This window comes from Variovorax sp. PCZ-1, from assembly GCF_018413605.1.
GTDB lineage: Bacteria > Pseudomonadota > Gammaproteobacteria > Burkholderiales > Burkholderiaceae_C > JANMDU01.
Genome location: NZ_JAHCDN010000001.1, coordinates 1883929 through 1998412, shown reverse-complemented (window position 1 = coordinate 1998412; position 114484 = coordinate 1883929). Strand labels below are relative to the sequence as shown.

General features: G+C 54.5%; 110 protein-coding genes and 2 tRNA genes (2 of these 112 running past the window's edge). 84 read left to right on the top strand and 28 right to left on the bottom strand.

Annotated elements, in window-relative coordinates; all coding sequences use genetic code 11:
* A protein-coding gene (locus KIH26_RS09655; protein WP_213444390.1) for a flavin-containing monooxygenase crosses the window boundary here: on the bottom strand, positions 1–545 show its beginning. The gene continues 820 nt to the left of window position 1, outside the view; 545 of the gene's 1365 nt are visible here — the first part of the coding sequence; it begins with the start codon at positions 543–545; its stop codon lies beyond the left edge, outside the window.
* A gap of 91 nt (positions 546–636) precedes the next feature.
* Between KIH26_RS09655 and KIH26_RS09650 the strand changes: the two genes are divergently transcribed.
* The 10 genes from KIH26_RS09650 (at position 637) to KIH26_RS09605 (ending at position 11704) form a co-directional block, all read left to right on the top strand.
* Complete coding sequence (locus KIH26_RS09650) at positions 637–1521, top strand: NAD(P)-dependent oxidoreductase (RefSeq protein WP_213444388.1); 885 nt, start codon at positions 637–639, stop codon at positions 1519–1521.
* A gap of 17 nt (positions 1522–1538) precedes the next feature.
* Positions 1539–2339 (top strand): prolipoprotein diacylglyceryl transferase, encoded by an 801-nt coding sequence (gene lgt / locus KIH26_RS09645; RefSeq protein WP_213444386.1) that lies wholly within the window; start codon positions 1539–1541, stop codon positions 2337–2339.
* Between the two features lie 161 nt (positions 2340–2500).
* Positions 2501–3190 carry a GntR family transcriptional regulator gene (locus tag KIH26_RS09640; protein WP_213444384.1) on the top strand — a complete coding sequence of 230 codons (690 nt, stop codon included), beginning with the start codon at positions 2501–2503 and terminating at the stop codon, positions 3188–3190.
* Positions 3191–3192: 2 nt separating this feature from the next.
* Positions 3193–4632: a malonyl-CoA decarboxylase gene (locus tag KIH26_RS09635; protein ID WP_213444382.1), complete on the top strand. Its 1440-nt coding sequence runs from the start codon at positions 3193–3195 to the stop codon at positions 4630–4632.
* Positions 4633–4653: 21 nt separating this feature from the next.
* Positions 4654–5646, top strand: a complete 993-nt coding sequence (locus KIH26_RS09630) for a Bug family tripartite tricarboxylate transporter substrate binding protein (RefSeq protein ID WP_213444380.1) — start codon at positions 4654–4656, stop codon at positions 5644–5646.
* A gap of 15 nt (positions 5647–5661) precedes the next feature.
* Complete coding sequence (locus KIH26_RS09625; RefSeq protein WP_213444378.1) at positions 5662–6447, top strand: enoyl-CoA hydratase/isomerase family protein; 786 nt, start codon at positions 5662–5664, stop codon at positions 6445–6447.
* Between the two features lie 2 nt (positions 6448–6449).
* A complete protein-coding gene (locus KIH26_RS09620; protein WP_213444376.1) occupies positions 6450–7997 on the top strand; it encodes a malonate--CoA ligase in 1548 nt (515 codons plus the stop codon).
* 87 nt (positions 7998–8084) lie between these two features.
* Complete coding sequence (locus KIH26_RS09615) at positions 8085–9092, top strand: Bug family tripartite tricarboxylate transporter substrate binding protein (protein ID WP_213444374.1); 1008 nt, start codon at positions 8085–8087, stop codon at positions 9090–9092.
* A 13-nt stretch (positions 9093–9105) separates the two neighbouring features.
* Complete coding sequence (gene araD / locus KIH26_RS09610; RefSeq protein ID WP_213444372.1) at positions 9106–10848, top strand: L-arabinonate dehydratase; 1743 nt, start codon at positions 9106–9108, stop codon at positions 10846–10848.
* A gap of 124 nt (positions 10849–10972) precedes the next feature.
* Complete coding sequence (locus KIH26_RS09605) at positions 10973–11704, top strand: ribonuclease activity regulator RraA (protein WP_213444370.1); 732 nt, start codon at positions 10973–10975, stop codon at positions 11702–11704.
* 69 nt (positions 11705–11773) lie between these two features.
* Here KIH26_RS09605 and kdgD read toward each other — a convergent pair whose 3' ends face one another.
* The gene (gene kdgD, locus KIH26_RS09600; protein ID WP_213444368.1) at positions 11774–12697 is read right to left on the bottom strand and encodes a 5-dehydro-4-deoxyglucarate dehydratase; all 924 of its coding nucleotides are present in this window, start codon (positions 12695–12697) and stop codon (positions 11774–11776) included.
* Positions 12698–12831: 134 nt separating this feature from the next.
* Complete coding sequence (locus KIH26_RS09595; protein ID WP_213444366.1) at positions 12832–13590, bottom strand: FadR/GntR family transcriptional regulator; 759 nt, start codon at positions 13588–13590, stop codon at positions 12832–12834.
* A 53-nt stretch (positions 13591–13643) separates the two neighbouring features.
* On the opposite strand from KIH26_RS09595, the gene KIH26_RS09590 reads away from it, so the two are divergent.
* From KIH26_RS09590 to map, 8 genes are all read left to right on the top strand, one after another.
* The gene (locus tag KIH26_RS09590) at positions 13644–14486 is read left to right on the top strand and encodes an NAD-dependent epimerase/dehydratase family protein (RefSeq protein WP_213444364.1); all 843 of its coding nucleotides are present in this window, start codon (positions 13644–13646) and stop codon (positions 14484–14486) included.
* Between the two features lie 7 nt (positions 14487–14493).
* Positions 14494–15384, top strand: a complete 891-nt coding sequence (locus KIH26_RS09585) for an SMP-30/gluconolactonase/LRE family protein (RefSeq protein ID WP_213444362.1) — start codon at positions 14494–14496, stop codon at positions 15382–15384.
* Between the two features lie 16 nt (positions 15385–15400).
* Positions 15401–16369: a TRAP transporter substrate-binding protein gene (locus KIH26_RS09580; protein WP_213444360.1), complete on the top strand. Its 969-nt coding sequence runs from the start codon at positions 15401–15403 to the stop codon at positions 16367–16369.
* A gap of 74 nt (positions 16370–16443) precedes the next feature.
* On the top strand, positions 16444–16932 hold the full coding sequence (locus tag KIH26_RS09575; RefSeq protein ID WP_213444358.1) for a TRAP transporter small permease: 489 nt from the start codon (positions 16444–16446) through the stop codon (positions 16930–16932).
* The gene (locus tag KIH26_RS09570; protein WP_213444356.1) at positions 16923–18218 is read left to right on the top strand and encodes a TRAP transporter large permease; all 1296 of its coding nucleotides are present in this window, start codon (positions 16923–16925) and stop codon (positions 18216–18218) included. Before KIH26_RS09575 ends, KIH26_RS09570 begins: the two co-directional genes overlap by 10 nt.
* 10 nt (positions 18219–18228) lie before the next feature.
* Positions 18229–19419 carry an L-talarate/galactarate dehydratase gene (locus KIH26_RS09565; RefSeq protein WP_213444354.1) on the top strand — a complete coding sequence of 397 codons (1191 nt, stop codon included), beginning with the start codon at positions 18229–18231 and terminating at the stop codon, positions 19417–19419.
* A 285-nt stretch (positions 19420–19704) separates the two neighbouring features.
* Entirely contained in the window at positions 19705–19959 is a 255-nt protein-coding gene (locus KIH26_RS09560; RefSeq protein ID WP_213444352.1) for a ParD-like family protein, read from the top strand.
* Positions 19959–20750 carry a type I methionyl aminopeptidase gene (map, locus tag KIH26_RS09555; protein WP_213444350.1) on the top strand — a complete coding sequence of 264 codons (792 nt, stop codon included), beginning with the start codon at positions 19959–19961 and terminating at the stop codon, positions 20748–20750. The genes KIH26_RS09560 and map overlap by 1 nt, the downstream gene beginning before the upstream one ends.
* A gap of 145 nt (positions 20751–20895) precedes the next feature.
* Here the strand turns inward: map and KIH26_RS09550 are convergent, their stop codons facing one another.
* The 6 genes from KIH26_RS09550 to KIH26_RS09525 all read right to left on the bottom strand — a co-directional run bounded on the left by KIH26_RS09550 (position 20896) and on the right by KIH26_RS09525 (position 26180).
* Positions 20896–21573 (bottom strand): 50S ribosomal protein L25/general stress protein Ctc, encoded by a 678-nt coding sequence (locus tag KIH26_RS09550; protein WP_213444348.1) that lies wholly within the window; start codon positions 21571–21573, stop codon positions 20896–20898.
* Positions 21574–21694: 121 nt separating this feature from the next.
* Positions 21695–22669 (bottom strand): ribose-phosphate pyrophosphokinase, encoded by a 975-nt coding sequence (locus KIH26_RS09545; RefSeq protein WP_213444346.1) that lies wholly within the window; start codon positions 22667–22669, stop codon positions 21695–21697.
* A 57-nt stretch (positions 22670–22726) separates the two neighbouring features.
* Positions 22727–22803 (bottom strand) — tRNA-Gln (locus KIH26_RS09540).
* A 48-nt stretch (positions 22804–22851) separates the two neighbouring features.
* Positions 22852–23721: a 4-(cytidine 5'-diphospho)-2-C-methyl-D-erythritol kinase gene (gene ispE / locus KIH26_RS09535; protein ID WP_213444813.1), complete on the bottom strand. Its 870-nt coding sequence runs from the start codon at positions 23719–23721 to the stop codon at positions 22852–22854.
* 124 nt (positions 23722–23845) lie between these two features.
* Positions 23846–24382 (bottom strand): lipoprotein insertase outer membrane protein LolB, encoded by a 537-nt coding sequence (locus KIH26_RS09530; protein WP_213444344.1) that lies wholly within the window; start codon positions 24380–24382, stop codon positions 23846–23848.
* Positions 24383–24389: 7 nt separating this feature from the next.
* Entirely contained in the window at positions 24390–26180 is a 1791-nt protein-coding gene (locus KIH26_RS09525) for a tetratricopeptide repeat protein (protein ID WP_213444342.1), read from the bottom strand.
* A gap of 48 nt (positions 26181–26228) precedes the next feature.
* Between KIH26_RS09525 and mutM the strand changes: the two genes are divergently transcribed.
* The 13 genes from mutM to KIH26_RS09455 all read left to right on the top strand — a co-directional run bounded on the left by mutM (position 26229) and on the right by KIH26_RS09455 (position 34637).
* On the top strand, positions 26229–27077 hold the full coding sequence (gene mutM / locus KIH26_RS09520; RefSeq protein WP_213444340.1) for a bifunctional DNA-formamidopyrimidine glycosylase/DNA-(apurinic or apyrimidinic site) lyase: 849 nt from the start codon (positions 26229–26231) through the stop codon (positions 27075–27077).
* Between the two features lie 21 nt (positions 27078–27098).
* Positions 27099–27677 (top strand): methylated-DNA--[protein]-cysteine S-methyltransferase, encoded by a 579-nt coding sequence (locus KIH26_RS09515; protein ID WP_213444338.1) that lies wholly within the window; start codon positions 27099–27101, stop codon positions 27675–27677.
* Between the two features lie 17 nt (positions 27678–27694).
* Complete coding sequence (locus KIH26_RS09510) at positions 27695–28648, top strand: helix-turn-helix domain-containing protein (protein ID WP_213444336.1); 954 nt, start codon at positions 27695–27697, stop codon at positions 28646–28648.
* Entirely contained in the window at positions 28579–28938 is a 360-nt protein-coding gene (locus tag KIH26_RS09505; RefSeq protein WP_213444334.1) for a VOC family protein, read from the top strand. Before KIH26_RS09510 ends, KIH26_RS09505 begins: the two co-directional genes overlap by 70 nt.
* 74 nt (positions 28939–29012) lie before the next feature.
* Complete coding sequence (locus tag KIH26_RS09500; RefSeq protein WP_213444332.1) at positions 29013–29582, top strand: GNAT family N-acetyltransferase; 570 nt, start codon at positions 29013–29015, stop codon at positions 29580–29582.
* Positions 29583–29937: 355 nt separating this feature from the next.
* A complete protein-coding gene (locus KIH26_RS17005; RefSeq protein ID WP_249661020.1) occupies positions 29938–30972 on the top strand; it encodes a DUF1428 family protein in 1035 nt (344 codons plus the stop codon).
* A gap of 27 nt (positions 30973–30999) precedes the next feature.
* Positions 31000–31653 (top strand): dihydrofolate reductase family protein, encoded by a 654-nt coding sequence (locus tag KIH26_RS09485; RefSeq protein WP_213444330.1) that lies wholly within the window; start codon positions 31000–31002, stop codon positions 31651–31653.
* A 45-nt stretch (positions 31654–31698) separates the two neighbouring features.
* Positions 31699–32229, top strand: coding sequence for an SRPBCC family protein (locus KIH26_RS09480; RefSeq protein ID WP_213444329.1), 531 nt, complete (start codon positions 31699–31701; stop codon positions 32227–32229).
* Between the two features lie 14 nt (positions 32230–32243).
* On the top strand, positions 32244–32645 hold the full coding sequence (locus KIH26_RS09475) for a VOC family protein (protein WP_213444327.1): 402 nt from the start codon (positions 32244–32246) through the stop codon (positions 32643–32645).
* A 69-nt stretch (positions 32646–32714) separates the two neighbouring features.
* Positions 32715–33158 carry an SRPBCC family protein gene (locus KIH26_RS09470; protein ID WP_249661019.1) on the top strand — a complete coding sequence of 148 codons (444 nt, stop codon included), beginning with the start codon at positions 32715–32717 and terminating at the stop codon, positions 33156–33158.
* A gap of 86 nt (positions 33159–33244) precedes the next feature.
* The gene (locus KIH26_RS09465) at positions 33245–33718 is read left to right on the top strand and encodes a VOC family protein (protein WP_213444325.1); all 474 of its coding nucleotides are present in this window, start codon (positions 33245–33247) and stop codon (positions 33716–33718) included.
* 85 nt (positions 33719–33803) lie between these two features.
* The gene (locus KIH26_RS09460) at positions 33804–34271 is read left to right on the top strand and encodes an SRPBCC family protein (protein ID WP_213444323.1); all 468 of its coding nucleotides are present in this window, start codon (positions 33804–33806) and stop codon (positions 34269–34271) included.
* Between the two features lie 18 nt (positions 34272–34289).
* A complete protein-coding gene (locus KIH26_RS09455; RefSeq protein WP_213444321.1) occupies positions 34290–34637 on the top strand; it encodes an iron chaperone in 348 nt (115 codons plus the stop codon).
* 75 nt (positions 34638–34712) lie between these two features.
* On the opposite strand, the gene KIH26_RS09450 is transcribed toward KIH26_RS09455, so the two are convergent.
* Positions 34713–35354, bottom strand: a complete 642-nt coding sequence (locus tag KIH26_RS09450) for a LysE family translocator (protein WP_213444319.1) — start codon at positions 35352–35354, stop codon at positions 34713–34715.
* An 87-nt stretch (positions 35355–35441) separates the two neighbouring features.
* Here KIH26_RS09450 and KIH26_RS09445 point away from each other — a divergent pair, with 87 nt between their 5' ends.
* Complete coding sequence (locus KIH26_RS09445) at positions 35442–36431, top strand: helix-turn-helix transcriptional regulator (protein ID WP_213444317.1); 990 nt, start codon at positions 35442–35444, stop codon at positions 36429–36431.
* 52 nt (positions 36432–36483) lie between these two features.
* On the opposite strand, the gene KIH26_RS09440 is transcribed toward KIH26_RS09445, so the two are convergent.
* The 3 genes from KIH26_RS09440 to aat all read right to left on the bottom strand — a co-directional run bounded on the left by KIH26_RS09440 (position 36484) and on the right by aat (position 38983).
* Positions 36484–37251 (bottom strand): IclR family transcriptional regulator, encoded by a 768-nt coding sequence (locus KIH26_RS09440; RefSeq protein WP_213444315.1) that lies wholly within the window; start codon positions 37249–37251, stop codon positions 36484–36486.
* Between the two features lie 192 nt (positions 37252–37443).
* Positions 37444–38178 carry an arginyltransferase gene (locus KIH26_RS09435; protein WP_213444313.1) on the bottom strand — a complete coding sequence of 245 codons (735 nt, stop codon included), beginning with the start codon at positions 38176–38178 and terminating at the stop codon, positions 37444–37446.
* A 43-nt stretch (positions 38179–38221) separates the two neighbouring features.
* On the bottom strand, positions 38222–38983 hold the full coding sequence (gene aat, locus KIH26_RS09430) for a leucyl/phenylalanyl-tRNA--protein transferase (protein ID WP_213444311.1): 762 nt from the start codon (positions 38981–38983) through the stop codon (positions 38222–38224).
* Positions 38984–39306: 323 nt separating this feature from the next.
* Between aat and KIH26_RS09425 the strand changes: the two genes are divergently transcribed.
* From KIH26_RS09425 to rbp, 9 genes are all read left to right on the top strand, one after another.
* On the top strand, positions 39307–50265 hold the full coding sequence (locus KIH26_RS09425) for a filamentous hemagglutinin N-terminal domain-containing protein (protein ID WP_213444309.1): 10959 nt from the start codon (positions 39307–39309) through the stop codon (positions 50263–50265).
* A 68-nt stretch (positions 50266–50333) separates the two neighbouring features.
* On the top strand, positions 50334–51263 hold the full coding sequence (locus tag KIH26_RS09420; RefSeq protein ID WP_249661018.1) for an alpha/beta fold hydrolase: 930 nt from the start codon (positions 50334–50336) through the stop codon (positions 51261–51263).
* The gene (locus KIH26_RS09415; protein ID WP_213444307.1) at positions 51260–53503 is read left to right on the top strand and encodes a RelA/SpoT family protein; all 2244 of its coding nucleotides are present in this window, start codon (positions 51260–51262) and stop codon (positions 53501–53503) included. The genes KIH26_RS09420 and KIH26_RS09415 overlap by 4 nt, the downstream gene beginning before the upstream one ends.
* Before the next feature lie 45 nt (positions 53504–53548).
* A complete protein-coding gene (locus KIH26_RS09410) occupies positions 53549–53911 on the top strand; it encodes a GlsB/YeaQ/YmgE family stress response membrane protein (protein ID WP_213444305.1) in 363 nt (120 codons plus the stop codon).
* A 50-nt stretch (positions 53912–53961) separates the two neighbouring features.
* Positions 53962–54234, top strand: a complete 273-nt coding sequence (locus KIH26_RS09405) for a DUF3297 family protein (protein WP_213444303.1) — start codon at positions 53962–53964, stop codon at positions 54232–54234.
* Positions 54235–54318: 84 nt separating this feature from the next.
* Complete coding sequence (locus tag KIH26_RS09400; protein WP_213444301.1) at positions 54319–55167, top strand: SDR family NAD(P)-dependent oxidoreductase; 849 nt, start codon at positions 54319–54321, stop codon at positions 55165–55167.
* Positions 55168–55169: 2 nt separating this feature from the next.
* The gene (locus KIH26_RS09395; protein WP_213444299.1) at positions 55170–56090 is read left to right on the top strand and encodes a M14 family metallopeptidase; all 921 of its coding nucleotides are present in this window, start codon (positions 55170–55172) and stop codon (positions 56088–56090) included.
* 254 nt (positions 56091–56344) lie between these two features.
* Positions 56345–56611, top strand: coding sequence for a translation initiation factor IF-1 (infA, locus tag KIH26_RS09390; RefSeq protein WP_213444805.1), 267 nt, complete (start codon positions 56345–56347; stop codon positions 56609–56611).
* 80 nt (positions 56612–56691) lie between these two features.
* The gene (rbp, locus tag KIH26_RS09385) at positions 56692–57060 is read left to right on the top strand and encodes an RNA-binding regulator (RefSeq protein ID WP_213444297.1); all 369 of its coding nucleotides are present in this window, start codon (positions 56692–56694) and stop codon (positions 57058–57060) included.
* Between the two features lie 124 nt (positions 57061–57184).
* Here rbp and KIH26_RS09380 read toward each other — a convergent pair whose 3' ends face one another.
* A complete protein-coding gene (locus KIH26_RS09380; protein ID WP_213444295.1) occupies positions 57185–57817 on the bottom strand; it encodes a pyridoxamine 5'-phosphate oxidase family protein in 633 nt (210 codons plus the stop codon).
* A 36-nt stretch (positions 57818–57853) separates the two neighbouring features.
* The gene (locus KIH26_RS09375; protein WP_213444293.1) at positions 57854–59470 is read right to left on the bottom strand and encodes an ABC transporter permease; all 1617 of its coding nucleotides are present in this window, start codon (positions 59468–59470) and stop codon (positions 57854–57856) included.
* A gap of 51 nt (positions 59471–59521) precedes the next feature.
* Here KIH26_RS09375 and KIH26_RS09370 point away from each other — a divergent pair, with 51 nt between their 5' ends.
* Positions 59522–60595: an ABC transporter ATP-binding protein gene (locus tag KIH26_RS09370; RefSeq protein WP_213444291.1), complete on the top strand. Its 1074-nt coding sequence runs from the start codon at positions 59522–59524 to the stop codon at positions 60593–60595.
* Positions 60596–61339: 744 nt separating this feature from the next.
* Positions 61340–61708, top strand: coding sequence for a hypothetical protein (locus KIH26_RS09365; protein ID WP_213444289.1), 369 nt, complete (start codon positions 61340–61342; stop codon positions 61706–61708).
* 481 nt (positions 61709–62189) lie between these two features.
* Here the strand turns inward: KIH26_RS09365 and KIH26_RS09360 are convergent, their stop codons facing one another.
* Together KIH26_RS09360 and KIH26_RS09355 are read right to left on the bottom strand one after the other, a co-directional pair.
* Positions 62190–62666, bottom strand: coding sequence for a DUF6152 family protein (locus KIH26_RS09360; RefSeq protein WP_213444287.1), 477 nt, complete (start codon positions 62664–62666; stop codon positions 62190–62192).
* 15 nt (positions 62667–62681) lie between these two features.
* Entirely contained in the window at positions 62682–63137 is a 456-nt protein-coding gene (locus KIH26_RS09355) for a hypothetical protein (protein WP_213444285.1), read from the bottom strand.
* 105 nt (positions 63138–63242) lie between these two features.
* On the opposite strand from KIH26_RS09355, the gene KIH26_RS09350 reads away from it, so the two are divergent.
* From KIH26_RS09350 to KIH26_RS09330, 5 genes are all read left to right on the top strand, one after another.
* Complete coding sequence (locus tag KIH26_RS09350; protein WP_213444283.1) at positions 63243–64403, top strand: ATP phosphoribosyltransferase regulatory subunit; 1161 nt, start codon at positions 63243–63245, stop codon at positions 64401–64403.
* A 145-nt stretch (positions 64404–64548) separates the two neighbouring features.
* Complete coding sequence (locus KIH26_RS09345; RefSeq protein ID WP_213444282.1) at positions 64549–65877, top strand: adenylosuccinate synthase; 1329 nt, start codon at positions 64549–64551, stop codon at positions 65875–65877.
* 250 nt (positions 65878–66127) lie between these two features.
* Complete coding sequence (locus KIH26_RS09340) at positions 66128–66652, top strand: phosphoribosyltransferase (protein WP_213444280.1); 525 nt, start codon at positions 66128–66130, stop codon at positions 66650–66652.
* Between the two features lie 81 nt (positions 66653–66733).
* Positions 66734–68014, top strand: coding sequence for a PLP-dependent transferase (locus KIH26_RS09335; RefSeq protein WP_213444278.1), 1281 nt, complete (start codon positions 66734–66736; stop codon positions 68012–68014).
* A gap of 68 nt (positions 68015–68082) precedes the next feature.
* Entirely contained in the window at positions 68083–70866 is a 2784-nt protein-coding gene (locus KIH26_RS09330; protein ID WP_213444276.1) for a DUF11 domain-containing protein, read from the top strand.
* A 22-nt stretch (positions 70867–70888) separates the two neighbouring features.
* On the opposite strand, the gene KIH26_RS09325 is transcribed toward KIH26_RS09330, so the two are convergent.
* Both KIH26_RS09325 and KIH26_RS09320 read right to left on the bottom strand, forming a co-directional pair.
* A complete protein-coding gene (locus KIH26_RS09325; protein ID WP_213444275.1) occupies positions 70889–71572 on the bottom strand; it encodes an RnfABCDGE type electron transport complex subunit B in 684 nt (227 codons plus the stop codon).
* Entirely contained in the window at positions 71569–72957 is a 1389-nt protein-coding gene (locus KIH26_RS09320; protein ID WP_213444273.1) for a polyhydroxyalkanoate depolymerase, read from the bottom strand. Before KIH26_RS09320 ends, KIH26_RS09325 begins: the two co-directional genes overlap by 4 nt.
* A 122-nt stretch (positions 72958–73079) precedes the next feature.
* Between KIH26_RS09320 and KIH26_RS09315 the strand changes: the two genes are divergently transcribed.
* Entirely contained in the window at positions 73080–73481 is a 402-nt protein-coding gene (locus KIH26_RS09315) for a methylglyoxal synthase (protein ID WP_213444272.1), read from the top strand.
* A gap of 11 nt (positions 73482–73492) precedes the next feature.
* Here the strand turns inward: KIH26_RS09315 and KIH26_RS09310 are convergent, their stop codons facing one another.
* A complete protein-coding gene (locus tag KIH26_RS09310) occupies positions 73493–74032 on the bottom strand; it encodes a DUF4124 domain-containing protein (RefSeq protein ID WP_213444270.1) in 540 nt (179 codons plus the stop codon).
* A 128-nt stretch (positions 74033–74160) separates the two neighbouring features.
* On the opposite strand from KIH26_RS09310, the gene guaB reads away from it, so the two are divergent.
* From guaB to guaA, 3 genes are all read left to right on the top strand, one after another.
* On the top strand, positions 74161–75630 hold the full coding sequence (guaB, locus tag KIH26_RS09305; RefSeq protein ID WP_213444268.1) for an IMP dehydrogenase: 1470 nt from the start codon (positions 74161–74163) through the stop codon (positions 75628–75630).
* Positions 75631–75700: 70 nt separating this feature from the next.
* A complete protein-coding gene (gene lysM, locus KIH26_RS09300) occupies positions 75701–76201 on the top strand; it encodes a peptidoglycan-binding protein LysM (RefSeq protein WP_213444266.1) in 501 nt (166 codons plus the stop codon).
* Positions 76202–76258: 57 nt separating this feature from the next.
* Positions 76259–77920, top strand: coding sequence for a glutamine-hydrolyzing GMP synthase (gene guaA / locus KIH26_RS09295; protein WP_213444264.1), 1662 nt, complete (start codon positions 76259–76261; stop codon positions 77918–77920).
* A 6-nt stretch (positions 77921–77926) separates the two neighbouring features.
* On the opposite strand, the gene KIH26_RS09290 is transcribed toward guaA, so the two are convergent.
* Positions 77927–78844, bottom strand: a complete 918-nt coding sequence (locus KIH26_RS09290; protein WP_213444262.1) for a LysR family transcriptional regulator — start codon at positions 78842–78844, stop codon at positions 77927–77929.
* A 139-nt stretch (positions 78845–78983) separates the two neighbouring features.
* On the opposite strand from KIH26_RS09290, the gene KIH26_RS09285 reads away from it, so the two are divergent.
* Positions 78984–79394, top strand: a complete 411-nt coding sequence (locus tag KIH26_RS09285) for a RidA family protein (protein WP_213444260.1) — start codon at positions 78984–78986, stop codon at positions 79392–79394.
* 230 nt (positions 79395–79624) lie between these two features.
* Here KIH26_RS09285 and KIH26_RS09280 read toward each other — a convergent pair whose 3' ends face one another.
* Positions 79625–80539, bottom strand: coding sequence for a LysR family transcriptional regulator (locus KIH26_RS09280; RefSeq protein WP_213444258.1), 915 nt, complete (start codon positions 80537–80539; stop codon positions 79625–79627).
* A gap of 135 nt (positions 80540–80674) precedes the next feature.
* Here KIH26_RS09280 and KIH26_RS09275 point away from each other — a divergent pair, with 135 nt between their 5' ends.
* Positions 80675–81292: an FMN-dependent NADH-azoreductase gene (locus tag KIH26_RS09275; protein WP_213444256.1), complete on the top strand. Its 618-nt coding sequence runs from the start codon at positions 80675–80677 to the stop codon at positions 81290–81292.
* Between the two features lie 145 nt (positions 81293–81437).
* Here KIH26_RS09275 and KIH26_RS09270 read toward each other — a convergent pair whose 3' ends face one another.
* Positions 81438–82394, bottom strand: a complete 957-nt coding sequence (locus KIH26_RS09270; RefSeq protein ID WP_213444254.1) for a LysR family transcriptional regulator — start codon at positions 82392–82394, stop codon at positions 81438–81440.
* Between the two features lie 153 nt (positions 82395–82547).
* Here KIH26_RS09270 and KIH26_RS09265 point away from each other — a divergent pair, with 153 nt between their 5' ends.
* Together KIH26_RS09265 and KIH26_RS09260 are read left to right on the top strand one after the other, a co-directional pair.
* Positions 82548–83180 carry an NADPH-dependent F420 reductase gene (locus tag KIH26_RS09265; protein WP_213444252.1) on the top strand — a complete coding sequence of 211 codons (633 nt, stop codon included), beginning with the start codon at positions 82548–82550 and terminating at the stop codon, positions 83178–83180.
* Between the two features lie 20 nt (positions 83181–83200).
* A complete protein-coding gene (locus KIH26_RS09260) occupies positions 83201–83851 on the top strand; it encodes a dioxygenase family protein (RefSeq protein WP_213444250.1) in 651 nt (216 codons plus the stop codon).
* Here KIH26_RS09260 and KIH26_RS09255 read toward each other — a convergent pair.
* A complete protein-coding gene (locus KIH26_RS09255) occupies positions 83846–84745 on the bottom strand; it encodes a LysR family transcriptional regulator (RefSeq protein ID WP_213444248.1) in 900 nt (299 codons plus the stop codon). The two genes, KIH26_RS09260 and KIH26_RS09255, sit on opposite strands and share 6 nt — an antisense overlap.
* An 87-nt stretch (positions 84746–84832) precedes the next feature.
* On the opposite strand from KIH26_RS09255, the gene KIH26_RS09250 reads away from it, so the two are divergent.
* From KIH26_RS09250 to KIH26_RS09115, 28 genes are all read left to right on the top strand, one after another.
* Positions 84833–85222, top strand: coding sequence for a DUF6220 domain-containing protein (locus KIH26_RS09250; protein WP_213444247.1), 390 nt, complete (start codon positions 84833–84835; stop codon positions 85220–85222).
* Between the two features lie 21 nt (positions 85223–85243).
* Positions 85244–86215 (top strand): NAD-dependent epimerase/dehydratase family protein, encoded by a 972-nt coding sequence (locus KIH26_RS09245; RefSeq protein WP_213444245.1) that lies wholly within the window; start codon positions 85244–85246, stop codon positions 86213–86215.
* Between the two features lie 9 nt (positions 86216–86224).
* On the top strand, positions 86225–86878 hold the full coding sequence (locus KIH26_RS09240; RefSeq protein WP_213444243.1) for a DUF2306 domain-containing protein: 654 nt from the start codon (positions 86225–86227) through the stop codon (positions 86876–86878).
* 151 nt (positions 86879–87029) lie between these two features.
* Positions 87030–87290 carry a 30S ribosomal protein S15 gene (gene rpsO / locus KIH26_RS09235; protein ID WP_213444241.1) on the top strand — a complete coding sequence of 87 codons (261 nt, stop codon included), beginning with the start codon at positions 87030–87032 and terminating at the stop codon, positions 87288–87290.
* Positions 87291–87612: 322 nt separating this feature from the next.
* Positions 87613–89892 (top strand): polyribonucleotide nucleotidyltransferase, encoded by a 2280-nt coding sequence (pnp, locus tag KIH26_RS09230; RefSeq protein WP_213444239.1) that lies wholly within the window; start codon positions 87613–87615, stop codon positions 89890–89892.
* A gap of 98 nt (positions 89893–89990) precedes the next feature.
* On the top strand, positions 89991–91019 hold the full coding sequence (locus KIH26_RS09225; protein ID WP_213444237.1) for an NAD(P)H-quinone oxidoreductase: 1029 nt from the start codon (positions 89991–89993) through the stop codon (positions 91017–91019).
* Between the two features lies 1 nt (position 91020).
* The gene (gene tpiA / locus KIH26_RS09220) at positions 91021–91827 is read left to right on the top strand and encodes a triose-phosphate isomerase (RefSeq protein WP_213444235.1); all 807 of its coding nucleotides are present in this window, start codon (positions 91021–91023) and stop codon (positions 91825–91827) included.
* A gap of 59 nt (positions 91828–91886) precedes the next feature.
* On the top strand, positions 91887–92312 hold the full coding sequence (secG, locus tag KIH26_RS09215; protein WP_213444233.1) for a preprotein translocase subunit SecG: 426 nt from the start codon (positions 91887–91889) through the stop codon (positions 92310–92312).
* Between the two features lie 116 nt (positions 92313–92428).
* Positions 92429–92513: transfer RNA gene (locus tag KIH26_RS09210), tRNA-Leu, on the top strand.
* 98 nt (positions 92514–92611) lie between these two features.
* The gene (locus tag KIH26_RS09205; protein WP_213444231.1) at positions 92612–92971 is read left to right on the top strand and encodes an NADH-quinone oxidoreductase subunit A; all 360 of its coding nucleotides are present in this window, start codon (positions 92612–92614) and stop codon (positions 92969–92971) included.
* Between the two features lie 73 nt (positions 92972–93044).
* Positions 93045–93521, top strand: coding sequence for a NuoB/complex I 20 kDa subunit family protein (locus tag KIH26_RS09200; RefSeq protein ID WP_213444229.1), 477 nt, complete (start codon positions 93045–93047; stop codon positions 93519–93521).
* A gap of 12 nt (positions 93522–93533) precedes the next feature.
* The gene (locus tag KIH26_RS09195) at positions 93534–94154 is read left to right on the top strand and encodes an NADH-quinone oxidoreductase subunit C (RefSeq protein WP_213444227.1); all 621 of its coding nucleotides are present in this window, start codon (positions 93534–93536) and stop codon (positions 94152–94154) included.
* Entirely contained in the window at positions 94154–95407 is a 1254-nt protein-coding gene (locus tag KIH26_RS09190) for an NADH-quinone oxidoreductase subunit D (protein WP_213444225.1), read from the top strand. Before KIH26_RS09195 ends, KIH26_RS09190 begins: the two co-directional genes overlap by 1 nt.
* Positions 95404–95892 (top strand): NADH-quinone oxidoreductase subunit NuoE, encoded by a 489-nt coding sequence (gene nuoE / locus KIH26_RS09185; protein ID WP_213444223.1) that lies wholly within the window; start codon positions 95404–95406, stop codon positions 95890–95892. The genes KIH26_RS09190 and nuoE overlap by 4 nt, the downstream gene beginning before the upstream one ends.
* An 11-nt stretch (positions 95893–95903) precedes the next feature.
* Positions 95904–97316 (top strand): NADH-quinone oxidoreductase subunit NuoF, encoded by a 1413-nt coding sequence (gene nuoF / locus KIH26_RS09180; RefSeq protein WP_213444217.1) that lies wholly within the window; start codon positions 95904–95906, stop codon positions 97314–97316.
* Positions 97317–97330: 14 nt separating this feature from the next.
* Positions 97331–99457, top strand: a complete 2127-nt coding sequence (nuoG, locus tag KIH26_RS09175) for an NADH-quinone oxidoreductase subunit NuoG (RefSeq protein WP_213444215.1) — start codon at positions 97331–97333, stop codon at positions 99455–99457.
* Positions 99454–100536: an NADH-quinone oxidoreductase subunit NuoH gene (gene nuoH, locus KIH26_RS09170; protein WP_213444214.1), complete on the top strand. Its 1083-nt coding sequence runs from the start codon at positions 99454–99456 to the stop codon at positions 100534–100536. Before nuoG ends, nuoH begins: the two co-directional genes overlap by 4 nt.
* A gap of 9 nt (positions 100537–100545) precedes the next feature.
* Complete coding sequence (gene nuoI, locus KIH26_RS09165) at positions 100546–101061, top strand: NADH-quinone oxidoreductase subunit NuoI (protein WP_213444212.1); 516 nt, start codon at positions 100546–100548, stop codon at positions 101059–101061.
* A 24-nt stretch (positions 101062–101085) separates the two neighbouring features.
* Positions 101086–101757, top strand: coding sequence for an NADH-quinone oxidoreductase subunit J (locus KIH26_RS09160; RefSeq protein WP_213444210.1), 672 nt, complete (start codon positions 101086–101088; stop codon positions 101755–101757).
* Positions 101754–102062 (top strand): NADH-quinone oxidoreductase subunit NuoK, encoded by a 309-nt coding sequence (gene nuoK / locus KIH26_RS09155; protein WP_213444208.1) that lies wholly within the window; start codon positions 101754–101756, stop codon positions 102060–102062. Before KIH26_RS09160 ends, nuoK begins: the two co-directional genes overlap by 4 nt.
* An 8-nt stretch (positions 102063–102070) precedes the next feature.
* Entirely contained in the window at positions 102071–104101 is a 2031-nt protein-coding gene (gene nuoL / locus KIH26_RS09150) for an NADH-quinone oxidoreductase subunit L (protein WP_213444207.1), read from the top strand.
* Between the two features lie 21 nt (positions 104102–104122).
* A complete protein-coding gene (locus tag KIH26_RS09145; protein WP_213444205.1) occupies positions 104123–105598 on the top strand; it encodes an NADH-quinone oxidoreductase subunit M in 1476 nt (491 codons plus the stop codon).
* A 19-nt stretch (positions 105599–105617) separates the two neighbouring features.
* Positions 105618–107117 carry an NADH-quinone oxidoreductase subunit NuoN gene (gene nuoN, locus KIH26_RS09140; protein ID WP_213444203.1) on the top strand — a complete coding sequence of 500 codons (1500 nt, stop codon included), beginning with the start codon at positions 105618–105620 and terminating at the stop codon, positions 107115–107117.
* A 31-nt stretch (positions 107118–107148) separates the two neighbouring features.
* On the top strand, positions 107149–107448 hold the full coding sequence (locus KIH26_RS09135) for a DUF2818 family protein (protein WP_213444201.1): 300 nt from the start codon (positions 107149–107151) through the stop codon (positions 107446–107448).
* Entirely contained in the window at positions 107445–108062 is a 618-nt protein-coding gene (locus KIH26_RS09130; RefSeq protein WP_213444199.1) for an NUDIX domain-containing protein, read from the top strand. The genes KIH26_RS09135 and KIH26_RS09130 overlap by 4 nt, the downstream gene beginning before the upstream one ends.
* The gene (locus KIH26_RS09125) at positions 108059–108625 is read left to right on the top strand and encodes a DUF1178 family protein (RefSeq protein ID WP_213444197.1); all 567 of its coding nucleotides are present in this window, start codon (positions 108059–108061) and stop codon (positions 108623–108625) included. The genes KIH26_RS09130 and KIH26_RS09125 overlap by 4 nt, the downstream gene beginning before the upstream one ends.
* An 8-nt stretch (positions 108626–108633) precedes the next feature.
* Complete coding sequence (locus tag KIH26_RS09120) at positions 108634–109875, top strand: hypothetical protein (protein ID WP_213444195.1); 1242 nt, start codon at positions 108634–108636, stop codon at positions 109873–109875.
* Positions 109872–111248, top strand: a complete 1377-nt coding sequence (locus KIH26_RS09115) for a cytochrome P450 (RefSeq protein ID WP_213444194.1) — start codon at positions 109872–109874, stop codon at positions 111246–111248. The genes KIH26_RS09120 and KIH26_RS09115 overlap by 4 nt, the downstream gene beginning before the upstream one ends.
* Before the next feature lie 17 nt (positions 111249–111265).
* Here KIH26_RS09115 and KIH26_RS09110 read toward each other — a convergent pair whose 3' ends face one another.
* From KIH26_RS09110 to KIH26_RS09095, 4 genes are all read right to left on the bottom strand, one after another.
* Positions 111266–111772 (bottom strand): DUF2867 domain-containing protein, encoded by a 507-nt coding sequence (locus tag KIH26_RS09110; RefSeq protein WP_213444192.1) that lies wholly within the window; start codon positions 111770–111772, stop codon positions 111266–111268.
* 21 nt (positions 111773–111793) lie between these two features.
* On the bottom strand, positions 111794–112924 hold the full coding sequence (locus KIH26_RS09105) for an NAD(P)H-dependent flavin oxidoreductase (protein ID WP_213444190.1): 1131 nt from the start codon (positions 112922–112924) through the stop codon (positions 111794–111796).
* A 63-nt stretch (positions 112925–112987) separates the two neighbouring features.
* Positions 112988–113893 (bottom strand): alpha/beta fold hydrolase, encoded by a 906-nt coding sequence (locus KIH26_RS09100; RefSeq protein WP_213444188.1) that lies wholly within the window; start codon positions 113891–113893, stop codon positions 112988–112990.
* Between the two features lie 62 nt (positions 113894–113955).
* Positions 113956–114484 carry the end of a DUF2855 family protein gene (locus KIH26_RS09095; protein ID WP_213444186.1) on the bottom strand. The gene runs 569 nt beyond the window's last position, so 529 of the gene's 1098 nt are visible here — the last part of the coding sequence; its start codon lies off the right edge, out of view; its stop codon occupies positions 113956–113958.

Genomic DNA, 114484 nt, shown 5'->3' with positions numbered 1-114484 from the left:
AGTACTTTTTTGCCGCGCCAATCGTCATTCACGCCTTTGAAGTCGTGCGAGTGCAGATACTGCCCGGTGAACTCACCAGAAATCTCTGGCCATCGCGGATGCCAATGATGCCCATTGGCCACCATCAGATGCGTGAAATGCTCAGTGCATGATTGCTGCTGGGCATCCAGAAAATCTATCTGCCAATCGTTTTCAGCGATCTTGCGCACGCTCTTCACCGTGTGCGAGAAGCGAACCTGCTCTTGCACTTTGAAATACCGCGCGTAAGCCGCGAAATAGGCCGCAAGCTGGCTGTGATGCGGATAGGCTGGGTAGCTTTGCGGCATCGGGAAATCTTCATACTCGCTCCAGTCTTTGGAGGAGATGATGTGCGTGTTTTTATAAACGCTGCTGTGGCCTGTGGATGCGTTGAATACCCAATTGCCGCCAACTACGGTATTTTTCTCAAATACGGTCACGCGAAGCCCCGCTTGAATGCAGTTTTTGGCGGCAGCGATGCCGCTGGGGCCGGCGCCGATGATAGCGATATGTGTTGCTTGAGGCATGAGAATATCTTGTCCCATGCCAGGCCGATTGGCCACCCGTTTCTACCCTGATGCGTAAAATGAGTTGCAACACATGAGACAAGGAATGCACATGAAAAATATTGGGCTGATCGGCGCTGGTCTGATGGGGCAGGGTATTGCGAGCAATTTGCTGAAAAAGGGCTATTCGCTCACGGTGCTCGAACACGCAGGCAACCAGCCGTTGGATGCTTTGCTTGGCTTGGGCGCGAAAACCGCAGCCACACCTGCCCTGCTGGCGCAAAGCGCCGAGCTCATTATTCTGTGCGTCACCGGCTCGCCGCAGGTGGAGGATGTCTTGCTTTCTTCAGCGGGCGTGCTGGCTGCCATCCAGCCCGGCACGGTGGTCATTGATTGCTCGACCGCTGTGCCGACATCCACCGAGCGCGTGGCCAAGGCTGTCACGCAAGCCGGCGGATTATTTATGGACGCGCCCATGACGCGCACCGCCAAAGAAGCGGCGGAAGGGCGTTTGAATTTATTGGTGGGCGCTGATGCGGCCTTGCTGGAGCGTTGCATGCCTGTTTTGCGATGCTTTGCAGAAAATATCACACACGCTGGGCCAGTGGGTTCAGGGCATCGCATGAAGCTCTTGCATAACTATGTCTCTCTCGGCACAGCCGCCTTGATTGCTGAAGCGGCGGCCTGCGCGCAAGTCTCGGGTGTAGCGATGGAAACTTTTGTAGAGGTTCTGAGCAAGGGCGGCGGTGCTGGCGTTGCGCTTGAGCGTATGAAGCCGTATTTGCTATCAGGCGATGCAAGCGGTCTGCGTTTCACGGTGAGTAACGCCTTGAAAGACATCAACTACTACAACACCATGGCGCAAGACGCAGGCGCAGATAGCAGCATTGCTGCAGGCGTCAAAAACACTTTGGCGGCGGCCTGCACGGGTGAGGATGCTCAGGCCTTCGTGCCCGAGTTGATGCGTATCATTGCGCAGCGCACGGGTCATGCTTAGCTGGCAAAATACGCCGCATGCTGATTCACCCTCAAATTGATCCTGTTGCCATCAAGCTTGGCCCTCTGGCTGTGCATTGGTACGGCCTGACCTATCTCGCCGCGTTTGCGCTTTTTTGGTACTTGGGCACACTGCGCACAGCGCATCAACCCTATGCGCGTCTGAAATGGACGAAGCGCGATGTGGAAGATATCTTGTTTCTAGGCGTGATGGGTGTGGTGCTGGGTGGGCGAATTGGCTACTGCTTGTTTTACAAACCAGCTTATTACCTTTCCCATCCACTCGAGATTTTTTATGTGTGGCAAGGTGGCATGAGTTTTCATGGCGGCTTGCTCGGTGTCGTGGTTGCAGAAATGTGGTTTGCAAAGACACGCGGACGCAGCTTGCTCGAAGTGGCCGATTTTGTTGCGCCCTGCGTTCCCACAGGTTTGATGATGGGGCGCATTGGCAATTTCATCAACGGTGAGCTGTGGGGGCGTTTGGCAGATCCCAGTTTGCCCTGGGGCATGGTGTTTCGCGGAGCGGGTGATGCGCCGCGTCATCCTTCACAGCTTTATCAAATCGCACTCGAAGGCGCTTTGCTCTTTATTTTGCTTTGGCTGTATGCGCGCAAAGAGCGCAAGAGTGGGCAGGTGGCAGCGGCTTTCCTCTTTGGTTATGGCATTTTCCGCTTCATCGCAGAATTCTTCCGCGAACCTGATGCACACCTCACATGGCTGGTGCAATCCACTGGTATGAGCATGGGCCAGTGGCTGTGTATTCCCATGATTCTCGGCGGCGCAGGGATGTGGATTTGGGCGCAAAAACGGCTCGCTTGACTTCCTGGCGCCTAGGCGCATGGCCAACAGGCCAGGTGCCGCAGGCCTCGTGATAAACCCTAGCTTTTGGTGAAACTTGGCGTAAACGGCTTGTTTGAGGGGTCGTGATTAATCATAATTACAGATAATTATCTCGATATCAGCTTTTCAATTTCTTCGTCATGGTCTCCAGTCCGGTCGCTCTTCGCTCTGTTACTGAATCGCTTCATAGCGAGGTGGCGGCGCAATTGCGGCAGCGCATTTTCAGCGGTGAACTCGCGCCCGGTGCGTTCGTAGATGAGGTGGCTTTGTGCGAAGAGCTTGAGATTTCTCGCACCCCACTTCGCGAGGCGTTGAAGGTGCTGGCTGCAGAAGGCCTGATCCGGCAAGAGCCGCGCCGAGGCAGCTTCGTGAATGAAGTCACTGAGCAGGATTTGGATGAAATCTTCCCGGTGATCGCCTTGCTGGAAGGGCGCTGTGCACATGAGGCGGCGCTCAAAAGCACCGATGCTGACCTGGTGGCACTGGCAACGCTACACGAACGCTTGCAGAAAGCTGCGAAAGCACAACGCATCAATGACTATTACGAGGCGAATTTCGCGATTCATGAGGCCATCATCTTGTTGGCAAATAACAAATGGCTGGCGCAGGTGATTGGGGATTTACGCAAGATCTTGAAGCTGGCGCGCTTGCAGCAGTTGCATGCGCCGGGGCGTTTGCAGCAAAGCCTCTCAGAGCACATGGCCGTGTTTGCAGCTTTGCAGGCGCGTGATGCTCAGGGCGCAGAGGCGGCGATGCGCACGCACCTGACGCGTCAGCGTGAGGCGCTGCGAGAGCTGGCGCGCAATCAGAAAAGCAGGTTGGTGGTGTGAGCATGGATACCGAGCCCCTTGCCCAAAGCACCTCACGCGGCAGCCAAGCAGGCTCATGGCTGCGCCGCCATGCAGTCAAGCTTGGTTGGCAGAAAATCGATAAAACCACCCTTATTTCTAAAGAAAAACAGCATATTGCCGGCATAGATATTGCGCAAAGTGCTATTGATATCATAGCAACGACAGATCACGCCATGCGCTCTACGAATGAGCGCCTGAAAGCATCGCTGAAGCAAAAGCATGAAGCGCTATCACCGCGTGTGCTGCGGCGCACTTTGCTCGAGCTCAAGGCTGTCGCGGATCCGCAGGTGAGCGAGGTGGAGGGCGGGCGGCGTGCGCAGGGCGTGGCCAAATGGTATGCCAAGGCCAGCTCGCATGAGCAGCGCGATATGTGGCTGTTGATGAGTGAGCAATTTGCGCCGGATGCTGCGCAATTGCGCAAAGCGCGCGAGCAGTATGAATCTGCATTGATTTCTGGCGATTTGGGTTTAGCTGAAGTGGCTATGCACAAATCTCTCACCTCACCCCGCAAGCGATTGCTTCAGCGATTTGCTGCATTCCCTGAAGGCATGCGCTTTTTGATCGAAATGCGCACGCAGTGGTTGCCGGAGCTAAAGAAAGATCGCAGATTGCTTGCACTTGACGCTGAGCTTGAAGTCTTGCTCTCGACTTGGTTCGATGTTGCCTTTTTGGAGCTGCGTCGCATCAGTTGGGACAGCCCTGCTTCGCTGCTTGAGAAGCTCATTCGCTATGAAGCTGTCCATGACATCAAAGGTTGGATGGATCTGAAAAATAGGCTTGATTCCGATCGACGGTGTTACGGGTTCTTTCATGCCAAGCTGCCCGATGAGCCTTTGATTTTTGTCGAGGTGGCTTTGGGCGATGAAATGGCCAGCGGTATCTTGCCTTTGCTGGATGAGCAGGCTAAGGTGCATGATCTCAAAGCTGTGACGACAGCCATTTTCTATTCCATCAGCAATACGCAAACCGGCTTGCGCGGCGTAGGCTTTGGGGATTCACTCATCAAGCGTGTGGTGGAGACACTCAAGACCGAGCTACCCAAGCTCAAGGTGTTTGCCACGCTTTCGCCGATACCTGGCTTTAGAGCATGGCTCACAAAGATCGATGCACCCCTGGTCGCGCAAGCCGATGCCAATGCAGAGACCGTCAAACAGGAGTTAACGAGCCGAGCAGCGCAATACCTGGCGCAAGAAATGCGCGATGGTCAACCGCTGGATGCCGTGGCTAAGTTTCACCTGGGCAATGGCTCAAGGGTGGAGCGAATCAATTGGGCTGCTGATCCCAGCGCCAAAGGCACCAAACAATCCTTCGGCCTGATGGTCAATTATCTTTATGATCTCAAGCAGATCGACAAGCATCGCCAATCTTTGGCTGCAGGCAAAATAGCCTGCAGTGCTGATATCAAAAAGCTGTTGAATTAACTTAAACACTGGAGACAAACCATGAACACAATGATCAATCGCCGCGCTGCCTTAGCATCAACGGCAGCAAGCATCGCTACATTTTCTGTAGCATCTCGCGCACAAACGGCGGGCGCTTGGCCCGCAAAAGCCGTGAATCTGATCGTGCCTTTCCCCGCAGGCGGAGGCACAGATGCGTTTGCGCGGCCCTTGTCTGCAGCGTTCGCCAAAACAACAGGGCGCACTTTGGTGATCGATAACAAAGGTGGCGCGGGCGGCACGCTGGGCGCGGGCGTGGCAGCCAAAGCGCCAGCCGATGGCTACAACCTCTTCATGGGCGCTGTGCATCACTCGATCGCACCGAGCATGTATGCCAAATTGGATTACGATATTGAAAAAGATTTCGTGCCATTGATTTTGGTGGCCAGTGTGCCGCAGGTGGTGGTGGTCAATCCGCGCAAAGTGCCGGTGGCGAATTTCAAAGAATTTTTAGACTTCCTCAAAAAGAATCCTGGCAAGCTCAATTACGGCTCGGCTGGCGGCGGCACATCGCATCATTTGGCGGGCGAGCTGTTCAAGCAGCAAACCAAAACCTTCATCACCCACATTCCCTATCGTGGCGCAGGCCCTTCACTGCAGGGTTTGATTGCAGGCGATGTCGAAATGATGTTTGATGGCTTGGGGTCGAGCGCTGCCCACATCACCGGCGGGCGCATCAAAGCTTTGATGGTCTCAGGCAAACAGCGCAACTCCGCTTTCCCTGATGTGCCTTGCGCGGCCGAGCTGGGCTTGCCGGATTACACCGTGACGACTTGGTACGGCATCTGGGCACCTCGCGGTACGCCTGCTGATGTGCAGGCCCGTGCGATTGAAGAAATCCGCAAGGCTTACAACACCGATGAGGCCAAGACGGCTTGGGCACGCCAAGGTGCAGAGTTCACTGGCTTGACGGGCGCACAGTTTGGCGGCTTTGTGAATGCGGAGATCAAGCGCTGGGAGCAGGTGGTCAAGCTCTCGGGCGCGAAGCTGGATTGATCGTTTCTTGCTGACATGCTCAAGCTAGATCATTCTGGACCGATTGCCACACTGACCCTGTGCAACGCCCTGCGCCGCAACGCGATGAAGCGGGGCATGTGGCAGGAGCTTCCTCGCCTATTGCAAAGCATGCCTAAAGATACGCGATGCTTGATTCTGCGCGGCGAGGGGAATCATTTTTGCTCGGGCGGTGATATTTCTGAATATCCCAGTTTTCGTTTCGAGCCAGAGAGCTTGCGCGCTTTTCATGAAGAGGATGTAGCGCCTGCACTGGACGCCTTGCTCGCGCTGGATACGCCCATTGTGGCCATGATTGCGGGGCATTGCATGGGCGGCGGATTGGAGCTTGCCGCATGCGCAGACATTCGCATCGCCGCTCAGAGCGCCAGCTTTGGTGCGCCGATAGCCAAGCTTGGCATGCCAATGGCGCAGCGCGAACTAGCCATCGTGTTGCGCGCTGCAGGCGAGGCCAGCGTGCGTGAGATGCTGCTTGAAGCGAAGGTGTTGAATGCGCAAGCCATGAATGAGCGTGGTTTCATTCAGCGCATCGTGCCAGATGATCAGCTGCAGCAAGAGACGCAAGAAACCGCGCAGCGCATTGCCGAGTTATCACCGCAGGCTGCACGAATGAATAAGCAGTTTTTAAGACGATTTTTTGATCGAAATCAGCATTTCTCACTTGTAAATACTGCGCAGAGTGCTACTGAATCGGTAGCAAATGATGATTATGCTTACGCTAACAGTGCAGAGCACCGCAAAGGCATTGCAGCTTTTCTAGCTAAGCGCAATCCGGAATTTTGAATATGAACAACGCCAATATTTTCGCCAACCTGCGTGCGCAATTTCCTGCCGATTTAGACAGCATTGCCGTAGAAACTGATCATGGTTTGCATTACTCATGGCGCGATCTGGAGCGCGGCAGCGCGATGATGGCCAATCTGTTGCAAAGCCTGAAATTACCTCAAGGCAGCCGCGTAGCCGTACAGGTGGAAAAATCGGTGGAAGCTTTTGTGTTGTACTTGGCCACATTACGTGCGGGCTTGGTATTTTTGCCTTTGAACACGGCGTATCAAAGCGCCGAGATCGAATATTTCATCACCAATGCTGAGCCCGCCGTGGTGGTGTGCTCAGCCAAGAATTTCGGTTGGGTCTCGAAAATTGCGTTCACTTGCGCAGCGCAATCTGTTTTCAGTTTGAACGATGATCGTACGGGCAGTCTTCTGGAGCGTGCCGCTCACTGCTCTGATATTCATAGCTGCTCGCGCAATACTGACGGTGATTTGGCAGCGATTTTGTATACAAGCGGCACGACGGGCCGCAGCAAAGGCGCGATGCTCTCACATGGCAACATGCTCAGCAATGCGGTGATGCTCAAAGATTATTGGGGCTGGCAAAAAGGTGACGTACTGATTCACGCCTTGCCCATCTTCCACGTGCATGGCCTGTTCGTAGCAATTCATGCTGCTCTCATCAACGGCAGCAAAATGATCTGGCTCAATAAGTTTGATCCGAAAACTGTGATCTCTGCGATGCCGCGAGCCACTGTCTTCATGGGCGTGCCCACGCTGTATACGCGCATGCTGCTGGAGAGCGCGCTGACGAAAGAGGCTTCTAAAAACATGCGCCTCTTCATCGCAGGCTCTGCGCCCTTGCTCAAAGAAACTCACGAAGAGTGGGAGCAGCGCACGGGCCACAAAATCTTGGAGCGCTACGGCATGAGCGAAACCGTGATGCTGACCTCCAATCCGTACAGCGCTGACAAACGCTTTCAAAACCAGAGCGAGCGCCGCGCTGGCACCGTTGGTTTCCCACTCCCCGGCGTGAGTCTGCGCATTGCCAACGAGCATGATGAGCAACTTCCCACAGGCGAGATCGGCGGTATTCAAGTCAAGGGCCCGAATGTGTTTGCAGGTTATTGGCGCATGCCGGAGAAGACGGCAGAAGAGTTCACGCAAGACGGTTTTTTCCGTACCGGCGATGTGGGCTACCAAGACGAGCGCGGCTATGTGCGCATCGTCGGCCGCAGCAAAGATCTCATCATCTCTGGCGGCTATAACGTTTATCCTGCAGAAATTGAAGGCTATATCAACGAGATGGTTGGTGTGAATGAGAGCGCGCTGATTGGCGTGCCGCATCCTGATTTCGGCGAAGTGGGCATTGCTGTCATCATCGCCAAGCCGGGTGCAGCATTGAAGCCTGATGCCATCCTCGCCGATCTCAAATCAAAGCTCGCCAATTTCAAAATTCCCAAACGCTGCGAGATCGTGACCGAGCTGCCGCGCAACACCATGGGTAAGGTACAGAAAAACCTGCTGCGAGAGCAATACAAATCAGTGTTTACCAGAACTTGAGATATCAGCTAGAAGCTGTTTGCGCGGCACGCCTGTGCCAAAATCTTCTGCAAGCTTGCCGCAGTGCAGCTACCACTGGAGACACATATGGCATACAAGCTAAATCGCCGATTCGCCGGCGTATTTATTGCGCAAGCAGCTATTATTTTAGTAGCGTCGTCTTTCTTCTCAGGCGCTACGCTTGCGCAGGCTGACTACCCCAGCAAACCGATCAAAATACTTGTGCCTTTCCCGCCGGGGGGCACGAGCGACGTGATGGGGCGCATGATGGCAGAGCCTTTGTCTCGTGTGCTGAAAGTGCCTGTGACGGTAGAGAATGTGGGCGGTGGTGGTGGCGTGATTGGTACGGAACGCGGTGTGAAAGCAGCTGCAGACGGCTACACCCTCATTCAAACTGGCGTGGGGCAAAACGCGGTGGCGCATGGTCTCGATCCAACGCTGATTTCCAAATACAACTCCAACACGGATTTCATTCATCTCTCGCAAATCCACCATGGGCCGAATGTGCTCGTGGTGAATGTAGATCGCCCGTTCAAAACATTGAAAGACGTGGTGCAGTTTGCAAAAGCCAATCCCGGTAAGCTCGATTACGGTTACACGCATGCTGCTAGTGGTCACATGGCGATGGAGCTTTTCAAGCAAACCGCGGGCATCTTCATGACGGGCATACCGTATCGTGGCGGTGGCCCGATGCTCACAGCGGCCATCAGCAACGAAATTCCTTTCATGTTCATTAACCAAGATGTGGCCTTGCCGCATGTGCGCTCAGGAAAATTGCGCCCGATTGCTGTGAGCAGCTTGCAGCGCAATCCGCTGTTCCCTGATGTGCCTACGGTGGCGGAGAGCGGCTATCCTGGCTTTCAGGCGCTGAGCTGGAGTGGCTTATCGATTCAGAAAGGCACGCCGCAGCCAATTGTGGATAAGTTAGAGGCCGCCATCAAAGAGGTGATGACCTCGCCAGCCATTGTGCAGCGCATGGCCAGTCAAGGCTTTGTGATTCCACCCTTGGGGCAAAAGCCTTATGTTGATTTCGTTGCCAAAGAAATCGTGCAGTGGGAAAAAGTGATCAAGACGGCTGGTATCAAGGCGCAGTGATGAAGGCTAAGTGATGACTAAGCGTAAGACCTACGATGAGCTACGCAGCGCGCGCTGGTTTGCGCCAGATGATCTGCGCGGCTTCGGCCACCGCTCGCGCGCGATGCAAATGGGCTATGACCATGCCGATTGGCATGGCAAGCCCATCATCGCGATCTTGAATACATGGAGCGATATCGGCAATTGCCATTCGCATTTCAAGAATCGGGTGGAAGAGGTCAAGCGCGGTGTACTGCAAGCGGGGGGCTTTCCGCTGGAGATTCCTTGTATCTCGGTGGCAGAAAATTTTGTGAAACCCACCACGATGCTTTATCGCAACCTGCTGGCGATTGAGGCCGAGGAGCAATTGCGCTGCCATCCGGTGGATGGCGCAGTGCTCATGGGCGGCTGCGACAAGACCACGCCCGGCCTACTCATGGGCGCATTCAGCGCGGGCTTGCCCTGCATCTACTTGCCAGCGGGCCCGATGCTGCGCGGCAACTGGAAAGGTAATACGCTGGGCTCAGGCTCAGATGCTTGGAAATACTGGGATGAGCGCCGCGCGGGCAACATCTCATCCGAGCAGTGGATGGAGATCGAAGGCGGCATCGCACGTAGCGCAGGCACATGCATGGTGATGGGCACAGCGGCCACGATGATGGGCATTGCAGAAGCCTTGGGCATGACTTTGCCTGGCGCATCGAGCATCCCGGCTGTGGACGCAAACCATCAACGCATGGCCACGCAATGCGGACGCCGCGTGGTGGATATGGTGTGGGAAGACCTTACTCCCAAGCGCATGCTCACGCGCGAGAATTTTGAGAATGCTTTGACGGTGGCGATGGCTGAAGGTTGCTCTACGAACGCCATCATTCATCTGGTGGCGATCTCCCGCCGCGCAGGCTTGCCGCTCAGCTTGGACGACTTCGATGCATTCAGCCGCAAAGTGCCAGTGATTGCCAACATTCGCCCGAGCGGTGATAAGTATCTGATGGAAGATTTTTATTACGCTGGAGGCATGAAAGCGTTGATGAAAACTTTGCTCGATGCAGGTTTGCTGCACCGCGAAGCGCTCACGGTGAACGGCCACAGCGTTGAAGAGAATTTGAAAGATGCGGAAACCTATAACGAAGACGTGATTCGCCCGATTGATAAAGCGATTTACAAAGAAGGCGCGCTTGCAGTGCTTCGCGGTAATCTCGCGCCCAATGGTTGTGTGATCAAACCCAGCGCTTGTGCGCCTAAGTTTTTCAAACACACTGGCAAGGTGCTCGTGTATGACGACTACCCATCTCTCAAAAAAGCGGTCGAAGACCCGGATTTAGACGTGACGGAAAACCACATCATCATCCTGCGCAATGCCGGCCCGCAAGGTGGCCCCGGCATGCCAGAGTGGGGCATGGTGCCGATTCCTACGAAGCTGGTGAAACAAGGCGTGCGCGACATGCTGCGCATCTCCGACGCCCGCATGAGCGGCACGAGCTACGGCGCATGCATCTTGCACGTGAGCCCGGAGAGCTACATCGGCGGGCCTTTGGCTTTGGTGCAAAACGGTGATCTCATCACCGTGAATGTGCCCGAGCGCACCATCCATTTGGAAATCAGCGACGAAGAAATGGTACGCCGTAAAGCCGCGTGGACACCACCCCCCAAACGCTTCGAACGCGGCTACGGCCATATGTTCACTCAGCACATCCTACAAGCCGATCAAGGCTGTGATTTTGACTATTTAGAAACATCATTCGGTGCACCCGTGCCCGAGCCAGTAATCTATTGAAAGCCAGAAGGAAAACTGGGGTCAGATCACAATTCAAGACAACGATCTTCCCGGTGCGCAACAACGCCCAGACGAAATTGTGCTCTGACCCCAATTTTCTGCTCTACCCGAAGCGAGAAAACACATGCCTCTCAACCCAGTCACCAAAACCAAACTCCTAGCCGTCAGCACAGCCACGCTCTGCACAGCCCTGTTCAAACGCGGCCTGCGCAACCAATTCATCCAAGACGTACGCCCACTTAACGCGAACCTGCCTAATATGGTCGGCGAAGCTTTCACCCTGCGCTACATCCCCGCGCGAGAAGATCTGAACCCCATCACCGTTTTTCAAGACAGAGGCCACCCACAACGCGTCGCCGTTGAGCAATGTCCTGCAGGCAGCGTGCTCGTGTTCGATAGCCGCAAAGATGCACGCGCTGCATCTGCTGGCTCGATTCTCGTCAGTCGCCTCATGATGCGCGGCTGCGCAGGGGTGGTCACCGATGGGGGTTTCAGAGATTCGCCGGAGATTGCTGCTTTGCCTTTCCCCGCGTATCACCAACGCCCTAGCGCCCCCACGAATCTCACGCTGCATCAAGCGCTGGATATCAACGTACCGATTGGCTGCGGCGATGTGGCTGTGTGGCCAGGAGATGTGATGGTGGGCGATAAAGAAGGGGTGATCGTCATCCCGGCCGCAATTGCCGATGAGATTGCCAAAGAAGCGGTCGAGATGACGGCTTTCGAAGATTTCGTCACCGAGATGGTGGTGAAGCAAGGCCGCAGCATTCTCGGCTTGTATCCGCCTACCGAGCAAAAAAGCAAGGATGATTTTGCAGCATGGATGCAGACGAATGCATCGCGTTACCCGCTGTAGTTAGTCGCTCTATACTTGATGCGTTTTGAGCACTTCGCCGGCATAGAATCTGCGCGAAGTGCTATCGAATTAATAGTGCTGGTCTTGTGAGCCAAGCAGAGCGATCAAGCCGCGCAGCGTCTCGACCTGCGCTGGTTTGAGATCAGAGAGAGGCGGGCGCACTGGGCCAGCGCTGTGGCCGGCAATCGTCGCACCCGCTTTCACGATGCTCACGGCATAGCCTTCGCCTTGGTTGCGCAGCGCGATGTAGGGCAAGAAAAATGTTTGTAGTAGTCGATCCGTCGTCGCTTTATCACCATCTCGGTAAGCGTTATAAAACTGCATCGCTGTGCGTGGGATGAAGTTAAACACAGCGGACGAGTAGGTGGGCACGCCAAGCGCGCGGTAAGCATGGCAATACACCTCGGCCGTGGGCAAGCCACCCAGATAAGCAAAGCGATCGCCTAACGTTTGATAGATGCTCACCATGCGCTCGATATCTCCGAGGCCATCTTTGAAGCCGATCAGATTGGGGCAGGTGTCCGCGAGGATTTGCAATGAGGTAGCAGTGAGCTTGCATGCACCACGGTTGTAGATGATCACGCCTAGCTTCACGCTGCGGCACACGGCCTGCACATGCGCGATCAAGCCTTCTTGGCTGGCTTCCGTCAAATAGTGTGGCAGCAGCAATATGCCTTGTGCGCCTGCAGCTTCAGCCGCCTGCGCGTATTGAATGGCCAAACGTGTTGCACCGCCCGCGCCTGCCACGATGGGGACGCGGCCTTTGCAGGTTTGCGCGGCGACTTTGATCACTTCAGTGAACTCCACAGGCTCTAGGGAGAAGAATTCACCTGTGCCACCAGCTGCAAACAAGACCGTCGCGCCATAGGGCATGAGCCATTCCAAGCGCTGTGCATAGCCGCGTGCGTTGAATTGATGATCGGCATCAAAATCAGTGAGCGGGAAGGAGAGCAGGCCAGTTTGCAGCGCTGTTTTGAGATCTTGGGGATGCATGAATTCTCCAGAAAATCGTTCGAATAGGTATGTCATCATACAACCTATCTAGGAAAAACCCAAAAAATTTGCAATAGTGAGCCGGCATCAGCGCCCGACAAAGAGCCAGCTCAAGCTGACCAGGGTGAGAAAACTCAACCGCCCGATTGGAGAGATTCAGCAGCTTGTCGGCGACGTTCGCGGCTGTTACCAAGATGAATGCGCATGGCTGCTCTGGCGCTTTCGCTGTCTTGTTGCGCGATCGCTTGATAGATGCTCTCGTGCTCCAAATGAATGGTGCGCAGATAGGCTTGGCGCTGCTCGGAGAGTTGGGTGGCAGGCAGTTTAGCTCGGGGGATTTGGCCTGAACCCAGAGATTCAAAAAGTTGGGAGAAGTGATTGTTTTGTGTGGCGCGTGCTAATTCTGCATGGAAGGCGTAATCCGCTTCCACACCATCGCCACCCAGCGAAATGGCTTGAGAGAATTGATCCAAAAAAGCACGCATCTTGCTCAAATTCTCCTCAGTGCGGCGCATGGCGGCCAGCGCTGCAGCTTCGGTTTCCAAGCCGATGCGAAGCTCCAGCAAGCCAACGATCTCGCGCAGTGTTTTGAGCTGCTCTGGGTTGACCTTGAAGCCTGCATCACTGCCTTGCTTTTGCACAAAGCTGCCGATGCCATGGCGCGTGACGATCAGCCCCGTGGTCTGTAGCCGAGAGATCGCATCGCGCACCACGGTGCGGCTCACGCCAAACTCATCAATGATCTCTGCCTCAGTGGGCAGGCGCGAGCCAAGTGCGTATGTGCCCGAGCGAATCCGCGCGGTCAGGGCATCGACCAAATCAAGCGCTAAGCTGCGAGTTTTGCGCAATGTGCGGGTGAGTTCATGAACGGACGAAACACTGGAATTCGGCATTGCTACGGGTTTGCACTAGTTAAGAAATAAGATTCTGTTTTAGAATAAGTTGTATGACCTCTAACAACTCTGATTCTATTCTCCCTAGCTCTGCCTCGAAAGTCAAGCGATTGCTGTTGACAGGGGCGGCGGGTGGCTTGGGCCGGGTTTTGCGCGAGAGTTTGATGCCATTTGCGCAGAGCATGAGGCTTTCGGATCTGAAAGAGTTGGATGCTTTGAAAGCGCATGAAGAATCTGTGGTTTGCGATTTGGCAGATAAAGCTGCTGTGGATGAATTGGTCAAAGGCTGTGATGCCATCGTTCACATGGGCGGGCTTTCTACTGAACACTCTTTTGAGCAAATCTTGGAAGCGAATATCAAAGGCGTGTTTCATCTCTACGAAGGCGCGAGACGGCATGGCGTGAAGCGCATCGTGTTTGCAAGCTCTAACCATGTGATTGGTTTTCACAAGCAGGGTGAGGTGATTGATGCGAATTGTGCCAAGCGGCCTGATGGCTACTACGGCTTGTCTAAATCTTTCGGCGAAGACCTCTCCCGTTTTTACTTTGATCGCTATGGCATCGAAACGGCTTGCCTTCGCATTGGTTCCTCATTTCCAGAAGCCAAAGATCGTCGTATGCTCATTACTTGGCTGAGCTACCGAGATTTGACGGAGTTGATTCGCTGCTGCCTCTTTGCCCCCAAGCTCGGCCACGCGATTGTGTATGGCGCATCAGACAACCGCGATAAGTGGTGGGACAACAGCCAAGCCGCGCATCTGGGCTTCAAGCCGCAAGACAACTCTGAGCGTTTCCGTGCGAAGGCGGAAAGCGTGCCGCCTTTAGCAGAAGATGATCCGGTGCGCATTTATCAAGGCGGCGCTTTCGTCAAAGCGGGTCCGTTCGAGACTCTCTGAAAAAACCATGCAAACAGAGCTTCTTGTCGATGCAAAAAATGCTGTGGGCGAGAGCCCGCTCTGGCATGCCACAGAGCAGGCCTTGTATTGGGTGGATATTCCTGCCAAAGCATTGCACCAATTGAAGCCGGGGCTGGGCGTGAAAACCTGGCATGCGAGTGAGATGATCGGCTGCATTGCTATGCATGCCTCTGGTGGATTCATCGCAGGCATGGAAAGCGGTGTGTTCCATCTCCAGCCTCAAGCAAATGGCAGTATGTATGAGGCCAAGCTTGCAAGTATTGAGCATGCCGCGCAAGGCATGCGTTTCAACGATGGTCGCTGTGACAGGCAAGGGCGTTTTCTTGCGGGCACGATGCTGATGAATATGCCAGATAGCCGGCAAGAGGGCTGCGTGGTGTGCTATGAAAATAAGAGCGATTTAAGACCCATGATGCGTGGCCTGTTCACGCCCAATGGCATGGCTTTCAGCCCCGATGGGCAAACCATGTATCTGAGCGATTCGCATCCCAATTCTCAACTGATCTGGGCCTTTGATTACGATACCGCCAGCGGCACACCATTCAACCAGCGCGTATTTGTAGACATGACGCATCTGCCTGGCCGGCCAGACGGTGCAGCCTTAGACACCGATGGCTGCTACTGGATCTGCGGCAATGATGCTGGCCTGGTTCATCGCTTTACACCAGATGGCAAGCTGGATCAATCGCTCGCAGTGCCCGTCAAGAAGCCCAGCATGTGCTCATTTGGCGGCGCAGACATGAAAACCCTGTATGTCACATCCATTCGCCCCGCTAATATGGATTTATCAGACCAGCACTTAGCTGGCGGCGTATTTGCTTTGCGCCCTGGTGCGCAAGGTATTCCAGAGCCCGTTTTTCAACCCGCCTTGCTTTAACCCTAGGAGACAAACCATGAAGTTCATTCCCACCTTGATTGCGGCCACTGTGGCATTGCTAAGCATGTCTGCACAAGCTGTTGAATTCAAATCATCAGACGTGCACAATTCGGACGACTATCCGACAGTCACATCCGTGCGCTTCATGAGTGACGAGCTGAAAAAACTCTCTGGCGGCAAACACTCCGTGAAAGTCTTCAACAAGGGCGCTTTAGGCTCTGAGAAAGAGACGATTGATCAGGTGAAGATTGGCGCGTTGGATATGACGCGCGTGAACATCAGCCCGATGAACTCCATCTGCGCCAAGACGAATATTCCTGTGCTCCCTTTCTTGTTTCGCTCGGTGGATCATTTGCACAAAGTGCTTGATGGCCCAGTGGGTGACGAGATTGCCAAAGACTGCGAAGCCCAAGGCTTCATCGTCTTGGCCTACTACGACTCAGGCTCACGCTCGATCTACAGCAAGAAAGCCGTGAGAACTGTGGCTGACACCAAAGGCATGAAGATCCGCGTGCAGCAGTCTGACCTTTGGGTGGCTGTGACTGCCGCAATGGGTGCGAACCCTACGCCGATGCCGATTGCTGAAGTCGTTACCGCGCTACGAACGGGTTTGGTCGATGCTGCAGAAAACAACTACCCGTCCTATGGCTCAGGCTTCCGTCATTTCGAAGTGGCTAAGTTTTACAACAAGACCGAACACTCCATGGCGCCTGAAGTGTTGCTCTTCTCAAAAATAGTGTGGGACAAATTACCCAAAGCAGAGCAAGACATGGTGCGCGCTGCAGCCAAGGCTTCTGTGGATTTCAACCGCAAGGCATGGGCTGCTTACGAGAAGAAAGAGTTTGACATGGTCAAAGCAGCAGGAACGGAGATCGTCGAAGTCGATAAAAAATCCTTCCAAGACGTGATGGCCCCGGTGTATGACCGATTTGCCAATACGCCTGATCTCAAGCGCTTGGTCAAAGCTGTGCAAGACACACGCTAAGTTGAAGCCACCAGCACCTCGGCAAAGAGTTGAGGTTTGGGCTGAGGTGCTGTTTGTTTTTCTGGGAGCCATTCATGTACACCCGCTTCTGTGCTGCGCTGTCTAAGCTGAGCTTGATGATCGCTGTCGTCGGCCTCATCGTGCTGATTGCTTGCGTGCAATACCAAGTGATCGGGCGCTATATCCTCAATGACACGCCCACTTGGGCCGAAGCGCTGGCCTTACTGCTCGTGCTCTACATCACTGCGCTTGGCGTGGCTGTGGGCGTGCGCGATGCGGGGCATATTGGCATGGATTCCATCATCGTCTTGTTGCCAGAGTGGATGCGGCTCAAACTGGAAATCTTGATTCATATCTTGGTCGGCACCTTTGGCGCACTCATGGCCTACAACGGCTACAAATGGACGACGCTCAAATGGAATGATCAAAAACCTATGTTGGCGATTCCCTCTGGCATGGATTATTTGCCCTTAGTGATCGCGGGAGTGTTGATTGTGCTGTTTTGTATTGAGCATGTAATCGCTCTGCTGCAGGGCAAGGAAGTGGTGCCAGCATGGAGTTGACTGTTCTTGGCGTGAGTTTCGCGCTGCTCTTGCTGATTGGCGTACCAGTGGCATTTGCCATTGGCTTGGCCTCGGTACTCACGATCGTAGTGGCGGGGCTGCCGGTTGCGGTGGTCTTCCAAAAAATGGTGGGGGGTATGCAAATCTTCTCCTTCCTCGCCATTCCATTTTTCATTTTTGCGGGTGAGCTGATGCTGCACGGCGGTGTGGCGCAGCGCATCGTGCGCTTTGCCAACAGCTTGGTCGGGCATGTGCGCGGCGGGTTGGGCATGTCCAACGTGGTGGGCTGCACCATCTTTGGCGGCGTGGCAGGCTCGCCGGTGGCTGATGTGTCGGCCATGGGCTCGGTGATGATTCCCTTGATGAAAAAAGAGGGCTATGACACCGACTATGCGGTGAACGTCACGACCCATGCCTCTTTGGTCGGTGCGCTCATGCCCACAAGTCACAATTTGATTCTCTACACTTTGGCCACGGCAGGCTTAGCCTCAGTGAACGTGCTCAACATGATCTTGGCCTGCATCATCCCGGCGGTGATTCTCACAGTGATGAATCTCTTGGCGGCCTATGGCGTGGCCATCAAGCGCGGCTATCCCACGCGTGGCGCATTTGCGGGCTGGGGCGAGGTGGGCAGTAGCTTTATTGCTGCGCTGCCTGGCATGCTGGTGGTGGTCATTATCTTGGTGGGCATTTTGTCTGGCGTGTTCACGGCCACAGAGTCTGCTGCCACGGCTGTGCTCTGGGCTTTGCTGGTCACGATCCTCGTTTACCGCTCTCTGTCTTGGCGCGATTTCATTGCCTCATGCGCCAAGGCTTGCAAAACTACCGGCGTGGTGCTGTTTCTGATCGGTATCTCAGCTGCCTTCGCCTACTTCCTCGCGCTGTATGAAGTGCCTCAGCGCACAGGCGATCTGATGAGCTCCATCACGCAAAACCCTTGGCTGATTTTCTTGATGGTCAATGTGTTGCTGTTCGTCTTGGGCACGTTTTTGGATATGGCACCTACGCTGCTGATCTGCACGCCCATCTTCTTGCCGATTTGCCAAAAGTTTGGCATGGATCCGAGTCAGTTCGGCGTGATGATTTTGCTGAACTGTGCGCTCGGTCTGAACACACCACCCGTAGGCACGACGCAGTTTGTAGGTTGTGCCATTGGGCGAATATCAGTGAGCGAAGTGATGCGCTCAATCTGGCCTTTCTATGGGGCATTATTGGCCTGTTTGATGCTGGTCACTTATGTACCCGCATTTTCGCTTTGGCTGCCAAATATGATCTTGGCCAAATAATTTTTATTTCATGAATCAAGCTGTTGAATCAAGTCACGTCTCCTACAAAAGCGTGATACAAGAAACCGCTCAAGACGCAGGTGATCGCATTGCACATATCGCTTTGCAATTGACGATCCTTCCACTTGCGACACCCGTGAGCGATGCGAAGGTGCTCACCGGGCGGCAAAAGCCGATGACGGAGATTGCCTTCATCTTCTGCGAGATTACCACGCGCGATGGTCACCAAGGCATGGGCTTTGGCTACAGCAAGCGGGCAGGCGGCCCTGGCCTCTACGCACATGCGAAAGAGATTGCTCCGAATTTGATTAGCGAAGACCCGAACGACATCGCCCGTTTGTGGACGAAGCTCATGTGGGCAGGCGCGAGCATGGGGCGCAGCGGCATGACGAGCCAAGCGATTTCGCCTTTTGATATTGCGCTATGGGATATGAAGGCCAAGCGCGCAAATCTGCCGCTGGCTAAGCTCTTGGGCAGTCATCGAGAGAGTGTTCAGTGCTACAACACCTCCGGCGGCTTCTTCAGCACGCCGCTGGATCAGGTTTTGAAGAATGTTGAAGTCTCTCGTGAGAGCGGCATTGGCGGCATCAAGCTCAAAGTGGGGCATCCAGATTTGAAAGTGGATATTGAGCGCGTGAGCAGCGTGCGCAAGTTGCTCGGCGATGGTTTCCCGCTGATGGTGGATGCGAATCAGCAATGGGATCGCTTGAAGGCCGTGCGTGCCTGCCGCGCTTTGGAAGAATACGATCTCACTTGGATCGAAGAGCCGCTGGATGCGATGGATTTTGAAGGCCACGGCGAGCTGGCGCAACGCTTTGATGCACCGATAGCCACGGGTGAAATGCTCACCAGCTTCAACGAGCATGTGCAATTGATCGAAGCCGGCACAGATTTCATTCAACCTGACGCACCTCGCGTGGGCGGCATCACGCCCTTCTTGCAGATCATGCAGTTAGCTGACCTCAAAGGCCGAATGATCGCTCCGCATTTCTCGATGGAAATCCATCTACCTCTGGTGGCCGCCTATGCCCGCGAAGGATGGCTAGAGCATTTCGAATGGCTCACGCCACTTTTCAATGAGCAACTCACTTTGAAAGATGGCCGTATGTGGCTGCCTTCGCGACCTGGTTTAGGTTTTACATTGAGTGAACAGGCGCAGGCTTGGACGCGTGAGCGGTTTGAAGTAGGTAAGAAGCCTTAACGCTCTTTATTTGATAGCACTCTGCGCAGTTTATTTGCCGGCGAAGTGCTTGTTGCACTCATAATTCTCAACTCGCGACAAGCTACGCGATGTGCGCCTGCGCCTAGAGCAGGGACGCCTTCGACGCAGCATCTGCAGTAGTCGCTTTCAAAGGCTGCAAAAACAACTCACTGCGCTCAAACACGTTTTTGCTAAAGCGCAATGCGCTTTAGCTTTGAAATCTCAATGCTTGTTAATGCAAAATAAAACATACATGTATCGTATATATTTCGTATAATTATCATCATGGGCATCGTAAAAATTTCAGATCAAATGCATGAGAACCTTCGTGTGGCGGGAAATGCCCTCAGCAGGTCCATCAATGCGCAGGCAGAGCACTGGATGCGTATCGGTATGCTGACCGAGATGCATCCAGATTTAGACTATCGGGAAATCTGCCAATTGCTGATACAAGCCGAACTCTCGGGTGGACTGGATATCATCGGAGCGGCCACAGGTCAGCTTGTAAAGTCTAGGGCTGCTTCTGCTGGGAAGCATTGATGGCGCAGGGCATTATCATCAAATCCGCAGATGAGATAGCCATGTCGCGACGGGCTGGCCAGCTTGCGGCCGAGGTTCTGAGCATGATCGCGCCGCATGTTGTACCAGACGTGAGTACTGATGCGCTAGACAAAATCTGCAACCACTACATCGTTAATGTCCAAGGTGCCACGCCTGCCAATGTGGGCTATCTTGACTACCCCAAAACCATCCTTACCTCTGTCAATCAAGTGGTGTGCCATGGCATTCCTTCGCCAGACAAGATTCTCAAAAATGGCGATATCGTTAATATTGATGTCGCAGTCATAAAGGATGGTTGGTTCGGTGACACTGGCCGCATGTACTTCGTTGGAGAGCCTAGTATGTTGGCGCGGCGCTTGGTTGAGACCACGTACGAGGCGATGTTGGCTGGAATTCACCAAGTCAAGCCTGGAGCGACTCTCGGTGATATTGGCCATGCAATCCAGTCGGTTGCTCACAGAGAACGTTTTAGTGTGGTGCGCGATTATTGTGGGCACGGCATTGGACAGGTTTACCACGAAGACCTTCAAGTGCTGCACTATGGGCTGCGCGGCCATGGGCTCAAGCTGGAAGCAGGTATGATTTTTACGATCGAACCGATGCTAAATGCAGGTAGACGCGAGACGAAGCAGTTGGCTGATGGGTGGACAGTCGTGACGAAGGACAGTTCCTTGTCTGCTCAATGGGAACACATGGTGGCTGTGACGCCTTCTGGTTATGAAGTGCTCACGGCTTGGCCTGAAGGTACGGGTGGGTACACGCCAGTTTAACGATTGGCGCGCATCGTTTCTAGATACAATTGCTATATATTTAATAGCGCCCTGCACATTAAATACGCCGCAGACATGCCATTTTTACTTCAAAAAGACGTAAAAAAACCCGGCGAACCGGGTTTTTTCTTGGAAGTAAGAGGGCTTACTTCTTAGCGGGTGCAGCTGCCTTAGCATCCTTGGCAGGAGCAGCCTTGGCATCTTTACCGGCTGGGGCTTTTGCATCAGCAGCAGGAGCGGCAGCGGCTGGCGCTTCTTCTTCTGCGGCGATGGCCACAACGGACACGATCACTGGGTTGACCTTGCCGTGTGTCACAACCTTCACGCCTTTTGGCAAAGTAAGATCGTTCACGTGCAGGCTGGAGCCTTTCTTGAGGCCAGACAAATCCACAGCGATGAACTCAGGCAGATCAGCAGGCAAGCAAGACACTTCAACTTCGTTGACGATGTGGTTGACCAAGCAAGCATCGAGCTTGACGGCTTGAGATTCGGCTTCGCCGGAGAAGTGCAGAGGCACTTTCATGGTGAGCTTGGTGTTGGCATCGACGCGCTGGAAGTCAACGTGGGTGACTTGCGGCTTGTAGGGGTGATACTGCACATCGCGCAGCAGCACTTTGGACTCTTTGCCAGCCAATTCCATGTCCAAGATCGTGGCGTGGAAAGCTTCTTTTTTCAGGGCAAACCACAGTGCGTTGTGATCGAGTTCGATCAGCGCGGGGGCAGTGGTGCCACCATAGACGATACCAGGCACTTTGCCTGTGATGCGGAGACGGCGGCTCGCACCCGTGCCCTGCTTAGCGCGCTCAAAAGCGACAAATTTCATAATAACTCTCCAAAAGAAGTGTGCCGCGACCAGCTCACTTCGGATTTAACAACTGCTCTACACACAATGCATAGAGCAGGGCTTTGCAACTTTGAGGCTGTTGCCACCTTTTCTTCCGAAATCAGAACAGATCGCTCTGATCCGAGAACAAACTCATCACCGACTCACCATGCGCAATGCGCTGAATCGTCTCTGCAAATAATGGGGCAACGCTCACTTGGCGGATGCGGCCACATGCGCGGGCGGCTTCAGCCAAAGGAATCGTGTTGGTGATCACCACTTCATCGAGCGCTGTGCCTTTGGCAATGCGATCAATCGCAGGGCCGCTGAAGACGGGGTGAGTGCAATACGCGTAGACTTTTTTCGCGCCGCGCTCTTTGAGCACTTCGGCTGCTTTCACCAAGGTGCCAGCGGTGTCGATCATGTCGTCCATGATCACGCAATTGCGGCCTTCGATTTCGCCGATGACGTGCATCACTTCGGACACATTGGCCTTCGGGCGACGCTTATCAATAATCGCCAAATCGCAGCCGAGCTGCTTAGCAAGCGCACGGGCTCGCACCACGCCACCCACATCGGGCGAAACAACGATCAAATCATCGTAGTTCTTGTTACGCAGATCGCCGAGCAGAGTAGGCGAGGCATAAATGTTATCCACGGGGATATCAAAGAAGCCTTGAATCTGATCGGCATGCAAATCCATCGTGAGTACGCGGGAGACGCCCACAGTTTGCAGCAAATTGGCCACAACCTTCGCGCTGATAGGCACGCGGCTGGAGCGTGGGCGGCGATCTTGGCGGGCGTAGCCGAAATACGGGATAACGGCGCTGATGCGTTCAGCCGATGCGCGCTTCAATGCATCCACCATGATCAGCAATTCCATCAAATTTTCATTGGTGGGCGCGCATGTGGATTGCACGATAAACACATCGCGTGCACGCACGTTTTCTGTGATTTCAACCGTGACTTCGCCATCTGAGAAACGGCCGACCGTGGCACCGCCGAGCTTGATGCCCAGATGCGCGGCAATTTCCTGCGCCATGACAGGATTGGCATTGCCGGTGAAAACCATGAAGTCGGGATGTTGCTGGGTCATGTCAGTGCGGTGCGAGAGCCGTATGAATGGTTGTAGGTGACTTGCAGCTGAAAAATTTGGCAGGGGAAGAAGGATTCGAACCTTCGCATGTCGGAATCAAAATCCGATGCCTTAACCAACTTGGCGACTCCCCTGCACTGGACAACACATTGCTGTGTCAACCGAAAAACGTGCAGTGTTTGCTAATCTTCTAAGAGCTTCATCACAGGATGAATACTTAGCGTCTTACAAACTCTCTGCTGCCAGCTTGGCGGGATCACACTTGTATCCGGTTGGAAACCAACGGGACAGGGCGCAAATACCGCGCTGCCAGAGCCTGTCATGCGGGGTTTTAAACCTTGCTTTTCGAGGATGGCAAGTGCTTGGTTCACTTGCGGCTCGATCAGCTCGCCAACAGTCTGGAGATCGTTACAACCGAAGTCGTAAGGATTTACAGCAAAGACCAAGATTATAGCATGAGCCGTATCGCGCTTGAGAGCCGGGTGACTAAAAATGGCGGGGGTGGGCAGGCCGTTTTCGGGTTTGATGACGAGGAAATGCTGGTCTGGATGGAGCATGCCATCGGGCAGAGGCTCAATTTTCTCGCCAATGCCGCTCACCCAAGCGTTACGACCTCGCAGGAAAAAGGGCACATCAGCACCGAGCGTCAAACCGATTTGCTCCAATCTTGCCAGCGGCAGACCAAGATTCCACAAGCGATTGAGGCCAAGCAAACAAGTAGCCGCATCGGATGAGCCGCCTCCCATGCCGGCTTGCGCTGGAATGCGCTTTTCAAGCTGGATGTGCGCACCCCATTGGCAGCCAGTGGCGCTTTGCAACGCGCGAGCGGCGCGGGTGCACAGGTCATCTGGCGGAAGCGATGCACCAGCGCTGGGCAATAGGTCTTCCCGCGAAATCTGACCGTCTTCTCTCAGTTCAAGGTGAATCGTGTCCTGCCAATCGATGAGCTGAAAAACGGATTCGATCAAATGGTAGCCATCAGCGCGACGGCCCGTGATGTGGAGAAACAGATTGAGCTTGGCGGGCGCGGGGAGGTTGCGAAGCTCCTTCAAAACAGACTTCATATTGAACTGATCTTTATTTCCGTTCGCCCTGAGCTTGTCCAAGGGCTGCCAAGGGCTTCGACTGGCTCAGCCCGAATGGTTTTTGTAAAAGCAAACCTTATTTGCAAATGCATCATGGCTTCTCCAGCGCGATGCGCAATACGGCAGGCGTGGGGGTGGCGCGGCGCGCCATGATGCGGCCGTTGGCATGGGCTGAGAGATCAACTTGCCATTCCCCGCTGCTCACTGGCGCATCTTTGCCCTGCAACCAAGCAAACAGTTGCTCCAATGAAAGGGATGCTCCTGTGGCTTGCTGAATCAAATCTTGTGCGTTGGCAAAAAGTTGCCGCTGGCTACCGCGAATGATCATGGCGTTATCGGGCTGCCAGCGCAGCTGCATCACGATTTGACCAAGCGGCGTGAGCAGATCGAGCTCACCGATGTTGGCATTGCCGCGCAGCTCGAAACTACCGGAAAACGATTGCTGCAGTTCATTGGAGGTCGCAGTAGGTTCAATCACCAGGCTTAAGCGACCTGAATAGCTTTGCGAATCTGTTGCTGCGGTGTTTTTAGAGTCTTTTAGGCCATTCGCCGGCGTATTTGTTGCGCAACCAGCTATAGAAATAATAGTGAATACCAGACCACTTGCTGCAAAGAAACGACGCTTCATATCTGGATTAAAGCCTCACACGCAAGCGCTTGAGTGTCTCAACCAGCACTTCGTCTTCTTTGTCCAGCAGCATGCATTCTTTGAAGATGGCCGTGGCGCGATCACGCTGGCCGCTGACCCACAGCACTTCAGCCAAATGTGCGCCGATTTCAGCATTGGGATAGGCCTTATAGGCTTTTTCGAGCAGGGCAATGGCTTCTTTCAAATTGCCCATGCGAAATTCCACCCAGCCCAAGCTATCGGTAATCGCTGGGTCGCCAGGGGCGAGTTCGATGGCTTTTTGCAGCAGAGTTTTGGCTTCTGGCAGGCGAACATTGCGATCTGCAAACGAATAACCTAGAGCGTTGTAGGCGTAGGCGTAGTCAGGCTTGACTTCGATGGCGCGGCGCATCAAGCGCTCCATCTCGCCATAGCGTTTGAGTTTTTCTGCAGCGCTGGCTTGCTGATAGATGAGCTCATGATCTTGTGGGTTGCGCTCCACGGCTTGGGCAAGCAGGTCGTAGGTGGCTTGATGCTCTTTGTTGTCGCGCAGGAGCTGGGCTTCGGAGAGAATTTTTTGGCGACGGTCTGCTGCGCCATCTGCGCCTGCGCGTTCTGGCAACTTGCGGATGAGCTCGCGCGCTTCGGCGAGCTTGCCTTGTTTGGCGAGCATAGAGGCGCGACGGTTTTGTGTGCTCACCAAGGCTTGCGGGCTGTCTATCTTGGCAAGCCAGCTTTCGGCCAGAGAGAAATCTTTGCGCTTCTCAGCAATTTGCGCGAGCGAGAGATAGGCTTGCGTGAGGCCGCGTTGTTTTTCTTCCGAATTGCGCTGGGGCGTAGCCAGCTCGATGTATTTCTTGAACGATGCATCGGCGTTGTCTATTTTGTTGTCTTGCAACTCGAGCGAGCCTTGCAGTGCCCAAGCTTCGGCCATATCGGGCTTGTCTTTGGTCAAGCGCTGCACCTGGGCGCTGGCTTCGCCTGAGCGCTGCGCATCAAGCAGGGCACGCACATAGCCCAAGCGCACTTCGGGGATGGCTTCTGCATTCTCAAGATACTTGCGCACAATGGGCTCGGCATTGGGCTGCTTGGGGTCCATCAATTCGAGCGCGAGCAGGGCGGGGCCAATGGCTTTGGCGTCTGCGGCTTGCGCGCGAGTGGCGGCATCGATGGCGCCCGTGGCATCCGCAGCGGCCAGGCGAGTGCGGCCCACCGCGGTCCAGCTGGCAGAGGCTGTCGCCGTGTTGCCGATGAATTCTGCGAGCGCTTGCTCCACCAATGTAGCCGCGGCTTTCTTGTCTGTCACGCGGGCATACAGGCGCGGGATTTGCGAGATGGCGCTGCTGCGCTCAGCGGCTGGCGTGAGCTGGATTTGTGTACGCAAGGGCTCAGCCGTCTCAGGCAGGCGATTGAGCGCGAGCAACACTTGCAGCACTTGCAAATTTGCATCGCGAGACTGGGGTTGTGCGCTTTTCCACGCGCGGGCTGCGGCAAGCGCAGGATCGCCTGCGCGGTTTGAAATGGCCAGCTCAACGGCTCTTTGATAGAGCGAGGCGTCGTTCGTGCGGCGTGCGGCATCCAAGATGAAGGAATAGCTGTTGCCCGCTGATCCGCCCAAGCCGGGGATGGCATTCAATTCGCCCAGGAGGAGCTGGTAAAACAGCTCGCCATCCATGTTGGAGTTGGCAATGGTTTCAGTTGCTGCAGGGGTGGAAGCTGCCGGGCGCGCTGGCGTGCGCTGCTGGGCTGTGGCCGCTTGCGTGCTGAGGGCAAGAGCAAGGGCTGTGAAGACCAGCTTGGATGATGTGTTGAAGGGCATGAGGGCATGATAATCGAAGCTTGTTTCTAGTTCCTAATGAAGAGATAAATGCCTGAATTACCAGAAGTTGAAGTCACGCGCCTTTCATTTGCGAGCCGGATCGCAGGCGCGCGTGTGCTGGATGCGCATGTGGGTAAGCCCCTGCGCTGGCCGTTTGGCGTGGGGCTGCATGGCGGGGCGCCAGAGGCTGTGGATGCTTTAACTGGCGCTGTGGTGCAAGCTGTGCGCAGGCGGGGCAAGTATTTGCTGATCGATACTTTGAAAAACGCCAAGCCGGGCTTGCTGATCATTCATCTGGGCATGTCGGGCTCACTGCTGTTTTCGCCTCGTTTGCCTGCGGCGGGCAAGCATGATCATTTCAGCTTGCTCACTTCACAGGGCGAACTGCGCTTGAACGACCCGCGCCGCTTCGGGGCGGTGATCTTTGCGTATTCAGAAGCCGATGCGTGGCCACGCAAGCTGCTGGGCGGCTTGGGTGTGGAGCCTCTGACGGATGATTTTTTGCCTCAGCCTTTTCATGCTGCATGTAAGCAGCGCAGCGCGCCAATCAAGCAAGTGCTGCTGGCGGGCGATATCGTGGTGGGTGTGGGCAACATCTATGCCTCAGAAGCACTTTTTCTTGCGGGCATTCGGCCTACATTGTCTGCGGCTCAATTGAGCAAGCCGCGTGCATACAAGCTTCATCATGCGGTGAGGCAAGTGCTGCAAGCCGCTTTGACAAAAGGTGGCAGCACCTTGCGCGATTTCTCCAGCGCCACGGGTGAGGGCGGCTATTTTCAGCTGGAAGCGAATGTGTATGGCCGTGAGGGCGAGCCATGCCGCGTGTGCGCCCAGCCCATCAAAATGATCCGTCAGGGGCAGAGAAGCACGTTTTATTGCTCAAACTGCCAGAAGTAGCTTTGTGAAAGCTCGCCACAGATGACCCGCCCCATCGAATTCTCGCTCTTTGACACTTCGATGGGTTTTTGCGGCATCGCTTGGGGTTGGAAGGGCATCTTGTGTGTTCAGCTTCCGGAAACAAACGGCGTGGAAAAGACCCGCGCTCGCTTGATGAGACTATTCCCGCAATCTAACGAGGCACCGCCACCTGTGCACGTGCATGAGGCCATCGTTCGCATCACGGCTTTGCTCAGCGGTCAGCATGACAATCTGCAAGACATTGCGCTGGACATGTCTGGGGTGCCAGCATTCCACCAAAAGGTTTACCGAATCACCCGTGCCATTCCTCCTGGCCAAACCCTGACCTATGGCCAAATCGCCAGCCAATTGGGCGAGCCAGGCGCTGCTCGGGCGGTGGGGCAGGCGCTGGGGCGCAACCCATTTGCTCCCGTGGTGCCGTGCCATCGCGTACTGGCCGCCGGAAAGCATTTCGGTGGCTTCTCAGCCAGTGGCGGTGTGGCCAGCAAGATCCGCTTGCTGCAAATTGAAGGTGCTCAATGTGTAGCGGGGGCGGTTGCGCAGCAAAATTTGTTCGATACCGACACAGTCTCGAAATAAGCTAAGCTCCTTTTACTGTGCTAACGAAAACACTGCTTCGATCCGACGTTATGCGGGTGGTGGATTACCGCTGCAGTGCAAGCCCTGGGCAAAAGCCATTTACCGAGATGCATTCGGGCTACTCCATCTCGTATGTGCGCAAAGGTAGTTTTGGCTACAACTCACGCGGCGTATCGCATGAGCTGGTCGCAGGATCGGTTTTGCTGGGCTATCCGCAAGATGAGTTCATGTGCACGCATGATCACCATGTATGTGGAGATGAGTGCCTTGCCTTCCATCTATCTCCCGGTTTTGTGGATCTGATTGAGAATGATCGCAGGCTGTGGCAGACGGGCAGCCTGCCACCCCTGCCGGAGTTGATGGTGTTGGGCGAGTTGGCTCAGGCGGCGGCCGATGGGCGCAGCGATATCGGTTTGGATGAGGCGGGAATATGGCTTGCTGCGCGCATGGCGCAGGTGGCATCGCCCCGAAAATCCAATGCTTCAATCACCACATCCCAGGAGCGCAAACGCGCCGTGGAGGCTGCGATGTGGATTCACACCCACTCTCATGAAAACCTTGCGCTGAAGCATGTGGCGCGACAGGTGGGGCTGAGTGCTTTTCATTTTCTGCGCATGTTTTCACGCGTCATTGGCGTGACACCGCATCAATATTTGGTGCGATCAAGGCTGGCGCGTGCCGCGCGGCTGCTTGCGCAAGATGAGCAAACCGTGACTCATATTGCGCTCGATGTTGGCTTTGCAGACCTGAGCAATTTCGTGCGCACCTTTGGCCGCGCTGCAGGTATTTCGCCCCAAGCGTTTCGCAGGCTGCGCCCTGCAGACCGCAAGATTTTCCAAGACCGCATTTCAGCGATGCTCGATGATGCCCGCTTGATCAACTCATTCAGCAGGAAACCATCATGTACGACCACATCGGCATCCGCGTCAAAGATTTCGCATCGAGCCAGCAGTTCTACAAAGCTCTCCTAGCCACTCTCGGCCATGTGCCGGGTTATCAAGATGCAAGCCAAGCAGGCTTCGGGCCGCCCGATGCGCCAGCGTTTTGGCTCTATCCCTCATCCACAGCCAAGGCCAATGGCTGCCATATCGCATTTCGCGCATCCAGCCATGAGCAAGTCGATGCTTTTTACAAGGCGGGTCTGAAAGCCGGCGCTCGTGACAACGGCGCGCCAGGGCTGCGACTAGACTACAGCCCGACCTACTATGCAGCTTATTTGCTCGATCCCGATGGCAATAATGTGGAAGCCGTATGCCCTTGATGTGCTTGATAGGGCCGGGTGCAAAATGGACGGTCTGTGAGTTTTGCAGTCAGCCATGATCATTGAGGCCCTTCTTGACAACTTACAAAACAAAAGCGCTTGATGCAAGCACTTGGCCAGATTTTGCGCGCTTAGTCGAAGCGAATAACGGCGTATGGGGCGGGTGCTGGTGCATGTGGTATCACCCCAAGGGGGAGAGCCCAGATGACTCGGCAGCCTCCAAGCGCAAGGCCAAGGAGCGTCTGGTTCGGGAAGGTCGCGCCCATGCTGCCCTTGTCTATGACGGTGCTCAATGCGTGGGCTGGTGTCAGTTCGGATCGCCGCAAGAACTCCCGCAAATCCACAACCAGCGCGCCTACTTTGCCATCCAGCCCGAACTGCCTGCTTGGCGCATCACCTGCTTTTTTTCTGGCAAAGGCTATCGCGGCAAGGGCGTGGCCGCTGCTGCACTGGCGGGTGCACTTGAACAAATCAAAGAGCTGGGTGGCGGGCGAGTTGAAGGGTACCCGGAAGACATCGAAGGCAGAAAGGCGTCGCCAGCCTTTCTGTTTAATGGAGCGCTATCGACTTTCGAAAGTCTTGGATTTAAGCGTGAGAGGCTGATTGGAAAGCACAAATGGGTCGTGACCCGAACAGTTTCATGACGATTTATTTCTTAACAAACTCACCTCAAGGCGCTTGCTCACCACCCAAGGGTTTATTGATCGTAAACGCAAAGACCAATCTCAGCCATCAACGATTTGATGCTTGTCTCTGCAGCTCTAGTTGCAGTCAGGCCATCACAATGCACCGCCAAATGAGGAGGGTGCTGGTTTGATTGCACAGCTTGCCAAAAGTAGTTTTATAGACCAAATTGAGCTTTTGACGATATAGGATCTGCGCAGAGTGCTATTGAATTAGTAGTATTTTTACAAGCTTTTGTGAGGTGTTGACAGCATACCAATTGGTATGTAAACTGCATTTCATACCATTTAGTATGAAATTAATGTCCACCCAGCCATGAGTACCACTGCGCCAGATTCCCCAGAGCTTGCCACCGCGCCGCGCACACAGGCGCGCGCCATGCTCACGCGCACAAACCTGCTCAACGCCGCGCTCAAAGTGATCCGCACCAAGGGCTACAGCGCCACCACAGTGGACGATATCTGCGCTGCAGCCGGCGTGACCAAGGGCAGCTTCTTCCACCACTTTGCCAACAAAGAGGAACTCGCTGTGGAGGCTGCGAAATATTGGGGTGAAGTTACAGGCGGTTTGTTTGCCAGCGCGCCTTACCAAGAAGTGCAAGACCCGCGAGAGCGCATCTTGGCCTACATCGATTTCCGCGCGCAAATCGTGGAGGGCGATTTGGCCGATGTGACCTGCCTGCTCGGCACCATGGTGCAAGAGACGTATGACAGCCACCCTGCTATCCGCGCCGCCTGCCGCGAAGGCATCGAAAGCCACGCGCGTACCCTCGTGCCCATGATCGCGCAGGCGAAGGCTTTGTATGCGCCGTCTGCGGATTGGAGTGCGGAGAATTTAGCGCTCTACACGCAGGCTTCGCTGCAAGGCGCCTTCATCTTGGCCAAGGCGCAGGGCGACTCGAAGATTGCCGCGTCATTCATCGCGCATTTACGCAACTATGTGCAAGGCCTGCTCACGCCAGTAGCCACCCTAAGCACGCAAAAGCTCGACACCTATGTGGATGGCTATGTCATCGCTGTGCCGCTGGCTAACAAAGAGGCATATATCCGCCATGTGCAAGACAACATTCTCGTCTTCAAACAATACGGCGCGCTGCGCGTGACAGAGTGCTGGGCGGATGATGTGCCCAGCGCCAGAGGAGGTCGCATCAATTCATACGACCATGCGGTGCAACTGCAAGAAGGCGAAGCCGTCGTCTTTTCATGGATCGAATGGCCCTTCAAAGCCATGCGCGATGCCGCTTGGCCACTCATCCTGCGCGATCCGCGCATGAGCCCCGAAGCCAACCCCATGCCTTTTGACATGAAGCGCATGTTGCGTGGGGGCTTTCAAGCCATTGTGAATGGTTGACAAGACACTTGCTCAGGAGATATCGCCATGACACGAGTTCGAGTTGAAAGCTTCACCATCTCACTTGATGGATACGGAGCAGGACCAAATCAGGATCTGAAGAATCCGCTCGGCGTAGGCGGGACAGACTTGCATCAGTGGTTATTCCCAACGGATGCGCTACAGAAGAGCTTGTTCGGCAAAAATGGCGGAACGACGGGTGTTGACAATGACTTCGCTGCACGTGGCTTCAAGAATGTGGGCGCTTGGATTCTCGGACGAAACATGTTCGCGCCGAATCGTGGCCCTTGGCTCGATATGAGCTGGAAAGGCTGGTGGGGCGATAACCCGCCTTATCACGTGCCAACCTTCATCTTGACGCATCACCCGCGCGAATCGATCGAGATGGAAGGCGGCACAACATTCCACTTCGTCACGGGCGGCATTCACGAAGCGCTTGAGCTTGCGCGTCAAGCTGCGGGTGGGAAGGATGTGCGCATCGGTGGGGGAGTCAACACCATCCAGCAATACCTGCGAGCAGGCCTGATCGACGAGCTCCATATTGCCATTTCGCCGGTTTTGCTCGGCAGTGGTGAGCGCCTTTTCGATGGCGTGGATATGCCAGCCTTGGGCTACACATGCGTTGAATTTGTGGGATCAGAGAAAGCGACCCATGTTGTGTTCAGGCGGCAGGGTCAGTGACTCACAAACGATTTTTAGTCATTGAAGTTTTATCAGGAGCACATCATGATCAAAATCAGCCTCATCATCCTCGCCGTGGCGATACTTACCGTGTTAGCCTATGCGGCCAGCAAGCCCGACGCGTACACCGTCACGCGCAGCGAGCGCATCAACGCGCCGGAAGACAAGCTGCATGCCATCATCAACACGCCGCGCGAGTTTGAAAAGTGGAGCCCTTATTCGCCGAAAGACCCGCAGATGACGAATACCTACAGCGGGCCAGCGAGCGGCGTGGGTGCGCGCAATGATTTTGTGGGGAACAGCCAAGTGGGCCAAGGTTCGGTGGAGATCATTCGCAGCACAGCGCCGAGCGAGGTGGCGATGAGGCTCACCATGATCAAACCCTTCGCCGCGCAAAACGAAGTGGTCTACAGCCTCAAACCACAAGCGGGCAGCACGGAAGTGACTTGGGCGATGCATACCAAGCAACCGTATTTCGCAAAAGTCATCGGTGTCTTTATCAATATGGACAAGATGATTGGCGGTGACTTTGCTGTGGGTTTAAGCAAGCTCAAAGTGTTGGCTGAGAAAGCTTAAAGAGGGAAACAATCATGCATTCAGAAATTTACGTCAACCTGCCCATCAAAGATTTACCGCGCTCGCGCAAGTTTTTTGAGGGCATGGGCTATTCATTCAATCCACAGTTCAGCAACGATGTGGCAGCAGCCCTCGTGTTGGGTGAGAACTTATTTGCCATGCTGCTCACCGAGCCTTTCTTTGCGGGCTTTGTGGATAAACCGATTGGCGATGCACACAAGACGGTGCAATCGCTGATTGCGCTGCCCTGCGAGTCGCGCGCGAGGGTTGATGAGCTGGTCAAGCTCGCCGTGGCAGGCGGCGCGACGACGCCTAAACCGCCCGTCGATCATGGCTTCATGTATCAACATGGCTTTCATGATCTCGATGGCCATGTGTGGGAAGTGTTTTGGATGGGCGAGATGCCTCAAGCCTGATTTTTAGGCGAAATCAGCACTTTGCCCGCATGAAATATGCGCAGAGTGCTCACTTTTTAGGAGTCAATCATGACAGGAACTGTTCAACTTCATCGCGTGTTCACCAGCACGCCCGAGAAAATCTGGCGTGCGTTCACTCAGCCCGATGCGTGGGCTCGCTGGCTGCCGCCCAATGGCATGACGGCGCATGTGTACGCGATGGATGTCAAAGTCGGCGGCACATACCGCATGTCATTCACCAACTTCACCACGCAAGGCGAAGTGTTTTTCGGTGGGAAATATTTGGAGCTGGTTGAGAACGAAACTATTCGCTACACCACCAGTTTTGAAGACCCGAATCTCCCCGGCGAGATGACCATGCGCGTAAAAATCCAAGCCGTGAGCGTGGGGGTGGAAATTCACATCACGCAAAGCGGTATTCCCGAGATGATTCCACCCGAGGCTTGCTATCTCGGCTGGCAAGAAGGACTGCGGCATTTGGCGCGGCTGGTCGAGCCGAATATTCCGGGTTGAACGAATGTGCTGTTGATTTTTAAACAAAATCAGCATCTCACCGACATGGAATCTGCGCAAGATGCTATCACTTTAGGAGTTATATCATGACAAGTTCTATTCGCACCTGCCTCTGGTTCCGCGACGGGCGAGGCCGAGAAGCCGCAGAGTTCTATTGCTCTCTGATCCCCGCAAGCCAAGTAGAAATGGTCTTTAATGGCGAAAACGAATTTGGCACTTTCTCGGTGATTGACTTCACATTAGGCGGCGTGCCGTACCAGATCTTGGATGCTGGGCCAATGTTCACGCTGACTGAGGCGGTGTCTATTTCGGTCTCGACAGACGATCAGGCCGAGGCTGATCGGCTCTGGGCGGCGCTGACAACGAATGGCGGCGAAGAAAGCGTCTGCGGCTGGCTGAAAGATCGCTACGGCGTGTCGTGGCAGGTTTTCCCCAAGCGCCTGACGGAGTTGACGACCAGCAGCAACAAAAAAGTGGCTGCTGCCGCGATGACGGAGATGATGAAGCAGAAGAAGATTGATATTGCGGCGATTGAAGCTGCTGTCAATGCAGTGACGTGAATGAGTACGCAGTGAATTTTTAAGTCAAATCAGCATCTCGCCGGCATAGAATCTGCGCGGAATGCTATCTATTTAGGAGTAAATCATGAATCCTTCCGTATCCAATGATCTCGTCTTAGAGCGCACCATGCAAGCCCCGCGCATGGCCATTTGGCGCTGCTGGACGGAGCCCAAGCTCATTGAGCAATGGTTTTGCCCCAAGCCATGGAATGCGCGCGATATACAAAGTGATCTGCGCGTCGGCGGCGCGATCTCCATGATGATGACTGGCCCTGATGGCGAGAAATTCCCCAACGCCGGCGTTTATCTCGATGTAGACATCGGGCGGCGCTTGGTGACCACCGATGCGTTCACCAGCGCCTGGCAGCCTTCTGGCAAAGCCTTCATGGTGGCTGAAATCACCCTGAGCGATGCACCCGGCGGCGGCACACACTACAAAGCCGTGGCGCGCCACTGGAGCGCAGAGGATCGTAACTCGCATGAAAAAATGGGCTTTCACGAAGGCTGGGGCAAAGCTGCGGACCAGCTCGAAGCCTTGGCTAGGGCTTTATGACGCAAAGAAAGCGTAGCGATGCCCTACGAAACACACGAGGCTTACTTCGCCGCTCAAACGCCTGCCACTCGCCAACTTCTGTTGCGAATTCAGAAGGAAATCAAGACGCGCGTGCCACAAGCTCAGGAGTGCATCAGTTACAACATTCCAGCCTTTAAGCTGCGACGCACCTTCGTCTATTTCGCTGCGTTCAAAAAGCATATCGGGATGTATCCACCGATCACTCAAGATCAAGCGCTGATCCAGGAAACTGCAGACTTGCGTGGACCGAAAGGTAATTTGTCGTTTCCCTACGATCAAGAGTTGCCGATCAATCTCATTGGCAGAGTGGCTTTGGCATTAGCTGCTCAGTATGAGGCCGAGTGAGTTTTTTATGAACAGGCCATGGTTTGAATCGCTTTACCCAAGCCCATCCTGACTCGCCTGAGCACAGCAAGCTCCTCAGAGCCAGCCGGTCGTGATCGTCCACACGGCTGTGCCAATCAACATCGCGCCGACCAAGCGTGCCACCATTTTTTGATTTCGCTCGCTGTTCCTTAGCCAATCACGAAACTGCGAAGCCGCGATAACCACAGCACCATAGATCCCGATTTGCGCGAAGGCGGTGATCAGCCAAAGCACCAAAGATTGCGCCACCAGCGAGCCATATTGTGGTTTGATGAACTGGGGGAAAACGGCGATCATGAACACATAAGCTTTCGGATTAAGCAAATTCGTGCCTGCTGCGCGCAAGAAGGTGCGCCACACGGTTTGCTGCGGGTGCTCACCGATCTCGCTCAAAGCGCCGGGCGATTTGATCAATGCCCAGCCCATCCACGCCACATACAAAGCGCCTGCCAGCAGCAGCGCGTTGAAGGCTTTGGGCGAGGTTTGCAGCAACAGGCCGATGCCTAAAGCGCTCACGAGTATGTGAATTGCCGCGCCAGCAGCGCTGCCCATCACCGCTGCAAAACCCACTCTGCGCCCATTGACCAAGCTGCTGCCCATGGCATACGCCATCTCCATGCCGGGCACGGCCACGATGCCTGCGACCAAAACGAAATACAGCCAATAGTGGCTGGTTTGTTGAATTTGAAAATCCATCTGCATACCTCCAAAAAATATAAAGTCTGGAGCGTATGCCAGTAAACATGACAAGATATGTCATGTATTTGAATTACACTGATATGGATGCAAGCCAGCCGCCTTCTTTCCATGCTCATGCTGCTGCAATCGCGCGGGCGCATGTCTGCCCCCGCGCTCGCGCAAGCGCTGGAGGTGTCGGTGCGCACGGTGCTGCGCGATGTGGATGAGCTCTCTGCTGCGGGCGTGCCGATTTGGGGCGACCGCGGGCGCAATGGCGGCTTTCAGCTCAAGCCGGGATGGAGCACTCAGCTCACCGGGCTGACCGAGCCTGAGGCGCAGGCGCTCTCTTTGGCCGGCTTGCCGAGCGCGGCCACCGAACTGGGCTTGGGCACGGCTGCCACATCCGCTCGGCTCAAAATGATCGCTGCCCTACCACCCGAATGGCGCGAGCAGGCCAGCACGGTGGCCAGCCGCTTGCATGTGGATCCGGTAGATTGGTATCGCAGCGCCGAATCACCGCAGGCGCTGCGCGAGGTGGCTGATGCGGTGTGGCGCAATCTGTGCATTCGCATCAGGTATGAAAGCTGGCGTGGCGTTTCCACACGAGAAGTGGAGCCGCTGGGCTTGGTGCTCAAAGCAGGGGCTTGGTACTTGGTGGCGCGGCCCATAGACAAAAAGAACGATAAAAAAGAGGCACTGACTTTTCGTCTGTTGAATATCTTGTCGGTCAGCGCGACAGCTAAAAAATTCAAACGCCCAGCGAGCTTTGATTTAGCGCAGCATCGGGTTGCATCGACTCAACGCTTCGAGGCGAACTTGTATCGGTATCAAGCGCACATCATCGCTTCGCCCCGCGCGCAAACCTGGCTGGCCAATGGCCGTGTCAAATCCGTCGCTTTGCCCGCCCGAGATCAAACAGAAAATACGCCCGAAGGATGGGTGCATGTCATCTTGCCCATTGAATCCATCGAGCAGGGTGTGCGGCAACTCCTAGGCTTTGGCGCGCAGGTGCAGGTGATTGAGCCGACAGAGCTACGAAGCTTGTTTTTGCAAGAGCTGGCAAATATCAAATCAATTTATGAAAAAAATCGATAGATCGCCGGCATACATACTGCGCGATATGCTATTAAATAAATAGCAAGAGACTCTATCCCCGATGTCCCAAGGCCACTGAAATCTCTTTGGCTGTGGCTTGCAAACGCGGCAGCCACTCTTCATTCAACCGGTCTGCAGGTGCGGAGATTGAGAGGCCAGCGACAAGCCGCGATTGATCATCGTAGATGCCAGCCGCCATGCAGCGCACGCCGAGCTCGAGTTCTTCGTTGTCTCGCGCCACGCCGTATTGGCGGCATTTGGAGAGTTCGCGTTCGAGATTTGGCAGTTGAGTCAAGCTGTTTTTCGTTTGGCCTGCGAGGCCGGTGCGCGTGGCGTATTGGCGCACGCGCAGGGGTTCGTCGAAAGCCAAAAACAATTTGCCCACCGAGGTGAGATGTAGCGGCGCGCGGCCGCCGATGGCGCGGACGACTTGCATGCCGCTGCGCTCGCTGTACGCGCGCTCCACATACACAATCTCATCGCCTTGCCGCACGGAGAGATTCACGGTTTGCTGCGTGAGCTTGTGCAGCTCGCGCATGGCGGGGAGAGCAGCATCGCGCACATTGAGGCGATCTTTCACGAGATTGCCCAGCTCGAGTAAACGAAGCCCCAAGCGATAGCTGCCGGATTCAGGGCGATCAACGAAACGGCCGAGCGCGAGATCGTTCAAGATGCGATGCGTTGTTGAAGGATGCAAGCCAGTTTTCTCGCTGATTTCTTTGAGCGAAATCGCGCCTTCTCGCGAGGAGAGCACATCCAGCAGCGCAAACATGCGCTCGATCACTTGGATGGTGGGGGTGGTGGAGGGTGTTTTTTTCATGCCCTGAAATTTCAAGCTAGGCATGAATTTTATAGTGTGAAATCAGCTGGCTTGCCAAACGTCATAGCTGATCGTTCGATTCCGTTCGCCTTGAGTCTGGTCGAAGGGCTCGCAAGGGCTTCGCTCTTCGGCAAGCTCAGGGCAGGCCATGCTCTGCCTGAACCGAACGGCTAAGCACGAACGGAAACGGGCTTAAGCAGCTTGCCAAACCCCGTCGATCAGCAGCTCATGCGGTTTGAATTGCGCCTTGTAAGTCATCTTCGGGCTGTTTTCAATCCAGTAGCCAAGATACACATGCGCCAAGCCCAGCTGCTTGGCTTGGCTGATCTGCCAGAGGATGCTGTAAGTGCCATACGCGGCCTTAGCATCCGGCTCATAAAACGTGTAAACCGCTGAGATGCCGACAGAGAGCACATCCAAAATCGCCACGATTTTTAAAGCGCCGAGTTCGCCATTCAAACCAGGCTCGCGAAACTCTACGATGCGCGAATTCACACGGCTTTGCAGCAGGAATTGGGTGTATTGATCAATGCTGTCATGATCCATACCGCCGCCTGCATGCCGCCCGTTTTGATAGCGTAGATACAGCTCGTAGTGCTCTTGTACAAAGCCAAGCTTCATCACTCGCACCTGCAAATTTGTATGCTGCTTTTGTGCTCGCTTTTGGCTGCGCGATGGCACAAAATTCGCCACATTCACACGCAGCGGCACGCAAGCTTTGCAGCCATCGCAGTAAGGCCGGTAAGTAAACATCCCACTGCGCCGAAAGCCGCTGGCCACCAGCTCTGAATACGCTTCGTTATGCACCAAGTGGCTGGGTGTGGCCACCTGCGAACGCGCCACCTTGCCCGGCAAATAGCTGCACGGATACGGCGCCGTGGCGTAGAACTGCAAGGTCTGAAGCGGGAGATCCTTGAGTAGTGTCATGGTGGGTCTAAGTGGCTTGAGCTAGTGTGTCCGAGGAAAATACCTAAGATGCCAACCGCACATCCAAGACTTGCCATTCTACGGATTTAGCCTGCCACGACAGTTTATTTTTTGCACTGGACAAAACATGCGCACAGAACGCCTCGCGTGGCATCTCGCGCGCGCCGAGCGAGGCCAAATGCGCCGTGTTTTGCTGGCAATCAATCAGCGCCACGCCTTGTGATTTGCACAAGGCGACCAGCGCACACAAAGCAATCTTTGAGGCATTGGTTTGATGAGCAAACATGGACTCGCCGAACACCGCGCCGCCAAGGGCTGTGCAATACAAACCGCCCACCAGCTTGCCATGAGCCCAAGTTTCGATGCTGTGGGCAAAGCCGGCCTGATGCAGCGCGATATAAGCTGCCTGCATCTCCGGCAAAATCCAAGTGCCAGCCTGCCCATCGCGCGGCGTGTTCGCGCAAGCGGCAATCACCGCAGGGAAATCATGGTCAAGGCGCACTTCACAGCCAGGTGTGTGTAAAAAAGAGGCCAAGCTTTTGCGCAGACTGCGGTGCAATTTGAACTCTGCCACGGGCAGCACCATACGCGGATCTGGGCTCCACCACAGAATCGGTTGCCCTTCGCTGAACCAAGGAAAAATGCCTTGTTGGTATGCCCTGCAAAGCGTTTCAACTTCCAAATCAGCGCCCAAAGCCAGCAAGCCTGGCGCTGGATGCGTGAGCCCCCAAGCCTGCGTGACGGGCGGAAAATCTTGCCCTCCTGCCAGCCATGGCAGGCGGGGGGGATCGTGGGGGGCTTGCATCTGTAGGATTTTGCGGGTTTTTTTGCCACAAACTGCAATTCAGACGTGCGGCATACAGGCATATTTAAACACTTCTTTTTTGATAGCACTCTGCGCACAGCCCACGCCGGGAAATGGCTGTTTTTATATAAAAAATGAGAATGTGACTATTTGTTGCGTAAAACGACGCCATTGCGCCCCATAAAGCGTGCATTTTTCACACGCAATCCCCCCACTTTCGTCTATATTGCAAAGAGGTGTAAGTTTGCCTGCCATACGTGTGCGCAAATGAAGCCTATTGCCACCCGTGTCCATGAAGATGGGCAGAAAAAGAGCTATACAACATGACCGAATCTTCCAAGCTCAGCAAGCGATCCAGCAGTCTGGTGATGCTGCGCGGCAGCGCCAAGCGCAGCCGCGTCAGACAAGACTTGCAGTTTGTGCCCCAAAGCCTGAGCTTCGCTTTAGCGCAGGCCTTCGGTGCGGCGAGTGTCCGCGTCTCCCAAGCCATCACCGGGCTGAGCCTGACCTTCGCTGGCCTGGGCCAACTGCATGCGCAAAATCTGCCTCAGGGCGGCGTGGCCGTGCATGGCGGCGCAAACATTCAGCAAAACGGAAATACGCTGAACGTCAACACCACCAACGGCGCAGGCAACACCAGCGTTATCAACTGGCAAAGCTTCAACATCGGCAGTGGCCACGCCACCAACATCAACCAACCGAATGTCGGCTCCAGCAGCATCAACAGAGTCGTTACCAACATACCCTCGCAAATTCACGGCACGCTGCGCTCCAACGGCAATGTGATCTTGGTCAATCAAAACGGCATCGCTGTGGGCGCTGGCGGCGTGGTTGATACTGCAGGTTTCACAGCCTCCACGTTGGGCATGTCGGAGGCCGATGCCAGAGCAGGGCGCTTGCGCTTTGAAGGCAACGCCCTCTCGGGTGGCGTGCAGGTGGATGGTGTGATCCGCTCACGCAATGGTGATGTGGTGCTGATTGCACCGCAAATAGCCACAGGCAAAGATGCCCTCATCAAAGCCGAGAATGGCAATGTGATCCTAGGCGCAGGTCAAACCGTTGAAGTGGTGGGGCGCGGCTTAGAGGGCATGCGCTTCATCGTACAAGGCGCAGACAACAAAGTGATCAACCTGGGTACGCTCCAAGGCAACGCTGTTGGCGTGTTTGCCGGTACATTGCGCCACAGCGGCGTGATTCAAGCGCAAACGGCCACGATGGAAGGTGGCAAAGTCGTATTGCGCGCTATCAAAGATATCGAGATCGTCAAAGACGCAAGCAGCAGCAAAGCCCCCATCATCGAAGCCAATGGCGGTACTAATGCAGGCCAAGCGCAAGCCGGTGGCAGCATCAGCATCCAATCCACCCAAGGCAATATCACGGTAGGTGCGGGTGCAAGCATCAGTGCCAACGCTGGAAATTCAGTGCCAATTAGCCCTGTCGCCGGCATTGGTGCTGCGGGAGGTGCTATTGAAATAGTAGCAAATCAAGGTCGTGTGCTCACTGAAGCAGGCAGCAGTATCAGCGCCACCGGCCAGCCTGGCGGCACCATCCGCATCTTCGGTGGCCAAGAATCGCGCATCGCCTCCCTGATCAATGCCAGCTCACCCAGCGTGGGTGCGGCCGATGCTACTGGCACATTGCAGCTCATCAGCGCAAGTCATGTTGGCGGCACGATTCAAATCCTCAGCCCCGGCACAGTCAGCCTTGATACTGGCGCGCAATTGCTGGCCAGCGGCGATTCTGGTGGCGGCACGATACTTGTCGGCGGCGATTACAAAGGCGCTAATGCGGACATCACCAACGCCTACAACACCAATATCAGCAGCGGCGTTCTGCTAGAAGCCAATGCCAGAGTCAACGGCAAAGGCGGCAAGGCCATCGTCTGGGCAGACAACGACACCTATTTTGCAGGCACGCTGCACGCCAAAGGCGGTGAGCAAGGCGGTGACGGCGGATTCGGCGAGACTTCAGGTAAGAAAAATCTTTACTTTCGAGGTAGAGCTGATTTGACGGCGAGAAGAGGGCGCACTGGGACTTTGTTGTTAGATCCTGATGAAATCTTGATTCAAGGCGGCAGCGGAACTTCTGACCCCGCTTTCACAGGCGGCACGATCACGGCAGCTGCTGGCGGCACGCTGGCTACGATTTATGAGTCGACTTTGGAGTCCATTGGGCTAACTGCCAATATCTTGCTGGAAGCGGCTAACAAAATCACATTTGGCTTAACACCATTTACAGACAACGGTTTGGTGGTTGCCCAAGATTTGACACTGCGCACTACAAATGCTTCAGTCGTTCCTAGTATGGGCGTCGTTTTTGCGGGTTGGAACGCGGCCACCATGCCGCAATTTACGATTCAAGCAGGCGGCAATATCTTGCTAGAAGCAGGTACGCAATGGACCGGAGGTATAAACGGCCCTAATGTGGTGACCACTAATTTCAGCAACACTGGCGAGAAGGTGAGCATCATATCTACTGGCGGCTCCATCACGATGAAAGCTGCTACAGGGATAGGTTTAGGCAACGGCTCTGTGCTGATAGCCAATAAAAATATTTCTATCAGTACGGGGGAGTTCGGCAACAGCGCAGTGGGCGGTGATATCAATATCAGCTCATTTGGGGCAGTGCAGGGCGTGCAAATGAATGCTGAATCTATCTCAATTCACGCCCGAGGGCCAGATAAGCTGCTTCAGGTGGTTGATAACGCCCAGATCACTGCAACAGGCACTGGGGACAGCGTTTCTTTGGTGGCTGATCGTTTTCAAATTCAATCCACTTCAACGGTAGTTGCCTCAACAGGCAGCATTTTGATTCGTCCAAATGACAACAATCGACTGATCAAAATCGGAGGCAACACGGACAGCAGTGGCTCGGGCTCCTTACAAATCAGCCAAAACGAATTTAATGTTCTTTCTGCCAACAAAGCCATTCGATTTGGCGATACCACCAGCTTCGCTGGAAACATCTTGCTTGCCGTCGATCAATCTATATTGTTTGGTGTTAACAATGTAGCGCTCCTCAGTTCTGCTGCTAGCAGCAACATCACGCAAAATATTGCCAACTCAATCACGGGGGGTAACCTCAGAATGGAGGCCGGCTCCATCAACTTAGGCGGCTCAAGTAACACCATCAATCAAATTGCAGCCAAATCGACGGCAGGATCGATTGATATATTAACTGGCAACACCAACACTTTCATCGCTGAAATTGATGGGCTGGCAGGTATCAACAGTGCAGGCACGCTCAGCATTTCCAATACAAACATAGCGCCCAGTAATTTGTACCTTGACAAAGGTGGCATCACGACCAATGGAAACATCAACATTGTTAACTTTGAAACTCTGAGCGTATACACCGGTGCTTTCACCATCGACAGCAGCTCGGCGAATGTTGGGAATTCTGGATCCATTAACCTAGGTACTGCCGTGATCCAAGGCAATTCGCCCGGGGTGTTGAGTTTGGATACTTTTACAACCGAAATCTTCGGACTCGGTCTTGCAGGAAACATCACATTTGGCAACGTAGTTACGAATACGTTGGGTCAATCTCTTGGGGGGTTGATAGTCAACAGCTCCGCCCCAAGCGCAGCTAATTTTGGTCAGATCAACTTGCCAGCAAGTATCGCAGTCTCGGGAGGGAATGTGAGCCTCAATGGCAGAGTGACATTAACTCAAGATGCAGCCATCACAACCTTCAGCAACGGCCAAGTGATTTTGCAAGGTGAGGTGCAGGGCAACAATGATTTGACCATCAATGCCAACGGCCAAGTCGCGTTGCAAGGGGAGATAGGAACGGGCACTGCACTCAACGACATTTCCATCACCAGTGCGAATGTCATCTCCTTGAGTAATCGCATCAAAGCCGATGGCAATCTCAGCCTAGTCGCCAATGGCGGCGGCAATTTGAACATGACTGCTGCCGCCGAGATCGACATGATCGGCACGGGTTCACCAGGAAGTCGCTTGATCCAGCTTTTTGGTCAAGGCGGTGTGCAACTTGGCAAAATTGCAGGAACAAGCGCATATAAGGCAACAGTGGAGGTTGGTGCAGCGGGTGCTGGAATCACTACAGCGGCGGCCGTCTTAACCAATTTGTCGGGTATGAATGAGGTCACCTTGGGCAGTGCAGCCGCCAGCGCAAATGTCGCAAGTGCAGCAGCCCCAGTGCGGCTGAGCAATATTGCAGGCAGTTTGAGCGCATCGATTCAAACCCAACTACACGTTGAAAACGACGCTGCGGCGCCCCTGTTCTTAGACGCCATCGATGTCAACAATGGCAGCAGCGATGCTGTCGTAGATATCTTCAGTCAAAACAAGCTTTCGATGTCTGGGCCCAATGAATTCAATATCAATGGCATCGGCAAAGCTGAGGTCAGCTTGCGCACCTCGAAAGAGTTCGTCAATAGCACAGCGATCAACGCTGGATCGTCCTCAGGCAGTATTTTGACCATTGCAGCGGATGAGCGAATCTACTTGGATTCAGACAGCGCCATCAGCGACTTCGCCGGCGTAGTACTCCGCGGGCAAACTGCGGGGCGAAACATCGCGTTTGTGGATTCAGATACCACCGGCAGTGCCGGGGGTGCTTTAGACATTGGTTATGGCAGCTTGAATCGGATTTTTGGCAGCGTTGGTCTCGTGACTGTGGGCGCATCGGACTTGTCGGGTGGAAATATTCTGTTCGACGGGACGCAAAACTTCAGTCCGCCGTTCGGTGCGAAAAACTATTCTTTTTTCTCGGGTGGTTCAATTTCTTCAAAAGTACTCCGCGCTGCACAGTTAGACCAAGCGGGTTTTAAAGCCACTGGCAATATTGATCTGACTAATTTCCAGTTGCAAGGCAGTAACCCTATCGTTGCCGCAGACTCCACCACGGGGTATATCGTTATCAACGCTGCATCAACGGATCTCACCATTGGGCAAGTCGGCCCAGCACCTACTTCCATTACGGGGCTCAAGACTCAAGGCGTCAACCTCGGTATCAATGTCACTAACAGTGGCGGCGGCGTCAAAGTCTCCCAAGACATCGACTCGGCTGGACAAGCCAGTTTGACCGCATTAACTGGCGAAGTGAGTATCGATTCGACCATCGTGGTCAAAGGGATTGCGGTGGCTGGATCAGCTTCGGTACTTTTAAAAGGCACGGATGTCACGATCAATGGATCGATTGACGCTAACGGCGGCAATGTCTTACTTTTGCCATCTTTCTCTGGTACTGTGGATGCCCAAATTGGTGTAGGTGCTACAAGCGGCTTCAGCTTAACAGGTAGCGATTTCTCAAAAATACTGAATGCAGATACGATTTTCGTTGGTAGCAATAGCAATCGGTTTAGAGATGTGAATGTCGTAGGTGCTGTCAATGTGGGTGCTGCAAATCTCACCATCATTGCGGGCGACAGTTCTACTCTCAGTACCGCGATCTCGCAAGCTGCGGGTACCGTGATCACTGCCAAGCAGCTTTTTGCTGATGCGGTTGATAAGTCCATCCATCTGGCGGGTAACAATCTTGTCGATACCTTTAGCGCTACTACAACCGGAACTAGCTCAACAATTAACTTTAGCAATAGCCAAAATTTTGGCGTAGGTTCGATATTCGGTGTGCAGGCTACTGGCGCAGCCTCATCCGTCACGCTTAGTAGCGCTGGCGCGATCACGCAAGTAGGTTTACAGAGCATTGCCGCCGGTACAGGCGGGCTCTTTCTAGAGGCTATTACGGGTTTGGGCACGAGTGTTGCACCATTACTGGTCGCTAGCAGCACGGGTTCGCCGCTGAATCTGTCTGTTGAGCTGGATACCTTGGCAAACAACACGGCTGGTGCCTATATTGACTCACGCAGCCAAGCGGCGCTTTCTTTTGTGAGCGGTGTGGGTGTGAATAGCCTGAATTTGACCAGCTTAACTGGCAACACCCTGCTTTTGGGATCGAGTATCAATACCAATGACGACATCACGATCGCCTCAGGGCTGGGTTTTCAATTCGGTACGAACAGCATCACGGCAGGCTCGCTCACGTTGAGCGCACAAACCGGCGGGATCACCAGTTTGAATGCGGGCTTGGATATTGATGTCAACAACGTCAAAGTCGCATCGACTGATGGCATCAATAGCCTTAACATTCGTGCAGATACTTTCGATTTGAGTGTGGCCAATCTCGCTAAGTTTTCAAACAACATCAGCATCAATGCAACTGCCAAAACACTCACGGGTGGTAAGGATGTGCTCTCAACGAGTCAATTTACGATTGATTCTGCGGATTTGGGAAATTTCAATCTGCTCAATGTCACGGGTAAAACCCTTGAGCTCAATATCGACACCGATGTAGGCAACAACAAAACCTACAACAGCAACTTCACTGCTTCCACGATTCGGCTTGGCACGTCTACACCGCTAACTTTCCAGGGCACCGGCTTGGTCAGCATAACGGGTTCAACGATTCAAATGAATACCGTGAAAGTAGATAACACTCTCACCCTGAACGGTAATTCAACGCTGCAAAACTTGGCTACCTTGTCGGGCAACGGTACGTTGTCTATGGGGGGGGCTGATGTTCTCACTGCCGCCTCGGGTAGCACCATCACCCCTGGCTCTACACCCGGAGTGATTGGAACTCTCACGGTGAATGGCAATCTTACTTTTGACGGCACAACTGCCTCTGATCGCTCAAGCCTCATCGTTGATTTGGCGGCCAACAGCTCAGATCTCCTGATCGTTCAAAACAACGTGCAGTTCACAGGTGTTGGCCCCAGCGTCAAAATGGCTGAGCTTGCCTCGCCGAGCGTATTGCAGCGTTTTCAAGGAGGAGAGATACAAACGCTGATCAGTGCGGGCGGCACATTCACTGCATCCAGCTACAGCGCGAATACCAGCGTGGGCAGTCCTGTATTTTTCAATGCTGCTACTCCCGGGAAAACCTTGACTGCAAAAGCTGTTGGCGTGCAAAACACTTGGACGGGTGCAACAGATTCTCAGTGGAGTGTTGGCAGCAACTGGAGCAGAGGTGATGCACCTGGGCTATACCATGAAGTCACGATTGGTGTAGCACCCAACCCAGTATTGCTTACCAGTGCTAGCCAAGCAAGCAGTGTGATCTTGAGCGACAACACATTAGATTTAAATACAAATGCGCTGACAGTAGCTCCGCAGCGGATTGGCGCGCCGATCAGCAAAATCGGCGCCGCTGGTATTCTCAATTTGAACAACGGCGAATTCAAATACAGTGGTTTAACTCTCACCAACGAATCAGGTGCCTTGATCACTGGTGCAGGCGATTTGAATACCAGCTTGCTCAATCTCGGGACGATTGCACCAGGTACAGCGACCAGTACCGGAAAAATCACCATCTACGGCAACTTTACCAATGCACCTGGCGGTGTGATGGATATTTCAATCGACAGCAATAATATTGTGACGCCTAACGATGCCTTGGTTGTTTTCAATAGCTCCGTAGTGAACGTTTCCAACGGCTCGGTACTCACGTTGACGCCGATCAATGGCGGCACGATTTCTGTTGGCAACAATTTTAATTTCATTGAAACCAACGGCTTGGGCTCCGGTGGCTCGTTCACAGTCGGTGCCGTTACCTCCACGATCACATCGCCAGCTGGTTTGGCAGGAACGGTGAGCTTCGGCTCGACATTTGCGAATGTGAGTATCAGTAGTGCTGCGCTTGCAAACGGTATTTGGGATGGAAGCAGTGATGGTGATGGTGATGGTTTCAACTGGAGTGATCCGTTCAATTGGTCGAACAACACTTTGCCTAGCGCTACGGATTTGGTCACATTAAGCCCTGCTGGTTTTGGATCGATCACCATTGGCGCTGGGGTCAGCGCGGGCGGTTTTAATGGCCTGTTTTTAGGGGCTGACGATAACTTGTTCATCGCAACTGGCGGGTCACTGGCCTTGCCGTCCACAAACTTGAACCTGAGTGGCACATTGAGTTTGGTGGGCGGAACATTGAACTTACCATCGACTGGCGGCAAAGTAGCCAGCCTCTTTACTTGGTCTGGCGGCACAGTGAGTGGCCTGGGTAATTGGAGCGGAGCTAACCTCTCAGGTGCAGGCGCACGTACCTTGGCGATGGGCTCAGGCGAACTTTCTGTCGTGGGTGGGTTGCCCGGCGGTAGTCTGTCTCTGCTGTCTGGCTCAATCAGCAATATCGCGGGCTTTAGTGTAAGCAGCGGAGCCAAACTATCGTATGACGGTGGGCAGGTGAACACACCGTTGCTGAGCAACAGTGGATTAATTCAAATCAACACCGGCAGCGCGCTGCTGCCTATCGCGCCTTTCACATCTGGTTCTTTTGAAATTGCTAATGGTGCTGAATTAAGCTTCTTTAACAACACCACTTTGGCTGCAGGCTCCAGTATTCTTGGCGGCACGTTAAGCGTTGTCAGTGGCAAAACCTTGGATGCCACAGCTGCGGGATTGCTCAATCGTGGTGTCAGTTCAGTCACGCAAATTGCCGGTACTTTACTCACCGCAGGCTTGGAAACAAGTGAGCTTATTTTTACGACGGGTGGATCGCTGTCAGGCGCTGCAGGCAGCACACTCAATGTCAATACAAAATGGGATGACACCAATGCTGCAGGCATCACTGGTTTTACGAATATTGCCATCACGCAAGCAGCTGGCGATTTGAATATTCACAACGATATCAAAGCAGCCAGCACGATCAGTTTGAATGCAAATACAGGAAAAATCCAATCGTTGGGTCCGAACGGTATCAGCGCTGCAACTGTTCTTGCTTTTGCTGACGGCAATATCGATCTGCGCTCTGCCTCACTCACAAGCACAACGGTTTCTGCTGAAAGCAAGACGGGTGATATTCAGCTAGGCATGCAAGGCGAGCTTGTATTGGGTGACATCACGACGGCTGCTGGCAAAACGGCAAGCATCATTGCGACTGGCAAGGTTAGCCAAGGCGCGGCGATTACAACGCTTGGAAGCTTAGAGCTGGATATGAACTCAAGCGATCTGACGCTGAGTAATGTGAATAACCAGTTTGGCCAAGGTCTGACGGTGATTGACGGTGGGCAAGTGATCTTGCAGGCCGCAGCGGGCTCCACGCTGGCTGTAGCCGGCAATATGGTCGGTTTGCAAGCATTTGGCGACACGTTACAACTAGGCAATTCAAGTTTGGGCTTAACTGTCACTGACACAGGTGCTTCTTTTACCGCTGTTGCTCAGGGCAGTATCAGTCAAGCTGGTGTATTGAACATCGCAGGTTCGTCGGATTTGACTGCCGTTGGTGGAAATATCTCCTTGGTCACAGCCAGTACCTACGGGGGGCTCGTTCGCTTGATTTCTGGCGGCTCTTCAGAAATTAACAGCAATGGCGGATTAACATTCGCTCAAGTATCCGCACAGAACTTCACTGCAAAAGCAGTTGGGAATATCGCTCAAATCGGAGCGATCAATGTGGGGGCTGGCCTGACTAGTCTTGAAGCGCCCGGCCAAACCATCCAGCTACTTAATCCTGCCAACGATTTTGCTAATTTGCAGATCGTTGATTCCGCTACTTTGCAGATCGTTGATGCCAACAACCTCACAATCAACGGCAAAGCCACCAGCACTGCTGACATCAGCTTTGCTACAGGCATCAACAGCACATCATTGATCACGCCAAATTTGAGCTTGTCAGCCACCTCTGCTTTAGCCAATGTGAATATGGGTGTGAATGTTTCAGGTGCAACCACTTTTAACTTTGTGGGCGGCGGCAGCTACAACAACATCACTGTTAACAACGCAAGCACAGGCACGAGCACTTACGGCTCTATCGTGACCGGCGGCGATGTTGCACTTAGTCAAGCGGGTGCAGTAAGCGTTGGTATTGTGCAAGCCGGTAAGCTTGATATCACAGCAGCAGGTGCGGTCAGTCAATATGGAGCCATCAATGCCGCTGAAGTCTCCGTCAATGCTGCTGGCTTTGATGTCTTGCTCACAGACGGCACCAACGCTATCGGCCAATTCAGCGTGGCTGGTAAAAATGTTTCACTGACCTCCCTGCTCGATGTCAATCCGAATATTTCAGCCACAGGCAATGTCGTCATCAATGCCGACAGCATCACGCAAAGCGTTTCCAACGCGATCGCATCGGGTTCACTTTTGGCTAATGTCAACGGTGGTATCGACTTGCTTGGAAACAATCAGCTGGGGGCCGTTTCCGGGTCTGCAGCGACCGGCACGATCAACATCAAGGATATCGGTGGCAGCCTGGTGCTGAATAATCTGCAGGCACCGGCAGGAGATATCAATATCACGAGCACGGGCGCTTTGGTTCAAGGAAGTGGTGCACTATCGGCTATTGGTATTAATCTGAACGCGGCTGGCTTGGGTTCAAGCGGTGCGGGCATGCTGTTGATTGACGCGGGAAACAGTGTGACTTTTAACGCGACGGGCGGCGATGCTTATCTGCGCAACAACAATAACAACAAGCATTTGCTGACTGGCGCGAGCGCTGTTGGAGTTTTGCATTACGAAACAACGACGGGGAGTGGTTACGAGATCAGGGGCGATGTGAGCGCTAGGGATGTCGAACTTCTTAGCGGCGGATTGCTGCAGATCGGTGGTGGTGCGAATGGAGTGCGTGTGACTGCCAGCAATTCTTTGCTGCTCGAAGCGATGGCCATTAATTTAGGCAGCGCGGCAGCCACAGCATCCCAGGCTGTGCAATCCAACGGCAGTCTGACCGTGAACTCTTTTGGTGATCTGAACATCACGGGCGGGCAAACGGGTGCGTTCTCCTCTCTGGATGCTGTGGGTGCGGTGTCAGTGAATGTATTGGGCGGCATCAATATCACAGGAGGAGCTGGTGGGGCTTATGCGCGCCTAGATCCTACCGGAAGCGCCTCGATGAATATCACGGCGGGAGCTGGCATCAACTTGCTGGGCGGTACGGGTGCTGGTGCGTATGCGGCTATTGTTTCTGATGGCAATATCACCATCAATGCACCGAGCTTAAATTTGACGCCCGGCAGTGGCTTGGATGCTGATGCTGTTGTTTTGAGCAATTTTGGTTTGATTTCTTCACCAAGCAATTGCAATGGTTGTTTGGTTTTGTCGGTCACGCCCTTGGGTAATGGCATCACAAACGCAGGTATTTACATCCCGCCACCGCCTCCGCCTCCCGCACCTGCGCCAGCTGTATCGACGGTACCTGACGCCAACGCTGTGCCAGTTCAACTTGCCCAGATTGGAGGCGCTTTACAGGATGCAGAGCGTGACCCAGAGGATGTGCGCGAAACAGAGCCTGACATTTCAGTAGAAGGCCAAAACTGCCCCTGAAGCGCGCTCGCGTGCTGATCTGCACAGCTGAGCAACGGGCTGTGCAGTTTCTCGGCTAGGATGTTGGTATGAATACCGCTGATCTTCATCGCATTGAATGTGACCACGCTGGCTCAAGCCCTGGTACGCACCGAATGGCATACTGGAGCTGGGGCTCTGCACACCATCCGCATGTCGTGGTGTGTGTGCATGGTATTTCTCGGCAAGGGCTCGATTTTGATGTGATAGCGCAGCGCCTGATAGGTGCAGATGGCAAACGCTGCCGTGTGGTCAGTGTGGATGTGGCCGGGCGTGGCATGAGCGATTGGCTGCCTGATCCAGCGCTCTACCAAGTGCCGCAATATGCTGCAGATTTGGTCACTCTTTTGATGGCGCTCAAAGGGCAAGGTGCGCAGACCCTCGATTGGATCGGCACGAGCATGGGCGGCTTGATCGGCATTGCTGTGGCCGCACAAACGGCATTGCAGCCCCAGCTCAAGGGTTTGATGCCACGCAAGCTGATCCTCAACGATGTAGGCCCCGTGGTGCAATGGGAAGCTTTGCAGCGCATCAGCAGCTACATCGGCGCTGATAAGCGCTTTGATACCGAGCAGCAAGCTGTCGATTACATGTGGGAGCTCTCCACGAGCTTTGGAAAGCACACGCCTGAGCAATGGCTGGCATTGTCTAAGCCCATGATCAGACCTGATATGACGGGCGGTGCTATGAAATTTAAACTGCATTACGACCCTGCTATTGCGCTTCCTGTGCGCGCTACCACGCCCGAGGCCGCAGCTCATGGCGAGGCCATGCTATGGCAGCTGTATGACGCTATTCCAGCTGAGACACTGCTGATTCGCGGCGCTGATTCTGATTTGATCAGCCTGGAGACGGCTCAAAAGATGCAAACGCGCGGGCCAAAAGCCAAGCTCATCCAGTTTGAAAATGTAGGTCATGCGCCCACACTGGTTCAGCCTGAGCAATGCCAAGCTGTGGAAGAGTTTCTTTTTGGGCAATGAAACACTCTGAGCAGAGCCAAGCGCCAGTTGCCGCAGTATCTGTAGCGGGCGAATCGTTTGCGGCGGATGATTTAGCGCTTGATGCGCAGCGCGGCAGGGCCATTGAGCGCGCACGCGCTTTTGCAGAGCCATTGATTGCCTCAGAAACCTTAGACACAGGCGAAAACATCCTCGCGCACGCAGATGCTGTGGCCGCCATCTTGCGCAGTATTGGTGGCTCTGAAGCCATGCAGTCAGCCAGCTATTTGGTCTATGCCTGCGAGCATTTGAACAAGCCAGAAGATGTGATCACAAAAGCCTTTGGCGCGAGTTATGCCACCTTAGCAATGGAGACCACGCGCTTGGTCCACATTCAGCGGCATGCGCGTGCGGCCTCCTTGCAAACTCAAATCACGCCAGGCGCGGCCAATCAAACAGAAAACATTCGCAAGATGCTGCTGGCTTTCTCGCGCGATCTGCGTGTGGTGATGCTGCGGTTGGCTTCGCGGCTACAAACCCTGCGGCACTACGCTGCTATCAAATCCGCAGCACCTCGCGCAGTGTCAAGCGAGGCTTTGCATGTGTTTGCACCTTTGGCCAATCGCTTAGGGATATGGCAGATCAAATGGGAGATGGAGGATTTGGCCTTCCGCTTCTTGGAGCCAGACACTTACAAAGCGATTGCCAAGCAACTCGATGAGAAGCGCACGGAGCGCGAGAGCGGCATGCAGCGCTTGCGTGAAACGCTGCAAGCAGATTTGATCGCTCAAGGCATTGCTGCTCAAGTGCAGGGCAGGCCCAAGCACATTTACAGCATCGTGAAGAAGATGCGCGGTAAGCAACTCGGCTTTGATCAGGTGCTGGATGTGCGCGCCATGCGTGTGATCGTGCAAGATGCCGCTGCTTGCTACGCGGCGCTCTCGCGCGTGCATGAGCTGTATGCGCCGATGGATGGTGAGTTCGATGATTACATCGCCAAGCCCAAATCTAATGGCTACCAGAGCTTGCACACGGTTGTGCGAGATGACACGAGCCGCCCCCTAGAAATACAAATCCGTACCGAAGCCATGCATCAGCATGCCGAGACGGGTGTAGCTGCGCATTGGGCTTACAAGGAAGCTGGCACCAAGGGCTACGCGGGCGTGAGCGCCAATGTCAACACCAAAGGCAGCTATGACGCAAAAATTGCTGTGCTGCGCCAACTCTTGGCTTGGCAGCAAGATGTCTCTGGCGAAGCTACCAGCACCAATGTGCTCGATGATCGCATCTATGTGCTCACGCCAGATGCGGCAATTGTGGATTTGCCTCGCGGTGCAACGCCAGTTGATTTCGCTTATGCCGTGCACACCAATCTCGGCCATCGCTGCCGTGGCGCGCGGGTGAATGGGCAAATGGTCACATTGAATACGCCTCTTGCCAATGGGCAAACGGTAGAAATCAATGCGGCAAAAGAGGGTGGGCCTTCACGTGATTGGCTCAATCCCGAGTTGCATTTCTTAGCCAGCCCGCGCGCTAAAGCCAAAGTGCGCGCTTGGTTTAACGCACTGCAATTGGAGGAGACGATTGCAAGCGGTAGGCAAGCTGTTGAAAAACTCTTGCAGCGCGAGGGCAAGACAGCTCTGAAATTTGACGATCTGGCTGCACAGTTAGGCTTTAAAACGGCGGAAGCTTTGTTCGAAGTGGTGGGCAAAGATGAGTTTTCATTGCGCACGATTGAGCAATTCCTTCGGCCTGCCGCGCCAGAGGCCATCAGCGAAGACGAGCAAGCGCTCCTGCGCACGCAACGCGTGGCAGAAAAAATCAGCGCAAAGAGCGGATCGGGCAGCGTACTCGTGGTGGGTGTGGACAGCCTGCTCACACAACTGGCCAAATGCTGCAAGCCCGCGCCACCAGATGCGATTGTGGGTTATGTGACGCGCGGCAAAGGCGTCAGCATCCATCGCGCAGGCTGCTCTACGCTGCGCAGTTTGGTGCAAAAAGAGGGTGAAAGGCTGGTGGATGTTGCGTGGGGTGCTTCTCAATCAGGAGCAAGCTATGCGGTGGATGCGCGCATTGTGGGCAGCGAGCGGCATGGTTTGCTGCGGGATATCACCGAAGTGTTTTCCAAAGAGAAGCTGCCTGTGCGGGGCGTGCAGCAAAACAGCTCGCAAGGCAGCACCTGGATCACGCTCACGGTGGTTGTGAGCGATGCAGCCCAATTGACCAAGGTGCTCGCGGCTGTTGCGCAGGTGCAAGGTGTAGAGACAGCGCGGCGGATTTAGCTCACCAGTGACTTACATTGAGACGCAAAAGAAATCATTAGGCGATTGCTGCTAAACCTGTCAGTATCGAGCCGTCTCTATCCCGAGGCCTTGGGGAAATGTATCAACGTCTATATCTGGTGCGCCGTTGGCGCCTTCGCGGGTTGGCTGGCCACCCGCATGATGGATGCGCCTGCACGCAGCGCGCAAATTGAAAATATTTTGATCGGCATGTTTGGCGCTTTTATTGGCGGTGAATTCGTTGCAGCGCAAATCAGCGGCGCTGCAGTGGCCACAGGCTTTCATATCTCTTCGCTGATGTTCGCGATTGTTGGTGCGGTCGTGCTGCTATTGCTGCTCAAGCTCATGCGTAAAGTCGTTGGGCCAATGCAAAAAAGCAAAAGTCAGGCTAAGAAGCGCGATTACTGAGCTTGACTGCTAGATGCAGCTTGGGGCTATAAATCCCTGACAATACGGGGATGAATGACACCACTTCTACTCCATCCGCCGCTGATGCTCAGCGCCCTGCTTTGCCTGACCATCTCTCGATTGACCCTCGCAGCCCGCATTACGCGCCTGCGGTGCTTGAGCACGCCATCGGCATACGCTTGAATGGCAAAGAGCGCTTTGATGTGGAGGAATACTGCATCAGCGAAGCTTGGGTGAAAGTGCCTTCTGGCAAAACAGTCGATCGCAAAGGCCGCCCGCTGCTGATCAAGATCAAAGGCACGGTAGAAGCTTTTTATCGCTAAATTTAAGCAATATTGGCCATTCGCCGGCATAGAATCTGCGCGGAGTGCTATTGAATATATAGCGTATCACATGAAGGATGCAATATGGTCACGAGAAAAACCACTTCCCGTAAAAGCACATCCTCCCAGCCAGGCAACTACGCGCTGATCACTGGGGCGTCTTCTGGCATTGGCTTGGAGCTGGCCAAGCAAATCGCGGCCAAAGGCTTTGATGTGATCTTGGTGGCGCGCAGTGTGGATAAATTGCAAGCGCTGGCAATGGAGCTGGCAGCCAAGCATGGCATTCAAGCCCGCGTGGCAGCGGCTGATTTAACGCAATCTTCCTCGATTCAAAATCTCGCTGCCATGCTGGACAAGCAAAACTTAAGGATTCGCGTGCTCGTGAACTGCGCAGGTGTGCTCCACCAAGATGCTTTTGTGAAGATGGAGGCAAGCAAAGTGCAGCAGATGATTGATCTGAACATCAGCGCGCTCACCTCGATGCTGCATGCCATGCTGCCGCTGATGCAGCGCACCGTGGCAGAGCAGGGCGGCAAAGCGCATGTGCTCAATGTGGCCTCCATTGCCGCCTACCAGCCCATTCCCATGCTCGCGGCCTATGCCGCCAGCAAAGCCTATGTGCTCTCGCTCTCTGAATCGCTCGCTGAAGAGCTACAAGGCAGTGGCGTGAGCGTCACAGCGCTGTGCCCTGGCATCACGGCCACCAATATGTTTGCCCAGGCCAAGAGCGCCAACGACAAGCTCAGCCAATTGCCGAGCTTCTTAATCGCTGATGTGAAAGAAGTGGCCAGCTCGGCGCTGGAAGCGATGCTGCGCGGCGATGCGATTCATGTGCCCGGCGCGGTGTACAAAGTGGGCGTACTCGCTTCGCGCTCCGCACCGAAATGGTTGGTGCGCAAAGTAGGCGGGCTCATGGGGCGCAAAGCGATGTGAGCATGGCGGTGATACCCTTCTACCCCATCGGCACGCCCGGCCAGGCTTGGGGCGCAGCTGAAATTGCGCTTTGGCGCTCTCAACAAATTCGCCAGCGCAGCTACGCCGATGACGTACTCGCTGTGATAGAGCCATTGCGTCAGCGTTTTGATGTGGTGCAGTATGGCCAAGTGGTTTATGGCGCTGAGCGCTTTCCTCTGATGGCTGTGCGCAGCCGTGATTGGCAGCCTAGCTCGCCCAATGTGCTGATTACGGGCGGTGTGCATGGCTATGAAACGAGTGGGGTGCAGGGGGCTTTGCGCTTCTTGGCCGAGTATGCGCAAGCCTACGCTGGGCGAGTCAATTTGCTTGTTGCGCCCTGCGTGAGCCCATGGGCTTATGAGCGCGTGCAGCGTTGGAATTTTGATGCGATAGATCCGAATCGTTCTTTCAAACCTGCCAGCAGAGCGCAAGAGTGTGCAACTTTGATGGATTTGATCGCCCCGCTTCACGGAAAGTGGGCGATGCATCTGGATTTGCATGAAACCACCGAGACCGATGAAAGCGAATTCCGCCCTGCGGTGGCCGCACGCGATGGCAAGGCTTTTGAGCCCGGCCAGATTCCTGATGGTTTTTATGCGGTCTGCGATGCGGCCAATCCGCAGCTTGAATTTCAAAGCGCGATCATTGAAGCGGTCAAGCGCGTGACGCACATTGCCGATGCGGATGAGAATGGCGCGATGATCGGCTCACCAGCGATAGCGCCCGGTGTGATTGCCTATGAATTGCAAGCGCTGGGCCTGTGTGCAAGCATCAGCGGCGCACGCTACTGCACGACCACCGAGGTCTACCCCGATAGCCCGCGCACCACGCCTGAGCAATGCATTGAGGCGCAGATGGCAGCCCTGTGCGCAGGATTGGATTTTTTGATCAAAAATGGCTGATTGCCGGCATGGAGTCTGCGCAAGGTGCTATTGATTCAGTAGCAAATGGCTGCTTTGAACCATGACGCCTAGAGGCACTGATGCAAACAGCGGTACACTTGAGGCTTCCGCAGTTATTTGCTTACCTTTGCTGCGGTAAGGTGTATCAGAAATTTTCTGATCGAATGCTTCATAGCTACGCCACCCTGCCCATCGCGCAGGTGTTTGAGCGGTCAACCTTTTTTCTTGGCAAGCTGGTGAACATTGGAGGCCGAATGGCCAAAGAAGATTTGATTGAAATGCAGGGCAAGGTGGATGAAATCCTGCCCGATATGCGCTACCGCGTGACCCTAGAAAACGACCACAAACTGATTGCCTACACAGGTGGAAAAATGCGCAAGCACAGCATTCGCATTCTGGCCGGCGACAAAGTGACCGTTGAAATGTCTCCTTACGACCTGAGCAAAGGTCGCATCACTTTCCGCCACATCGAAAACCGCCAGCCTCGCGTGGGCGCACCAGCATTTTCTGGCCGCCGATAAATCACCCCCAACATCCATTACATTAGATGGTTAACCTGTGTTCAGCATCCGCCGGGCGCATCCTTTGAGAAAGACTCATTATGAGCAACAAACTATACGTCGGCAATCTCGCCTACTCCGTGCGCGATGAAGATCTGCAACAGCAGTTTTCTGCCTTTGGCAACGTGCAATCCGCCAAGGTCATGATGGAGCGCGACACTGGCCGCTCCAAAGGCTTCGGCTTCGTCGAAATGAGCAGTGCTGAAGAAGCGCAAGCTGCTATTGCTGGCCTGCACGGCCAGAACATGAGCGGCCGTGATTTAACAGTCAACGTGGCTCGCCCCATGGAAGCCCGCCCCCCACGCTCTGGTGGCGGTGGCTACGGTGGTGGTGGCGGCGGTTACGGCGGTGGCCGTGACGGTGGCGATCGCGGCGGCTACGGCGGCGGCGGTGGTGGCCGTCGTTATTGATCAGCCTTCTGGGTTTGTCCAAAAAACCGCTTCAGTTTGAGGCGGTTTTTTTATGCCAAATCGGCCTATCGCCGGCACAGAATATGCGCAAGCAGCTATTTAATTGATAGCATTTGCCGATGCATCAAAGCGTACTGCGGTAGCGCTCTAGCATTTGCTCCTGCGTTTCAAACACCGTGCCCGGCGTGACGCGATCCGCCATTTGATCGCGCAGCATTTCGCCCATGCTTGGCAGCTCGCTGCGGTCAATATGCTTTGTTGGATTCCACACATCAGAGCGCATCAGCGCTTTGGCGCAATGCAAGTAGCTCGCCTGTACGCTCACGCGGATCACTATTTTTGGCACACGCGGTTTGCCGGTCAGCGTGTCTGTGCAGAGGCTGCGCATCGCTTCATCCGTGGAAATTTCCGCTCTGCCATTGACGCGCAGCGTCTCATCCATGCCTGGCACGAGAAAGAGAAGGCCAATCTGCCCTGTCTCGATGATGTTGTGCAGCGAATCCAGCCGATTGTTGCCCGGCGAATCGGGGATGAGCACAGTGGCTTCATTGATCACCTTCACAAACCCAGCAGCCCCGCCGCGCGGCGAAGCATCGGCCGCTCCCGCAGAGCTATGAGTAGAAAGCACCACCAAGGGCGACAAGGCCACAAAACGCTGCGCATGGCTGTCCAGCTGCGGCAGCTCCTTGAGCACGGAGCGCTCTCGGGCTGGATCGTAGTGGCTGCGTAGCTCGGCAAGGGTGTGGATCGTGCTCATCAGCAGATTATGCGACTTTGCACCGCAGCATGATGTTCAGCGAGGTGTGCGCAACGATCGGCTCAAAAAAATCACCGGAATCAAGCCCACGAGCACCAGAGCGAGCGAGGGCAGAGCAGCTTCGGCCAAGCGCTCGTCTTTAGCCAACTGATAAGCCACCACGGCCAGCGTGTCGTGGTTAAACGGGCGCAGCACGAGGGTGGCGGGGAGCTCTTTCATCACGTCTACAAATACGAGCAGCGCGGCCACGGCGGCGCTGCGTGAGAGCAGGGGGGCGTGTACGCGGGTGAGGAGGTTGATGCTGGAGCTGCCTAGCATGCGGGCTGAATCGTCTAGGCTTTGCGGGATGCGGGAATAGCCGCTTTGGATGCTTTGCAGCGCGACGGCGGTGAAGCGCACGAGGTAGGCCCAGATCACGCCTAGGATGGTGGTGGTGACAAGGGCACCGATGCTCCAATTGGGCTGCCAGGTTTGCAGCAGGCCGACGGGGATCAAGAGGCCGACCACGATGACTGCGCCAGGGACGGCATAGCCCATGCCGACGATGTGTGTGATGCCGTGCGTGAAGCGATTGGCTTGCCTGCGCTGCGCGAAGGCGAGCATGAGCGCGAGCGCGGTGGCGAGCAGGGCGGCGATGCCTGCGAGCTTGAAGCTGTTGAAAGCCCATTGGGCGAATTGCGCCCAGCGGATGGGCTCATCATCTGCCGCGCCTGCGAGCAAGAGCCGCAGCATCATGAGAACTGGCAGCGCAAAGCCCAAAAGAATAGGCAGCGCGCAAAGCAGCTGAGCCTGAATCTGCCGCCCGTTGGTGAGCTGCACGGGCTTGGCTTCCGCGCTACCCGCTCTCTGTCCTTTGATCGCCGAGAAGCGCATCTTCTTCTGCGCACGCCGCTCAAGCTTCAGGAGCACCGCCACCACGATCAGCAGCATCACGGCGAGCTGCGCGGCGGAAATGCGGTCGTCCATCGCCAGCCATGCTTTGTAAATGCCAGCAGTAAACGTCTGAATGCCGAAATAGCTGGACACGCCGTAATCAGCCAGAGTCTCCATCAGCGCGAGTGACACACCTGCGGCCACGGCGGGGCGCGCGAGTGGCAGCGCCACCCTGCGGATGCGCGTCCCGAGTGGCGCGCCGAGCAGCCGCGCGGCTTCCATCAAATGCGCTGCGCGCTCTGAAAGCGCGGCGCGCGAGAGCAAATACACATACGGGTAAAGCGTGAAGATGAATAGCAGGGCCGCGCCCCAAGTGCTGCGAATCTCCGGCAACACGCGGCCTTGAAGCCCAAAGGTTTCACGAATCCAAGTCTGCGCAGGCCCGGAGAATTGCAAAAAATCCGTGTAAGCGTAGGCCGACACATAGGCCGGCATGGCCAGCGGCAGCAGCAGCGCCCATTCAAAAAAGCGCCGGCCTTTGAATTCAAACAGCGTGACGGCGCATGCCGTGCTCATGCCTATCAGGGCTGTACCGCCCGCCACAGCTGCGCAAAGTGCTATGGATGTGATAGCGTATTGCGGCAGCACCGTGCTCGCCATTTGCGCGAGGATATCGCTGCTAGCGGCATTCCATTGCAGCAAAGCCGCGAGCACAGCCAGCACGGGCAGGGCGACGAGCAGGGCGATGAGCGCTAAGGGGAAATGGAGCAGGCGTTGCACAAGAAAGACACTAAAAGTAAATGAGAATTGTACGCATTTACAATTGCTTCCATGTATCTCCAACTGAATCAGCTCAGCGTTCGCTACCCCGGCTTGGCGCGTAGCGCCGTGAGCGACGTGACGTTTGGCCTCAAAGCGGGAGATATCGGCGTATTGATCGGGCCTTCAGGCTGCGGCAAGACGACTTTGCTGAGAGCCGTTGCAGGCCTAGAGCCTGTGAGCAACGGCAGTGTGCAATTGGCGGGCGAAGAAGTCAGCAGCGCTGGTTTCAGCAAACCGCCCGAGCAGCGCCGCATCGGCATGGTGTTTCAAGATTACGCCTTGTTCCCACATATGGATATTGGCCGCAATGTCGCTTTCGGCATCATGCATATGAAGGATGCTGAGCGAAGAGAAAGAGTGCGCGAAGTCTTGGCGCTTGTGGGCTTGGAGGGCGAGCGCAGGCGCATGCCGCATGAGCTCTCGGGCGGGCAGCAGCAGCGCGTAGCCCTCGCGCGCGCGCTTGCGCCCAAGCCACAATTGCTGCTGCTCGATGAGCCGTTCTCCAATCTCGATGTGGATCTGCGTGAGCGCTTGGCCCATGAAGTGCGCGGCATTTTGAAAGCTGCTGGTGCCACGGCCCTGATGGTCACGCATGATCAGCTAGAAGCCTTCGCCACCGGCGATGTGATCGGCGTGATGCATGAAGGCCAGCTGCACCAATGGGCCGATGCCTACACGCTCTATCACCGCCCCGCCACTCGCTTCGTGGCAGATTTCATCGGCCATGGCGTGTTTGCCAAAGCGCAAGTGGAGCTGCATGAAGAGCATGGCGGCCTGCACAAACACGTCGTCACGCCCGTGGGCGAGCTGCACGATATCAGCCCAGAAGTGCTGGAGAGCCTGCCCGAAGGCGAGGTTGAAGTGCTGCTGCGCGCTGACGACATCATCCACGACGATGCCTCGCCGGTACAAGCCAAAATCATCCGCAAAGCCTTTCGCGGCAATGAATTTCTCTACACACTCCAGCTCAAAACCGGCGAACAAGTGATGGCCCATGTGCCCAGCCACCATGATCACAAACTAGGCGAATGGATTGGCATTCGTGCTGAGGTGGATCACGTGGTCACATTTGGCGTTTCTTGAGAGTTTTTGAAGTGTTTTGAGCAGTTTGCCGGCATAGATACTGCGCGAGGTGCTATTGAATTGATAGTGATATTCCCGTTCGCCCTGAGCCCGTCGAAGGGTAGAGCGAAAAAATGGGGTCAGATCACAATTCAAGACACTCAACGACCCGGCGCGCATTCAACCCCAGACGAAATTGTGCTCTGACCCCAATTTTCGCGGCGCACGACAATGACTTCATTTCTGTGAAAGCTTGGGAGCGCAACCAATAGCACGCCACCTTTTGTACCTGCTGCCTAACGCAGGGCATCGCCCAAGTAAACTTTTTTGAAAACACACGCGATAGAGATCGTCACAAACTTACCCTCTCCCCGCGCGCCTTCCAAAAAAGTTTCCAATCCAACCACCCTACGCTCTCCGCTGGATAGTTTTTTAGAGTACGGCAAACTACGGTATAAATTAGCTTAATTGCTGCGGTTATCAGAAATAATTTTATATCTGTATTCGAAACCAAAAAATGAGTTTAGACCGATGATTTATATGAGGGTTCTTCCGATCTTTATGCCCAGTTTATACCGAAGTGCCATTTTTTATATCGCTACTCCTGCGGCGTGTATTAAGTTAATTCTCCCGATGAAATGCTGGAGGTCGCTGCATTTTTTGATTTTGCTACTCTGCGTATTTGTAGCAGACTTCACCTTCGCGCGCAGCATTTGCGGCGAGGGTCTCTATTCAAGTATGGGCGAAGCTAAACACAGTCGCGACATGTTTGGTTCGACCTTGATCATCGTCGATCAGACACCAGAGTTACCTGTGCTTCCGGTTGAGCGACAACACAAAGAGGTGCTCAAAAAACTCTCGATAGCACACGGCATCTTTTCATGTACGGGCGCGATGGATGTGAGAAGCGATCTTGTCCAGTTGGAAATTCGCTATCCGCAGTTCACTTTCGAGCTGAACGGTAAACATGCTTGTTTCCCTGATATCGTTAATTCAGCAGACAATCGAACGGTTCTTGTTGCGACCGGGCACTTTGCTGAAAAAGGTATTTGGCTAACTTTGGCAGGGAAAAAGGAGTTTTTGCCAAAAAGGAGAAACTACTGCGCCACATCCGTAAGAGCGCTTGGAAAATGATCCCTAACATCAAGCCTGTACTGCCAGTCTCTCCCATGCCGCAGAAAAAAGACTTCTGACTACAACGCCAATGTACGATCTCTGCAAGCGGAGAGCGTAGGGTGGGTTGGATTGGAAACTTTTTTGGAAGGCGCGCGGAGACTAACTTTAGATCGCTACTTTCGTAATCGCGTGTGTTTTCAAAAAAGTTTACGAGACGACTACCCTGCGCTAGGCCGCAGGTGTCAAAGGTTGAGCGCGAACGGTTGCGTCCAAACAGCTGGGGGGAAAACGAAATGGTTGGCGTGCGCCGCAAAAATTGGGGTCAGAGCACAATTTCGTCTGAGGTTGAATACGCGCGGTGAGATCAGTGTCTTGAATTGTGATCTGACCCCAGTTTTCGCTCCTTCGACAAGCTCAGGACGAACGGTTAGGTAACTCCTAATTCCATAGCAATCCGCGCAATATCCATCCCGGCTACCTACTCAAAAAGCTTTAAAAATCAGGCTGGAGCAGACCGCAGAGCGTAAGCTTTGCCATCTAGCCACAAGAACTCTGCGCGCAGAATAGCGCTGCCTTTTTCATCCTTGAATGTGAAGCCGAGCACGGCGAGCGATTGGCCGTTTTTGATTTCATCGACCTTCCACGCGTTCATGCGGAAGAGGGGGGCGAGCTCTATTTCCCAGGCTTTGTCGGTGCGTTTGGGGAGGCTGGCTTTTTTGAGCAGGGCGGGGGCATCGACGGGCGCGGTTTGCGCTGGGATGCTGCGGGTGGCCAGATCTGCGGGCAGCTTCATGCCGGGGTTGAGTTCGAGGGTGAGCTCGGTATGGGCGTTTTGCCATTTCACTTTGCTTGCCTTTCCTTCGAGGTAGATCGGGCGATCTAGATCGAAGCTGCTCCAGCCGTGGTGAGCATGGGCTACAAGTGAAGCGGGCAGGGCTGTGGTGGCGATGAGTTGCAATGTGGTGCGGCGTTGCATGGTGAAGTCCTCAAGTTAGATGTAAGCAATCCAGCGGCCGCAGAAGATGGCGGCGATCCAGATCAGGGTGGAGGCGAAGGTTTGGAGTCTGGCCAGGCCATCAAGTTTCGTCAGCGAATCCCGGCCATGAAACCACGCGGCATTACACGCGGCCAGCATGAGCAGCCCCATTTTGATGACGAAAGCGCGGTTGGCCAAAAGCTCGCCGGCTTGTGTGGCAAACATGATGAGGCCAGAGAAGGCGGCTAGGCTGAAGCCCGATATGGCCAGCAGCAAAGCCAGCCGCGATAAATCTTTCACGGGCAGCGTTTTGCCGAAACCCCAGACGCGCAGCTCCAGCAGCACCAGATTGCCCAAGAGCAGCGCGATACCAATGATATGGATCACTTCTAGCGTGGGATAGGCGAAAGGGTGCGTGCGCAAAGGGCCAAGGGCGGTGGAGAGGGCATCGAGCGGAGTAGTGGGATTCATAGATTTGCAAAGATTGTGCTCTGATCAGCGGCGAAGCGCCAGAAGCGGGGAAAAATGCGATTACAAGGCGGGTAAAATTCGGTTTTAACCCGACTCTCACAACAAATGTCCGCCTGGGTGCTCCCCGATCACATTGCCGATGTGCTGCCTTCTGAGGCGCGCCACATCGAAGAATTGCGCCGCAGCTTGCTGGATGCCGCTAGAGGCTATGGCTATGAGTTGGTGATGCCGCCGCTCTTGGAATACCTCGAATCCTTGCTCACGGGCACAGGCCAGGCGCTGGATTTACAAACTTTTAAGCTGGTGGATCAACTCTCTGGCCGCACCATGGGCGTGCGCGCAGACAGCACGCCGCAAGTGGCGCGGATTGATGCGCATTTGCTCAACCGCCAAGGCGTGGCTCGCCTGTGCTACTGCGGCCCTGCGCTGCACACCGCACCTGCCAAGCCACACGCGACGCGCGAGCCGCTGCAGTTTGGCGCGGAGATTTATGGCCATGCGGGGCGGGAAGCTGATTTGGAAGTGATGCTGCTGGCGATTGATTGCTTGCAACGTGCTGGTTTGAAGGATTTGACGGTGGATTTGGCCGATGCGCAGATCGTGCGCAGCTTGCTCTCTGGCGCGCCGGTGTTTGCCGAGCAGTTGGCGCAGATTCATACGGCACTGGCCTCTAAAGATGTAGCTACGTTGAATGAACTCACCGCGAGCTTCCCCGCTGCGCAGCGTGAGGCCTTGGTTGAACTCACCAAGCTCTATGGCGATGAAAAAGTGCTTTTAGAGGCCGAAAACTGCTTCTCGCCGGCATATAACGTGCGCGGAGTGCTATCAAATTTGAAGTGGCTTGCTGATCATGTGCGCTCAGCTCAGCCAAGTGTGAAGGTGAGTTTTGATCTGTCAGACGCGCGCGGCTACGCTTATTACACCGGCGCTCGCTTTGCGATTTACGCGCCATCGGCATCAGATGCCGTGGCGCGCGGTGGGCGCTACGATGAAGTGGGCTCGGTGTTTGGCCGCAACCGGCCAGCCGTGGGCTTTTCGCTCGATGTTAAAGATTTGGTGGCCGCCGCGCCGATGCAAAAACTGCGCACAGCCATTCGCGCGCCTTGGGGCGAATCGGCAGCGCTGCGTGAGGCGATTGCGCGGCTGCGAGCAGCAGGCGAGACGGTGGTCTGCGTGCTGCCAGGGCATGAGGCCGAAGTGCAAGAGTTCAATTGCGACCGCGAACTGGCTGAAGTGGCTGGGCAGTGGGTTGTGAAGAGTGTTTGAAATGTTTTTAAGACAAATACCGGACGCAAAAGTCGCAAAAGTTGCGCAAAAAACGCAAAAAATACCTTCATTGGTTTCTTTTGCGTTTTTTGCGCAACTTTTGCGCCCTTTGCGTCCGGCTGTTTAAGTTTTTCTGAGAGAAGCAATGAATCCAGTAAAAGGCAGAAACGTCGTCGTCGTCGGTTCCCAGTGGGGCGATGAGGGCAAAGGGAAATTGGTTGATTGGCTCACCGAGACCGCCCAAGGTGTGGTGCGTTTCCAAGGTGGCCATAACGCGGGGCACACGCTGGTGATCAACGGCGTGAAGACCGCCTTGCACCTGATTCCCAGCGGCATCATGCGCGCGGGCGTGAAGTGCTACATCGGCAATGGTGTGGTGCTCTCTGCTGCCAAGCTATTTGAAGAGATTGAAGGGCTGGAGAAGGCGGGTGTGGAAGTGCGCTCGCGCCTTCGCATCTCTGAAGCTTGTCCGTTGATCTTGCCGTTTCATGCCGCTCTCGATCAAGCGCGCGAAGCCTTTCGCGGCAAAGGCGGCAGCGAGAAGATTGGTACCACAGGCCGAGGCATTGGCCCTGCGTATGAAGACAAAATCGCCCGCCGCGCGCTGCGTGTGCAAGATTTGAAACACCCCGAGCGCTTTGCGGCCAAGCTCAAAGATTTGCTGGATCTGCACAACCATGTGATGACCACCTTCTTAGGCGCTCAGGCGCTGGAATTTCAGCCGATATTTGACGAAGCGATGAAGCATGCGGAGTTGCTCAAGCCGATGATGGCTGATGTCTCGCGCGAGCTCAATGAAGCCCATGCCAAAGGCGTGAACCTCTTGTTTGAAGGCGCGCAAGGCACGCTGCTTGATGTGGATCACGGCACATACCCGTTCGTCACGAGTAGTAACTGCGTGGCCGGCAATGCCGCAGCTGGCGCAGGTGTGGGCCCGGGCATGTTGCACTACATCTTGGGCATCACCAAAGCCTATTGCACCCGCGTGGGTGGCGGCCCGTTCCCTACAGAATTAGAGTGGGAAAAGCCAGGCACGCCGGGCTATCACATGAGCACCGTGGGCGCAGAGAAGGGCGTCACGACTGGTCGCAGCCGCCGTTGCGGTTGGTTCGATGCAGCCTTGCTCAAGCGCAGCGCGCAAGTGAATGGTTTGAGTGGCCTGTGCATCACCAAACTCGATGTGCTCGACGGCATCAAGGAACTCAAAATCTGCGTAGGCTACGAGCTCGATGGCGAAAAAATTGACATCCTGCCCATGGGTGCAGACGATATTTCTCGCTGCGTGCCGATTTACGAAACCCTTGAAGGCTGGACGCAAAGCACGGTAGGCGTGACGCAACTCGACAAACTCCCCGTGCAAGCCCGCCTGTATCTGCAGCGCATCGAGCATGTGACGGGCGTGCCGATTCACATCGTATCCACCAGCCCAGATCGCGATCACACGATTCTGATCAAGCATCCTTATTTGGCTTGATAGCTCTGCGAAACGAATTCAAAAGCTTCAGAGAATCTGTTTTGTTAGCTTACTGACCAATAGAACGCAAAAGGCGCAAAAGAAACGCAAAAGACGCAGAAAATTATTAGCATTACTCCCATCCGCTTTATTGTTTTTTCACTTTTCCCTTTTCTCTTTTCTGCGTCTTTTGCGTTTATTTTGCGAATTTTGCGTTCAATTCTCAGCACACCAATATCCTTCACCACCGTAAATCCAACCGGAGACAAAAATGCTCACAGAAGACGGCAAACACCTCTACGTCAGCTACGACGAATACCACAACCTGATTGAGAAGCTGGCCATCCAGATTCATAAATCAAACTGGGAATTCGACACCATCCTCTGCCTCGCGCGCGGCGGCATGCGCCCCGGAGACATCCTCTCCCGCATCTTCAACAAGCCCCTGGCCATCATGAGCACCAGCTCTTACCGTGCCAACGAAGGCACGGTGCAAGGTCACTTAGATATCGCTCGCTACATCACCACCCCCAAAGGCGAAATCGCTGGCAAGGTGCTGCTGGTAGACGACTTGGCTGATTCCGGCCACACACTCAAAGCCGTGGTCGATATGCTCAAAGGCAATTACAAACCCATCACCGAGCTTCGCACCGCCGTGATCTGGACGAAAGCCGTGAGCGTGTTTGAATGCGATTACTCCGTCGAGCACCTGCCCACCAACCCCTGGATTCACCAGCCCTTCGAAGGCTACGACAGCCTCTCGCCCGAGAAGCTGCTGGAGAAGTGGAAGGTTTGATCCACAACTGCGCTTGCACCAAAAGCCGCTGCCTTGTCAGCGGCTTTTTCATGTCTTTGCGGTTTTCGCTAACATCCAGCTATGTCTGCCAACAAAATTACTGATCTCATTCATCATCCTTATCAGCCCCCAGAAGGCTTCGAAGCGCCGCAAATCGGCGTGCATAAAGCTTCCACGGTGATCTTCCCGAATGTGGCGGCGATGCGCAGCCGGGATTGGAAGAACAAGAGCGGCTATACCTATGGGCTGCACGGCACGCCGACCACTTTCACCCTAGAAGAGCGCATCGCTTCGCTAGAAGGCGGCTTGCAATGTGTGCTGGTGCCCAGCGGTTTGGCGGCAATCGTTGCGGTGGATATCGCCTTGCTCGGGCAGGGCGATGACATGCTGCTGCCGCACAACGTGTATGGCGCCCGGCTGGGGCTCACGCAGGAAGAACTGCCGCGTTTCGGCATCACGACGCGCTACTACGACGCGATGGATGCAGCTGATCTGGCCGCCAAAATCACACCTAAAACCAAGCTCGTCTGGCTGGAAGCGCCTGGCTCGGTGACGATGGAGTTTCCTGATTTGCCGGCTTTGGTGCGCATTTGCCGCGAAAAAGCTGTGATCTGCGCTTTAGATAACACTTGGGGCGCAGGCCTGGCATTCAATGCTTTTGATCTGGATGGTCAAGGTTTGACCGTAGACATCAGCAGCCAGGCGCTTACCAAATACCCCAGCGGCGGCGGCGATGTGCTGATGGGCTCCATCGTCACGCGCGACGAGGCGCTGCACCACAAGATCAAACTCTCCCACATGCGCCTAGGCTACGGCGTGGCAGCCAATGATGCTGAGCTGGTGCTGCGCAGCTTGCCCAGCATAGGCATTCGCTACCGTGCGGCAGATCAATCGGCGCGCCAACTCGCACATTGGCTTAAAACGCGGCCAGAAGTTGAAGCTGTACTCCACCCCGCGATTGAAGGCGCGCCAGGGCATCAAAACTGGCAGAATTTATGCCGAAAAAGGCCTGTGGCCGGCATAGAATCTGCGCGAAGTGCTACTGATTTAATAGCTAATGAACATCGAAGCGAGGGATACGCCGCCGGTCTGTTCAGCATCGTTTTCCACGAAAAATTCAGCCCAAGCCAAGTCGATGCCTTCGTCGATGCCCTCAAGCTTTTCAAAATCGGCTATTCATGGGGCGGGCATTTGAGCTTGGCTGTGCCCTACGACATTGCGAGTATGCGCAATCAGAATGTGGCGCATTGGCCCTACCGAGGGGGTTTGGTGCGCTTTTCTATTGGCTTTGAAGAGGCTGCAGATCTGATGCAAGACCTGTCCCAAGCATTTCATGCTTTAACTAAACTCAGGGAAAATTAGGATATTTCAATATTTCAGTTGAGTTACATTAGGACGCCCGCACTAATAATTCTTATCTGAAATAAACCATGGCCGCAACACATGCTTACTTCAAGCGTTTGCATGTTGTATTGCGGCAGATTTTTTCCCGAGGCTTGTTGCTGAGTCTTGCCTTGCTTGGGCTGCAATGGGCTGCGATATCACAAGCTCATGCGCAAGGCTCGCCGTTTACTTGCGATGTGGTGTTCTACCAAATTCGCAACCCCAACAATGCTGGCTTCACCACGGTGTCGCAGATCTTCAGTTATGCGGCGATCAACTCATCCACAGCGCCAACCCCAGAATATGCAACGCCTCCTACCGGCCGCTTGAATGCGCTGGGCTACAACCCGGTAGATAACTACATGTATGCGTTGGATGCCGGTGCCGGCGTTCCGCGCTTGTATCGTATTGGCCAAGGTGGGTATCAATTGGTGGGTGATATTTTGGACACCACCGGTGCAGCGATTGCTGGATTCACACCCACGGCCGGTGCTTTTGATGCTGCAGGACGCTATTACTTTTCAGGGCAAGGCACCACCAATGGTCAGGGTAACTCGATGGCGCCCAATGCGATATTTCGTGTTGATTTCATCCCTGCCACTGGCAACATGACTGCTGCGCAGCGCTATAACTTTGATGTTCCCAATGTCATGAACTTCGGTGACTTTGACTTCAATGGCGCTGGAGGGCCAGCTGGTTTGCTGCTCGGGGCGAGTACGCAGGCCAACTACGGTGGTATTCGCACCATGCACCGAATCACTTTGCAGCCAGCCTCATCCGGTGCAGTCGGGACGGCCAGCGTTGTGACGACGACGATTGCAAGCGCAGCCTTCACAGGCATTGGCTCGGCCTTCTGGGATGCCTTCAGCAGCAAGTTCTATGTGTTTGATAACGACGCCTCCACTTTTTGGGAAATTCTCAACCCTGTCACTGGCTCGCCCTCTGCTATTTCCGTGACTGTGCCGGCACCTGCTTTGCCCTTCACCAGCAACACCAATCCCACAGATGGCACTTCGTGCCCGATCTCGGGCGTGCGCCGCGCAGATTTAGAGATCACCAAGACCGATCCCTTTGGCACGGTGACAACCGGCCAAGTCACAAACTACACCATCACGGTGAAAAATAACGGCCCCTATCCTGCAAACTACAGCGTGATTCAAGATCCAGCCGTCGTGGGTTTGCAAAAACTCAGCGTCACATGCTCTGCGCCCGGTGGACCGCCTTCCGCAGTTTGTCCTGCGGTGTTGAACACATCAACCTTTGAGAGCCCAGGCTTGCAGGTCATTACATTTCCGCCCGGGACATCGCTCGTCTTTTCATTGAATGCCTTGGTGACAGCCACCACGGCAACCGGCGCGGTCTCCAATGCTGCAAGAGTCACGCCGGCCATCGACACCACAGACCCCACGCCCAGCAATAATTTTGCAACCGATACCAATATCATCAATGTCAGCAATACCAATCTAGTGACGGGGGCGCAGATCTGCCCGGCCGGAACCACAGAGAGCCTCACCAACAGAATCATCAATGGCGATTTTGCCAACTCATCGCCCCTGAGCAGTAGTGCGACGGTTTCCGCCCCCAACACACTGACCTCCCCTAATTCAGTGAGTATTCAATCGGGGCAACGTGCATACACGCCTGCGACTAATGTGAATGTTTTGCAAAACCCCTTTGCGGGAGATGCACTGCGATCTGTGCCCGGAAGCAACAGCTGGTTGCTCAGCAATGGCAAAGCGCCTGCGTCGCCCAACTACGATATTTGGTCGCAAGCCGTGGGTGGCTTAACGATCGGCCGCACTTATGAATTCATGTATTACGCCTCTAATACAGCCTCGGGTTCGGCAGCCAGTGTTGTGCCAAATATTCAAGGTTTGATCAATGGCGCAGCACTGACTGGTGGCACGCCAACATTTGCCGCCCCCAATTCGAACAATGAAGTCGGTATAGACACTTGGTATCTGCGGCAAGGCAGCTTCGTAGCGGCCTCGACGACCGTGACGCTATCTATCCGAAACTTCAACGCGACGGCAAGTAACCCTGAAATTGGGGATCTGGCCGCGATTGCCCAGATTCAACTGCGTGAATGCCTGCCTTCAGCTGATGTTCGGATCACCAAAGACAATGGGTTGAGCTTTCTCAACACGGGGCAAACCACAACTTACACCATCGTCGTTCGCAACACCTCCACCGTGGTGGCCAACACCACGACCCTGAGCGATCCTGCCGTGCCCAATTTCATCAAGAGCACCGTTGCTTGCGTTGCAGGTGCAGGAAGTGTTTGCCCCAGCGCTCCTTTGACCGTGCTGGCCTTGGAGGGCGCAGGCCTGACCATCCCAGTGGTGACTGCCACCAGCGGCATCATGACGTTCACTGTCGCAGGGCAGGTCACTGGCGCGCCCGGAACAACCGTGACCAATATCGTCACATTGGCTGCTGTAGGCTACACCGATTCGAACACGAGCAACAACCAAGCGCAAGACGCTGATCCTGTGCGTGGGAGCGTGAATCTGAGCATCACCAAAACCAATACTGCGAGCAGCCTCGTCTCTGGCTCGACCACCAGCTACGACGTGACAGTGACCAACACGGGCCCCAGCTCCTTGGTCAACGGCATCTTCCGCGATGTCCCCACATCAGGCTTGCAATGCACCAGCATCACTTGCGTGCCCACAGGCGCAGCCCTGTGCCCCAATCCTGGCACGGCACCCGGAGAACTCAGCATCGCCAACATGAGCAGCGGAGGCGGAATTGTCATTCCCAGCATGGTGCCTAACAGCGCTTTGAGGTTCAGCATTGCTTGCAACGTCATTGCAAGGGGCGTGCCGTGATCAACGCGGCTTACAAAATCGCCTAAGCTCTTGATGCCTTCGCCTTGTCTAGAGCCGCTTGCACGAAACGACGCTTCTTTTCAAGCTCAGCGCTGTCGGTGATTTTGCTCACAGTCTGAGGGAAATTTTGCAGCGCTTGAAGCTTGTCTTGCAGGGTTTTTTCAAGCATTTTTGGCCGTTCGCCGGCATAGATACTGCGCCGAATGCTCATCTTTTCATAGCGTTCTAGAGCGTTGTCCGCTTGGCGCTGATCCCAAGCCTGCCAGCCTGTGCGCCCTGGTGTGGTGATTTCAATTTCTATGCAATCCACCGGGCAGACTGGGATGCACAGCTCGCAACCGGTGCATACCGATTCGATGATGGTGTGCATGGTTTTGGAGCTGCCCACAATCGCATCCACTGGGCAGGCCTTGATGCACAGCGTGCAGCCGATGCACCAGTCTTCATCGATGAAGGCCATGGTGCGCTCTTGCTCTTGGCCGTTGGCGGGGTTCAAGGGCAGGGCGGCTTGGCCAGTGAGCGCGGCCAAGCGCTGAACACCTTCGTCTCCGCCGGGTGGGCATTGGTTGATCGGGATGCCCTCATGCGCGATGGCCTGCGCATACGAGGCGCAATCGGGATAGCCACAGCGCTGGCATTGGGTTTGCGGCAGCAGCGCGTGAATAGCGCGAGCTGCGGGGCTCAGGTCTTGGGCAGCCAAGCTCATCGTGCTTTGCTAGTTACTCTCTTTTTGATAGCTGGCTGCGCAGGTTTCTTGCCGGCTACAGCCGATTTTGATGATGGTTTTGTGGATTTTCTAGGGGCAGATGCTGACGTTTTTGACGCGGCGGCTATGAACTCTTGCACCTGTGGATACACCATATCGCGCCAGCGGCGGCCAGAGAAGATGCCGTAGTGCCCAGCGCCTTTGACTTCGTAATGCTGCTTGGAGGCCTTGTCGATGCCGCTGCATAAATCATGCGCAGCACGGGTTTGGCCGCTACCGGAAATATCGTCCAGCTCGCCTTCTACAGTCAGCAGAGCGCAGCCAGTGATGTCTTGCGGGCGCACGCGCTCGGGCTTGCCTTGGCTATTTTGCACATCCCATGTGCCTTCCACGAGTTTGAACTTCTGGAAGACGGTTTCAATCGTTTCCAGATAGTAGGAAGCATCCATGTCGAGCACGGCGTTGTATTCGTCGTAAAACTGGCGATGCGCTTCGGCGCTGCGGCCATCACCTTTGACCAGATCTTTGAAGTAATCCCAGTGGCTCTTGGCGTGGCGATCTGGGTTCATCGCCACAAAGCCAGTGTGCTGCAAAAAGCCTGGATAGACCTTGCGCCCTGCGCCTGGAAAATTCGGTGGCACGCGGTAAATCACATTGCTTTCAAACCAATTGTGGCTACGCTGCGTTGCCAAATTGTTCACCGCTGTGGGCGACTTGCGCGCATCAATCGGGCCGCCCATCATCGTCATGGACAGCGGAAGCTGCTCACCACGCGAGGCCATGAGCGAGACAGCTGCGAGCACAGGTACGGTAGGCTGGCAAACGCTCATCACATGGCAGTTGCCATATTGCTTTTGCAAATGGCGGATGAATTCCTGCACGTAGTTCACATAATCATCCAGATGGAAATCACCATCGGCCAGAGGCACGAGACGGGCGTTTTTCCAATCGGTGATGAAGACCTTGTGGCCTTGCAGCATGGCACGCACGGTATCGCGCAAAAGAGTTGCATAGTGGCCAGACAGGGGCGCGACGATCAGCACGGCGGGCTGGCCTTTGAGGCGAGCGAGTGTGGCAGCATCATCGGAGAAGCGCTTGAAGCGGCGCAGCTCGCAGAAGGGTTTGTCGATTTCTACGCGTTCGTGGATGGCGATCTCGGTTTCTACGCCGTCGTGAGGGATGTTGACCGTCTTGATGCCGAAGGCTGGCTTCTCATAGTCCTTGCCCAAGCGATACATCAGGTCATACGTGGCAGCGGTGCGCTGCGCGAAGGGCAACTGCCCAAAACCGTTGAGCGGGTTGGCATACAGCTTGGCCGTGGCCTGCGCAAATTCCGCGAAAGGTTCCATCAGAGCGCGCTGGGCTTCGTAGAGTTGGTAGAGCATGGTGTTTATCTTTTTTGCAGCGAAATGCTGCATTGCAACATTCTAGGCCTGTCTGCTGCAGAATGTTGAGGCTTTGCCTCCAAACTCGGGTAATCCTCGATGTTTGTCACTATGATTCCACCATGGCAAAACCACTCGTTTATCGTATCGCTCTGATCGCTCATGACGCCAAGAAGGCTGATATTGAATCGCTTTGCAAAGATTTCTTGGGATTTTTAGAGACTTGTAAGCTTTGCGCGACGGGCACGACCGGCTCGCGCATCATGCGCGCTACGGGTCTGAAAATCGAACGCTTGCTCTCAGGGCCTATGGGGGGCGACTTACAAATCGGCGCACGCTTGGCCAGCGGCCGCATCGACGCCGTGATTTTTTTGCGCGATCCAATGACGGCGCAGCCTCATGAGCCAGATATCAATGCCCTGGTGCGAGCCTGCGATGTGCACAACGTACCTTGCGCCACCAATTTGGCCAGCGCGCAGGTGATGCTGCAAACCCTGTCTTGGCTGGCAATATTTGGGGATTGAGCGCTCGCCGCTTATTTGCAATCGTTGGCGATGATGTCTTGTAGGCGCTTGGATTCTGCCGCACGCGTGGCTTCATCCATGATTTCCCGCTCGCCCTTGGCATTGGTTGTGGAAATGCGAACACCGGAATCGAAGCCAGATTTGGATCGCTTAGCGCGTTCACAGTTTTCTTTTTGAGCTGCTGCGGTTTTCTCGGCTTCAGCCTTCTTCTTGGCCGCTTCTTGAGCCTCGACTTCTTTCTTCTTCTTCTCCAGCTCAGCATCTTTACCGCTGACTTTGGGGGCTGCAGCGCCTGCGGCCGCTGCAGCTTTGGGGTCAGAGGAGGATGCTGCGGATGTCGAATCTGCGTTTGCGGCTGGTGCTGGAGCACTCACACCAGCTGGGCGCTTCAAAATATCTTTTTCAGACACGCTCGAAGGTGGTGGTTGATCGCTGAAAACACGGCGGCCGTCTTTGTCTTTCCATGACCATTGGGCGTGGGCCAGAGGCAGCACGCATATAAGCAAAGCGCTAGCAATCACGCTTCGGATCAGAGATGCATTTTTATTCATAGCTTGAAGTGTAGCCAGAAGGGACTACTCTGCCAACGCGCCAGATGCCGTTTACGACGACAAAACCGCCTTCTGGTATACAAAGCTCACGGCGGTGTTGCGTAAAATCCTTGTTTTGGAGCTTACATATGCGCCTGCTTGGCAAAGCACTCACTTTTGACGACGTTTTGCTCGTCCCTGCCTTCTCCTCCGTCTTGCCCAAAGACACTTCTCTTCAAACCCAGTTTTCTCGCAATATCGCGCTGAATTTGCCCTTGGTGTCTGCTGCCATGGATACCGTGACCGAGGCTCGGCTGGCGATTGCCATGGCGCAAGAGGGCGGTATGGGCATCATTCACAAGAATCTCACAGCCAAAGAGCAGGCCGCGCAGGTGCGCAAGGTCAAGCGGCATGAAAGCGGTGTGCTGCGTGATCCGGTGGTCATTCCGTCTGATTTCAAAGTTCATCAGGTGATGGAGCTATCGGAGCAGTTGGGCGTGAGTGGCTTCCCGGTGGTGGATGGCGGCAAAGTTGTCGGTATCGTCACCAGCCGCGATTTGCGTTTTGAGACGCGTATGGATGTGCCGGTGAGCCAAATCATGACAGGGCGCGAGAAACTCGTGACTGTGCCCGTAGGCACACCGCTCAAAGAAGCAAAAGCTTTGCTGAACAAGCATCGCTTGGAGCGCTTGCTTGTTGTCAACGATGCTTACGAGCTCAAAGGCCTGATCACGGTGAAAGATATCACCAAGCAAACCAGTTTTGCTAATGCTGCGCGCGATGAGCAGGGGCACCTTCGCGTGGGCGCGGCCGTAGGCGTGGGTGAGGGCACAGAAGAGCGCGTGGCTGCACTAGTGGAAGCTGGCGTGGATGCTATCGTTGTTGATACAGCCCATGGCCACAGCAAAGGCGTGATTGATCGCGTGCGCTGGGTCAAGCAGAATTTTCCACAGATTGATGTGGTGGGCGGCAATATCGCTACAGGCGCTGCTGCTTTGGCTTTGGCTGAAGCGGGCGCAGATGCGGTGAAAGTCGGCATCGGCCCCGGCAGCATTTGCACCACGCGTATCGTGGCCGGTGTGGGCGTGCCGCAGATCATGGCAGTGGACGGCGTGGCCACGGCGCTCAAAGGCTCAGGCGTTCCGCTCATTGCCGATGGCGGTATTCGCTATAGCGGCGATATAGCCAAGGCTATTGCTGCAGGCGCAGGCTCGGTCATGATGGGTGGCATGTTTGCTGGCACAGAAGAAGCGCCGGGCGAAGTGGTGCTCTACCAAGGTCGCTCTTACAAAAGCTATCGCGGCATGGGCAGCATCGGCGCGATGCAGCAAGGCAGCGCAGATCGTTACTTCCAAGAATCCAGCACCGGCAACCCCAATGCCGACAAGCTCGTGCCCGAAGGCATTGAAGGCCGCGTGCCCTACAAGGGCTCGGTCGTCGCCATCATCTTCCAATTGGCTGGCGGCATCCGCGCGAGCATGGGCTATTGTGGCTGCGGCACGATTGCCGATATGCAAAACAAAGCTGAATTCGTGGAAATTACCGCAGCCGGTATTCGCGAAAGCCACGTTCATGATGTACAAATCACGAAAGAAGCGCCTAATTACAGAGCGGAGTGATGCTTTGCTCTCTTTGTCATGCTTTTGATGTACAAATAGGGTTCATCAACCAATCTTTCAGGAGCACATCATGGGCATCATTTCATTTTTCAAAGAAGCTGGTCAAAAACTCTTTGGCAGCAAGCCTGAGGTAGCTGCTGCAGTGGCCGAGCCGAGCAACGAAGAAAAAGCTGCTGCTGCCAACGAAGCTGCATCCAGCGCTATCAAAGATTACATCCGCTCCAACAATCTACCTGCAGACAATCTCACCATCACATTCAGTGGGGCGGATCAGATCGTCACAGTAGCGGGGCTGGTGGCCACGCAGGAAGAGCGAGAAAAGATCATCACCTGTTGCGGCAATGTGCATGGCGTGGCTGGCGTGGCTGACGAAATGACCTGCGATGAAGCCGATGCGCCCAGCTGCCAATTCCACATGGTGGTGAGCGGCGACAACCTTTCCAAAATCGCCAAGCAATACTACGGCGATGCGAATAAATACCCAGTGATCTTCGAAGCCAATAAGCCCATGCTCAGCCATCCTGACAAAATCTACCCTGGACAGAATCTGATCATCCCCGCGCAAGCCTAAAATACGGTTTAGCTCTCTTCAGTAGGCGGCTTCAAGCCGCCTTTTTCATTGCTCACCATGCAACACGACAAAATCCTCATCCTCGATTTCGGCTCCCAAGTCACCCAGCTCATCGCCCGCCGTGTGCGCGAGGCGCATGTGCTCTCGGAGGTGCATCCCTGTGATGTGACGAGCGAGTGGGTGCGCGAGTATGCGAAGGATGGGCATTTGAAGGGCATCATCCTCTCGGGCTCGCATGCGAGCGTGTATGAGGTGGATGATCGTGCGCCTGATGCCGTGTTTGAGCTCGGCATTCCCGTGCTGGGTATTTGCTATGGCATGCAGACCATGGCGCAGCAGCTGGGCGGCAAGGTGGAAGCGGGCAAAACGCGCGAATTTGGCTATGCCGAGGTGAGGGCGCATGGGCATACTTCGTTGCTGAAAGGCATCGAAGATTTTCAAACGCCAGAAGGTCACGGCATGCTCAAAGTGTGGATGAGCCATGGCGACAAAGTTACCGAGATGCCGCCCGGCTTCAAGCTCATGGCTTCTACGCCAAGCTGCCCGCTGGCGGGCATGGCTGATGAAGCAAGGAAGTTTTACGCGTTTCAGTTTCACCCCGAGGTGACGCATACGGTGCAAGGCAAGGCGCTGATCGAGCGCTTCGTTTTAGGCATCTGCGGTGCCAAGCAAGACTGGATCATGGGCGATTACATTGCCGAGGCCGTCGCCAAAATCAAAGCGCAGGTGGGCGATGAGCATGTACTGCTCGGCCTCTCAGGCGGTGTGGATTCATCAGTTGCTGCAGCTCTCATTCACCGCGCCATTGGTGATCAACTTACCTGCGTGTTCGTTGATCACGGCCTGCTGCGCCTCAACGAAGGCGATATGGTGATGGACATGTTTGCTGGCAAGCTGCATGCCAAAGTGATCCGTGCCGATGCCAGTGAGTTGTTTTTGTCGAAGTTAGCTGGCGTCTCGGAGCCTGAAGCTAAACGCAAAATCATCGGTGGCTTGTTTGTCGATGTGTTCAAGGCAGAGGCTGAAAAATTAAAGCAAAAAGGGCAGTTCGCCGGCATAGAATCTGCGCAGAGTGCTACCAAATTAGGAGCATCTGCTAAGGGTGTGACTTGGCTTGCTCAAGGCACCATCTACCCCGATGTCATCGAATCCGGCGGCGCCAAAAGCAAAAAAGCCGTCACCATCAAAAGCCACCACAATGTCGGCGGCCTGCCCGAGCAGCTGGGCCTCAAGTTGCTCGAGCCGTTGCGCGATCTCTTCAAAGACGAAGTGAGAGAACTCGGCGTCGCCCTCGGCCTGCCGCCAGAAATGGTCTACCGCCACCCCTTCCCAGGCCCCGGCCTCGGTGTGCGCATCTTGGGTGAAGTCAAAAAAGAATACGCTGACCTGCTGCGCAGGGCTGACGCCATCTTCATCGAAGAGCTGCGCAATTTCAAAGACGAACAAACCGGCAAGAGTTGGTACGACCTCACCAGCCAAGCCTTCACCGTCTTCCTCCCCGTCAAAAGCGTCGGCGTGATGGGCGATGGCCGCACCTACGATTACGTCGTAGCTCTCCGCGCCGTCGTCACCAGCGATTTCATGACAGCGGACTGGGCAGAGCTGCCCTATGCCTTGCTCAAGAAAGTCTCTAGCAGAATCATCAATGAAGTGCGTGGGATTAACCGAGTCACCTACGATGTGAGCTCCAAACCACCTGCGACGATTGAGTGGGAGTGAGGGAAGTCACGGCCTAATGACAGGCGCATGCTGAGCCATCAGTTCAGCGACCCATTCGATAAACACACGTAGCTTGGCGCTAACATGCCGGTTAGGCGGAAATGCAACGTACAGCGGCATTGAATCAAGATGCCAATCCTCGAGCAGTGGCAGTAAATCACCTTTTGCCACGTATTGTTTCGCCATATAGTCGGGCAACCACAAGACACCGAGGCCGGCCAAGCCGGCGGCAAGATAGGCATTGCCGTCATCCACAGCCAACACATATTGACCCTGCATTTTGATGCTCTCGCTGCCGCGGTGCATCGCGTAAGGAACGGTTTTTCCCGTGCGCGCCCACACAAAGCCAACGACGCGGTGATGTGAGCTCTCCAAGTCCTGTGGGTGCAAGGGTGTGCCGTTGTGATCCAAGTAGCAGGGTGCTGCGAACACCTTGAGTTGCAGGTCGCCTACATGACGCGCCTTTAACGACTGGTCAGCGAGTACGCCGCCGCGTACGACGCAGTCCACGTTTTCGCCGATGATGTCTACCATGCGGTCACTGACACCCATGTCGAGCTGGATGTCGGGGTATTGCGCATGAAATGCTGGCAATGCGGGTATCAGGATCATGCTCGCCAGCGGGCTTGGAACATCCACACGCAGACGGCCTCTTGGCGCCGCTGTAGCGTTAGATAGGCTCGTCTCAGCATCATCCATATCGGCCAAGAGGCGCACACAGCGTTCATAGTAAGCCGCGCCATCTGCAGTGACATTGACTTTCCGGGTCGTGCGATTCAGCAGCTTAACGCGCAACCGAGCTTCGAGTTGTTGAACCAGTTGTGTCGCCGTAGTCTTGCTCATGTGCAGAGTCTGCGCCGCCTTGGTGAAACTGCCTGTTTCCACCACGCGAACAAAGGCTTGCATTGCGTCAAAGCGATCCACTGCTAATTCCTAAACCGCATCTTTGTTTGCATTTTACAAACAAAGATGAACAGACTTGCTCGTTTATCAATAAGAGTGCGATCCCTATGATTGCTTGGATATTAACTATTGCCCCCTCGCACTTATTTGGAGTATTTGTATGAATGAAGTTAAACGCGATGTCGTTTTTCCGCCGGGACGGCGTGCGCTGTATGAGCGTAATCGCTATTCGCCAGCCATCCGTTCCAATGGTTTCTTGTTTGTTTCTGGACAAGTTGGTAGCCGTGACGATGGTTCGCCTGAGACTGATTTGGAGAAGCAAGTCCGACTCGCATTTGATCATTTGAATGCTGTTCTGTTGGCTGCAGGTTGCGCATTCGATGATGTGATTGATGTGACTGTTTTTGTTGTCGATCCAGAAACAAACTTTGAGACCATATGGAAAGTTATCCCCGACTATTGGGGTAGCGAGCCATACCCGACCTTGACAGGTGTCGGTGTAACGTGGCTTTATGGTTTTCAGTTCGAAATCAAGGTGATCGCGAAACTTCCGCAAGCTAGTCCAAGTTGATTTGGATAGCTGCTGCGGCTGGTGACGATTCCAAACGTTGCTCAGCTTCTGGCTGGTCGACTTTATCGTTGCAAACTGACGGTACGGATGACCTTTGATGATGCAAACTCATCGTCCGGCGTAGTGAAGCGCAATGCGGTGGAGTCTAAGTCTTGCTCGGGGTGACAATTAAGTGGAGTGTAGAGTAGCTTTCGATTCACGTCAAAGCACTGTATCGCTGGGCGTCGCACTCAATTGGGTTGAACGTGATCAAGTTGCAGTTGCTGCTTGAGTTCTGTTAGCAGCCAGCGCCCTGCGGGGCCTGGTAAACGATCACGCTTATGAGCTGCGTAGATGGTGATGCCATCGCTCGGTGTAGGGTCGTCCAGTATGTCAATGCGTTTTAACTGTCCTTTGGCTATTGCCTGCTCTACCATGTGCTCTGGCATTCGGCACCATCCAAATCCTGCCAGCAAGAAATCCATGCGTCTGCCCAAATCCACAAAACGCCAGAGTCTCGCGCTGGATACCCCGTAGTTGGCTCCTGTTGGGTCAAAGGGGTCAGAGAGAACCAATTGCACATGTGACTCCAAATCACTTTGGGAGACTGGACGACCGATCAAAGCCAAAGGGTGCAGGGGAGATACCACCGCATGTAATTTGATTTTTAGGAGTGGGCTAGCCACGATGTCTTCAGGTACCGCTGGCAGAAGCAAACAGATGGCCAATGCTGCTGTATCGCTACGCAGGCGTCGCAGCGAGCCGCCAAGTCCCTCGGTCGAGAAGCTGACAGGCAGATCGGGAAATTGGTCGCTTAGCGCGCGCAAGCTTTCGATCAAAGGTGTTGTTGGTACCAGGGGATCAATCGCCAGAACCAGTTCCGGTTCTAACCCGCTGCGTGTGCCTGCCGCGACTGCCTCGAAGCGAGCGGCACTTGCTAGCACCAAACGCGCCTGATCAACCAACACGCGCCCAGCGTCAGTCAAAACGGGCCGGTGGCCGCTTCGGTCAAACAGCAAAACACCCTGGGTGGACTCCAATGAAGCTATGGCTTGGCTGATGGCAGACTGCGCCCGCATGAGCTGGCGGCCTGCAGCAGAAAAACTTCCCGTGGAAGTAATCGTCACAAGAACTCGCAATTGGTCAAGAGTGAGGTTGCCGATCATGATCTATCTATTTTGGTGATTAACTTAATCATATTTATATCACTTCTATTGTTATAGATTGGTCCATATATTAAAGACTGGCTGCCACCTCATGCATCCGCAGTGACGTGAGCCTCATTTTTTAAGGATTACCTGATGACTCAACTTCTTGTTGTTGAAACCAGCCCGCGTGGCGATGCTTCCATATCCCGGCAGATGACCCGTTGCTTCGTTGAAGAGTGGCTAGCTGCACACTCTGATGGCAATGTCGTACGCCGTGATTTAGCGCAGACCATCTTGCCGCAAATCACAGCTGAATGGCTACAGGCTTACTTCACACCGCCGCCGCAACTGACGGAGGAGCTGAAGGCTAGATTGAGCTTGTCGGATTCACTCGTTGCTGAACTGCTCGCGGCTGATCATCTTGTCATTGCGACTTCAGTTTATAACTACAACATACCTTCCGCACTCAAAGCATGGATTGATCACATCGTGCGCAAGGGGTTGACACTTGGGTTTGATGGCAAGGGGCTTATCAAAGGTAAGAAAGCGACGGTTCTGCTTGCCTCTGGCGGTGTTTATACAGAAGGTTCACCCATAAGAGATCGAGATATTGCTACCCAGTATCTGCGCTTGATTCTGAATGTGATTGGTATCACTGAGGTCACCTTCGTGGCAGGCGGTGGAGCGAAGGCAGTTGATATGCATGAGCAGACGATGGGTAGCTTTTTGAGCAAGCTTCAGACCGAACTTCAAAAGGCTGCTGTGCACTAGAGACATGCTCTGTTTGGCATGACGGTAATACTGACGGTACGGACGACTTTGGACGATGTCTGAACATCGTTCAGCCACGTACCGCATTGTTCTTCAAAATCTAAGTTTAGACGTGAGTTGACAATTGAGTGGGAGCGAGGAGCTGTTAGTTTCTTTTGCTGCCCCTAGCGATTGATTTAGCCAGGTGAGAGGGTGAAGTTAGCTCGGCTCCGAAATTGATCTGTTCAAACTCTTTGACTAAGAAATCGACCAATACGCGTATTCTCTTGGAAACGAGTTTGCGAGATGGATACACAGCATAAATGCCCAACTCAGCGGATTTGAACTGAGGAAGTAATTCGACCAAATCGCCGTTTTGGATATCTCGGCTAACAATGAAATTGGGCTGCATGATGATGCCTTGGTGCGTCAGTGCAACGCTACGGCATGTGTCTCCGTTGTTGGTGTGGATTTGGGGCTGTGTTTTGACGCGAATTTCTCCTTCTGGGCCTTGAAATACCCATTCATCGCCTGTTGCTAGGTATGAGTAGCTGATGATGCTGTGATCTTTCAGGTCACGTGGATGCGAGGGTTTTGATTTGCCTTTCAGGTACTTGGGCGACGCGCATACGACGAGCGATGTGCTGGCCAGTTTTCTACTGATCAGTGTTGAGCTGGGAAGCCTGGCGACACGAATGGCGATATCAAAACCTTCATCCACCAAATCAACAACACGGTCTGACAAGGTGACATCCAGCTTCACCTGAGGATACAACTGTGTGAATTTCCCCCAAAGCGGTGCCAGATGCAAGATGCCAAAGCTCACGGGCGCATTGATGCGAACCAAGCCCGTGGCATTATTACGCTTGCTCTGAATTTCTTCTTCAGCATCTTCAATCAAGCTCAGCGTTTCTTTGCAATGCGCGAGAAAGGCATGGCCCTCATCTGTGAGAGACAAGCGGCGCGTGGTGCGATTCATCAATCGTACGCCCAAGCGCTCCTCCAACTGAGCCACATAGCGAGAGACGGCAGCTTTGGAAGTTTCCAGTTCATCTGCTGCTTTCACAAAGCTGCCAGATTCGGCCACCGCCACGAAGGATTGCATTTCTTTGAATTTGTCCATAGGCTATTGTCTCAAATTTTGGAATAATTATTCATAAATTTTGATATTTATCAAATTAAAAGAAACAAATACAGTTCTTTCATGCCCAACAAGGCGTTGAGCTGTTGCACCCAAGTGTGCAACTTGTTGACTAACTCATTTCAAGGATTCAAGATGAAAATCACGGTAATCGGCGCTGGCAATATGGGCGCAGGCTTTGTGAAACAACTCCATGCAGCGGGCCACAGCGTCAAGCTCGCTTCCCGCGATGCAGCTAAATCCGCGGCGCTTGCTGCTAAATATCCAGGCGTTCAGCATGTACCTGCGCAAGGCGCAGCTGCAGATGCTGAGGTCGTTGTGTTGGCTGTGGGCTATGGCGATGCGCCAGCCGCTCTGGCTTCTTTGGGCGATTTGAGCGGCAAAGTCGTGATTGACATCACTAATCCTTTGTCAGCTGATTACATGAGCTTGACTGTGGGCCACAGCACTTCTGCTGCTGAGCAAATTGCGCAAGCCGCACCCAAGTCGCACGTAGTCAAGGCCTTCAACACCTTGTTCGCCGCTGTGCTCGATGATGGCGCAAATTTCAGCAAGGCGGCCAAGGTCAGTGTGTTTGTCGCAGGTAACAATGATGCAGCCAAGCAAACCGTCAAGCAACTCGCGACAAGCATGGGCTTTGATGCAGTTGACGCTGGCGGTTTGAACAACGCTCGCTATCTCGAACCGTTGGCTGGCTTGAATGTCTATTTCGGCTACGGCGCTGGTCAAGGCACGGGCATTTCGCCTGCTTGGATTCGCAAGTCCTAAGTTAGTAAAAGGCCATCATCATGAAGATCCCTCGCCGTAGCAGCCTTCAAGTGCTTGCAGCTGCAGTCTTTGCACCTTTGAGTTTTTTGCCAAAGCTTTCGTTGGCGCAAATCGTGAAACTTAAGGCCACGCCGCAAGACGTGGAAGGACCGTATTACCCCACCACATGGAATGGTGAAGTCGATAACGACCTAACGACCCTGAATGGCAAAAAATACACGGGAGGGATCCCTATGACGCTGCGAGGGCGGGTGCGCGGAGACAGCGGAGAAATTCTCAAGGATGCACGCGTAGAAATTTGGCAAATTGACGATGTAGGGGAATACAGGCACCCTGGTTTTGGCGGGGAAAAACCTGCGCAACGCGGCTTTCAAGGCTATGGATGGATGCAGACCGATGATGGTGGTCAATACACTTTCCAAACCATCAAGCCAATTGGCTACAGCGGACGCCCGCCACATGTGCATTTCAAAGTGATTGCGCCCGGCTACATCACCTTAATCACAGAGATGTATTTTGCAGGTGAGAACGCTGAGGGTAGCCTTTATCAAAGGCTATTCGGGGGCTTCAGCAGAGAACGCGATTTACTCAGCATCTCGCCTAACAGGCTCAGTTTGGGCAAGGCTGAAACGCTGGACGCAGTGTTTGATATCGTTCTTGCTCGTTTATAAACCACTTACAACTTCCCGCAAAACGCTAGCCACATGCTGCGTGGCAGGATCGCCATCTTTGCGCTGATGCCAAGCTAGATGTAGACCAAAGCCTTCCAGCGCGATTGGTGGCTCAAAAACAGCGAGCGTTTTGTGGTGAACGGGCAAGATACAACGACTGGGTATCAGAGAAATGTAATCGGTGCGTTCAAGCAATGGGAATACAGCGAGAAAACTCGGCACAACAACCCCTACATGGCGTCTCTTGCCCGATGGTATCAAGGCATCGTCGAGCGTCCCTCGCATATCACCTCGACTAGAAACTACCACATGTGGATAAGCCAGCCATGAATCGAGTGTGAAGCTTTTGCTGATCGGGTGGTTCTTGCGCATCGCAACCACATACTGCTCCTGAAGCAGCTCAATGCGCCGAAAATCGCCGCTCACAGCGGGTATGACGGATATCGCGAGATCCAACTCGCCTTGCTCGAGCCGGCGCAATTCGTCGCTTGCTGCGTGCCACGGCAGGTAGGCGACGCTGAGGTAGGGGGCAGATTTTTGAAGCTCCTTGTGCAAAGGCACGAGCATGCTCGCCAACAGCGCATCGGCTACGCCTACTCTGATACAACCCGTTAAAGATTTCAAATCAATATCTGGGGCACTGAACACAGATGTCACGCCATGTAAGGCCTGCTTGATGGGTGCACGCAAAGATTGAGCTTTTGCAGTGAGCTTCATCAGACCTGTTGAGCGAACGAGCAGTTGATCCTTGAACAAATGGCGGCATCGCTCCAGCGCGCTGCTGGTGGCGGGCTGGGATAGCGCTAACCTTTCGGCTGCCCGGCTCACATGAGCTTCATCAAGCAAAGCATCCAGCACTACAAGTAAGTTCAGGTCAATGGATCGTAAATTCATAAAACGAATAATCAAATATACGAACAATCAGTTAGACGAATGATTCCTCTGAAAGCATGATACGCCTCATCAACCAAGGAGCGCAACATGCTAACTACCGCCGACCCAAAACCTGTACCGCTACCCATGCTGCGGGCCGTAGCTTTATTGATCCTCGTCTTGATTGTTTTGCAATTCTTATGGGCGGGGCTTGCCTTGTTTGTCGGGCTGCAAGGCTGGGGGCTTCATAAGGCAGCGGGCTTTGCCGTATTGCTGCCGCTCAGTCATATATTTGTGCTCAGTGGCAAATTATCGCGGAAGCAGGGGCTGCGCTCCGCTGTGCTCATCGTTGCCTTGCTTTACGTGACTCAGATCGTGTTAGCGGCAGTCTCTAAATCGCCAGATTTCATTTGGCTCAGGGCGCTACACCTCGCCAACGCTCCCTTGTTGCTCTTGGCGAGCTTTCGTCTCTATCAGCGAAGCCAATCCATTCTGTAACCCGTCGTGAAGGAATTGATCATGAACAAGATTGCAATTTTTGGCGCTGCTGGCGCTATAGGCCAGAGTATTGCTGCGGCATGTCGAGCGCTAGGTCAGCCGTACCGCGTTGTTGGGCGCTCAGCAAGCTCACTCAAGGCTACTTTTGGAGCTGATCCATTGGCAGAAATCCTGACTTGGAATCCAGACGATCCCGCTTCGGTGCAAGCAGCTGCGACGGGAGTCGATGCACTCATTTATTTGGTTGGTGTGAACTACTGGCAATTTGATTTGCATCCCCAGCTGATGCAAAAAACGCTGGCAGGAGCGACAGCTGCAGGTGTGAAGAAAATGCTGCTGATTGGCACGGTGTACCCATATGGCCAGCCGCAGACCCATACTGTGCGAGAAGACCATCCGCGTCAGCCGAACACCTTTAAAGGAAAAATGCGGATGGAGCAAGAGGATCTGCTCATGGCGCTACATGCTGAAGGCAAGATCCAAGCCTCGGTCCTGCGCTTGCCGGATTTTTACGGCCCGGGGGTTGAGGCCAGCTTTCTCCATGGTGCCATTCAAGCAGCCGCAAGCGATGGTGTTGCCGATATGGTTGGTCCGATTGATCGCCCGCACGAGTTTGTCTTTGTGCCTGATGTAGGCCCAGTCGTCTTGGCTCTGATTCACAACGCTGATGCGTATGGCCACTTCTGGAACTTGGCAGGTGCTGGCGTAACGAGCCAGCAAGCTTTGGTACAAGAAATCGAGCAGCAAACCTGTGGCCCTCTGAAGAGGCGTGTTATTGGTAAAACTATGTTGCGCATCTTGGGTTTGTTCAAGCCCTTCATGCGAGAGATGGTGGAAATGCACTATTTGTTGACCCATCCCGTGCTTTTGGACGACGGCGCATTGCAAAAATTGATCGGATCGATAAAGAAGACATCCTACAGCGCTGGCATTGCTCAATGTCTTGCCTATCAGCGTAAATTGAATGTTCGCGGAGGCAATATTGCTGGCTAAAGGAGCTTTATGCTTTTATCTTTTATGCGCTCCTTCTCTTCTCGGTCTGCGATGGCTTTATGGTGTTTGATGACGGTATTTGCTATTGCCATCGCCTTGTTTTCTGCGCCGCCATATGTCTTGCCGGACAAGGCGACCAGCCGTATCCCACTTAATCCGCTGTTTGCGCAACACATGATCACACTTGTGGTGCACGCTATTCCAGGCTGTGTGGCACTCGTCTTGGGGCCGTTCCAGTTTTCAGCATCACTTCGCCAGCGCTACCCTGGTGCACATCGATTTTCTGGGCGGATTTATTTGATGTGTGTGCTGGTCAGCGGGGTGGCTGCTTTCCCGACGGCCATCATGTCTACCTCTGGTTTTATTGCTCAAGTTGGCCTCCTGGCTTTGGCGGTCACTTGGCTTTACAGCGGATACCGCGCGTATGCCAGCATTCGTGCAGGAAAAATAGCTGAGCACCGCCTTTGGATGGTTCGCAATTACGCGCTGACATTCGCGGCTGTGCCTTTGCGCCTCTTCTTGGGTCTAGGGTTGGCTTACAACGGTGTTTCCTCAAGCGACTTATCGTTCGCCGACATTTACTCGACCAGTGTGTGGGCATCGATCTTGGTCTCGCACTTGATCGGCGAATGGTTTGTGGCTCACCCGAAGCCTGTGGTTTGAGCAGTGGGTGCGAAAAAGCGTTATAATTCAAGGCTTTGCTGCTTACTGCTGACCCCAGTTCATATGAACGACGCGAGGCATCGTGGCAAATCACACGACAGTGGCGATGGTCGCTGCTGATCGCAAGTTTTAACTCCTCATAGGAAACATCATGACCATCAACAAGGCAGAAATTGTCAAGGCTAACGCGCGCGGCGCGGCGGATACCGGCTCACCAGAAGTGCAAGTTGCACTGCTGACGGCTCGTATCAACTACCTCACACCTCACTTCAAAGAGCACGCGAAAGACCACCATGGTCGCCGTGGCTTGCTGCGCATGGTTTCCCAGCGCAAGAGCCTGCTCACCTATTTGAAGCGTAAAGATCCTAGCCGCTACACGGCACTGATCGCTAAGCTGGGTCTGCGTAAGTAATTACCATCTATGCAAAACGCCTGAGACTGCAACAGCGGCCTCAGGCGTTTTTTACTTTTGAAAAGGCTTTGAGCTTAAAAGCCTGACGTTTTTAAGAATAGTTTTCCGGAGAATTTGAAGAAACTGTGAGCGAGAGCTGTGTCATTCCAAAGGTTTTCATGCACCTTGACGATCTTTGGAATGGCATCGCGCCCATGAGTCTTCAAACTGTCCGCCCATCAGTGCAGGGTTATGCACTTTTAGATGATTTTGAGTAGTTCGCCGGCATAGATATTGCGCGGGCAGCTATCAAAATCATAGTAATTGTAAAGAGAGACAGATCATGACAATGTTCAATAAAGTCACCAAGACCTTCCAATGGGGTCGCCATACCGTGCGCATGGAAACCGGCGAAATCGCTCGCCAATCCACAGGCGCAGTTTTGCTCGATATGGACGGCACTGTGGTGCTCGCTACCGTGGTGGCCAGCAAATCCGCCAAGCCCGGCCAAGATTTCTTCCCCCTCACGGTGGATTACATCGAGAAGACATACGCCGCAGGCAAGATCCCCGGCAGCTTTTTCAAGCGTGAAGCCAAGCCTTCTGAGCTGGAGACGCTCACTTCCCGCCTGATCGACCGCCCGATTCGCCCGCTGTTCCCAGAAGGCTTCTACAACGAAGTGCATTTGGTGATCCACACCATTTCTTTGAACCCAGAAGTGGATGCGGATATCGCCGCGATGATTGCATCGAGCGCCGCTTTGTCGATCTCCGGCATCCCGTTCGCTGGCCCCATCGGCGCAGCGCGCGTGGGCTACATCAATGGCGAATACGTGCTGAACCCATCGCTGGCGATGGTGAAAAACAGCAAGATGGATTTGGTGGTCGCCGGCACGGAAGCCGCCGTGTTAATGGTGGAGTCTGAAGCCGATCAATTGCCTGAGGATGTGATGCTCGGCGGCGTGGTGTTTGGCCACGAGCAGAGCCGTATTGCGATCAACGCGATTCACGAGTTCGTGCGCGAAGCCGGCAAGCCGCTCTGGGCTGAAGACGGCACCTGGGCACCAGAAGCCAAAGACGAAGATCTCACCGCGAAAGTGGTGGCCTTGGCTGAAGAAAAAATCAAAGCCGCCTACCAAATTCGCAACAAACAAACCCGCACACAAGCTTGCCGCGAAGTGTATGCCGCAACCAAAGCCGGCCTCACCGAGCAGGGCGTGGCGTTTGACGGCGTGAAAGTGGACAACATGCTGTTTGAGATCGAAGCCCGCACCGTGCGCGGCCAAATTCTCTCTGGCGAGCCACGCATCGATGGCCGCGACACACGCACCGTGCGCCCCATCGAAATCCGCAACGGCGTGCTCCCACGCACCCACGGCTCTGCGCTCTTCACGCGCGGCGAGACGCAAGCTTTGGTGATCACCACGCTCGGCACCGAGCGCGATGCGCAGCGTATCGACGCTCTCTCTGGCGAGTTTGAAGATCGCTTCATGTTCCACTACAACATGCCTCCGTTTGCCACCGGCGAAGTCGGCCGCATGGGCTCCACCAAGCGCCGCGAAGTCGGCCACGGCCGCTTGGCCAAGCGCGCTTTGATCGCTGCTTTGCCTAGCAAAGAAGACTTCCCCTACACGTTGCGCGTGGTGTCTGAAATCACTGAATCCAACGGTTCTTCCTCGATGGCTTCTGTGTGCGGCGGCTGCTTGTCGCTGATGGACGCTGGCGTGCCGATGAAAGCGCACGTGGCCGGTATCGCCATGGGCTTGATCAAAGAAGGTAACCGCTTCGCAGTGTTGACAGACATCTTGGGCGACGAAGATCACCTCGGCGATATGGATTTCAAAGTGGCCGGCACAACCAACGGCATCACCGCTCTCCAGATGGACATCAAAATCCAAGGCATCACCAAAGAGATCATGCAAGTGGCGCTGGCGCAAGCCAAAGAAGCCCGCATGCACATCCTCGGCAAGATGCAAGAAGCGATGGCCGTGGCCAATACAGAAGTGAGCGATTTCGCCCCACGTCTGTACACCATGAAGATCAATCCTGAGAAGATCCGTGATGTGATCGGCAAAGGCGGCGCAACGATTCGCGCTTTGACAGAAGAGACCGGCTGCACGATCGACATCGGCGAAGACGGCACGATCACCATTGCATCGACCGACGCAGCCAAAGCCGAAGTGGCCAAGCAGCGCATCACCGAGATCACCGCTGAAGTGGAAGTGGGCAAGATTTACGAAGGCCCTGTGACGAAGATTTTGGAGTTCGGCGCCTTGATCAACCTCCTGCCCGGCAAAGACGGCCTGCTGCACATCAGCCAGATCGCCTTTGAGCGCGTGGAGAAGGTGGAAGACTACCTGCAAGAAGGCCAGATCGTGCGCGTGAAAGCGCTCGAGACGGACGACAAAGGCCGCGTGAAGCTCTCGATGAAAGCTTTGATGGACAAGCCAGAAGGCTATGTGGAGCCAGCACCACGCGAGCGCAGCGACCGTGGCGACCGCTTCGGTGATCGTGGAGACCGCCGCCCACGTGGTGATCGTCCTCCACGTGAAGACCGTGGTGATCGCGCTCCTCGTGAAGATCGCGCGCCTCGCGACGATCAGCAGCAACAACAGCAACAGTAATTTGTTGTGATCCGGCAGAAGTGCAAAGTGCTATTAATGTAATAGCACTTTGCGCAGTATCTATGCCGGCGAGATGCCAAAAACGTCTTTAAAACACCATGAAAACTGTCGAAATCAGCGCTTTCGGCGCACCTGATGTCTTGCGACTGGCCGAGCGGCCAGATGCAGTCGCGGGTGCGGGCGAGGTGTTGATTCGCGTGGCAGCTTCGGGCGTGAATCGGCCTGATGTCTTGCAGCGCACGGGTGCTTATCCTGTGCCGCCGGGTGCGAGCGATATTCCGGGTTTGGAAGTGGCGGGTGAGATTGTCGGTGGCGATGCTGCTGCGATGCTGCAAGCGGGTTTCAAGATCGGTGATCAAATCTGTGCATTGGTTGCAGGCGGTGGCTATGCCGAGCTTTGCGCTGCGCCGGTGGGCTCTTGCTTGCCTGTGCCTAAAGGTTTGAGCATGGTCGAAGCAGCGAGCTTGCCAGAGACCTTCTTCACCGTGTGGAGCAATGTGTTTGACCGCGCTGCACTCAAAAGCGGCGAGAGCATTTTGATCCAAGGTGGCACAAGTGGCATTGGTGTGACAGCGATTCAAATGGCTAAAGCTTTGGGTGCAACGGTTTACGCCACAGCAGGCAGCGATGAAAAATGCGCGGCCTGTTTGAACCTCGGCGCAGATCATGCGATCAACTACAAAACGCAAGATTTCGCTGAAGAGATCAAGCGACTCACAGGCGCTTTGTCTGCAGGTGGCGTGCTCTCCAATGCACAAAGCGGCGGCGTGAACGTCATCCTCGATATGGTCGCAGGCAGCTATGTGGCCAAAGAAGTCGAATGCTTGGCAGAAGAGGGCAGGCTGGTCATCATTGCAGTGCAGGGCGGTTTGAAAGCGGAATTCAATGCTGGCCTCGTGCTGCGCCGCCGTTTACAAATCACTGGCTCTACGCTGCGACCGCGCCCAGTAGCTTTCAAAGCAGCAATCGCTGCAAATCTCAAAGAAAAAGTCTGGCCTCTGCTTGAAGCCGGAAAGATCAAACCCATCATCTACAAGAGCTTTTCTCCCGCGCACGCTGCGCAGGCGCATACGCTCATGGAAAGCAATCAGCACATCGGCAAGATCGTGTTGGATTGGAAAGCATAGTATGAAAAAACTCATTGCTGGCAATTGGAAAATGAATGGCTCACTGGTGGCCAACGAACTGCTTGTGAGCGAGCTGCTCGCAGGCATCAAACTCGCTGGCGGCGCGCCTGCATGTGATGTGGCCGTGTGCGTGCCTACGCCATACCTCGCGCAGCTCACGGGCTTAATCAATCGCCCATTTTTAAGCCAAAAAGACGATATCGCCGGCAAGAATACTGCGCGAAGCGCTATTGAATTAGGAGCGCAGGATATCTCTGCGCAAGCCAGCGGCGCGTACACAGGTGAAGTCTCTGGCGGCATGTTGAAAGATTTTGGTGTGCGCTACGCCATCGTCGGCCACAGCGAGCGCCGTGCTTATCACGGTGAATCCAGCCAAACTGTTGCGCTCAAAACAAAAGCCGCTTTGGCCGCTGGTATCACGCCCATCGTTTGCGTGGGCGAGACGCTCGCTGAGCGCGAAGCCGGGCAAACGGAAGCTGTGGTGAAGCGCCAATTGGCCGCTGTGATTCACGACAACGGCCATTGCATCAGCGAAATCGTGGTGGCTTATGAGCCCGTGTGGGCGATTGGCACTGGCAAAACTGCTACTCCTGAGCAGGCCCAACAAGTGCATGCTGTGCTCCGCGCCCAGCTCAACGCCGCAAGCAGCGCAGCCAAGCAGCGCGTGCGGATTTTGTATGGTGGCAGCATGAATGCGCAGAACGCGAAAGAGCTCCTAGCACAACCCGATATTGATGGCGGTCTGATCGGTGGCGCATCTCTCAAAGCTGCAGATTTCTTGAAAATCATTGCCGCAGCCGGCGAATAATCTGCGCGAGCAGCTCATCTTTTTATAGCATTAAAATATAGACCTTCTGGAATTTCATCATGCAAGTTTTAACCACTATTTTGTTTGCCGTCCAAATCATCACCGCCTTGGTGATGATCGGCCTGATCCTTGTGCAACATGGCAAGGGCGCTGACATGGGCGCGGCCTTTGGTTCGGGCAGCTCAGGCAGCCTCTTTGGTGCATCTGGCAGCGCCAACTTCTTGTCGCGCTTGACAGGTGTGTGCGCCGCAGTCTTCTTCGTTTGCACTCTTGGCTTGGCTTACACCAGCGGCGTGCGTCCATCGGGTTCTGGCTCGGTGCTAGAGAAAGCCGCCACGCCAGCTACTGCTCCTGCAGCTACGCCGGCCTCTGGCGCGCAAGCGATTCCTACTGCGCCTACAGGCGCAGCAGCAGTGCCCACAGCACCAGCCGCTCCTGCACCTGCAGCATCTGGTGCGCAGCCTATCCCAGCGCCTGCGAAATAAAGCAAGCTTGCTATCGAATTTAGCTCTCGCAAACCCTGATTTGGGGCATTTTTCGAGCTAAAATCTAAGGCTGTCTGTTACCGGCAATTCCTCATGCTGACAGACAGAAAAAACAAGCCGTCGTGGTGGAATTGGTAGACACGCTATCTTGAGGTGGTAGTGGCGAAAGCTGTGCGAGTTCGAGTCTCGCCGTCGGCACCAAATCAAAGACAAGCGGCTCAGGCTAAAACCTGAGCCGCTTTGTCCGAGTGAAAGCACAAAATGCTTCATACTCAAGTATTGCAGACAGAGCACACGACATGAATCTCCAAGAATACCTGCCGATTTTGCTGTTCATCCTCGTCGGCATTGGCGTAGGTGTTGTTCCTCAAGTGCTCGGCTACGTGCTCGGCCCCCGCAAGCCTGATGCGGCCAAAGATTCTCCTTACGAATGCGGCTTCGAAGCCTTCGAAGATGCCCGCATGAAATTCGATGTGCGCTACTACCTCGTGGCCATTCTCTTCATTTTGTTTGATCTGGAAATTGCCTTCCTTTTCCCCTGGGCTGCGGCTCTGCGCGAAATTGGCCCAGTCGGTTTCTGGTCAGTCATGGTCTTTCTCGCTATCCTTGTCGTGGGCTTCATCTACGAATGGAAAAAAGGCGCGCTGGATTGGGAATAAGTTGAGATTGATGGGACATGTTTCCCGCTGCTGATGGCATCAAAAATGGCATTAGCAACCTGGAGTGCTTGCAATGATTGAAGGCGTTTTCAAAGAAGGCTTCGTGACCACGAGTTATGACACCGTGGTCAACTGGGCAAAAACCGGATCGCTCTGGCCGATGACCTTTGGCTTGGCCTGCTGCGCCGTGGAGATGATCCATGCTGGCTGCGCTCGCTACGATTTGGATCGCTTCGGCGTCGTCTTCCGCCCCAGTCCGCGTCAATCGGATTTGATGATCGTGGCTGGTACGCTGTGCAACAAAATGGCTCCAGCGCTGCGCAAGGTCTATGACCAAATGAGTGAGCCGCGCTGGGTCATGAGCATGGGCTCATGCGCCAATGGCGGTGGCTACTACCACTACAGCTATTCCGTGGTGCGCGGCTGTGACCGTATCGTGCCCGTGGATGTGTATGTGCCCGGCTGCCCGCCTACTGCTGAAGCCTTGGTTTACGGCATCATTCAATTGCAGCAAAAAATTCGTCGCACGCAGACGATTGCTCGGGCGTGAGGGCACAAGCACATGAGTGAATTTACCGTTGCCCCACAAACCACGCTCGATGCTGTGCAAGCAGCACTCGGCTCCAAAATCAAACGCATTTCTTCCAAGCTTGGTGAAGTGACTGTCGTCGTCTCGGCTGCCGACTATCACAGGGCATGCCTCATCTTGCAAGATGCTGAGGGTTGCAAGTTTGAGCAATTGCTTGATCTTTGCGGTATCGATTATTCGCAATACAAGGATGGCGCTTACGACGGCCCACGCTATTGCGTCGTGCTGCATTTGCTCTCTGTGAGCCTCAATCAGCGCCTGCGCGTCAAGGTTTACGCCGCTGAAGACGATGTGCCGATGGTGGCTTCAGTTAACGACATCTGGGCATCGGCCAACTGGTACGAGCGTGAAGCCTTCGATTTGTTTGGCATCGTCTTTGAAGGTCACAACGATCTGCGCCGCATCTTGACGGACTACGGTTTCATCGGCCACCCCTTCCGCAAAGATTTCCCGATGAATGGCCATGTGGAAATGCGTTACGACGCTGAGAAAAAGCGCGTGATCTATCAGCCCGTCACCGTTGAGCTGCGTGAGGTCGTGCCTCGCATTATTCGTGAAGACAACTACGGCGGCATTGCGCCGAAGGTGCAGTAATGGCAGAAATTAAGAACTACACCCTCAACTTCGGGCCTCAGCATCCCGCCGCCCACGGCGTGCTGCGTCTCGTGCTCGAGCTAGATGGCGAAGTGATCCAACGCGCTGATCCACACATCGGCCTATTGCATCGTGGCACAGAAAAGCTCGCCGAGACGCGCACCTACATCCAATCGCTGCCCTACATGGATCGCTTGGATTACGTTTCGATGATGTGCAATGAGCATGCTTATTGCCTCACGATCGAGAAGATGATGGGTATTGAGGTGCCAGAGCGTGCGCAATACATCCGCGTGATGTATTCCGAAATCACGCGTTTGCTCAATCATTTGCTCTGGATCGGTTGCCACGGCCTCGATTGCGGCGCGATGGCCATCATGCTTTACGCCTTCCGCGAGCGCGAAGATTTGTTTGACATGTACGAAGCCGTGAGCGGCGCGCGCATGCATGCGGCCTACTTCCGCCCTGGTGGCGTGTATCGCGATCTGCCCGACACGATGCCGCAATACAAAGCCAGCAAAGTGCGCAATGCCAAGGCACTGGCCAAAATGAACGACAACCGCCAAGGCTCGCTCTTGGACTTCATCGAAGATTTTGCCAAGCGCTTTGACCAATGCCTCGCTGAATATCACACGCTCTTAACTGACAACCGTATTTGGAAGCAACGCACTGTCGGCATCGGCATCGTCACACCCGAGCGCGCGAAAAATCTCGGCTTCACAGGCGCGATGCTGCGTGGCTCAGGTATCGCTTGGGATCTGCGCAAGAAGCGCCCGTATGACGTGTACGACCGCATGGATTTCGATATCCCCGTCGGCAAAACCGGCGATTGCTATGACCGCTACTTGGTGCGCATGGAAGAGATGAACCAATCCAACCGCATCATCAAGCAATGCGTGGCTTGGCTGCGTGCTAACCCAGGCCCAGTGATCACCGACAATCACAAAGTCGCCGCGCCAGACCGCGAATCCATGAAATCCAACATGGAAGAGCTGATCCATCACTTCAAGCTCTTCACCGAAGGCTTTGCCGTGCCCGAGGGCGAAGCCTATGCCGCCGTTGAGCATCCAAAAGGCGAGTTCGGCATTTACATGGTGAGCGATGGTGCGAACAAGCCTTACCGTTTGAAGATTCGCGCTCCCGGCTTCGCACACTTGGCCGCAATGGATGAAATGAGCCGTGGCCACATGATTGCCGATGCTGTTGCAGTCATTGGAACCATGGACGTGGTGTTTGGAGAGATTGACAGATGATTGCTGAAGCTACCAAACAACGCTTCGATAAAGAAGTAGCGAAGTACCCATCAGACCAAAAGCAGTCTGCCGTGATGGCCTGCTTGTCCATCGTGCAAGACGAGCAGGGCTGGGTCAGCCCGGAGGCTGAAAAACAGATTGGCGAGTATTTGGGCATGCCTGTGATGGCGGTGCATGAAGTTACCACCTTCTACAACATGTACAACCAAAAGCCGGTGGGCAAATACAAGCTCAATGTATGCACGAATTTGCCTTGCCAGCTTCGCGGCGGCCAAAAGGCGCTGGAGCATGTCTGCAGCAAGCTCGGCGTGGAGCCTTATGGCACGACGAAAGACAAGATGTTTACCGTGCAGCCCAGCGAGTGCTTGGGCGCATGCGCAGATGCACCCGTGATGCTCGTGAATGATCGCAGCATGTGCAGCTTCATGAGCCACGACAAGCTCGATCAGTTGATTGACGGTTTGAAAACCGCCACCCCAGCTTAAAAGGAAATGTGATGACAACCGCAACACAAATCCTCTCTCAATTCCAAGCCAAGGGCGTAGAAACCTGCTTCCACGGCCGACACATCAATCCGCAAATTTATGCCGATCTCGATGGCAACAACTGGCGCTTGAAAGATTACCTCACACGCGGCGGCTACCAAGCCCTGCGCAAGATTCTCGGGGTAGATGCACAAGGCAATAAGCTGCCCGCCATGCAAGATGCCGAAGGCAAAGAAATCGCCGCAGGTATGACAGCCGATCAAGTGATTGCCGAGCTCAAAGCTTCTGCTCTGCGTGGCCGTGGCGGCGCGGGCTTTCCTACCGGACTCAAGTGGAGCTTCATGCCCCGCCAATTCCCCGGTCAGAAATACATCGTCTGCAACTCCGATGAAGGCGAGCCAGGCACATGCAAAGACCGCGATATCTTGATGTTCAACCCGCACATAGTGATCGAAGGCATGATCATTGCGGGCTACTCGATTGGTGCATCAGTCGGCTACAACTACATCCATGGCGAAATCTTCAAAGAGTATGAGCGCTTTGAAGAGGCCTTGGAAGAAGCGCGCTCTGCGGGCTTGTTGGGCGATAACGTCGCCAATAGCGGCTTCAAATTCCAGCTCCATGCCTTCCACGGCTTCGGTGCATACATCTGCGGAGAAGAAACCGCTTTGCTTGAATCACTTGAAGGCAAAAAAGGCCAGCCGCGCTTCAAGCCACCATTCCCCGCCAGCTTCGGCCTCTACGGCAAGCCCACCACGATCAACAACACTGAGACGTTTGCTGCTGTGCCGTGGATCATCCGCAACGGTGGCCAAGCCTATCTCGAGTGCGGCAAGCCGAACAACGGTGGCACGAAGATTTTCTCTGTGTCTGGGGATGTAGAAAAGCCTGGCAACTATGAAGTGCCGATGGGCACACCTTTTGCAAAGCTGCTTGAATTGGCAGGTGGTGTCAAAGGCGGCAAGCAACTCAAAGCGGTGATCCCCGGCGGTTCTTCCGCCCCGGTGCTCCCCGCCGATGTGATGATGCAATGCACGATGGATTACGACTCCATCTCCAAAGCTGGCTCCATGCTCGGCTCAGGCGCGGTGATCGTGATGGATGAGACGCGCGATATGGTGGAAAGCCTGCTGCGCCTCTCGTACTTTTACATGCATGAATCCTGCGGCCAATGCACGCCATGCCGCGAAGGCACAGGCTGGCTCTGGCGCATGGTGGATCGCATCCACCACGGCCAAGGTCGCCCCGAAGATTTGCAGAAGCTCGACAACGTGGCAGAAAACATCATGGGCCGCACCATCTGCGCCTTGGGCGATGCTGCGGCCATGCCCGTGCGCGCGATGCTCAAGCATTTCCGTTCGGAGTTTGCAGCGAAGATTGATGCGGCTCAAAAAACCGCTGAAAAAGCACCTGTGGCTGCGTGACCAGAGAGAAGAACATGGTTGAACTAGATATCGACGGTCAGAAAGTAGAGATCACTGAAGGCAGCATGATCATGCATGCGGCCGAGAAGTGTGGCACCTACATTCCGCATTTTTGCTATCACAAGAAGCTGAGCATCGCGGCGAATTGCCGCATGTGCTTGGTCGATGTAGAAAAAGCACCCAAGCCCATGCCCGCTTGCGCCACGCCTGTGACGCAAGGCATGATCGTGCGCACGAAGAGCGATAAGGCGATCAAGGCGCAGCAATCGGTGATGGAGTTTTTGCTGATCAATCACCCGCTGGATTGCCCGATTTGCGATCAGGGTGGTGAGTGCCAGTTGCAAGATTTGGCGGTGGGCTATGGCAAGAGCAGCTCGCGCTACGATGAAGAAAAGCGTGTGGTGGCGAACAAAGACGTGGGTCCTCTGATCTCGATGGAAGAGATGAGCCGCTGCATCCACTGCACCCGCTGCGTGCGATTCGGCCAAGAAGTGGCCGGCAGCATGGAGCTGGGCATGAGCCATCGCGGCGAGCATGCTGAGATCGAGACTTTTGTGGGCGAGACTGTTGACTCTGAGCTTTCCGGCAACATGATCGATATTTGCCCAGTCGGCGCTTTGACCAGCAAGCCTTTCCGCTACAGCGCCCGCACATGGGAACTCTCGCGCCGCAAATCAGTGAGCCCGCATGATTCCACAGGCGCGAACTTGATCGTTCAGGTGAAAAACAATGCAGTGATGCGCGTTGTGCCGTTTGAAAATGAAGCGGTGAATGAATGCTGGATCGCAGACCGTGATCGTTTCAGCTACGAGGCGTTGAATGGCGAAGACCGCTTGACCAAACCGATGCTCAAGCAAGGCGGCCAGTGGAAAGAGGTGGATTGGCAGACCGCGCTGGAATACGTGGCGAATGGTTTGAAGCAAATCAAAACGGAGCAGGGCGCAGATGCGATTGGCGCATTGCTCAGCCCACACAGCACGCTGGAAGAGCTGTATCTCGCCACGCAGCTTGTGCGTGGCTTAGGCTCGGACAACGTGGATGCGCGTTTGCGCAATGCGGAGTTTGGAAAGTCTGAAGGCGTGCGTTATCTTGGCACTTCGATTGCCTCGCTTTCCAGCCTGCAAAGCGCTTTGATCGTGGGCAGCAATCTGCGTAAAGATCATCCGCTGTTTGCACAACGAATTCGCCAGTCCGCACGTAAGGGATGTGCGGTGAATGCTATTAATTCAGTAGCGTACAGATCGAATTCATGGGCGATGCCTGTAGCCAACAGCATCACCGTGCCAGCTGCTCAGTGGGCGCAGGCTCTGGCTGATGTGGCTGCAGCAGTGGCAGCAGAGAAGGGCGTTCAACCTCCTGCCGCGGGCAATGCAACTGAAGCCGCGCAAAAGATTGCGAAGTCTTTACTCAAAGGCGAGCGCAAAGCGATTCTGCTGGGCAATGCCGCTGCACATCATGCGAATGCAGCTAGCCTGTTGGCTTTGGCCAATTGGATCGGCCAGCAAACAGGTGCGACTGTGGGCTACCTCACAGAAGCAGCAAACACTGTGGGCGCACAACTGGTAGGTGCTCAGCCATTAATGGGTGGCAAGAATGCTGCGCAAATGCAATCTGGCCTCAAAGCCCTGATCTTGCTCGGCACAGAGCCAGAGCATGACACTGCTGCTAAAGCCGCTGTGCAAGCCGATATGGTCGTCACGTTCAGCCCGTTCAAAACGAACATGGCTTTCAGCGATGTGCTGCTGCCAGTGTCACCATTCACAGAAACCGCTGGAACATTCATCAACGCCGAAGGCCGTATCCAAAGTTTCCACGGCGTGGTGAAGCCTTTGGGCGAAACGCGCCCCGGCTGGAAAGTGCTGCGCGTGCTCGGAAACATGCTGAGCTTGCCCGGCTTTGAATTCGAAACGGCGCAAGACGTAGCGGCGAAAGCTCTGAATGGCGACACAGAATTTGTGGCTGCTGCCAAGCTGAGCAATGCAACCAGCGCAGCAATTGATCTGAGCAAAGCTGCTGCAGAGCCAGCCACTGCAACACTCTATCAACTCGACAGCCTCACCCGCCGTTCACCTGCTTTGCAAGCGACTGCTGATGCAAAGGCTGGCAGCAAAGTCGGCATGCTTGACGAGGTGACCGCATGATTGATGCTTTTCACGCTTGGGCAAACGGCTTGATCGTTGCCAACTGGTGGCAAGGCCTCGCATGGCCTGTGATCTGGACGCTGATGAAGATCATCGCTGTCACGCTGCCCGTGATGGGCGCGGTGGCTTACCTCACGCTCTGGGAGCGCAAGTTCATCGGCTGGATGCAGATTCGCCTTGGCCCCAATCGCGTTGGCCCCTTTGGTCTGCTGCAGCCGATTGCGGATGCATTGAAGCTGCTCACCAAAGAAATCATCTTGCCCGCAGCCGCGAGCAAGGGCTTGTTCTTTATCGGCCCGATCATGACGATCATGCCTGCGCTGGCCGCATGGGCTGTTGTGCCTTTTGGCCCTGATATGGCGCTGGCCAATATCAATGCGGGCTTGCTGTTCCTGATGGCGATCACGTCGATGGAAGTCTATGGCGTGATCATCGCGGGTTGGGCATCGAATTCCAAATACGCTTTCTTGGGCGCATTGCGTGCATCGGCGCAAATGGTGAGCTATGAAATCGCCATGGGCTTTTGCTTCGTGGTCGTGCTCATGGTGGCCGGCACCTTGAACATGACGGGCATCGTTACAAGCCAGGGGCAGGGCTACTTTGCTGAGATGGGGTTGAACTTCCTCTCGTGGAATTGGTTGCCCTTGCTGCCTATCTTTGTCGTGTACATCATCTCCGGCATTGCCGAGACGAACCGCCATCCGTTTGACGTGGTGGAAGGTGAATCAGAAATCGTGGCTGGCCACATGGTGGAGTATTCCGGCATGTCGTTCGCGATGTTTTTCTTGGCTGAATATGCGAACATGTGGCTGGTGTCGATCCTCGCTGTGATCATGTTCTTGGGTGGCTGGTTGCCGCCGATTGATAGTGCTCTGTTCAATTGGATTCCTGGCTGGATTTGGCTTGGCGTGAAGACCTTCTGCGTGGTGAGCCTCTTCATCTGGGTGCGCGCCACATTCCCGCGCTTCCGCTATGACCAGATCATGCGCTTGGGTTGGAAGATTTTTATCCCCGTCACATTGGTGTGGCTGGTGGTGGTTGGTCTGTGGATGCAGACTCCTTGGAATATTTGGAAATAAGGCGGGCATATGGCTACGACTACTCTCGCTACTCCGGGCTTTTCGCTCAAAGATTTTCTCTCCAGCTTTATGCTGATTGAGCTCTTCAAGGGCTTTGCGCTCACCGGTAAGCATGCTTTTCGTCGGAAGATCACGGTGGTGTTTCCCGAAGAAAAAACACCGATGTCGCCCCGTTTTCGTGGCCTGCATGCCCTGCGCCGCTATGAAAATGGCGAAGAGCGCTGCATCGCCTGCAAGCTCTGCGAGGCCGTGTGCCCCGCGATGGCGATCACCATTGAAAGCGATGTGCGCGCAGACGGCAGCCGCCGCACCACGCGCTACGACATTGATCTGACCAAATGCATCTTCTGCGGCTTCTGCGAAGAAAGCTGCCCAGTGGATTCCATCGTTGAGACGCATATTTTGGAATACCACGGCGAAAAGCGCGGTGATTTGTATTTCACCAAAGACATGTTGCTGGCCGTGGGCGACCGCTACGAAAAAGAAATCGCGGCTGCTAAAGCGGCTGATGCGAAATACCGCTGATTCACCATTTAAAGAACAACAAAAATGGATATCAAAACAGGTCTCTTCTACGCTTTTTCAGCGATCTTGTTGTTCGCAGCATTTCGCGTGATCACGGCGCGCAACCCGGTGCATGCCGCGTTGTATCTCGTACTCGCTTTCTTCCAAGCCGCTGCGATTTGGATTTTGCTCAAAGCAGAATTCTTGGCGATCACCCTCGTGCTCGTGTATGTGGGCGCGGTGATGGTGCTCTTCCTCTTCGTGATCATGATGATGGATATCAATATGGACACGATTCGTAAGGGCTTTTGGACGCACTTCCCATTGGCAGCAGGTATAGGCGCTTTGATTGCAGCAGAAATGGCTATCGTTCTGATGAAAGGATTTTTCTGGACAGAGCCACGATTTAGTCCTGAAGCTATTGCTGCTCAGGCCAACAATACAAAAGCGCTCGGTGTATTGCTCTATACGAAATACATTTATCCAATGGAAGTGGCTGCTGTGCTGCTGCTCGTAGGTATCGTGGCCGCGATTGCACTCACACTGCGTGAGCGCAAGGATAGCAAGCATGTGGATGCAGGCGACCAGGTGCGCGTGAAGGCGCATGATCGCATGGAGATCATCAAGATGGATGCTACAAAACCAGTAGCACCTAGCGCAGATCCTACGCCGGCTACAGGCCAAAATGATGTAAAAATAGAAGGGAGCAAAGCATGAGCTTAACCCTCGGCCATTTCCTCACCTTGGGTGCGCTGCTGTTTGCGCTCTCGGTGATCGGCATTTTCTTGAACCGTAAAAACCTGATCATTCTCCTCATGGCCATTGAGCTGATGCTCTTGGCGGTGAACATGAACTTCATCGCTTTCTCCTACTACTTGGGTGATCTGCACGGTCAAGTTTTCGTGTTCTTCATTCTCACCGTGGCTGCAGCAGAGTCTGCGATTGGCCTGGCCATTCTCGTGCTGCTGTTCCGCAATAAGTCCAGCATCTCGGTGGACGAACTCAACACGCTCAAAGGTTAATCAAGAATATGAGCGCAACACTTTCTGCATCAACACTGCTGGCTGTGCCGCTAGCCCCGCTAGTGGGCTCCTTGCTCGCCGGTATCTTGGGCACGCAGCTCGGCGGCAACTGGATTGGCCGCCGCCTCTCGCATTTCCTCACCATCCTCGGTGTGCTCATCGCCTTCATCATCTCGGCACAAACCTTGGTGAAAGTGATTGATGGCGCGCGCTTCAACGAAACCATCTACACCTGGATGGTTATCGGCGGCCTGAAAATGGAAATCGGCTTCCTCGTCGATGGCCTCACGGCGATGATGATGTGCGTCGTCACCTTCGTCTCGCTCATGGTGCATCTCTACACTATCGGCTATATGGAAGAAGATGAGGGCTACAACCGCTTCTTCGCCTACATCTCGCTCTTCACCTTCTCCATGCTCATGCTCGTGATGAGCAACAACTTGCTCCAGCTTTTCTTCGGCTGGGAAGCCGTGGGTTTGGTGTCGTACCTGCTGATCGGCTTTTGGTACAACAAACCCACGGCGATTTTTGCCAATATGAAAGCCTTCTTGGTCAACCGCGTGGGTGATTTTGGCTTCATCATGGGCATTGGTTTGATCGCGGCTTACACGGGCAGCTTCAACTACACCGAAGTGTTTGCCAAAGTGCAAGAGCTCGCTGCTGTCGAATTCCCTTGGGTCTTCTTCGGTCAAGAAGCGATGCTGATCACCGTGATCTGCATTTGCCTCTTCATCGGCGCGATGGGCAAGTCTGCTCAGTTCCCGTTGCATGTGTGGCTGCCTGATTCGATGGAAGGCCCTACGCCGATTTCTGCGCTGATCCACGCCGCCACGATGGTGACGGCGGGTATCTTCATGGTGGCGCGCATGTCGCCGATTTATGAGTTGTCTGACGCAGCGCTCAGCTTCATCATGGTGATTGGCGCGATCACTGCGCTCTTCATGGGCTTTCTAGGCATCATTCAAAACGACATCAAGCGCGTGGTGGCTTACTCCACGCTATCCCAGCTCGGCTACATGACGGTCGCGCTCGGTGCATCGGCTTACTCGGTGGCTGTGTTCCACCTCATGACGCACGCTTTCTTTAAAGCGCTCCTGTTCCTCGGCGCAGGCTCGGTGATCATGGGTTGCCATCACAACCAAGACATTCGCTACATGGGCGGCTTGCGCAAATACATGCCGATCACTTGGATCACGTCGCTGCTCGGCTCGCTGGCTTTGATCGGCACGCCGCTGTTTGCTGGTTTCTACTCCAAAGAAAACATCATTGAAGCGGCGAAGTTTGCTAACTTGCCTGGCGCGACGTTTGCCTACTACGCCGTGCTCGCAGGCGTGTTCGTCACCGCCTTCTACTCTTTCCGCATGTATTTCTTGGTCTTCCATGGCGAAGAGCGTTATGACCAAAATCCGGATGCGCATCATGATGATCACCACGGCGATCACCATGGCCATGACGAGAAACCTCACGAGAGCCCATGGGTGGTGACCGTGCCTTTGCTGCTGCTGGCGATTCCGTCCGTCGTGATCGGCTTCATGACCGTGCAGCCCATGCTCTTCGGTGATTTCTTCAAAGATGCTATTGTGGTTGATGCAGCCAAGCATCCTGCTATGGCGCAACTGGCCACCATGTTCCATGGCTCGGTGCAATACGCTGCGCATGCCTTCGTTACGCTGCCTTTCTGGCTTGCTGTCGCAGGCGTGGCGCTCTCGTATTACATGTACATGGTCAACCCTGCTTTGCCTGCTGCAATCAAAGCTCGCGTGATGCCGATCTACAACCTGCTTGAAAACAAGTACTACATGGATTGGTTCAATGAAAACGTGCTCGCTCGCGGTGCGCGTGGGCTTGGCCTCGCCTTCTGGAAGGGCGGAGATCAAGGCATCATTGAAACTGGCTTTGTGAATGGCTCTTGGAAGCTAGTCGGCTGGATCTCTGGCATCGTGCGTCGCTTGCAAACGGGCTACATCTATCACTATGCGCTGGTGATGCTCTTGGGTGTGTTCGCCATGCTGAGCTACTTCGTTTGGTTCAACAAATAAGAAGAACAAGGAATCAAGACTATGGGACTTCTTAGTGCTGCCATCTGGATGCCGATTGCTTTCGGTGTTCTGTTATTAGCTTTAGGGCGCGATGATCAAGCGCGCACCGTGCGCTGGATCGCGCTCGTGGGCGCTGTTCTTAGCTTCCTCGTCACGCTCGCGCTGTACGACGGCTTCAAGCTCGGTACCTCCGCGATGCAGTTTGTGGAAAACATGCCGTGGATCACGCGTTTCAATGTGCATTACCACTTGGGTTTGGATGGCATATCTTTCTGGTTTGTGCCGCTCACGGCTTTCATCACCATCATCGTGGTGATCGCAGGCTGGGAAGTCATCACCGAGCGCGTCAATCAATACATGGGCGCTTTTTTGATCTTGTCTGGCCTCATGATTGGTGTGTTCAGCGCGCTCGATGGCATCTTGTTTTACGTGTTCTTTGAAGCCACGCTGATCCCGATGTATATCTTGATTGGCGTGTGGGGCGGGCCGAACAAGATTTACGCGGCCTTCAAATTCTTCCTCTACACGCTGCTGGGCTCTTTGCTCATGCTAATTGCCTTGATTTACCTCTACACGAAATCAGGTGGCAGTTTTGATATCCTCACTTGGCACAAATTGCCACTCAGCGCCAAAGAGCAAACGCTTCTCTTCTTCGCTTTCTTCGCGGCCTTCGCAGTCAAAGTGCCGATGTTCCCCGTTCATACTTGGTTGCCTGATGTTCACGTGGAAGCGCCCACAGGCGGCTCAGCCGTGCTGGCGGCGATCATGTTGAAACTCGGCGCTTATGGCTTCTTGCGTTTCTCCATGCCCATCTTGCCTGATGCATCCAAAGAATGGGCTTGGTTGATCATTGCTTTGTCACTCATCGCTGTGATCTACGTCGGCCTGGTTGCTATGGTGCAGCAAGACATGAAAAAGCTCGTGGCTTATTCATCGGTCGCGCACATGGGCTTTGTGACGCTTGGCTTCTTCATCTTCAATCCGCTGGGCATTGCCGGCGGCATCGTGCAAATGATTGCGCATGGTTTCGTGTCTGCGGCCATGTTCCTTTGCATCGGTGTGCTGTATGACCGCGTGCATTCTCGTGAGATCGCCAGCTACGGCGGCGTGGTGAACACCATGCCGAAGTTCGCAGCCTTTGCCTTGCTCTTTGCCATGGCCAATTGCGGTTTGCCGGGGACAGCAGGTTTTGTGGGCGAGTGGATGGTGATCATCGGCGCGATCCAGTATGACTTCATGATCGGCTTGGCCGCAGCGTCCGCGCTGATCTTCGGCGCGGCTTACACGCTGTGGATGTTCAAGCGCGTGTATCTTGGCCCCGTCACAAATGACGATGTCAAAGGCTTGACCGACATCAATGGCAGAGAATTTTTAATGCTGGCTCTGCTGGCTGCCGCTGTGATTTGGATGGGCGTGTATCCCAAGCCTTTCACTGATGTGATGGATGCTTCCGTGACGGATCTCATCAAGCACATCGCTGTGACGAAACTCAAATAAACACGGCAAAGAGAACAATATGATTGACACCATAAGCTGGATCGCCGTTTATCCCGAAATCGTTTTGCTGGTGATGGCCTGCACGATTTTGCTGACTGACCTCTTCGTCAAAAGCCCAAGCCGCACAGCTACCCATGTGCTCACGCTGCTCACATTAGGCGTGGTCGCATTCATGCATGCCATCTATGCGATGGAAGGGCAAACCGCCTATGCCTTCGGCAATATGGTGGTGAGCGATCCGATGGGGCATTGGCTCAAGTGCTTTGCTGCGCTCTCTATGGGTGTGATGCTCGTGTATGCGCGCCCTTATGCACAAGCGCGCGGTATGATGCGCGGCGGTGAGATGTACACGCTCTCGCTTTTTGCCTTGCTCGGCATGTACGTGATGATCTCGGGCAACAACTTCCTCGTGATCTATGTCGGCCTCGAATTGCTCACGCTCTCCAGCTATGCGCTCGTCGCGCTGCGCCGCGATCATGCCGCTTCCACCGAAGCGGCAATGAAATACTTCATCCTCGGCGCGCTGGCCAGCGGCTTCTTGCTTTATGGCCTGTCCATGATGTATGGCGCTACCGGCTCGCTTGATATCTCCACGGTGTTCAAGCAAGTGCAGTCTGGCCAGTTCAAGCATCAGGTGCTGGTGTTTGGCCTCGTGTTTATCGTCGCAGGCCTAGCCTTCAAACTCGGTGTAGTGCCTTTCCATATGTGGGTACCTGATGTGTACCAAGGCGCGCCCACATCGGTGACGCTCATGATCGGCTCTGCGCCTAAGCTTGCTGCGTTTGCTATCTGCATCCGCTTGCTGGTGGAAGGCTTGCTGCCGCTGGCCAAAGATTGGCAGCAGATGCTGATGTTCTTGGCCATCGCTTCACTGCTCGTGGGTAATTTAGCTGCGATTGCTCAAACCAATTTGAAGCGCATGCTGGCTTTCTCCACGATTGCGCAAATGGGCTTCTTGCTGCTTGGTTTGCTCTCTGGTGTGGTGTTCAGCGGCACGACAGGTAACACCAGCGGTGCAGCTGCAGCATACAGCGCTTCCATGTTTTACGCGATCACTTATGTGCTCACCACTCTTGCCACCTTCGGCGTGATCTTGCTGCTCTCGCGCGATGGCTTTGAAAGTGAAGAGATTTCTGATTTAGCAGGCCTCAATCAACGCAGCCCACTCTATGCGGCCGTGATGGCGATTTGCTTGTTTTCGCTCGCAGGCATCCCGCCAATGGTGGGCTTCTTTGCTAAGCTCTCCGTGCTGCAGCCGCTCTTGGCTTCCGGTCAAACCATGTACATCGGTTTAGCGATTTATGCCGTGTTGCTCAGCTTGGTGGGTGCGTTCTATTACTTGCGTATCGTCAAAGTGATGTACTTTGATGAGCCTCTGACGGTGACAGAACCCGTAGCGTCTACCGAAGTGCGCACCGTGCTCGTGCTCAATGGCGCTCTGGTGATCTTGCTGGGCTTATTCCCCAGCGGCTTGATGCAGCTGTGTCTCTCCGCCATCGTTAAGACCTTGGCAGGATAAGCTTTTGGCTTGTTGATTCACAATCCGCAGTATGGGACAAACTGAATCCGTTATCGCCGTGATCCTGCTGGCCTTGCTAGCAGCCAATTGGCCATTCATCACGCAACGTTTGTTTGGCGTCTTGCGCTTGGCTTCGGGTAAGAGCCTATTCGTTCGTTTGCTTGAGCTGATTGCTTTGTACTTCGTGGTAGGCGGCATAGGGCTGCTCTTTGAGCAACGACTTGGGCAAATCTCGCCACAGAAGTGGGAGTTTTACGCGATCACCGCCACAGCCTTCATCACTTTTGCCTTCCCTGGTTTTGTGTGGCGATATTTGATGAAGCGCGGATGAAGCCTGAAACTATAGCCGAGACTTTGCTGACATCGCAGCAAGTCTACAAAGGCGGTTTCCTCGATGTGCGGCGCGATACAGTGCAATTGCAAAATGGCAAGAGTGCTACGCGTGAGTACGTCGTCCATCCCGGTGCATGCGTAGTGATTCCGTTGCTGGATAACGGCGACGTGATTCTGGAAAAGCAATTTCGCTACCCCGTAGGCCGCGAGATGATTGAGTTTCCAGCTGGCAAGCTTGATCCGAATGAAGATCCACTGATTTGCGCTCTACGTGAGCTACGCGAAGAGACTGGCTACAGCGCTTCCGAGTGGGCCTATGCGGGTTGCATGCATTTGGCGATTGCGTATTCCACAGAAATCATCCACATTTACTTCGCGCGCGGTTTGGTGCTAGGTGAGCGTGAGCTAGATGAAGGCGAATTTTTGGACGTGTTCACAGCGCCAGCAGAGCAACTGATTGCTTGGTGTGCAGACGGAACCGTGACCGATGCCAAAACCGTGACATGTGCTTTGCATTTGCAGCAATTCCTGGCAGGCAGTAAACAAGTTGGCTGGAATGCTGTACCTCGTATGGCCAACACGGCGACTGAGTCTTCAGGAGAAAAAGCATGAAAGTGCTCGATCTCGCATGCCAGCATGGCCACGGCTTTGAGGGTTGGTTTGGCAGCGAAGAAGATTTCCAAAGCCAACTCGCGCGCGGTTTGGTGCAATGCCCGATTTGCGATGATGCCCAGATCACCAAAAAACTTTCTGCGCCTCGCCTGAATCTGCGCAGCACGAAAGATGTGCTCCCACAATCGCTAACAGCAGATGAAATCAAGCAACAAAATACTACTGATTCAATAGCACTCCGCGCAAATTATATGCCGGTGAATGAGCTAAAAAGCACTGAAAACAGCTTGAAAAATGAGATGCCAGAGCATCCCATGCATGCACTCATGCGCAATCCCGAATTCCAGGCCGCCTACATGCAAATGGCCAAAGAGGTGCTCGCCAAGACGGAAGATGTGGGTGATGATTTCGCCAGAGAAGCCCGCAAAATCCACTACGGCGAGGCCAAAGAACGCGGTATACGTGGACAAGCGTCGCATGACGAGACATTAGAACTGCTTGATGAAGGCATTGATGTCATGCCTTTGCCATTGCCCAAAGCACTTAAGGGTACGCTACAGTAGATCTCTGCATGAAGACTACGAGCGATTTAAAAATCAAAAGACGAGTCGTCTTCTACCTTGGTGGCTTTGACCGGCGTGGTGTGGAGTTCTACCATAAGCAATACTTGGAGCAAGCTGGCTTGCAGCAGAGTATCAATCAATGCGAATATCTGGTGTCTTCGCTGGATACGCGCGATGAGCTCATGCCAACTTGGCAGATCCATACCGAAGAGTCTAAGAAAGACAAAGTACACACGAGTTATCACTGGCTGCAGTGGGATGATCTTTTCGAGGCACATTGGCCACGATCTGATGGGCTTGCATCCTTACAGTATTTGAGATTTGCTTGGACTCACATCACCACAGGAACTTGTCTGCGTGTATTGCGGCATGCCAAGCAAATACTACCAATGATCTTGGCGCCATTACTTTGGTTTGTAATGATGGTCTTACTCTCGATCGGCGTGGGAGTGTCTGCGGCCAGTCTGATGCAAGATGGTGTTGCAAATTTCGGTCTTACAAAGTGGATTCCTAAGGGGCTCTACGAGATCTTGGGTGGAGTGACAGGTCTTGTCGTCGGCCTGGTGGTTTTGTTGAGCGTTTGGCGATCGGCTAAGAGTCAGCGCCTTTTTTGGCTGGCGCGAGGCTGGGTGTTTGTGCAGGCAGTAGCGTTGGGGCGTGATCAACGCTTTGATGCACGTTTCAAATTGCTCGCAGAAAAAATTCAGCAGCAAATACTTCAAACAGATGCTGATGAGTATCTTTTGATTGGGCACTGTGGGGGGTGTTTTTCAGCAGTCTCTGTCTTGTCTCACTTGCAATCAACTCTCAGTAAGGAAGATACAAATTCAGTATTGGCTCTGCGCATGCAGAAGCTGCATTTACTCACGCTGGCACAGATCATCAGTGTGTTGGCGCTGATTCCACAAGCACGGCAGTTTCGCTCGGAACTGTTGCACGTCGCTCGTGGTTCGGTGCCTTGGTATGACTTGGCCTCGCCCGCTGATCCGCTGTGCTGTGGTTTGGTTGGGCCTTTGAGTGGAGTTGTTGAGGACACGGCTGCTGATGGCAATGCGATTCGCCAACCCCTCACGCGGTCAGCACGCTTTGATCGCATGTGGTCTGCCGAGCGTTATCGTGCGATACGCCGCCATGCCTTTGTGATTCATTTTCAGTATTTGATGGCGACTGAGCAGCCCGTATTCAACGATTACTTTTCTCTCACGGCTGGCTCACTTGCTTTGCAGGACCGCTGGCGCATGCCATCATGAGCTGGGAGCCTCCTAAGCCTCAATTGCACAGCAACCGCTTTTCTCTGCTGGGTGATTGGCTGGGCAAGCGGGCTATATCGATGCTTGACATGATTCCTCAAGCAGCTTATCGCATCCAAATGGGGGTGCGAAGATTGGCGTGGGTGAAGGTGTTCTTGGTGAATGCGCCTGAGACAGTGCGTGAGGTGATGGTGGAGTGCCCAGCCAAGTTTCCCAAGCATGAGTTTTTGCATGACATCTTGTCGCCCTTGATTGGAACCAGTCTATTCAACGCCAATGGCGAGCTATGGCAGCAGCAGAGGCGTTTGGTCGCACAGGCTTTTGAGGTTGCTAATTTGCGGCAGGTGTTTCCGTTGATGAATGCGGCGGTCGATGACATGTTGACCCGCATGCATGCGATGACGCAGGAGCCGATTGCAATTGAGCCGCAGATGAGCCATGTGACGGCCGATATCATGTATCGGGCGATACTCTCGCAGGTTTTGTCTACCGAAGAAGCGCACGATGTGCACAGGGCATTCAGTCTCTACCAGCGTGCGGCGCAGCGTCAAATGGGCTTGAGTGCGATTTATATGCCCGTCTTTTGGCATCGCAGGATTGCGCGCAAGCATGCCTTGCAAATCCGTGAAACTTACGCCTCCCATATCCGCACCCGCTATCAAAACCGCAATCTCTCGGAGATCGGCGCGCGTGATGCCGGCATAGACATGCTCGCCGCACTGATCAATGCACGCGATGCTGTCACCGGCGCCACGCTTGGCGAGAATGATTTGATCGATCAAGTCAGCACCTTGTTTTTAGCTGGGCATGAAACTTCAGCCTCGACGCTCAGCTGGGCTCTGTGCATGTTGTCTTACCAACCACAATGGCAAGAGCGCATTGCGCAGGAGGCGCAGGCCTTATGGCAGGGCCGCACGCCCGAGTTTGGTGACACGCATCAGCTACGTTTTACGCAAGCGGTATTCAAGGAAACATTGCGCTTGTATCCGCCCATCGCGTTTTATGTGCGTCAAGCAGCCCAAGATACATGCTTGCGCGATAAAGCGGTGCAAACAGGCGATATGGTCGTGATCTCACCCTGGGTCATTCATCGCCACAAAGGCTTATGGCAAGAACCTGATCGTTTCGATCCCGAGCGGTTCCTAGGCACTGCGCCCGTCAAACACAGCTATTTGCCCTTCGGATTGGGCGAAAGAGCCTGCCCTGGTGCAGCTTTTGCGAGTCAAGAAAGTGTTTTGATTTTGGCGCGTATCGTGCAGCAATTTGAATTGCTGCCGCAGGGCGATCAGCCTCCACAACCAGTGGCCCGCTTAACGCTGCGAGCCGCTCAAGAAATCCGTATCAAGTTACGGGTACGCAGCAAAAAAGCTTGATGGAAGCCGCTTGCGCTTCAGGTTTTCAAACCGCGCCTGAGGACGGCTGGTACGATGATCTTGTGAATGGGGCCAACAAAAAGCATATAAATTTTGCCTAACGCATTGTGCTCATGCACGGCTGTGCTGATGCTCAACTGTGAAGAGCCGTGGCTGTTTTGAGTCTTGAGCACCGAGAGGCGCACTTCCAAGTGTTTATCCAAATCACCCAGGATGACTTCGGATTCGCTGTTGTAGAGTAGTGTGAAGATGCCGACGCGTTCGCCAATTTGGTATGCATGAGTCGGCTTGAACTCATTGAGCACGCCAAGATTTTTCAGGCCCAGCAGAGCAACGATGCGATTGCGAAGCCGCATCAACAGATTGACCCAGCCCGGTGTATTACCCACGGTTTTCATGAACAGCTGTAGTGCACTGAGTTCTGGCCAAGGATTGGGCGCGACGTAGCAATCGGCAAAATCTGCATCGCTGGCGAAAGCTTGGATCTTGCTTTCAGCGGGTATGCTTTGTGTTTGGATATTCATGAGACATCTGGCCTGACGGTATCAGGCAGAAGGCAACAAATCTTGGAGCAGCACTGCCGCAGGCACTGCACGGCAGCCGCTAGCATTTTGCCCGCTCCACAGCGGAGAAAAATCTGCCTTGCCAGTTTTTTCAGCGGCCGCGCGCAAGGGCGCCATGGCTGCTGTGCTGGTGGGGAAGGCAGGAGCAGTGGTGTTGATACTGCCAAGTTCGCGCATGATGCGGTTGGTGATGCCGCGTGCGGGGCGGCCTGTGAAGAGGGTGGTGAGCTGGGTGTGGTGTTGCTCAGGATGTGCGGCGCAGTGAGTGAGTGCTGCGCGGTGGAGTTGGCTGGTCGTGGCTTCATCGCAGAGCATGAAGGCTGTGCCGATTTGCACGGCGGATGCGCCGAGCTTGAAGGCGGCTTGCACGCCTTGCGCAGAAGCAATGCCACCAGCTGCAATCACAGGCACTTTCACACTGGCCACGATTTGCGGCAGCAGGGTGAAAGTGCCTTGTTGAGTGGAGAGCTCATCGCGCCAATCTTTGGGAAACGTATTCGACAAGCCCTCATGCACGCCATGCTCATTGCCACATAAAAACATGCCGCGATGCCCGCCTGCTTCTACCCCTTGCGCGATGATCGCATCCGCGCCATGAGCTTCCAACCATTTGGCTTCGGCAACCGTGGTGGCGCTGCTGAGCACTTTACCTCCCCATGCTTTGATTCGCGCCACAAGCTCAGGCGCAGGCAGGCCGAAATGAAAGCTCACAACGGGCGGCTTGTAGGGTGCGATCACATCACACAGATCGGCGGAGAAAGGCGCGCGGCCTGCGCCCGCAGGGATGCTGGCAGGGTCAATGCTGTGTTCTGCGTAATAAGGTGCGAGTAGCTTGCGCCAAGCCGCTTCGCGCTCGGGTGTGGCTACCGTCAAGGGTGGCGGCGCATGGCAGAAGAAATTCAGGTTATAGGGCTTAGCGGTTGCAGCGCGAATCGCTTCAATCTCTGTTTTGATCTGCTCAGGAGAGAGCATGGCGCAAGGCAGAGAGCCCAAGCCGCCTGCTTGGCTTACCGCGATCGCCAGCGCGCTGCCTTGCACGCCTGCCATCGGTGCTTGAATCAGCGGATGTGTGATGCCCAGCAGAGCGCAGAATTCGAGAGAGCTTGATGACATGATGATTTTGTTAAAAATATAAGCCAAAAATGCATTTCGCCGGCACGGATACTGCGCGAAATACTACTCTTTTGATAGTGAATGATGAGTGATGAAATCCAACAAAATCTTTGCGGTTTCAGCAGGGCGCATGTCTGGGAAGAAATGGCCGCCGGGCAGCGAGGCAGTTTGCATCTTCGGCAAACGATTGCGCCACTGCGCAGGAATATCGTAGAGCTTATTCATCACACCTTGCTCACCATAGAAGACGAGGCTGGGGCAATCCACTGTTGCTGTGATGTCAGCTTGATCATTCGTCAAATCCACACTGGCCGCTGCGCGATAGTCGCCGCAGGAGCCTTGGATCATGCTCGGTTGATTCCAGCAGCTGCGATAGTCTGCCAACTGATCAGCATCAAAATCAGTCAGCTTGGCACCACCCCAGCCGAGCAGGCAGGTTTCATAAAAATAATCTGCATCAGCGCCGATCAAGCGCTCAGGAAAGGGTGCTGGCTGGGAGAGAAAGAACCAATGCCAGTAGGCGCCTGCCACTTGCCGAGTGACGTTAAGAAAGAGTTCGGTGGCAGGAACGATATCCATCAGCGTGAGCGAGAGCACAGCCTGCGGATGATCCAGCGCGAGGCGATGCGCTGTACGGCCGCCGCGATCATGGCCGATGAGATGAAACTGCTCAAAGCCAAGCGCTTTCATGAGCCCGATTTGATCAGCCGCCATGGCACGAAAGCTGTAGTTACTTGCATCGGATAAGCAAGGCGGATGCTCAGAGTGACCGTAGCCGCGCAAATCGGCGCAGACCACGGTGAAGTGCTCCGCCAGCACGGGCGCGATACGCGACCACATGGCTTTGGTTTGCGGAAAACCGTGCAGCATGAGCACAGCGGGCTTATTTGCCTCCTGCGCGCGCTTGATCACGCATGCGATCTCAATACCATTCACATTCACTGTATGCGATTCGAAGCCTTGAAACATCGGTTCCCCTTCATTTTTTAAATGATATTGGCCATCAGGCGGCGTAGATACTGCGCAAAGTGCTATTTATTTGATAGTGACCACACTTGGCCGCTGCGTGGGCTGAGCTGCCCTTTGAGCAGGCTGGCATACGCTGCGTTAGCCGATGCTGCACTGTGCATTTCCACATCCATCCATGTTGCGCCTGGCTGCGCGACGCGCTGCGCGAAAGCTTGCCAGCTCTGCACCAAGCGTTGATTGAGCACAGCACCGCCCCAATCATCACGCCGCTTGGCGATCTGCGCTGGCGCGAAGAAGAGCGTGGCTTTCGGGCCGGGTAAACCTTTTGCGCCACCCAGCTCTTGCACATGTGTACCGCCCACGGAGCAGCTGTATTTCAACTGTGTGAAATGTGTGTGAATGCGGTGGCGCAGGGCGGCGTTGCCAGCGAAATCGACATAGGTGCAGGGCAGGTTGGCGCTCAAGCTTTCCAGCTGCTCGTAGGTGATCACTTGGTCATAGCAGCCAAGCGATTCGCTGAAGGCCACATTGCCTGGTGAGGTGAGCCCGATGATCTTGGGGCGTTGCTCGGCGGGTTGCAGCGAGAGGCAA

Excerpts from the sequence above, each read along its gene's own strand:
- nuoG (WP_213444215.1), top strand. The coding sequence starts at position 97,331 with ATGGTTGAACTAGATATCGACGGTCAGAAAGTAGAGATCACTGAAGGC.
- nuoK (WP_213444208.1), top strand. The coding sequence starts at position 101,754 with ATGAGCTTAACCCTCGGCCATTTCCTCACCTTGGGTGCGCTGCTGTTT.
- lysM (WP_213444266.1), top strand. The coding sequence starts at position 75,701 with ATGGGCATCATTTCATTTTTCAAAGAAGCTGGTCAAAAACTCTTTGGC.
- KIH26_RS09625 (WP_213444378.1), top strand. The coding sequence starts at position 5,662 with ATGCTCAAGCTAGATCATTCTGGACCGATTGCCACACTGACCCTGTGC.
- KIH26_RS09455 (WP_213444321.1), top strand. The coding sequence starts at position 34,290 with ATGCCCTACGAAACACACGAGGCTTACTTCGCCGCTCAAACGCCTGCC.
- KIH26_RS09130 (WP_213444199.1), top strand. The coding sequence starts at position 107,445 with ATGAAGCCTGAAACTATAGCCGAGACTTTGCTGACATCGCAGCAAGTC.
- KIH26_RS09415 (WP_213444307.1), top strand. The coding sequence starts at position 51,260 with ATGAAACACTCTGAGCAGAGCCAAGCGCCAGTTGCCGCAGTATCTGTA.
- KIH26_RS09515 (WP_213444338.1), top strand. The coding sequence starts at position 27,099 with ATGACCCGCCCCATCGAATTCTCGCTCTTTGACACTTCGATGGGTTTT.
- KIH26_RS09240 (WP_213444243.1), top strand. The coding sequence starts at position 86,225 with ATGCTTTTATCTTTTATGCGCTCCTTCTCTTCTCGGTCTGCGATGGCT.
- KIH26_RS09450 (WP_213444319.1), bottom strand. The coding sequence starts at position 35,354 with ATGGATTTTCAAATTCAACAAACCAGCCACTATTGGCTGTATTTCGTT.
- KIH26_RS09420 (WP_249661018.1), top strand. The coding sequence starts at position 50,334 with ATGAATACCGCTGATCTTCATCGCATTGAATGTGACCACGCTGGCTCA.
- KIH26_RS09225 (WP_213444237.1), top strand. The coding sequence starts at position 89,991 with ATGAAAACTGTCGAAATCAGCGCTTTCGGCGCACCTGATGTCTTGCGA.
- aat (WP_213444311.1), bottom strand. The coding sequence starts at position 38,983 with ATGCAAGCCCCCCACGATCCCCCCCGCCTGCCATGGCTGGCAGGAGGG.
- nuoL (WP_213444207.1), top strand. The coding sequence starts at position 102,071 with ATGAGCGCAACACTTTCTGCATCAACACTGCTGGCTGTGCCGCTAGCC.
- KIH26_RS09110 (WP_213444192.1), bottom strand. The coding sequence starts at position 111,772 with ATGAATATCCAAACACAAAGCATACCCGCTGAAAGCAAGATCCAAGCT.
- KIH26_RS09320 (WP_213444273.1), bottom strand. The coding sequence starts at position 72,957 with ATGCTCTACCAACTCTACGAAGCCCAGCGCGCTCTGATGGAACCTTTC.
- KIH26_RS09250 (WP_213444247.1), top strand. The coding sequence starts at position 84,833 with ATGCTAACTACCGCCGACCCAAAACCTGTACCGCTACCCATGCTGCGG.
- KIH26_RS09115 (WP_213444194.1), top strand. The coding sequence starts at position 109,872 with ATGAGCTGGGAGCCTCCTAAGCCTCAATTGCACAGCAACCGCTTTTCT.
- KIH26_RS09440 (WP_213444315.1), bottom strand. The coding sequence starts at position 37,251 with ATGAAAAAAACACCCTCCACCACCCCCACCATCCAAGTGATCGAGCGC.
- KIH26_RS09470 (WP_249661019.1), top strand. The coding sequence starts at position 32,715 with ATGACAGGAACTGTTCAACTTCATCGCGTGTTCACCAGCACGCCCGAG.
- KIH26_RS09315 (WP_213444272.1), top strand. The coding sequence starts at position 73,080 with ATGGCAAAACCACTCGTTTATCGTATCGCTCTGATCGCTCATGACGCC.
- KIH26_RS09280 (WP_213444258.1), bottom strand. The coding sequence starts at position 80,539 with ATGATCGGCAACCTCACTCTTGACCAATTGCGAGTTCTTGTGACGATT.
- KIH26_RS09190 (WP_213444225.1), top strand. The coding sequence starts at position 94,154 with ATGGCAGAAATTAAGAACTACACCCTCAACTTCGGGCCTCAGCATCCC.
- KIH26_RS09650 (WP_213444388.1), top strand. The coding sequence starts at position 637 with ATGAAAAATATTGGGCTGATCGGCGCTGGTCTGATGGGGCAGGGTATT.
- KIH26_RS09340 (WP_213444280.1), top strand. The coding sequence starts at position 66,128 with ATGCTCACAGAAGACGGCAAACACCTCTACGTCAGCTACGACGAATAC.
- nuoE (WP_213444223.1), top strand. The coding sequence starts at position 95,404 with ATGATTGCTGAAGCTACCAAACAACGCTTCGATAAAGAAGTAGCGAAG.
- KIH26_RS09525 (WP_213444342.1), bottom strand. The coding sequence starts at position 26,180 with ATGCCCTTCAACACATCATCCAAGCTGGTCTTCACAGCCCTTGCTCTT.
- KIH26_RS09590 (WP_213444364.1), top strand. The coding sequence starts at position 13,644 with ATGACCTCTAACAACTCTGATTCTATTCTCCCTAGCTCTGCCTCGAAA.
- KIH26_RS09105 (WP_213444190.1), bottom strand. The coding sequence starts at position 112,924 with ATGTCATCAAGCTCTCTCGAATTCTGCGCTCTGCTGGGCATCACACAT.
- KIH26_RS09355 (WP_213444285.1), bottom strand. The coding sequence starts at position 63,137 with ATGAATCCCACTACTCCGCTCGATGCCCTCTCCACCGCCCTTGGCCCT.
- KIH26_RS09365 (WP_213444289.1), top strand. The coding sequence starts at position 61,340 with ATGTTTGGTTCGACCTTGATCATCGTCGATCAGACACCAGAGTTACCT.
- KIH26_RS09475 (WP_213444327.1), top strand. The coding sequence starts at position 32,244 with ATGCATTCAGAAATTTACGTCAACCTGCCCATCAAAGATTTACCGCGC.
- nuoF (WP_213444217.1), top strand. The coding sequence starts at position 95,904 with ATGACAACCGCAACACAAATCCTCTCTCAATTCCAAGCCAAGGGCGTA.
- mutM (WP_213444340.1), top strand. The coding sequence starts at position 26,229 with ATGCCTGAATTACCAGAAGTTGAAGTCACGCGCCTTTCATTTGCGAGC.
- KIH26_RS09640 (WP_213444384.1), top strand. The coding sequence starts at position 2,501 with ATGGTCTCCAGTCCGGTCGCTCTTCGCTCTGTTACTGAATCGCTTCAT.
- KIH26_RS09160 (WP_213444210.1), top strand. The coding sequence starts at position 101,086 with ATGGATATCAAAACAGGTCTCTTCTACGCTTTTTCAGCGATCTTGTTG.
- KIH26_RS09325 (WP_213444275.1), bottom strand. The coding sequence starts at position 71,572 with ATGAGCTTGGCTGCCCAAGACCTGAGCCCCGCAGCTCGCGCTATTCAC.
- KIH26_RS09350 (WP_213444283.1), top strand. The coding sequence starts at position 63,243 with ATGTCCGCCTGGGTGCTCCCCGATCACATTGCCGATGTGCTGCCTTCT.
- KIH26_RS09545 (WP_213444346.1), bottom strand. The coding sequence starts at position 22,669 with ATGACCCAGCAACATCCCGACTTCATGGTTTTCACCGGCAATGCCAAT.
- KIH26_RS09435 (WP_213444313.1), bottom strand. The coding sequence starts at position 38,178 with ATGACACTACTCAAGGATCTCCCGCTTCAGACCTTGCAGTTCTACGCC.
- KIH26_RS09635 (WP_213444382.1), top strand. The coding sequence starts at position 3,193 with ATGGATACCGAGCCCCTTGCCCAAAGCACCTCACGCGGCAGCCAAGCA.
- KIH26_RS09260 (WP_213444250.1), top strand. The coding sequence starts at position 83,201 with ATGAAGATCCCTCGCCGTAGCAGCCTTCAAGTGCTTGCAGCTGCAGTC.
- KIH26_RS09465 (WP_213444325.1), top strand. The coding sequence starts at position 33,245 with ATGACAAGTTCTATTCGCACCTGCCTCTGGTTCCGCGACGGGCGAGGC.
- KIH26_RS09485 (WP_213444330.1), top strand. The coding sequence starts at position 31,000 with ATGACACGAGTTCGAGTTGAAAGCTTCACCATCTCACTTGATGGATAC.
- tpiA (WP_213444235.1), top strand. The coding sequence starts at position 91,021 with ATGAAAAAACTCATTGCTGGCAATTGGAAAATGAATGGCTCACTGGTG.
- KIH26_RS09550 (WP_213444348.1), bottom strand. The coding sequence starts at position 21,573 with ATGAAATTTGTCGCTTTTGAGCGCGCTAAGCAGGGCACGGGTGCGAGC.
- KIH26_RS17005 (WP_249661020.1), top strand. The coding sequence starts at position 29,938 with ATGAGTACCACTGCGCCAGATTCCCCAGAGCTTGCCACCGCGCCGCGC.
- KIH26_RS09620 (WP_213444376.1), top strand. The coding sequence starts at position 6,450 with ATGAACAACGCCAATATTTTCGCCAACCTGCGTGCGCAATTTCCTGCC.
- lgt (WP_213444386.1), top strand. The coding sequence starts at position 1,539 with ATGCTGATTCACCCTCAAATTGATCCTGTTGCCATCAAGCTTGGCCCT.
- KIH26_RS09530 (WP_213444344.1), bottom strand. The coding sequence starts at position 24,382 with ATGAAGCGTCGTTTCTTTGCAGCAAGTGGTCTGGTATTCACTATTATT.
- KIH26_RS09360 (WP_213444287.1), bottom strand. The coding sequence starts at position 62,666 with ATGCAACGCCGCACCACATTGCAACTCATCGCCACCACAGCCCTGCCC.
- KIH26_RS09265 (WP_213444252.1), top strand. The coding sequence starts at position 82,548 with ATGAAAATCACGGTAATCGGCGCTGGCAATATGGGCGCAGGCTTTGTG.
- pnp (WP_213444239.1), top strand. The coding sequence starts at position 87,613 with ATGACAATGTTCAATAAAGTCACCAAGACCTTCCAATGGGGTCGCCAT.
- KIH26_RS09120 (WP_213444195.1), top strand. The coding sequence starts at position 108,634 with ATGAAGACTACGAGCGATTTAAAAATCAAAAGACGAGTCGTCTTCTAC.
- KIH26_RS09585 (WP_213444362.1), top strand. The coding sequence starts at position 14,494 with ATGCAAACAGAGCTTCTTGTCGATGCAAAAAATGCTGTGGGCGAGAGC.
- KIH26_RS09345 (WP_213444282.1), top strand. The coding sequence starts at position 64,549 with ATGAATCCAGTAAAAGGCAGAAACGTCGTCGTCGTCGGTTCCCAGTGG.
- KIH26_RS09135 (WP_213444201.1), top strand. The coding sequence starts at position 107,149 with ATGGGACAAACTGAATCCGTTATCGCCGTGATCCTGCTGGCCTTGCTA.
- KIH26_RS09270 (WP_213444254.1), bottom strand. The coding sequence starts at position 82,394 with ATGGACAAATTCAAAGAAATGCAATCCTTCGTGGCGGTGGCCGAATCT.
- KIH26_RS09205 (WP_213444231.1), top strand. The coding sequence starts at position 92,612 with ATGAATCTCCAAGAATACCTGCCGATTTTGCTGTTCATCCTCGTCGGC.
- araD (WP_213444372.1), top strand. The coding sequence starts at position 9,106 with ATGACTAAGCGTAAGACCTACGATGAGCTACGCAGCGCGCGCTGGTTT.
- KIH26_RS09615 (WP_213444374.1), top strand. The coding sequence starts at position 8,085 with ATGGCATACAAGCTAAATCGCCGATTCGCCGGCGTATTTATTGCGCAA.
- KIH26_RS09395 (WP_213444299.1), top strand. The coding sequence starts at position 55,170 with ATGGCGGTGATACCCTTCTACCCCATCGGCACGCCCGGCCAGGCTTGG.
- KIH26_RS09275 (WP_213444256.1), top strand. The coding sequence starts at position 80,675 with ATGACTCAACTTCTTGTTGTTGAAACCAGCCCGCGTGGCGATGCTTCC.
- KIH26_RS09630 (WP_213444380.1), top strand. The coding sequence starts at position 4,654 with ATGAACACAATGATCAATCGCCGCGCTGCCTTAGCATCAACGGCAGCA.
- kdgD (WP_213444368.1), bottom strand. The coding sequence starts at position 12,697 with ATGCATCCCCAAGATCTCAAAACAGCGCTGCAAACTGGCCTGCTCTCC.
- KIH26_RS09255 (WP_213444248.1), bottom strand. The coding sequence starts at position 84,745 with ATGAATTTACGATCCATTGACCTGAACTTACTTGTAGTGCTGGATGCT.
- KIH26_RS09245 (WP_213444245.1), top strand. The coding sequence starts at position 85,244 with ATGAACAAGATTGCAATTTTTGGCGCTGCTGGCGCTATAGGCCAGAGT.
- KIH26_RS09370 (WP_213444291.1), top strand. The coding sequence starts at position 59,522 with ATGTATCTCCAACTGAATCAGCTCAGCGTTCGCTACCCCGGCTTGGCG.
- rpsO (WP_213444241.1), top strand. The coding sequence starts at position 87,030 with ATGACCATCAACAAGGCAGAAATTGTCAAGGCTAACGCGCGCGGCGCG.
- nuoI (WP_213444212.1), top strand. The coding sequence starts at position 100,546 with ATGGCTACGACTACTCTCGCTACTCCGGGCTTTTCGCTCAAAGATTTT.
- rbp (WP_213444297.1), top strand. The coding sequence starts at position 56,692 with ATGAGCAACAAACTATACGTCGGCAATCTCGCCTACTCCGTGCGCGAT.
- KIH26_RS09460 (WP_213444323.1), top strand. The coding sequence starts at position 33,804 with ATGAATCCTTCCGTATCCAATGATCTCGTCTTAGAGCGCACCATGCAA.
- infA (WP_213444805.1), top strand. The coding sequence starts at position 56,345 with ATGGCCAAAGAAGATTTGATTGAAATGCAGGGCAAGGTGGATGAAATC.
- KIH26_RS09335 (WP_213444278.1), top strand. The coding sequence starts at position 66,734 with ATGTCTGCCAACAAAATTACTGATCTCATTCATCATCCTTATCAGCCC.
- guaB (WP_213444268.1), top strand. The coding sequence starts at position 74,161 with ATGCGCCTGCTTGGCAAAGCACTCACTTTTGACGACGTTTTGCTCGTC.
- KIH26_RS09100 (WP_213444188.1), bottom strand. The coding sequence starts at position 113,893 with ATGTTTCAAGGCTTCGAATCGCATACAGTGAATGTGAATGGTATTGAG.
- KIH26_RS09400 (WP_213444301.1), top strand. The coding sequence starts at position 54,319 with ATGGTCACGAGAAAAACCACTTCCCGTAAAAGCACATCCTCCCAGCCA.
- KIH26_RS09380 (WP_213444295.1), bottom strand. The coding sequence starts at position 57,817 with ATGAGCACGATCCACACCCTTGCCGAGCTACGCAGCCACTACGATCCA.
- KIH26_RS09330 (WP_213444276.1), top strand. The coding sequence starts at position 68,083 with ATGGCCGCAACACATGCTTACTTCAAGCGTTTGCATGTTGTATTGCGG.
- KIH26_RS09595 (WP_213444366.1), bottom strand. The coding sequence starts at position 13,590 with ATGCCGAATTCCAGTGTTTCGTCCGTTCATGAACTCACCCGCACATTG.
- nuoH (WP_213444214.1), top strand. The coding sequence starts at position 99,454 with ATGATTGATGCTTTTCACGCTTGGGCAAACGGCTTGATCGTTGCCAAC.
- map (WP_213444350.1), top strand. The coding sequence starts at position 19,959 with ATGGCGCAGGGCATTATCATCAAATCCGCAGATGAGATAGCCATGTCG.
- KIH26_RS09125 (WP_213444197.1), top strand. The coding sequence starts at position 108,059 with ATGAAAGTGCTCGATCTCGCATGCCAGCATGGCCACGGCTTTGAGGGT.
- guaA (WP_213444264.1), top strand. The coding sequence starts at position 76,259 with ATGCAACACGACAAAATCCTCATCCTCGATTTCGGCTCCCAAGTCACC.
- KIH26_RS09445 (WP_213444317.1), top strand. The coding sequence starts at position 35,442 with ATGCAAGCCAGCCGCCTTCTTTCCATGCTCATGCTGCTGCAATCGCGC.
- KIH26_RS09200 (WP_213444229.1), top strand. The coding sequence starts at position 93,045 with ATGATTGAAGGCGTTTTCAAAGAAGGCTTCGTGACCACGAGTTATGAC.
- KIH26_RS09605 (WP_213444370.1), top strand. The coding sequence starts at position 10,973 with ATGCCTCTCAACCCAGTCACCAAAACCAAACTCCTAGCCGTCAGCACA.
- KIH26_RS09570 (WP_213444356.1), top strand. The coding sequence starts at position 16,923 with ATGGAGTTGACTGTTCTTGGCGTGAGTTTCGCGCTGCTCTTGCTGATT.
- KIH26_RS09310 (WP_213444270.1), bottom strand. The coding sequence starts at position 74,032 with ATGAATAAAAATGCATCTCTGATCCGAAGCGTGATTGCTAGCGCTTTG.
- KIH26_RS09505 (WP_213444334.1), top strand. The coding sequence starts at position 28,579 with ATGTACGACCACATCGGCATCCGCGTCAAAGATTTCGCATCGAGCCAG.
- KIH26_RS09560 (WP_213444352.1), top strand. The coding sequence starts at position 19,705 with ATGGGCATCGTAAAAATTTCAGATCAAATGCATGAGAACCTTCGTGTG.
- KIH26_RS09425 (WP_213444309.1), top strand. The coding sequence starts at position 39,307 with ATGACCGAATCTTCCAAGCTCAGCAAGCGATCCAGCAGTCTGGTGATG.
- KIH26_RS09145 (WP_213444205.1), top strand. The coding sequence starts at position 104,123 with ATGGGACTTCTTAGTGCTGCCATCTGGATGCCGATTGCTTTCGGTGTT.
- KIH26_RS09480 (WP_213444329.1), top strand. The coding sequence starts at position 31,699 with ATGATCAAAATCAGCCTCATCATCCTCGCCGTGGCGATACTTACCGTG.
- KIH26_RS09565 (WP_213444354.1), top strand. The coding sequence starts at position 18,229 with ATGAATCAAGCTGTTGAATCAAGTCACGTCTCCTACAAAAGCGTGATA.
- KIH26_RS09580 (WP_213444360.1), top strand. The coding sequence starts at position 15,401 with ATGAAGTTCATTCCCACCTTGATTGCGGCCACTGTGGCATTGCTAAGC.
- nuoN (WP_213444203.1), top strand. The coding sequence starts at position 105,618 with ATGATTGACACCATAAGCTGGATCGCCGTTTATCCCGAAATCGTTTTG.
- secG (WP_213444233.1), top strand. The coding sequence starts at position 91,887 with ATGCAAGTTTTAACCACTATTTTGTTTGCCGTCCAAATCATCACCGCC.
- KIH26_RS09575 (WP_213444358.1), top strand. The coding sequence starts at position 16,444 with ATGTACACCCGCTTCTGTGCTGCGCTGTCTAAGCTGAGCTTGATGATC.
- KIH26_RS09195 (WP_213444227.1), top strand. The coding sequence starts at position 93,534 with ATGAGTGAATTTACCGTTGCCCCACAAACCACGCTCGATGCTGTGCAA.
- KIH26_RS09405 (WP_213444303.1), top strand. The coding sequence starts at position 53,962 with ATGAATGACACCACTTCTACTCCATCCGCCGCTGATGCTCAGCGCCCT.
- KIH26_RS09285 (WP_213444260.1), top strand. The coding sequence starts at position 78,984 with ATGAATGAAGTTAAACGCGATGTCGTTTTTCCGCCGGGACGGCGTGCG.